The organism is Streptomyces sp. NPDC102451, assembly GCF_044765485.1.
GTDB lineage: Bacteria > Actinomycetota > Actinomycetes > Streptomycetales > Streptomycetaceae > Streptomyces.
The window spans coordinates 171,114-280,548 of the sequence record NZ_JBIWKD010000003.1 but is presented as its reverse complement, the minus strand read 5'-3'; the positions used below and the strand labels follow the sequence as shown (position 1 = coordinate 280,548).

The 109,435-nt window shown below is 69.9% G+C and carries 120 protein-coding genes and 4 tRNA genes (2 of these 124 only partly in view); 102 read left to right on the top strand and 22 right to left on the bottom strand.

Annotated features, from left to right (window positions below):
- The 3 genes from ACIRD8_RS08310 to ACIRD8_RS08300 form a co-directional block, all read right to left on the bottom strand.
- Window positions 1–485 carry the 5' portion of a LuxR C-terminal-related transcriptional regulator gene (locus tag ACIRD8_RS08310; protein ID WP_403988687.1) on the bottom strand. Its footprint begins 175 nt before the window's first position, so 485 of the gene's 660 nt are visible here — the first part of the coding sequence; it begins with the start codon at window positions 483–485; the stop codon falls past the left edge of the window.
- A 208-nt stretch (window positions 486–693) separates the two neighbouring features.
- Window positions 694–2,046, bottom strand: a complete 1,353-nt coding sequence (locus tag ACIRD8_RS08305) for a sensor histidine kinase (RefSeq protein WP_403987903.1) — start codon at window positions 2,044–2,046, stop codon at window positions 694–696.
- A gap of 187 nt (window positions 2,047–2,233) precedes the next feature.
- A complete protein-coding gene (locus ACIRD8_RS08300) occupies window positions 2,234–3,433 on the bottom strand; it encodes a sensor histidine kinase (RefSeq protein WP_403987900.1) in 1,200 nt (399 codons plus the stop codon).
- Between the two features lie 192 nt (window positions 3,434–3,625).
- On the opposite strand from ACIRD8_RS08300, the gene ACIRD8_RS08295 reads away from it, so the two are divergent.
- The 14 genes from ACIRD8_RS08295 to ACIRD8_RS08230 all read left to right on the top strand — a co-directional run bounded on the left by ACIRD8_RS08295 (window position 3,626) and on the right by ACIRD8_RS08230 (window position 16,051).
- Window positions 3,626–4,027 carry an NADH-quinone oxidoreductase subunit A gene (locus ACIRD8_RS08295; RefSeq protein WP_099173887.1) on the top strand — a complete coding sequence of 134 codons (402 nt, stop codon included), beginning with the start codon at window positions 3,626–3,628 and terminating at the stop codon, window positions 4,025–4,027.
- Window positions 4,018–4,686 carry an NADH-quinone oxidoreductase subunit B gene (locus tag ACIRD8_RS08290; RefSeq protein ID WP_403987897.1) on the top strand — a complete coding sequence of 223 codons (669 nt, stop codon included), beginning with the start codon at window positions 4,018–4,020 and terminating at the stop codon, window positions 4,684–4,686. Before ACIRD8_RS08295 ends, ACIRD8_RS08290 begins: the two co-directional genes overlap by 10 nt.
- Window positions 4,683–5,909, top strand: coding sequence for an NADH-quinone oxidoreductase subunit C (locus tag ACIRD8_RS08285; RefSeq protein ID WP_403987894.1), 1,227 nt, complete (start codon window positions 4,683–4,685; stop codon window positions 5,907–5,909). Before ACIRD8_RS08290 ends, ACIRD8_RS08285 begins: the two co-directional genes overlap by 4 nt.
- Window positions 5,906–6,874, top strand: coding sequence for an NADH-quinone oxidoreductase subunit H (locus ACIRD8_RS08280; protein ID WP_403987891.1), 969 nt, complete (start codon window positions 5,906–5,908; stop codon window positions 6,872–6,874). The genes ACIRD8_RS08285 and ACIRD8_RS08280 overlap by 4 nt, the downstream gene beginning before the upstream one ends.
- Entirely contained in the window at window positions 6,874–7,488 is a 615-nt protein-coding gene (locus ACIRD8_RS08275) for a NuoI/complex I 23 kDa subunit family protein (RefSeq protein ID WP_403987888.1), read from the top strand. The genes ACIRD8_RS08280 and ACIRD8_RS08275 overlap by 1 nt, the downstream gene beginning before the upstream one ends.
- Window positions 7,485–8,087 (top strand): NADH-quinone oxidoreductase subunit J, encoded by a 603-nt coding sequence (locus tag ACIRD8_RS08270; RefSeq protein WP_403987885.1) that lies wholly within the window; start codon window positions 7,485–7,487, stop codon window positions 8,085–8,087. Before ACIRD8_RS08275 ends, ACIRD8_RS08270 begins: the two co-directional genes overlap by 4 nt.
- Window positions 8,087–8,515 (top strand): NADH-quinone oxidoreductase subunit NuoK, encoded by a 429-nt coding sequence (gene nuoK / locus ACIRD8_RS08265; RefSeq protein WP_403987882.1) that lies wholly within the window; start codon window positions 8,087–8,089, stop codon window positions 8,513–8,515. Before ACIRD8_RS08270 ends, nuoK begins: the two co-directional genes overlap by 1 nt.
- Window positions 8,512–10,512 (top strand): NADH-quinone oxidoreductase subunit L, encoded by a 2,001-nt coding sequence (locus ACIRD8_RS08260; protein ID WP_403987879.1) that lies wholly within the window; start codon window positions 8,512–8,514, stop codon window positions 10,510–10,512. The genes nuoK and ACIRD8_RS08260 overlap by 4 nt, the downstream gene beginning before the upstream one ends.
- 27 nt (window positions 10,513–10,539) lie before the next feature.
- Window positions 10,540–12,090, top strand: a complete 1,551-nt coding sequence (locus tag ACIRD8_RS08255; RefSeq protein WP_403988685.1) for a NuoM family protein — start codon at window positions 10,540–10,542, stop codon at window positions 12,088–12,090.
- Entirely contained in the window at window positions 12,087–13,646 is a 1,560-nt protein-coding gene (locus ACIRD8_RS08250; RefSeq protein WP_403987877.1) for an NADH-quinone oxidoreductase subunit N, read from the top strand. Before ACIRD8_RS08255 ends, ACIRD8_RS08250 begins: the two co-directional genes overlap by 4 nt.
- Before the next feature lie 116 nt (window positions 13,647–13,762).
- The gene (gene mscL / locus ACIRD8_RS08245) at window positions 13,763–14,227 is read left to right on the top strand and encodes a large conductance mechanosensitive channel protein MscL (protein WP_403987874.1); all 465 of its coding nucleotides are present in this window, start codon (window positions 13,763–13,765) and stop codon (window positions 14,225–14,227) included.
- A 218-nt stretch (window positions 14,228–14,445) separates the two neighbouring features.
- On the top strand, window positions 14,446–15,309 hold the full coding sequence (gene htpX / locus ACIRD8_RS08240; RefSeq protein WP_403987871.1) for a zinc metalloprotease HtpX: 864 nt from the start codon (window positions 14,446–14,448) through the stop codon (window positions 15,307–15,309).
- A complete protein-coding gene (locus ACIRD8_RS08235) occupies window positions 15,306–15,698 on the top strand; it encodes a YccF domain-containing protein (RefSeq protein WP_403987868.1) in 393 nt (130 codons plus the stop codon). The genes htpX and ACIRD8_RS08235 overlap by 4 nt, the downstream gene beginning before the upstream one ends.
- A gap of 80 nt (window positions 15,699–15,778) precedes the next feature.
- Entirely contained in the window at window positions 15,779–16,051 is a 273-nt protein-coding gene (locus ACIRD8_RS08230) for a GlsB/YeaQ/YmgE family stress response membrane protein (protein WP_053930260.1), read from the top strand.
- Between the two features lie 97 nt (window positions 16,052–16,148).
- Here the strand turns inward: ACIRD8_RS08230 and ACIRD8_RS08225 are convergent, their stop codons facing one another.
- Entirely contained in the window at window positions 16,149–16,637 is a 489-nt protein-coding gene (locus ACIRD8_RS08225; RefSeq protein ID WP_099173874.1) for a YajQ family cyclic di-GMP-binding protein, read from the bottom strand.
- Window positions 16,638–16,801: 164 nt separating this feature from the next.
- Between ACIRD8_RS08225 and ACIRD8_RS08220 the strand changes: the two genes are divergently transcribed.
- Both ACIRD8_RS08220 and ACIRD8_RS08215 read left to right on the top strand, forming a co-directional pair.
- Window positions 16,802–16,883 (top strand) — tRNA-Tyr (locus ACIRD8_RS08220).
- A gap of 141 nt (window positions 16,884–17,024) precedes the next feature.
- Window positions 17,025–17,339: a hypothetical protein gene (locus tag ACIRD8_RS08215; protein ID WP_403987864.1), complete on the top strand. Its 315-nt coding sequence runs from the start codon at window positions 17,025–17,027 to the stop codon at window positions 17,337–17,339.
- 29 nt (window positions 17,340–17,368) lie between these two features.
- Here ACIRD8_RS08215 and ACIRD8_RS08210 read toward each other — a convergent pair whose 3' ends face one another.
- From ACIRD8_RS08210 to ACIRD8_RS08195, 4 genes are all read right to left on the bottom strand, one after another.
- A complete protein-coding gene (locus tag ACIRD8_RS08210; RefSeq protein WP_403988683.1) occupies window positions 17,369–18,013 on the bottom strand; it encodes a DNA alkylation repair protein in 645 nt (214 codons plus the stop codon).
- Window positions 18,014–18,088: 75 nt separating this feature from the next.
- On the bottom strand, window positions 18,089–19,291 hold the full coding sequence (locus ACIRD8_RS08205; RefSeq protein WP_403987861.1) for an MFS transporter: 1,203 nt from the start codon (window positions 19,289–19,291) through the stop codon (window positions 18,089–18,091).
- 75 nt (window positions 19,292–19,366) lie between these two features.
- A complete protein-coding gene (locus ACIRD8_RS08200) occupies window positions 19,367–20,023 on the bottom strand; it encodes an SDR family oxidoreductase (RefSeq protein ID WP_403987859.1) in 657 nt (218 codons plus the stop codon).
- A 34-nt stretch (window positions 20,024–20,057) separates the two neighbouring features.
- Window positions 20,058–21,281: an amidohydrolase family protein gene (locus ACIRD8_RS08195; protein ID WP_403987856.1), complete on the bottom strand. Its 1,224-nt coding sequence runs from the start codon at window positions 21,279–21,281 to the stop codon at window positions 20,058–20,060.
- 296 nt (window positions 21,282–21,577) lie between these two features.
- On the opposite strand from ACIRD8_RS08195, the gene ACIRD8_RS08190 reads away from it, so the two are divergent.
- The 8 genes from ACIRD8_RS08190 (at window position 21,578) to ACIRD8_RS08155 (ending at window position 26,326) form a co-directional block, all read left to right on the top strand.
- A tRNA-Thr gene (locus ACIRD8_RS08190) sits at window positions 21,578–21,650 on the top strand.
- A 45-nt stretch (window positions 21,651–21,695) separates the two neighbouring features.
- Window positions 21,696–21,768: transfer RNA gene (locus ACIRD8_RS08185), tRNA-Met, on the top strand.
- 89 nt (window positions 21,769–21,857) lie between these two features.
- Complete coding sequence (gene rpmG, locus ACIRD8_RS08180) at window positions 21,858–22,022, top strand: 50S ribosomal protein L33 (protein ID WP_003956487.1); 165 nt, start codon at window positions 21,858–21,860, stop codon at window positions 22,020–22,022.
- Between the two features lie 104 nt (window positions 22,023–22,126).
- Window positions 22,127–22,579: a MaoC family dehydratase N-terminal domain-containing protein gene (locus tag ACIRD8_RS08175; protein ID WP_403987853.1), complete on the top strand. Its 453-nt coding sequence runs from the start codon at window positions 22,127–22,129 to the stop codon at window positions 22,577–22,579.
- The gene (locus tag ACIRD8_RS08170; protein ID WP_403987850.1) at window positions 22,579–23,007 is read left to right on the top strand and encodes a MaoC family dehydratase; all 429 of its coding nucleotides are present in this window, start codon (window positions 22,579–22,581) and stop codon (window positions 23,005–23,007) included. The genes ACIRD8_RS08175 and ACIRD8_RS08170 overlap by 1 nt, the downstream gene beginning before the upstream one ends.
- Window positions 23,008–23,125: 118 nt before the next feature.
- Window positions 23,126–23,671, top strand: a complete 546-nt coding sequence (locus ACIRD8_RS08165) for a TetR/AcrR family transcriptional regulator (protein ID WP_403988681.1) — start codon at window positions 23,126–23,128, stop codon at window positions 23,669–23,671.
- A 95-nt stretch (window positions 23,672–23,766) separates the two neighbouring features.
- A complete protein-coding gene (locus ACIRD8_RS08160; RefSeq protein WP_403987847.1) occupies window positions 23,767–25,197 on the top strand; it encodes an MFS transporter in 1,431 nt (476 codons plus the stop codon).
- Window positions 25,198–25,270: 73 nt separating this feature from the next.
- Window positions 25,271–26,326, top strand: coding sequence for a UDP-N-acetylmuramate dehydrogenase (locus tag ACIRD8_RS08155; protein ID WP_403987844.1), 1,056 nt, complete (start codon window positions 25,271–25,273; stop codon window positions 26,324–26,326).
- Window positions 26,327–26,352: 26 nt separating this feature from the next.
- On the opposite strand, the gene ACIRD8_RS08150 is transcribed toward ACIRD8_RS08155, so the two are convergent.
- Window positions 26,353–26,988, bottom strand: a complete 636-nt coding sequence (locus ACIRD8_RS08150) for an NAD(P)-dependent oxidoreductase (RefSeq protein WP_403987842.1) — start codon at window positions 26,986–26,988, stop codon at window positions 26,353–26,355.
- Window positions 26,989–27,077: 89 nt separating this feature from the next.
- Between ACIRD8_RS08150 and ACIRD8_RS08145 the strand changes: the two genes are divergently transcribed.
- Window positions 27,078–27,659 carry a TetR/AcrR family transcriptional regulator gene (locus ACIRD8_RS08145; RefSeq protein ID WP_403987839.1) on the top strand — a complete coding sequence of 194 codons (582 nt, stop codon included), beginning with the start codon at window positions 27,078–27,080 and terminating at the stop codon, window positions 27,657–27,659.
- On the opposite strand, the gene ACIRD8_RS08140 is transcribed toward ACIRD8_RS08145, so the two are convergent.
- Both ACIRD8_RS08140 and ACIRD8_RS08135 read right to left on the bottom strand, forming a co-directional pair.
- Window positions 27,652–28,719, bottom strand: a complete 1,068-nt coding sequence (locus ACIRD8_RS08140) for an adenosine deaminase (RefSeq protein ID WP_403987836.1) — start codon at window positions 28,717–28,719, stop codon at window positions 27,652–27,654. The genes ACIRD8_RS08145 and ACIRD8_RS08140 overlap by 8 nt on opposite strands.
- A 124-nt stretch (window positions 28,720–28,843) precedes the next feature.
- On the bottom strand, window positions 28,844–30,070 hold the full coding sequence (locus tag ACIRD8_RS08135; protein ID WP_403987833.1) for a pyridoxal phosphate-dependent aminotransferase: 1,227 nt from the start codon (window positions 30,068–30,070) through the stop codon (window positions 28,844–28,846).
- Between the two features lie 214 nt (window positions 30,071–30,284).
- On the opposite strand from ACIRD8_RS08135, the gene ACIRD8_RS08130 reads away from it, so the two are divergent.
- The 13 genes from ACIRD8_RS08130 to tuf all read left to right on the top strand — a co-directional run bounded on the left by ACIRD8_RS08130 (window position 30,285) and on the right by tuf (window position 47,569).
- Window positions 30,285–30,357 (top strand) — tRNA-Trp (locus ACIRD8_RS08130).
- Between the two features lie 106 nt (window positions 30,358–30,463).
- Window positions 30,464–30,751 carry a preprotein translocase subunit SecE gene (secE, locus tag ACIRD8_RS08125; protein WP_031096325.1) on the top strand — a complete coding sequence of 96 codons (288 nt, stop codon included), beginning with the start codon at window positions 30,464–30,466 and terminating at the stop codon, window positions 30,749–30,751.
- Between the two features lie 74 nt (window positions 30,752–30,825).
- Window positions 30,826–31,722 (top strand): transcription termination/antitermination protein NusG, encoded by an 897-nt coding sequence (gene nusG / locus ACIRD8_RS08120; RefSeq protein ID WP_403987830.1) that lies wholly within the window; start codon window positions 30,826–30,828, stop codon window positions 31,720–31,722.
- A gap of 178 nt (window positions 31,723–31,900) precedes the next feature.
- Complete coding sequence (gene rplK / locus ACIRD8_RS08115) at window positions 31,901–32,335, top strand: 50S ribosomal protein L11 (protein WP_018550660.1); 435 nt, start codon at window positions 31,901–31,903, stop codon at window positions 32,333–32,335.
- Window positions 32,336–32,415: 80 nt separating this feature from the next.
- Window positions 32,416–33,138 carry a 50S ribosomal protein L1 gene (gene rplA / locus ACIRD8_RS08110; protein ID WP_403987827.1) on the top strand — a complete coding sequence of 241 codons (723 nt, stop codon included), beginning with the start codon at window positions 32,416–32,418 and terminating at the stop codon, window positions 33,136–33,138.
- Window positions 33,139–33,529: 391 nt separating this feature from the next.
- The gene (gene rplJ / locus ACIRD8_RS08105; RefSeq protein ID WP_099173858.1) at window positions 33,530–34,093 is read left to right on the top strand and encodes a 50S ribosomal protein L10; all 564 of its coding nucleotides are present in this window, start codon (window positions 33,530–33,532) and stop codon (window positions 34,091–34,093) included.
- 89 nt (window positions 34,094–34,182) lie between these two features.
- Window positions 34,183–34,566 carry a 50S ribosomal protein L7/L12 gene (gene rplL / locus ACIRD8_RS08100; RefSeq protein ID WP_362888588.1) on the top strand — a complete coding sequence of 128 codons (384 nt, stop codon included), beginning with the start codon at window positions 34,183–34,185 and terminating at the stop codon, window positions 34,564–34,566.
- A gap of 612 nt (window positions 34,567–35,178) precedes the next feature.
- Window positions 35,179–38,664 carry a DNA-directed RNA polymerase subunit beta gene (rpoB, locus tag ACIRD8_RS08095; RefSeq protein ID WP_390026558.1) on the top strand — a complete coding sequence of 1,162 codons (3,486 nt, stop codon included), beginning with the start codon at window positions 35,179–35,181 and terminating at the stop codon, window positions 38,662–38,664.
- A gap of 129 nt (window positions 38,665–38,793) precedes the next feature.
- Window positions 38,794–42,693, top strand: coding sequence for a DNA-directed RNA polymerase subunit beta' (locus ACIRD8_RS08090; RefSeq protein WP_403987822.1), 3,900 nt, complete (start codon window positions 38,794–38,796; stop codon window positions 42,691–42,693).
- Between the two features lie 511 nt (window positions 42,694–43,204).
- The gene (gene rpsL / locus ACIRD8_RS08085; RefSeq protein WP_003948652.1) at window positions 43,205–43,576 is read left to right on the top strand and encodes a 30S ribosomal protein S12; all 372 of its coding nucleotides are present in this window, start codon (window positions 43,205–43,207) and stop codon (window positions 43,574–43,576) included.
- Window positions 43,577–43,578: 2 nt separating this feature from the next.
- Window positions 43,579–44,049: a 30S ribosomal protein S7 gene (rpsG, locus tag ACIRD8_RS08080; RefSeq protein WP_018101248.1), complete on the top strand. Its 471-nt coding sequence runs from the start codon at window positions 43,579–43,581 to the stop codon at window positions 44,047–44,049.
- A 38-nt stretch (window positions 44,050–44,087) separates the two neighbouring features.
- On the top strand, window positions 44,088–46,217 hold the full coding sequence (fusA, locus tag ACIRD8_RS08075) for an elongation factor G (protein ID WP_403987819.1): 2,130 nt from the start codon (window positions 44,088–44,090) through the stop codon (window positions 46,215–46,217).
- Window positions 46,218–46,375: 158 nt separating this feature from the next.
- Window positions 46,376–47,569 carry an elongation factor Tu gene (gene tuf / locus ACIRD8_RS08070; protein WP_099173853.1) on the top strand — a complete coding sequence of 398 codons (1,194 nt, stop codon included), beginning with the start codon at window positions 46,376–46,378 and terminating at the stop codon, window positions 47,567–47,569.
- A gap of 105 nt (window positions 47,570–47,674) precedes the next feature.
- Here the strand turns inward: tuf and ACIRD8_RS08065 are convergent, their stop codons facing one another.
- The gene (locus ACIRD8_RS08065) at window positions 47,675–49,657 is read right to left on the bottom strand and encodes a PIG-L family deacetylase (RefSeq protein ID WP_403988679.1); all 1,983 of its coding nucleotides are present in this window, start codon (window positions 49,655–49,657) and stop codon (window positions 47,675–47,677) included.
- Between the two features lie 324 nt (window positions 49,658–49,981).
- Between ACIRD8_RS08065 and ACIRD8_RS08060 the strand changes: the two genes are divergently transcribed.
- On the top strand, window positions 49,982–51,109 hold the full coding sequence (locus ACIRD8_RS08060; RefSeq protein WP_403987816.1) for a hypothetical protein: 1,128 nt from the start codon (window positions 49,982–49,984) through the stop codon (window positions 51,107–51,109).
- Window positions 51,110–51,121: 12 nt separating this feature from the next.
- Here ACIRD8_RS08060 and ACIRD8_RS08055 read toward each other — a convergent pair whose 3' ends face one another.
- Window positions 51,122–51,583 (bottom strand): GNAT family N-acetyltransferase, encoded by a 462-nt coding sequence (locus ACIRD8_RS08055; protein ID WP_403987813.1) that lies wholly within the window; start codon window positions 51,581–51,583, stop codon window positions 51,122–51,124.
- A gap of 455 nt (window positions 51,584–52,038) precedes the next feature.
- Between ACIRD8_RS08055 and rpsJ the strand changes: the two genes are divergently transcribed.
- From rpsJ to truA, 31 genes are all read left to right on the top strand, one after another.
- Window positions 52,039–52,347 (top strand): 30S ribosomal protein S10, encoded by a 309-nt coding sequence (gene rpsJ / locus ACIRD8_RS08050; RefSeq protein WP_003948644.1) that lies wholly within the window; start codon window positions 52,039–52,041, stop codon window positions 52,345–52,347.
- Window positions 52,348–52,361: 14 nt separating this feature from the next.
- The gene (gene rplC / locus ACIRD8_RS08045) at window positions 52,362–53,006 is read left to right on the top strand and encodes a 50S ribosomal protein L3 (protein WP_014154591.1); all 645 of its coding nucleotides are present in this window, start codon (window positions 52,362–52,364) and stop codon (window positions 53,004–53,006) included.
- 4 nt (window positions 53,007–53,010) lie between these two features.
- On the top strand, window positions 53,011–53,661 hold the full coding sequence (gene rplD / locus ACIRD8_RS08040) for a 50S ribosomal protein L4 (protein WP_033297600.1): 651 nt from the start codon (window positions 53,011–53,013) through the stop codon (window positions 53,659–53,661).
- The gene (gene rplW, locus ACIRD8_RS08035; protein ID WP_014154589.1) at window positions 53,661–53,984 is read left to right on the top strand and encodes a 50S ribosomal protein L23; all 324 of its coding nucleotides are present in this window, start codon (window positions 53,661–53,663) and stop codon (window positions 53,982–53,984) included. Before rplD ends, rplW begins: the two co-directional genes overlap by 1 nt.
- A 50-nt stretch (window positions 53,985–54,034) precedes the next feature.
- Window positions 54,035–54,871, top strand: a complete 837-nt coding sequence (rplB, locus tag ACIRD8_RS08030) for a 50S ribosomal protein L2 (protein WP_099173848.1) — start codon at window positions 54,035–54,037, stop codon at window positions 54,869–54,871.
- Window positions 54,872–54,883: 12 nt separating this feature from the next.
- Window positions 54,884–55,165 (top strand): 30S ribosomal protein S19, encoded by a 282-nt coding sequence (rpsS, locus tag ACIRD8_RS08025; RefSeq protein ID WP_003966956.1) that lies wholly within the window; start codon window positions 54,884–54,886, stop codon window positions 55,163–55,165.
- Window positions 55,166–55,208: 43 nt separating this feature from the next.
- Window positions 55,209–55,556, top strand: coding sequence for a 50S ribosomal protein L22 (rplV, locus tag ACIRD8_RS08020; RefSeq protein ID WP_056552397.1), 348 nt, complete (start codon window positions 55,209–55,211; stop codon window positions 55,554–55,556).
- A complete protein-coding gene (rpsC, locus tag ACIRD8_RS08015; RefSeq protein ID WP_014047784.1) occupies window positions 55,556–56,392 on the top strand; it encodes a 30S ribosomal protein S3 in 837 nt (278 codons plus the stop codon). The genes rplV and rpsC overlap by 1 nt, the downstream gene beginning before the upstream one ends.
- 5 nt (window positions 56,393–56,397) lie before the next feature.
- Complete coding sequence (rplP, locus tag ACIRD8_RS08010) at window positions 56,398–56,817, top strand: 50S ribosomal protein L16 (protein ID WP_014154587.1); 420 nt, start codon at window positions 56,398–56,400, stop codon at window positions 56,815–56,817.
- The gene (gene rpmC / locus ACIRD8_RS08005) at window positions 56,817–57,041 is read left to right on the top strand and encodes a 50S ribosomal protein L29 (protein ID WP_014047786.1); all 225 of its coding nucleotides are present in this window, start codon (window positions 56,817–56,819) and stop codon (window positions 57,039–57,041) included. The genes rplP and rpmC overlap by 1 nt, the downstream gene beginning before the upstream one ends.
- Window positions 57,041–57,325 (top strand): 30S ribosomal protein S17, encoded by a 285-nt coding sequence (rpsQ, locus tag ACIRD8_RS08000; protein ID WP_069171155.1) that lies wholly within the window; start codon window positions 57,041–57,043, stop codon window positions 57,323–57,325. Before rpmC ends, rpsQ begins: the two co-directional genes overlap by 1 nt.
- 100 nt (window positions 57,326–57,425) lie before the next feature.
- Window positions 57,426–57,794, top strand: coding sequence for a 50S ribosomal protein L14 (gene rplN / locus ACIRD8_RS07995; protein WP_003974257.1), 369 nt, complete (start codon window positions 57,426–57,428; stop codon window positions 57,792–57,794).
- Between the two features lie 2 nt (window positions 57,795–57,796).
- On the top strand, window positions 57,797–58,120 hold the full coding sequence (gene rplX, locus ACIRD8_RS07990; protein WP_014047788.1) for a 50S ribosomal protein L24: 324 nt from the start codon (window positions 57,797–57,799) through the stop codon (window positions 58,118–58,120).
- Window positions 58,120–58,677 carry a 50S ribosomal protein L5 gene (gene rplE / locus ACIRD8_RS07985; protein WP_014047789.1) on the top strand — a complete coding sequence of 186 codons (558 nt, stop codon included), beginning with the start codon at window positions 58,120–58,122 and terminating at the stop codon, window positions 58,675–58,677. The genes rplX and rplE overlap by 1 nt, the downstream gene beginning before the upstream one ends.
- Window positions 58,678–58,679: 2 nt before the next feature.
- Window positions 58,680–58,865, top strand: coding sequence for a type Z 30S ribosomal protein S14 (locus ACIRD8_RS07980; protein ID WP_003948630.1), 186 nt, complete (start codon window positions 58,680–58,682; stop codon window positions 58,863–58,865).
- A 221-nt stretch (window positions 58,866–59,086) separates the two neighbouring features.
- On the top strand, window positions 59,087–59,485 hold the full coding sequence (gene rpsH / locus ACIRD8_RS07975) for a 30S ribosomal protein S8 (protein WP_014154584.1): 399 nt from the start codon (window positions 59,087–59,089) through the stop codon (window positions 59,483–59,485).
- Between the two features lie 21 nt (window positions 59,486–59,506).
- A complete protein-coding gene (gene rplF, locus ACIRD8_RS07970) occupies window positions 59,507–60,046 on the top strand; it encodes a 50S ribosomal protein L6 (protein ID WP_275493830.1) in 540 nt (179 codons plus the stop codon).
- 2 nt (window positions 60,047–60,048) lie between these two features.
- Window positions 60,049–60,432: a 50S ribosomal protein L18 gene (rplR, locus tag ACIRD8_RS07965; RefSeq protein WP_033297607.1), complete on the top strand. Its 384-nt coding sequence runs from the start codon at window positions 60,049–60,051 to the stop codon at window positions 60,430–60,432.
- 47 nt (window positions 60,433–60,479) lie between these two features.
- Window positions 60,480–61,082, top strand: coding sequence for a 30S ribosomal protein S5 (rpsE, locus tag ACIRD8_RS07960; protein ID WP_014047793.1), 603 nt, complete (start codon window positions 60,480–60,482; stop codon window positions 61,080–61,082).
- Entirely contained in the window at window positions 61,082–61,264 is a 183-nt protein-coding gene (rpmD, locus tag ACIRD8_RS07955) for a 50S ribosomal protein L30 (RefSeq protein ID WP_041985698.1), read from the top strand. Before rpsE ends, rpmD begins: the two co-directional genes overlap by 1 nt.
- 1 nt (window position 61,265) lies before the next feature.
- A complete protein-coding gene (gene rplO / locus ACIRD8_RS07950; protein ID WP_014047794.1) occupies window positions 61,266–61,721 on the top strand; it encodes a 50S ribosomal protein L15 in 456 nt (151 codons plus the stop codon).
- 220 nt (window positions 61,722–61,941) lie between these two features.
- Window positions 61,942–63,261, top strand: coding sequence for a preprotein translocase subunit SecY (gene secY, locus ACIRD8_RS07945; protein WP_403987808.1), 1,320 nt, complete (start codon window positions 61,942–61,944; stop codon window positions 63,259–63,261).
- Complete coding sequence (locus ACIRD8_RS07940; protein WP_403987805.1) at window positions 63,261–63,917, top strand: adenylate kinase; 657 nt, start codon at window positions 63,261–63,263, stop codon at window positions 63,915–63,917. Before secY ends, ACIRD8_RS07940 begins: the two co-directional genes overlap by 1 nt.
- A 125-nt stretch (window positions 63,918–64,042) precedes the next feature.
- On the top strand, window positions 64,043–64,879 hold the full coding sequence (gene map, locus ACIRD8_RS07935) for a type I methionyl aminopeptidase (protein WP_403987803.1): 837 nt from the start codon (window positions 64,043–64,045) through the stop codon (window positions 64,877–64,879).
- A 178-nt stretch (window positions 64,880–65,057) separates the two neighbouring features.
- Window positions 65,058–65,279, top strand: coding sequence for a translation initiation factor IF-1 (gene infA / locus ACIRD8_RS07930; protein WP_003956442.1), 222 nt, complete (start codon window positions 65,058–65,060; stop codon window positions 65,277–65,279).
- A 60-nt stretch (window positions 65,280–65,339) separates the two neighbouring features.
- A complete protein-coding gene (rpmJ, locus tag ACIRD8_RS07925) occupies window positions 65,340–65,453 on the top strand; it encodes a 50S ribosomal protein L36 (protein WP_003956441.1) in 114 nt (37 codons plus the stop codon).
- Between the two features lie 197 nt (window positions 65,454–65,650).
- Window positions 65,651–66,031, top strand: coding sequence for a 30S ribosomal protein S13 (rpsM, locus tag ACIRD8_RS07920; RefSeq protein ID WP_014047799.1), 381 nt, complete (start codon window positions 65,651–65,653; stop codon window positions 66,029–66,031).
- A 104-nt stretch (window positions 66,032–66,135) separates the two neighbouring features.
- The gene (rpsK, locus tag ACIRD8_RS07915) at window positions 66,136–66,540 is read left to right on the top strand and encodes a 30S ribosomal protein S11 (RefSeq protein WP_003956432.1); all 405 of its coding nucleotides are present in this window, start codon (window positions 66,136–66,138) and stop codon (window positions 66,538–66,540) included.
- A 137-nt stretch (window positions 66,541–66,677) separates the two neighbouring features.
- Window positions 66,678–67,700 (top strand): DNA-directed RNA polymerase subunit alpha, encoded by a 1,023-nt coding sequence (locus ACIRD8_RS07910; RefSeq protein ID WP_003966937.1) that lies wholly within the window; start codon window positions 66,678–66,680, stop codon window positions 67,698–67,700.
- A gap of 233 nt (window positions 67,701–67,933) precedes the next feature.
- On the top strand, window positions 67,934–68,440 hold the full coding sequence (gene rplQ / locus ACIRD8_RS07905; RefSeq protein WP_099173843.1) for a 50S ribosomal protein L17: 507 nt from the start codon (window positions 67,934–67,936) through the stop codon (window positions 68,438–68,440).
- Between the two features lie 92 nt (window positions 68,441–68,532).
- A complete protein-coding gene (gene truA, locus ACIRD8_RS07900; RefSeq protein WP_403987800.1) occupies window positions 68,533–69,387 on the top strand; it encodes a tRNA pseudouridine(38-40) synthase TruA in 855 nt (284 codons plus the stop codon).
- Here truA and ACIRD8_RS07895 read toward each other — a convergent pair.
- Together ACIRD8_RS07895 and ACIRD8_RS07890 are read right to left on the bottom strand one after the other, a co-directional pair.
- Window positions 69,356–71,245, bottom strand: a complete 1,890-nt coding sequence (locus ACIRD8_RS07895) for a hypothetical protein (protein ID WP_403987797.1) — start codon at window positions 71,243–71,245, stop codon at window positions 69,356–69,358. The genes truA and ACIRD8_RS07895 overlap by 32 nt on opposite strands.
- Window positions 71,246–71,307: 62 nt before the next feature.
- Complete coding sequence (locus tag ACIRD8_RS07890; RefSeq protein WP_403987794.1) at window positions 71,308–72,168, bottom strand: hypothetical protein; 861 nt, start codon at window positions 72,166–72,168, stop codon at window positions 71,308–71,310.
- A 67-nt stretch (window positions 72,169–72,235) separates the two neighbouring features.
- On the opposite strand from ACIRD8_RS07890, the gene ACIRD8_RS07885 reads away from it, so the two are divergent.
- From ACIRD8_RS07885 to ACIRD8_RS07865, 5 genes are all read left to right on the top strand, one after another.
- Window positions 72,236–73,855, top strand: coding sequence for an ABC-F family ATP-binding cassette domain-containing protein (locus ACIRD8_RS07885; protein WP_403987791.1), 1,620 nt, complete (start codon window positions 72,236–72,238; stop codon window positions 73,853–73,855).
- Window positions 73,856–74,096: 241 nt separating this feature from the next.
- The gene (gene rplM, locus ACIRD8_RS07880) at window positions 74,097–74,540 is read left to right on the top strand and encodes a 50S ribosomal protein L13 (RefSeq protein WP_401513061.1); all 444 of its coding nucleotides are present in this window, start codon (window positions 74,097–74,099) and stop codon (window positions 74,538–74,540) included.
- A 46-nt stretch (window positions 74,541–74,586) separates the two neighbouring features.
- The gene (rpsI, locus tag ACIRD8_RS07875) at window positions 74,587–75,114 is read left to right on the top strand and encodes a 30S ribosomal protein S9 (protein ID WP_031096420.1); all 528 of its coding nucleotides are present in this window, start codon (window positions 74,587–74,589) and stop codon (window positions 75,112–75,114) included.
- A gap of 220 nt (window positions 75,115–75,334) precedes the next feature.
- Complete coding sequence (gene glmM, locus ACIRD8_RS07870) at window positions 75,335–76,693, top strand: phosphoglucosamine mutase (protein ID WP_403987787.1); 1,359 nt, start codon at window positions 75,335–75,337, stop codon at window positions 76,691–76,693.
- 177 nt (window positions 76,694–76,870) lie between these two features.
- Window positions 76,871–78,322: an alpha/beta hydrolase family protein gene (locus ACIRD8_RS07865; protein WP_403987784.1), complete on the top strand. Its 1,452-nt coding sequence runs from the start codon at window positions 76,871–76,873 to the stop codon at window positions 78,320–78,322.
- Between the two features lie 46 nt (window positions 78,323–78,368).
- Here ACIRD8_RS07865 and coaA read toward each other — a convergent pair whose 3' ends face one another.
- Window positions 78,369–79,361 (bottom strand): type I pantothenate kinase, encoded by a 993-nt coding sequence (gene coaA, locus ACIRD8_RS07860; protein WP_403987782.1) that lies wholly within the window; start codon window positions 79,359–79,361, stop codon window positions 78,369–78,371.
- A gap of 179 nt (window positions 79,362–79,540) precedes the next feature.
- Here coaA and ACIRD8_RS07855 point away from each other — a divergent pair, with 179 nt between their 5' ends.
- The 3 genes from ACIRD8_RS07855 to ACIRD8_RS07845 all read left to right on the top strand — a co-directional run bounded on the left by ACIRD8_RS07855 (window position 79,541) and on the right by ACIRD8_RS07845 (window position 81,820).
- Window positions 79,541–80,995, top strand: a complete 1,455-nt coding sequence (locus tag ACIRD8_RS07855; protein ID WP_403987779.1) for an ATP-binding protein — start codon at window positions 79,541–79,543, stop codon at window positions 80,993–80,995.
- A gap of 196 nt (window positions 80,996–81,191) precedes the next feature.
- On the top strand, window positions 81,192–81,413 hold the full coding sequence (locus ACIRD8_RS07850; RefSeq protein ID WP_403987776.1) for a type II toxin-antitoxin system VapB family antitoxin: 222 nt from the start codon (window positions 81,192–81,194) through the stop codon (window positions 81,411–81,413).
- The gene (locus ACIRD8_RS07845; RefSeq protein ID WP_403987773.1) at window positions 81,410–81,820 is read left to right on the top strand and encodes a PIN domain-containing protein; all 411 of its coding nucleotides are present in this window, start codon (window positions 81,410–81,412) and stop codon (window positions 81,818–81,820) included. Before ACIRD8_RS07850 ends, ACIRD8_RS07845 begins: the two co-directional genes overlap by 4 nt.
- Before the next feature lie 73 nt (window positions 81,821–81,893).
- Here ACIRD8_RS07845 and ACIRD8_RS07840 read toward each other — a convergent pair whose 3' ends face one another.
- Together ACIRD8_RS07840 and ACIRD8_RS07835 are read right to left on the bottom strand one after the other, a co-directional pair.
- Window positions 81,894–82,964 (bottom strand): helix-turn-helix domain-containing protein, encoded by a 1,071-nt coding sequence (locus ACIRD8_RS07840; RefSeq protein ID WP_403987770.1) that lies wholly within the window; start codon window positions 82,962–82,964, stop codon window positions 81,894–81,896.
- Window positions 82,965–83,246: 282 nt separating this feature from the next.
- Window positions 83,247–83,672 carry an ATP-binding protein gene (locus ACIRD8_RS07835; RefSeq protein ID WP_403987767.1) on the bottom strand — a complete coding sequence of 142 codons (426 nt, stop codon included), beginning with the start codon at window positions 83,670–83,672 and terminating at the stop codon, window positions 83,247–83,249.
- A 164-nt stretch (window positions 83,673–83,836) separates the two neighbouring features.
- Here ACIRD8_RS07835 and ACIRD8_RS07830 point away from each other — a divergent pair, with 164 nt between their 5' ends.
- Window positions 83,837–84,715 carry a helix-turn-helix domain-containing protein gene (locus ACIRD8_RS07830; protein ID WP_403987764.1) on the top strand — a complete coding sequence of 293 codons (879 nt, stop codon included), beginning with the start codon at window positions 83,837–83,839 and terminating at the stop codon, window positions 84,713–84,715.
- Entirely contained in the window at window positions 84,712–84,921 is a 210-nt protein-coding gene (locus tag ACIRD8_RS07825) for a DUF397 domain-containing protein (RefSeq protein ID WP_403987761.1), read from the top strand. The genes ACIRD8_RS07830 and ACIRD8_RS07825 overlap by 4 nt, the downstream gene beginning before the upstream one ends.
- 113 nt (window positions 84,922–85,034) lie before the next feature.
- On the opposite strand, the gene ACIRD8_RS07820 is transcribed toward ACIRD8_RS07825, so the two are convergent.
- Window positions 85,035–86,006, bottom strand: coding sequence for a CU044_5270 family protein (locus ACIRD8_RS07820; RefSeq protein ID WP_403987758.1), 972 nt, complete (start codon window positions 86,004–86,006; stop codon window positions 85,035–85,037).
- Window positions 85,994–86,599, bottom strand: coding sequence for an RNA polymerase sigma factor (locus ACIRD8_RS07815; protein ID WP_403987755.1), 606 nt, complete (start codon window positions 86,597–86,599; stop codon window positions 85,994–85,996). Before ACIRD8_RS07815 ends, ACIRD8_RS07820 begins: the two co-directional genes overlap by 13 nt.
- Window positions 86,600–86,864: 265 nt before the next feature.
- Between ACIRD8_RS07815 and ACIRD8_RS07810 the strand changes: the two genes are divergently transcribed.
- The 12 genes from ACIRD8_RS07810 to ACIRD8_RS07755 all read left to right on the top strand — a co-directional run bounded on the left by ACIRD8_RS07810 (window position 86,865) and on the right by ACIRD8_RS07755 (window position 100,488).
- A complete protein-coding gene (locus ACIRD8_RS07810; RefSeq protein ID WP_403987752.1) occupies window positions 86,865–87,491 on the top strand; it encodes a hypothetical protein in 627 nt (208 codons plus the stop codon).
- Between the two features lie 182 nt (window positions 87,492–87,673).
- Complete coding sequence (gene glmS, locus ACIRD8_RS07805; RefSeq protein ID WP_403987749.1) at window positions 87,674–89,521, top strand: glutamine--fructose-6-phosphate transaminase (isomerizing); 1,848 nt, start codon at window positions 87,674–87,676, stop codon at window positions 89,519–89,521.
- Between the two features lie 12 nt (window positions 89,522–89,533).
- On the top strand, window positions 89,534–89,902 hold the full coding sequence (locus ACIRD8_RS07800; protein ID WP_403987746.1) for a holo-ACP synthase: 369 nt from the start codon (window positions 89,534–89,536) through the stop codon (window positions 89,900–89,902).
- Window positions 89,903–89,905: 3 nt separating this feature from the next.
- The gene (locus ACIRD8_RS07795) at window positions 89,906–91,351 is read left to right on the top strand and encodes an NAD(P)H-hydrate dehydratase (protein ID WP_403987743.1); all 1,446 of its coding nucleotides are present in this window, start codon (window positions 89,906–89,908) and stop codon (window positions 91,349–91,351) included.
- Window positions 91,352–91,388: 37 nt separating this feature from the next.
- Window positions 91,389–91,775 carry a DUF488 domain-containing protein gene (locus ACIRD8_RS07790; RefSeq protein WP_403987740.1) on the top strand — a complete coding sequence of 129 codons (387 nt, stop codon included), beginning with the start codon at window positions 91,389–91,391 and terminating at the stop codon, window positions 91,773–91,775.
- A gap of 59 nt (window positions 91,776–91,834) precedes the next feature.
- The gene (alr, locus tag ACIRD8_RS07785; protein WP_403987737.1) at window positions 91,835–92,989 is read left to right on the top strand and encodes an alanine racemase; all 1,155 of its coding nucleotides are present in this window, start codon (window positions 91,835–91,837) and stop codon (window positions 92,987–92,989) included.
- A 69-nt stretch (window positions 92,990–93,058) separates the two neighbouring features.
- On the top strand, window positions 93,059–94,279 hold the full coding sequence (locus ACIRD8_RS07780) for an alpha/beta fold hydrolase (RefSeq protein ID WP_403987734.1): 1,221 nt from the start codon (window positions 93,059–93,061) through the stop codon (window positions 94,277–94,279).
- A 19-nt stretch (window positions 94,280–94,298) separates the two neighbouring features.
- Window positions 94,299–94,832 carry a tRNA (adenosine(37)-N6)-threonylcarbamoyltransferase complex ATPase subunit type 1 TsaE gene (gene tsaE / locus ACIRD8_RS07775; RefSeq protein WP_403987731.1) on the top strand — a complete coding sequence of 178 codons (534 nt, stop codon included), beginning with the start codon at window positions 94,299–94,301 and terminating at the stop codon, window positions 94,830–94,832.
- Window positions 94,833–94,920: 88 nt separating this feature from the next.
- On the top strand, window positions 94,921–95,886 hold the full coding sequence (locus ACIRD8_RS07770) for a serine/threonine protein kinase (protein WP_403987728.1): 966 nt from the start codon (window positions 94,921–94,923) through the stop codon (window positions 95,884–95,886).
- Between the two features lie 5 nt (window positions 95,887–95,891).
- Window positions 95,892–98,057 carry a PQQ-binding-like beta-propeller repeat protein gene (locus ACIRD8_RS07765; RefSeq protein ID WP_403987725.1) on the top strand — a complete coding sequence of 722 codons (2,166 nt, stop codon included), beginning with the start codon at window positions 95,892–95,894 and terminating at the stop codon, window positions 98,055–98,057.
- 23 nt (window positions 98,058–98,080) lie between these two features.
- Window positions 98,081–100,168 carry a protein kinase gene (locus ACIRD8_RS07760; RefSeq protein ID WP_403987722.1) on the top strand — a complete coding sequence of 696 codons (2,088 nt, stop codon included), beginning with the start codon at window positions 98,081–98,083 and terminating at the stop codon, window positions 100,166–100,168.
- 137 nt (window positions 100,169–100,305) lie between these two features.
- Complete coding sequence (locus tag ACIRD8_RS07755) at window positions 100,306–100,488, top strand: hypothetical protein (RefSeq protein ID WP_403987720.1); 183 nt, start codon at window positions 100,306–100,308, stop codon at window positions 100,486–100,488.
- Window positions 100,489–100,498: 10 nt separating this feature from the next.
- Here ACIRD8_RS07755 and ACIRD8_RS07750 read toward each other — a convergent pair whose 3' ends face one another.
- Window positions 100,499–101,056 carry a hypothetical protein gene (locus ACIRD8_RS07750; RefSeq protein WP_403987717.1) on the bottom strand — a complete coding sequence of 186 codons (558 nt, stop codon included), beginning with the start codon at window positions 101,054–101,056 and terminating at the stop codon, window positions 100,499–100,501.
- Window positions 101,057–101,225: 169 nt separating this feature from the next.
- On the opposite strand from ACIRD8_RS07750, the gene tsaB reads away from it, so the two are divergent.
- The 7 genes from tsaB to ACIRD8_RS07715 all read left to right on the top strand — a co-directional run bounded on the left by tsaB (window position 101,226) and on the right by ACIRD8_RS07715 (window position 105,354).
- Window positions 101,226–101,873 carry a tRNA (adenosine(37)-N6)-threonylcarbamoyltransferase complex dimerization subunit type 1 TsaB gene (gene tsaB / locus ACIRD8_RS07745; protein WP_403987714.1) on the top strand — a complete coding sequence of 216 codons (648 nt, stop codon included), beginning with the start codon at window positions 101,226–101,228 and terminating at the stop codon, window positions 101,871–101,873.
- Window positions 101,870–102,361, top strand: a complete 492-nt coding sequence (gene rimI / locus ACIRD8_RS07740; RefSeq protein ID WP_403987712.1) for a ribosomal protein S18-alanine N-acetyltransferase — start codon at window positions 101,870–101,872, stop codon at window positions 102,359–102,361. Before tsaB ends, rimI begins: the two co-directional genes overlap by 4 nt.
- On the top strand, window positions 102,361–103,461 hold the full coding sequence (gene tsaD / locus ACIRD8_RS07735; protein ID WP_403987709.1) for a tRNA (adenosine(37)-N6)-threonylcarbamoyltransferase complex transferase subunit TsaD: 1,101 nt from the start codon (window positions 102,361–102,363) through the stop codon (window positions 103,459–103,461). The genes rimI and tsaD overlap by 1 nt, the downstream gene beginning before the upstream one ends.
- On the top strand, window positions 103,458–103,727 hold the full coding sequence (locus ACIRD8_RS07730) for a hypothetical protein (protein WP_403987706.1): 270 nt from the start codon (window positions 103,458–103,460) through the stop codon (window positions 103,725–103,727). The genes tsaD and ACIRD8_RS07730 overlap by 4 nt, the downstream gene beginning before the upstream one ends.
- Before the next feature lie 99 nt (window positions 103,728–103,826).
- Window positions 103,827–104,288 carry a VOC family protein gene (locus tag ACIRD8_RS07725; protein WP_403987703.1) on the top strand — a complete coding sequence of 154 codons (462 nt, stop codon included), beginning with the start codon at window positions 103,827–103,829 and terminating at the stop codon, window positions 104,286–104,288.
- A 78-nt stretch (window positions 104,289–104,366) separates the two neighbouring features.
- Window positions 104,367–104,639, top strand: coding sequence for a DUF1876 domain-containing protein (locus ACIRD8_RS07720; protein WP_104791830.1), 273 nt, complete (start codon window positions 104,367–104,369; stop codon window positions 104,637–104,639).
- 64 nt (window positions 104,640–104,703) lie between these two features.
- Window positions 104,704–105,354, top strand: coding sequence for a hypothetical protein (locus ACIRD8_RS07715; RefSeq protein ID WP_403987700.1), 651 nt, complete (start codon window positions 104,704–104,706; stop codon window positions 105,352–105,354).
- On the opposite strand, the gene ACIRD8_RS07710 is transcribed toward ACIRD8_RS07715, so the two are convergent.
- Window positions 105,355–106,578 carry an SAM-dependent methyltransferase gene (locus ACIRD8_RS07710; protein ID WP_403987697.1) on the bottom strand — a complete coding sequence of 408 codons (1,224 nt, stop codon included), beginning with the start codon at window positions 106,576–106,578 and terminating at the stop codon, window positions 105,355–105,357.
- 90 nt (window positions 106,579–106,668) lie between these two features.
- Here ACIRD8_RS07710 and ACIRD8_RS07705 point away from each other — a divergent pair, with 90 nt between their 5' ends.
- The 3 genes from ACIRD8_RS07705 to groL form a co-directional block, all read left to right on the top strand.
- Window positions 106,669–107,619: a polysaccharide deacetylase family protein gene (locus ACIRD8_RS07705; RefSeq protein ID WP_403987694.1), complete on the top strand. Its 951-nt coding sequence runs from the start codon at window positions 106,669–106,671 to the stop codon at window positions 107,617–107,619.
- Between the two features lie 321 nt (window positions 107,620–107,940).
- The gene (groES, locus tag ACIRD8_RS07700; RefSeq protein ID WP_003966899.1) at window positions 107,941–108,249 is read left to right on the top strand and encodes a co-chaperone GroES; all 309 of its coding nucleotides are present in this window, start codon (window positions 107,941–107,943) and stop codon (window positions 108,247–108,249) included.
- A 98-nt stretch (window positions 108,250–108,347) separates the two neighbouring features.
- A protein-coding gene (gene groL / locus ACIRD8_RS07695; protein WP_403987692.1) for a chaperonin GroEL crosses the window boundary here: on the top strand, window positions 108,348–109,435 show its 5' portion. Its footprint extends 544 nt past the window's final position; the window shows 1,088 of its 1,632 coding nt (coding positions 1–1,088); its start codon is at window positions 108,348–108,350; its stop codon lies beyond the right edge, outside the window.

The window sequence follows — 109,435 nt, the reverse complement described above, 5'->3', positions numbered from 1 at the left end:
TCCCGCTCGCGCGGCGTGAGCCCCGCCAGCACGTCCTGCTTGCGGCTGCGGCCCAGCAGCTGGGCCACCACCTCGGGGTCCAGGGCGGTCCCGCCCTTCGCCACCCGCACGACGGCGTCCACGAACTCCCTGACCTCGGCGACCCGGTCCTTCAGCAGATAGCCCACCCCGCGGCTGCTGCCGGCCAGCAGCTCGGTGGCGTACTGCTCCTCGACGTACTGCGAGAGCACCAGCACCCCGATGTCCGGATAGTCCTTGCGCAGCCGCACCGCCGCCCGTACGCCCTCGTCGGTGTGGGTCGGCGGCATCCGCACGTCGGCGACCACCACGTCCGGCAGCGCGTCCTGCCCCGCGAGGTCGCCCACTGTCTTGATCAGCGCCTCGGCGTCCCCGACCCCGGCGACGACATCGTGCCCGAGATCGGTCAGCAGCCGGGTGAGTCCCTCCCGGAGCAGCACCGAGTCCTCGGCGATGACGACCCGCACTCTTTCCTCCACGACGTTGTGTCCCCCACTGTCGGTGTTGCCTGTGTACGCGGCTGTCGGGCTGCGCCTGTCCGTCCAGCATTCCAGCATCGGTGCCCGGATATGCCGTGCACCAGCGGTTCCGGTACCACCGGACGCGCCGCAGTGCCCCGGCCGCCGTGGTGGCGGCCGGGGCACTGCGGTCCGGCTCCCGTGCGGAGCCGGATGTTCAGCCCCGCCAGGGCAGTTCGGCCGTGACGGTCGTCGGACCGCCGGCGGGGGACTCGACGACGAGGATCCCGTCCACCGCGTCCAGCCGTTCCGTCAGCCCGGCCAGACCGCTGCCCGTCGAGACACCGGCCCCGCCGCGCCCGTCGTCGCCGACCTGGAGCATCAGCCGGTCCCCCGCCCGCCATACGTCGACCGAGGCGCGGGTGGCCCGGGCGTGCTTGCTGACGTTCTGCAGGAGCTCGGAGACCGTGAAGTACGCGATGCCCTCGATGGCCTGCGCGGGCCGCGACTCCAGGTCCACCACGACCTTCACGGGGACGGTGCAGCGGGAGGCGATGGCGGAGAGTGCGGCGTCGAGTCCGCGGTCGGTGAGGACGGCGGGGTGGATGCCTCGGGCGAGGTCGCGGAGTTCCTGGAGGGCGACCTTCACTTCGCCGTGGGCCTCGTCGACCATGCGCGCGGCGGCTTCGGGGTCGTCGGTGAGCTTCTCCTTCGCCAGCCCCAGATCCATGGCGAGGGCGACGAGGCGGGCCTGTGCGCCGTCGTGGAGGTCGCGTTCGATGCGGCGCAGGTCCGCGGCGGCGGTGTCCACGACGACACCCCGGTCCGACTCCAGCTCCGAGACCCTGGTCGCCAGCCTGGACGGGCCGAGCAGACCCAGGACCAACACCCGGTCCACGGTCGCCAGACCACGGATGATCCACGGGGTGACCAGCACGAGAGCCAGACCGAGCGCGGCGGTGACGGCCAGCTCGAAGGACGAGTCGAGATAGACCTGGTGCGTCCCGTCCCCGTACAGCTGGATGCCGTCGACACCGACGTACGCGGGGAAGACCCAGTGCCACAGCGGGTAGGTGAGCGCGGCCCAGCCGTAGGCCCAGAACGTCACCGCGACGCCGAAGGCGAACACCGCCCAGGGCATGTGCAGCACCGCGTAGAGCAGATGCCGCCAGGACACCCCGCTCTTCAGCACCGCGCCGACCCAGGACATCAGGCCGCCCTTCCCGCGCACCGGCGCGGGCTCACCGACGTCCAGCCTCAGCAGCCCGCGCGCCCGGCCCCGCTCCACGATGCCGAAGCCGCGGCACATGACGAGACCGGCGGCGAGTATCGGGATGCCGAGGAAGGTGATCAGCATGCCGAGGCCCAGCGACACCATCGTGACCGCGCAGCTGAACAGCACCACGCTGATCGGCAGGCTCAGGACCAGGTAGGCCAGCTCGCGCCACGTACGCGCCTCGAAGGGGGCCCGCAGCGCCGCGGGGAAGAAGTGCCTCTCCGGCGGGTAGCCCCCCGACCCGGTGCCGGGCCTGTGCTGGTCCCGCGTGTCGGGTCCGTATGCCGTGGCCATCAGTGGCGTCCGTCCGTTTCTTCTGAGCGGGAACTCCCCGCGGGCCGATACAACGGCTGATATCTCAAGACTGCTGTGCCGGGGCCTCCCGCACCATGAGGGCGGTCTCCGTATCCGGCAGGGGGTTTTCCCCACCATGGGGGCGCCCCGTCCTGCGCCTGGGCCGGGGGCACCCGATGCCGCCGTGTCACGCCGCGCCGGCCCGTTCGGTCCCCCGGGCCGGGCGGTCGCGCCAGGGCAGTTCCGCGGTGACCGTGGTCGGGCCGCCCTCGGGGGAGTCCAGGACGAACAGCCCGTCGACCGCGCCCAGCCGGTCCGCCAGCCCCGCCATGCCCGTACCGCCGTCGAGCCGGGCGCCGCCCGCCCCGTCGTCGCCGACCCGGAGCATCAGCCGGTCGCCGGACCGCCACACGTCGACCGACGCGGCGGCGGCGCGGCTGTGCTTGCTGACGTTCTGGAGGAGTTCGGACACCGTGAAGTAGGCGATCCCCTCGATGGCCTCGGCCGGCCGGGCCGGTAGCTGCACCGACACGGTCACGGGGACGGTGCAGCGGGAGGCGATGGCGGAGAGTGCGGCGTCGAGTCCGCGGTCGGTGAGGACGGCGGGGTGGATGCCTCGGGCGAGGTCGCGGAGTTCCTGGAGGGCGACCTTCACTTCGCCGTGGGCCTCGTCGACCATGCGGGCGGCGGCTTCGGGGTCGTCGGTGAGCTTCTCCTTCGCCAGCCCCAGGCCCATGGCGAGGGCGACGAGGCGGGCCTGTGCGCCGTCGTGGAGGTCGCGTTCGATGCGGCGCAGGTCCGCGGCGGCGGTGTCCACGACGACACCGCGGTCCGACTCCAGCTCGGCGATCCTGCGCTCCAGTTCGTCGGAGGGCGAGAGCAGCCCCCGCACCATCGCCCGGTCCACGTTCGTCAGCCCGCGCGCGAGATAGGGGAGCACCGGCCAGAGCACGAACAGGCTCACCAGGGTCACGACGAACGTCGCCACGCCCCACGGCAGCCGGATGAACGAATACAGGAGCGACCGCCAGCCCACCGGGTCCTTCAGCCCCGACCACAGCCGGCTGAAGAACCCCTGGTCCCGGCGGCCGCGCATCATCGGGCTCGGCTCCTCGACCCGCACCCCGAGCATCCTCCGCGCCCGGGCGCGTTCTGCCCGGCCGAGCCAGCGCGCACCTCCCAGTCCCAGCGCGAGCAGTGGCAGCCCGATCACGGTGACGGAGAGACCGGCACCCACACCCACCAGGAACACGGTGTAGACGAACCCGACGATCGCCATCGGCAGATTGGCCAGGAGATACGCGATCTCCTTCCACGTCCACCGGTCGAGGGCGAAGCGCGCGGGCGGCGGCCGGTCGTTGTCCGGCAGGGAGGGGCTCATGGTCATACGACCAGCGTGCCGGGGCGGGGGCGCGTACGCCATGGGGTTCGTGGGTGGGGCCGAGTAGGGATAACCCCACCTCGCGTGGCACCTCCCGCCCCACCTGTTGTGCGACGGGGCTGCTTACCGTCCCTTTAACAGGGCCTAGACTCCCGTGCGTACAGACCGTCGAACAGGTTGAGGGAGCGAGGGGCGGACGTGGCGGACGTGCCGGGACCGACCGTTCTCGCGTCGGACTACTTCCAGAGCTACTCAGTGGTCGGGCTGCTCGCCCTGGTGGGCGTGGTGTTCGTCGCCGTCGCCTTCGGGGCCGGCCGGCTGCTGAGGCCCGTGGTCCCGACGCCCGAGAAACTCCTCACGTACGAATGCGGAGTGGACCCCGTGGGCGAGGGCTGGGCCCACACCCAGGTTCGCTATTACGTGTACGCCTTCCTGTACGTGATCTTCGCCGTCGACTCGATCTTCCTGTTCCCGTGGGCGACGGTCTTCGCGGCCCCCGGATACGGGGCGACGACGCTGGTGGAGATGTTCATCTTCCTCGGTTTCCTGGCCGTGGGACTGCTCTACGCATGGAAGAAGGGCGTCCTCGAATGGGCGTGACGAGCCGGCCGAACCCCGAACCCCCCGTGTCGCTGCCCGACCCGACGCCGCTGCCCGGGCCGAAGCTCGGCGTGCTGTCCCGGCTCGCACCCGAACCGATGAAGGTGGTCCTCAACTGGGGCCGCCGCTACAGCCTCTGGGTCTTCAACTTCGGACTCGCCTGCTGCGCCATCGAGTTCATCGCCGCCTCCATGGCACGGCACGACTTCATCCGGCTCGGCGTCATCCCCTTCGCCCCCGGCCCCCGGCAGGCCGACCTGATGGTCGTGTCCGGCACGGTGACGGACAAGATGGCCCCGGCCGTCAAGCGGCTCTACGAGCAGATGCCCGAACCGAAGTACGTCATCTCCTTCGGCGCCTGCTCCAACTGCGGCGGGCCGTACTGGGATTCGTACTCCGTGACGAAGGGCGTCGACCAGATCATCCCCGTCGACGTCTACGTACCCGGATGCCCGCCCCGGCCCGAGGCGCTGCTGCAGGGAATTCTCAAGCTCCAGGAGAAGATCGCCCGCGAATCGCTCGCGGAGCGGTACGGCACCGGGGAGACGGCCCGCCCCTCGGCCGCCGCCCTGCGCAGCGGTCTCGTCGAAGCCCCGAAGGCCCCGAAGGCCCCGGAGGCCTCGTCGGGCCCGTCGGCATCGGGGGAGGAGGGGAAGTGACCGCCGCGGACCTCTACAGCACGCTGCCCGACGCCGTCACCGACGTCTTCGGCCCGGACGCCACCGCCGCGCACGCGTACGACCTGCTGACCGTCGACGTCCCCGCCGCCTCCTGGATCGCCGCCCTCGAAACGGCCCGCTCCGAGCTGGGCTGCACCTACTTCGACTGGCTGAGCGCCGTCGACGAACCGGGCACCGGTTTCCGCGTCTGCGCCCACGTCGCGGCCCTCGGCGACGGTACGGTCCGGCGCCTGCTGATCCGTACGACCGTTCCGCACGACGCGGCCACCCTGCCCACTGCCGTCGGCGTCTACGCCGGCGCCGCGTGGCACGAGCGCGAGACGCACGAGATGTTCGGCATCGGCTTCGAGGACCACCCCCATCTGGTCCCGTTGCTGCTGCCCGAGAGCTTCGAGGGCCACCCGCTGCGCAAGGACTTCGTCCTGGCGGCCCGGGTCGCCAAGGCCTGGCCGGGAGCGAAGGAGCCTGGGGAGTCCGAACACGGCGGGCCCAAGCGGCGCACCATGCTGCCGCCCGGGGTGCCCGACCCCAACGAATGGGGCCCGCTCAAGGGGCAGCTGCCGCCCGCCCCGGCCCGCCCTGCCCGAGGGGCACGCGCGGCGGGCGACCGCCCGGTGCGCAGGACCCGCAGCGCGAGCGAGGGCTCGGCGGCGCAGAGGCCGGACGCGGTGCAGCGGCCGGACGCGGAGGAGACCCCGCAGGCGGCGGCCCCGCCGCGCCGCAGCCGCAGCGCCTCCCAGGGCTCGGCGAGCCAGCAGCCGCCGGTGCCCCCGGCGCCGGCCACGCCGGCCGAGACTCCGGGCAGGGCCCAGGACGCACCGTGGCACGACGCCCGCCCGGCATTCGACGAACCGTCCGACGCGGCTCGTGAACCCGGGGAACCCGAGGCACCCGCGGAATCCGCGGAACCCGAGGCACCCGCGGAACCCGAGGAACCCGGGGCACGCGGTGAATCGCAGCCCCTCCGGCGCTTGAGGAGCGGGGGCCCGGGGGCGGAGCCCCCGGTTCGGGAAGGGGCGGGCAGGGGAGAAGCCCCGCGCAGCGCCACCCCCGACGCCCCGGCCCCCGAACCCCCCGCCGAGCAGACCACCGAGGCACCGGAAACCTCCGAGGCGCCCGACACCCCCGAGGCCCCGGAAACCCCCGAGGCCCCCCGGCCCCCCGACAAGCCCGACCCCCCCGCCGGAGGCGATACCGCGTGAACGACGTACTCGACGTCGCCCTCCGCCTCGTCATCGTCTTCGCCGTGTTCATGGTGCTCCCGCTCGTCGTGGGGCAGGCCGAACACAAGGTGATGGCCCACATGCAGGGCCGCCTCGGCCCCATGTACGCCGGCGGGTTCCACGGCTGGGCCCAGCTCGTCGCGGACGGGGTGAAGTTCGCGCAGAAGGAAGACGTCGTACCGGCCGAAGCGGACCGCCGCATCTTCCAGCTGGCCCCCGCCGTCGCCCTGCTCCCGTATCTCCTCGTCGTCCTCGTCATCCCGATCGGCCCGAGCGAGGGGGCGGTCGGCCAGGTCGTCGACGCGGGCATCTTCTTCGTGCTGGCGGTCATGGGCGTCGGCGTGCTCGGCTCACTGATGGCGGGCTGGGCCTCGGCCAACAAGTTCTCCCTCCTCGGCGGACTCCGCACCGCCGCGCAGCTCCTCGCGTACGAACTGCCGATGCTGCTCGCCGCGGCCTCCGTGGCGATGGCGGCCGGCACCGTCTCGCTCCCCGGCATCCTCAACGCCTTCGAGTGGTGGTGGCTGCCCTGGCAGATCGTCGGCGCGCTGGTCTTCTTCGTGGCGGGGCTCGCCGAACTCCAGCGCCCGCCCTTCGACATGCCGGTCGCCGACTCGGAGATCATCTTCGGGGCGTATACGGAGTACACGGGCCTCCGCTTCGCACTGTTCCTGCTCGCCGAGTACGCCGGGATCGTCGTCCTGTGCGGCTTGACGACGGTCCTCTTCCTCGGCGGATGGCACGGGCCGCTCGGCTCCGACGGGCTCGGCTGGGTCTGGACCCTGCTCAAGACCGGCGTTCTCGCGTTCGTCGTCATCTGGCTCCGGGTCACCTATCCCCGGCTGCGCGAGGACCAGCTGCAGAAGCTCGCCTGGACCACGCTCATCCCCCTCGCTCTCGCGCAGATCGCGCTCACCGGCATCGTGAAGGTGGCGATCAACTAGTGCCCCCGATCCCCGGCTCAGGCCTGGCCAAGGGTCTCGCCGTCACCCTGCGGACCATGACGAAGCGCACGGTCACCGCGCAGTACCCGGACGTCCAGCCCGAACTGCCGCCCCGCACACGCGGCGTCATCGGACTGTTCGAGGAGAACTGCACGGTCTGCATGCTCTGCGCCCGTGAGTGCCCCGACTGGTGCATCTACATCGACTCCCACAAGGAGACGGTGCCCGCGGCCGCCCCCGGTGGCCGTGAGCGCAGCCGCAACGTCCTGGACCGCTTCGCGATCGACTTCGCCCTGTGCATGTACTGCGGTATCTGCATCGAGGTCTGTCCTTTCGACGCGCTGTTCTGGTCGCCCGAGTTCGAGTACGCGGAGACCGACATCCACGAACTCACCCACGAGCGCGACAAGCTCCGCGAGTGGATGTGGACCGTTCCGGAGCCGCCCGCGCTCGACCCGGGGGCCGAGGAGCCCAAGGAGATCGCCGCCGCCCGCAAGACCGCCGACAAGCTCCAGGCCCAGGAGGCCAAGGAAGCCGCGGAGGCCCAGGAAGCAGAGCGGGCCCGGTCGGGACAGGCACCGGACGAGGCACCGGAAGCGGAGGGCCAGGAATGACCCTCGCGGCCACGGCCGGTCACCCCGGCTTCCTCTCACCGACCGGCGTCGAGATCGCCTTCCTCCTGGTCGGGCTCGCCACCTTCGGCGCGGCCCTCATCACCGTCACGACCAAGCAACTGGTGCACGCCGCACTGTGGCTCGTCGTGGCGCTCGGCGGCATCGCGGTGGAGTACCTCCTCCTCACGGCCGAGTTCATCGCGTGGGTGCAGGTGCTGATCTACGTCGGTTCCATCGTGGTCCTCCTCCTCTTCGGGCTGATGCTGACCAGAGCCCCCATCGGCCGTTCGCCGGACGCCGACTCGGGCAACCGGTGGGTCGCCCTCGGCGCTGCCGTCGCCGCCGCAGGCGCCCTCGTCTGGGTCGTCGTGGACGCCTTCCGTACGACCTGGATCGATCTGGACGGCCCCGCCCAGGGCTCCACCAAGGCGTCCGGTGAGTTCCTCTTCCGGAACTGGGTCCTCCCCTTCGAAGCACTCTCCGTCCTGCTGCTCGCCGCCCTCGTGGGTGCGATCGTCCTGTCCCGCAAGGACCGCCAGAGCAAGCAGAACCGCCCGGCCGACCAAGGCAAGACCGTGAACCGGGAGGACAAGAGCTGATGCACCTCGCCTATCCCGCGGTCCTCGCCGTCCTCCTCTTCTGCACCGGGCTGTACGGGGTGCTCGCCCGCCGTAACGCGATCCTCGTCCTGATGTCCGTCGAGCTCATGCTCAACGCCGTCAACCTCAACCTGGTCGCCTTCGACGTCTGGCTCCGCGACGCACTCCACTCGGGCCAGGCCCTCACCCTCTTCACGATCGCCATCGCCGCCGCCGAGATCGGCATCGGTCTGGCGATCGTCCTGGCCGTCCACCGCAACCGCGGCAGTTCGGACGTCGACCGCCTCCGCGACACCGCGGAGACCGACGACGCCGAAGCACTCCCCGGCGCCGAGGACGACGACGACCCCGACGCCGCCCGGGGCGTCACCGCAGACCAGGCCACTGCTCCGGCAGGGAAGGCAAAGAAGGCAGAGGCCACCGCGTGACCACCACGACCCTCGCCGTCCTCGTCCCCCTCCTTCCCTTCCTGGGCGCCGCCGCAGGACTGCTCCTGGGCCGCTCCGCGCCCGGCTTCGTCCGCCCCCTCGCCGTGCTCCCGACCCTCGCCGCGGCCGTCATCGCGGCCGTCGTCGCCGCACGCCAGGGCGGCGGCCGCGCCATCGACGCCGCGACCCAGCTGACCCCCACCGGCTCGGTCCCGATCGACCTCGCCCTGCACCTGGACGGCTTCGCCGTCCTCGTCGCCGTCCTCGTCGGCCTCGTCGCCACCTGCGTACAGATCTACTCGACGGCGTACCTCAAGGACGACGCCCGCTACCCGTCCTACGCGGCGCTCGTCTCGCTCTTCACCTCCGCGATGCTGCTCGTCGTCTACTCCGGCGACCTCATGGTGCTCCTGGTCGGCTGGGAGATCATGGGCATCTGCTCGTACTTCCTCGTCGGCCACTACTGGGAGACCCCCGAGGCCCGTGCGGCCTCCCTCAAGGCCTTCCTCGTCACCAAGCTCGGCGACGTCCCCTTCCTCATCGGCCTGTTCGCGCTCGCCGCCGACACCGGCACCTTCCGCATCACCGGGATCCTGGCCGCCGTCACCAACGGCGGACTCGACCACCCCACCCTCATCGCGCTGCTGCTCCTCGCCGGCGTCGCGGGCAAGTCCGCGCAGTTCCCCCTGCACACCTGGCTGCCCGACGCGATGGCCGGCCCCACCCCCGTCTCCGCGCTCATCCACGCCGCGACGATGGTCGCCGCCGGCATCTACTTCGTGGCCCGGCTCCTCCCCGTCTTCGCCGCCTCCGGCGCCGCCCTCGTCGTCCTCGCCGTCATGGCGGCCGTCACGATGATCGGCTCCGGCCTCGCCGCGCTCGCACAGGACGACATCAAGCGCGTCCTCGCCTACTCGACGATCGGCCAGCTCGGCTACATGTCCGGTGCCCTCGCCGTCGGCGACCGCGGGGCCGCCGTCTTCCACCTCCTGTCGCACGGTGCGTTCAAGGCCGTCCTGTTCCTCGCGGCGGGCGTCGTCATCCACGCGGCGGGAACCAACTCACTCGCCGCCATGTCCCGCATGGGCGGGCTGGCCAAGCGGATCCCCGACGCCTGCTGGACGATGACCGTCGCCCTGCTCGCGCTCGCCGCCATCCCCCCGTTCGCAGGCTTCTTCTCCAAGGAAGCCGTCCTCGTCGCCGCCGAGCACACCGCCTTCGGCGACCGCGACATCGCCCCGGCCGCCGCCGGCTGGACCGTCCTCGTCGCCGGGCTCGCCGCAGCGGTCCTCACCGCCGCCTACGCCACCCGGCTGTGGCTCCTCACCTTCCGCGGGCGAGGCCCCGAGGCCCCCGACCACGGCAAGCAGCCCGTCGCGATGACCTCGGTCCTCTGGGTCCTCGCCGTCCCCACGATCGCCTTCGGCCTCACCACCGGCGTCCTCACCGACTGGTTCGACGGACACAGCCTCAGCCCCTCCCTCACGACAGCCGTCCTCTCCACCGGCGTCGGACTCGTCGGCGGACTCGTCACCTACGGGGCATGGCGCCACACCACCGCGCTCGCCGACCGCCCCCCGGTCGGTGCGGTCGCCGCCCACCCGGACGCCGAACCCGCCCTCGTGGAGGCCGAGGCGATCACCTCGCACACCGCCGCGTACGGCACGATCGCGGACGCCCCGGACCCCTCGGACCCCGGCAGGCTCCTGCTGGGCCCGCTGCACCGCCACGCGGTCACCGGCTTCCACCTCGACGCCCTGTACACAGCGGTGTTCGTCCGCCCCGTGGGCGCCGCCGCACGGCTCGTCCGCTTCCTGGACCGTGAGGTCGTCGACACCTACGTACGCGGCTCGGGCAGCATCGCCCGCGGACTCGGCACCCTGATCCGCCGCGCCCAGACCGGCAACGTGCAGACCTACCTCGGCGCGCTGCTCGCCGGAACCCTTGTCCTGGCGATCGCCGCCGTCGTTTTTGCCAACGTCTACGCCGGGGCGTGAGCCGTGTTCGATATCAGCGCATCCGTGATGCAGTTCCTTCTGGCGTTCATCGTCGTCGCCCCGCTCCTCGGCGCGGCCGGGGCCCTCCTGCCCGCCCCTCCCGGGCTCAAGGGCAGGAACCCCGACCAGGCCGTGCTCCGCCACGGCGTGACTGTCACCGGCGCCGTGCTCCTCGCCGCACTCGTCCTGGCCGCGGGCTTCGACCACGACCACCCGTCGAAGATGCAGGCCACCACGGACATCAGCTGGATCCCGGCACTCGACGTCCGGATCCACCTCGGTACCGACGGCATCTCGCTCCCCCTCCTCGTGCTGACCGCGCTGCTGACCTTCCTCTGCGCGCTCCACAGCTACTTCAAGCCCCCCGCGGGCCCCTCCCCGAAGGCCCTCGTCGCGCTCGTCCTCGTCCTGGAGTCCGGCACCCTCGCGACCTTCGCCGTCCTCGACCTGCTGCTGTTCTTCCTGGCCTTCGAGATGGTCCTCATCCCGATGTACTTCCTCATCGCCCGCTGGGGCGGCGACCGGAAACAGCCCGCCGCCTGGAAGTTCATCCTCTACACGCTGCTCGGCTCCGTGATCATGCTGCTCGGGCTGCTCCTCATCGGACTGAAGAGCGGCACCTTCGACATGGTGGCACTCGCCACTGACAACGGCCGAGGCCTCACCACATCCGTGCAGGTCATCGCCGTACTGGCCGTCGGGATCGGCCTGGCCGTGAAGACCCCGATGTGGCCCCTGCACAGCTGGCTCCCCGACGCCCACACCGCGGCGCCGACCGTCGGATCTGTCCTCCTCGCCGGCGTACTGCTGAAGATGGGCACGTACGGCTTCGTCCGCATCCTGCTCCCCGGCACCCCCGACGGGATGCAGACCTTCGCGCCGTACCTCGCCGCCTTCGCCGTCGTCGGGATCATCTACGGATCCCTCGCCTGCCTCGCCCTCGCCCGCCCCGGCGCCAAGGGCGACCTCAAGCGCCTGATCGCCTACTCCTCCGTGGGCCACATGGGCTTCGTACTCCTCGGCATCGCGACCATGACCCCCACCGGCGTGAACGGCGCGCTCTTCGCGAACATCGCCCACGGCCTCATCACCGGCCTGCTGTTCTTCCTGGTCGGTGCCGTCAAGGACCGCTACGGCACCGCGGACCTCGACACCCTGTCCGGCGCCACCGGGGCCGCCCTCTACGGCCGTGCGCCCCGCCTCGGCGGCCTCCTCGCCTTCGCCGCCGTCGCCTCGCTCGGGCTCCCCGGCCTCGCCGGGTTCTGGGGCGAGATGCTCACCCTGTTCGGCGCCTTCGACCCCGCCGAAGGACTCAGCCGCCCCGCCTTCCTCACCTTCATGTCCATCGGCGCGCTCGGCACCCTGCTCACAGCCGCGTACATGCTGATCGTCGTACGCCGCGTCTGCATGGGCGAGAACCGTGAGCAGCCGCACCCGGTCGCCGACATCCAGCGCTACGAATTCGCCGCCTGGACCCCGCTCGCCGCCCTGACCGTCCTCGCCGGACTCTGGCCCGCCGTCCTCCTCGGCCTCACCGACCCGGCCGTGCAGAAGCTCCTCGCAGGAGGCAAGTCGTGACCGTGGCAGCCGACAGCGCAACAGGGGCGGCAAGCCTCGTCCAGTCCGTCGACTGGCTCGCGATCGCACCCCCCGTCATCGTGGCGTCCGCGGCCCTGCTCGTCCTCGTCGCCGACCTCTTCGTCGGAGAACGCCGCAAGCCGCTCCTCGGCTACGGAGCCATCGCCGGCCTCGTCGCCGCGCTCGCCATGCTCGTACCGCTGCGCGCCGGGGACCGCTCCACCTTCTGCCTCACCGGCACCGGCACCGGCACCGGCACCGGCACCGTCCATGCCTGCAGCTACACCGCCGACCACTTCGCCCTGGTCATCCAGGCACTCGTGCTCGGCGGAGCCCTGCTCACCGCACTGCTCTCGATCGGCGACACCCGCAAGCTCCCCGCGGGCGAGTTCTGGTTCCTGCTGCTGTCCTCCGCCGCCGGAGCCGCGCTCCTGCCCGCCGCCCGGGACCTCGCCACCCTCGTCGTCGCCCTCGAAGTCGCCTCGCTCCCCGCCTTCGCCCTCGTCGGCATCAAGCGCGGCGACCGCCGCTCCTCCGAAGCGGCCCTGAAGTTCTTCCTGTCCTCCGTCGTCGCCACCGCCGTCATGCTCCTGGGCGTCAGCTTCGTCTACGCGGCCACCGGCACCCTGCACCTCACGGAGATCGCCGCCCGCCTCGACGACGTACCGGGACAGCTCTCCACCCTCGCCGAGGCGGGCGTCGTCCTCACCCTCGTCGGCTTCGCCTTCAAGACGGCCGCCGCCCCCTTCCACTTCTGGGTCCCCGACACCTACGTGGGCGCCCCGCTCCCCATCGCGGCCTACCTCTCCGTCGTCGGCAAGGCGGTCGGCTTCTCCGGCATCGTCCTCGTCACGGTAATCGGCTTCCCGTCGTACGCCGACGTCTGGGGCCCTGCCCTGGCCTTCCTCGCCGCGCTCACCATGACCGTCGGCAACCTCGCCGCGCTCCGGCAGACCGCCACCCGCGCCCGGAGCGCCGTACGCCTCCTCGCCTGGTCGTCCGTCGGCCAGGCCGGCTACCTCCTCGTCCCGATCGCCGCCGCCGCGTACTCCAGCGACGCCCAGATCGGCTCGACCGTCGCCTACGCCCTCATGTACGCCGTGGTGAACCTCGGCGCCTTCGCGGTGGCCGCCCTCGTCGCCCGTACGCACCCCGGCAACCGCCTCAGCGACTACCGGGGCCTGTACGCGACGCGCCCCCTGGCCGCGCTCGCCATGGGCTTCTTCCTGCTCTGCCTGGCCGGCCTGCCGCCCGGCATCATCGGCCTCTTCGCGAAGGTCACGGTCTTCTCCTCGGCCGTCGACGCGGGGCTCGGCTGGCTCGCCGTCGTCATGGCCGTCAACGTAGTGATCGCCTTGTACTACTACCTTCAGTGGACCGCCGCGCTCTTCAGGGCCCCGGAGCCGTCCCCGGCCTCCGACGAGGCCCCCGCCGCCTCCGGGCACCGGATCCCCGCCCCGGTCACCCTGGCGATCGCCCTCACCGCCGTAGCCGGAATCACACTCTCCGGTGCTCCCCAGCTCATCCTCCGTTTCGCCACCCTCAGCCTCTTCTGACCGGCTCCGACCGGCTTGCCCGTGGAGCCACGCACAGGGCATGGTCATGCGTGCACGCGTCACGCAACGGAGCGCGCAGGACGAGCACACAAGAAGAGCACAGAGGAGCCAGAGCGGTGCTGAACGGGTTCAAGGACTTCATCCTCCGCGGGAACGTCATCTCCATGGCGATCGGCCTCGCCGTCGGAGCCGCCTTCACCGCCGTGGTCACCGGTTTCACCAAGGCGTTCATCGTGCCGCTGATCGGACTCTTCACCCGCGGCACCGGAGACTTCAGCAAGGCCTCCTACGATATCGACGGCGTGACCTTCCCCTACGGCCTGTTCATCAGTGCCGCCATCGCCTTCCTCATCACCGCCGCCGTGCTCTACTTCCTGGTCGTCGTCCCCATGGCCAAGGTCCAGAACCGCTTCACCACCAAGGAAGAAGAGAAGCAGGCCGACATCAAGGCCGCCCTGCGCGACTGCCCCCGCTGCTACAGCGAGATCCCCTCCATCGCCACCCGTTGCGCCCACTGCACCAGCGACGTCGAGCCGGACCCGGAAGCCCGCGCGCTCGCAGGGCTCCCCGCCCAGCGCTGAACCGCCGCCGCGGCCCCAGAGGCCCGCGACAGGCGACACCACCCGTACGGCCCAGGGGCGGATCCATCCGGATCCGCCCCTGCTGCCTGTGCCCCCGGCCACCTCGCACAAGGGAACTAGCTCCCGTCGCCTCGCGTTGACCTGTACGGGAGGCTCCACTGGGGAGTGGAGCACCACCGAGCAAGGGTTCCCCTGCTGCACCACTTGGAGGGCGTACCGTGCACCGCCGGCACAACGGGCTGAAAACCGCTGTACTCCTCGGGGGCCTCTCGGCCCTCATCATCGTCATCGGCAGCTTCTTCGGGCGGACCGGCCTGATCGTCGCGCTCCTCGTCGCGCTCGCCACCAACGCCTACGCGTACTGGAACAGCGACAAGCTCGCCCTGCGCGCCATGCGGGCACGCCCGGTCAGCGAATTCGAAGCGCCGCAGCTCTACCGCACCGTCCGCGAGCTCTCCACGGCGGCCCGCCAGCCCATGCCCCGGCTCTACATCTCCCCGACGCAGGCACCCAACGCCTTCGCGACCGGCCGCAACCCGCGCAACGCGGCGGTGTGCTGCACCGAGGGGATCCTCCAGATCCTCGACGAGCGCGAGCTGCGCGGCGTCCTCGGCCACGAACTGAGCCATGTCTACAACCGCGACATCCTCATCTCGTCCGTCGCGGGCGCCCTCGCCTCGGTCGTCATGTTCCTGGTCAACTTCGCATGGCTCATTCCCGTGGGCCGCTCGGACGACGACGACGGCCCGGGCCTCCTCGGGATGCTCCTGGTCATGATCCTCGGCCCGCTCGCCGCCTCCGTGATCCAGCTCGCCGTGAGCCGTTCCCGTGAGTACCAGGCCGACGCGTCCGGGGCCCAGCTCACCGGGGACCCGCTCGCCCTGGCGTCCGCGCTGCGCAAGCTCGACGCCGGCACGAAACAGCTTCCGCTCCCACCCGAACCACGGATCGAGACCGCGAGCCACATGATGATCGCGAACCCGTTCCGTCCCGGCCAGGGCATGTCCAAGATGTTCTCCACCCACCCGCCCATGGCCGAACGCATCTCCCGACTCGAGCAGATGGCAGGGTATCGACCATGAACGCAATCCTGAACGTCATTTGGCTGGTCCTGTGCGGGCTGTGGATGTTCCTGGGCTACATCGCCGCGGGGCTCCTGCTCTGCATCACGATCATCGGCATCCCCTTCGGCGTGGCCGCGTTCCGCATCGGCGTCTACGCGCTCTGGCCCTTCGGCCGCACCGTCGTCGACCGCCGTGACGCAGGCGGCGGCTCCCTCATCGGGAACGTCCTCTGGGTCATCCTGGCCGGCTGGTGGCTCGCGCTCGGCCACATCTTCACCGGCATCGCCCTGTGCGTCACGATCATCGGCATCCCGCTGGGCATCGCGAACTTCAAGCTCATCCCGGTCTCGCTGATGCCCTTCGGCAAGGAGATCGTCCGCACGGACCAGCCGCTCGTCGGGCACTGACCACCGGCCCGGCAGGCAACCGCACCCACCCGTACAGGCGTCCTGGCTTGCAGGAACAAGTGACGGGTAGGTAGGCGAACATGAGCATCATCAGTTGGATCATCCTCGGGCTGCTGGCCGGAGCCATAGCCAAGTTTCTTCTGCCGGGCCGCGACCCCGGTGGCATCATCGGCACGACCCTCATCGGCATCGTGGGGGCCTTCCTGGGCGGCTGGCTGTCGTCCCGCTTCCTGGACCGCCCCATCAGCACGGACTTCTACGACACGGCCACCTGGGTCGCCGCCATCGCCGGATCCCTGGTCCTGCTGATCGCCTACAGGCTGCTCTTCGGCAACTCCCGCGACCGCCGCTGACGCGCCCGTACAGCCTCCGGAAACGGCTACGGGGCGGGCCATGCCGACCGGCATGCCCCGCCCCGCGCGCCTGTCCGCTGCCACGGCAGCGACCCGTCTACCGGTAGTTGGCGAACTGCACCGCGAAGTCGAGGTCCTTGCCCTTGATCAGCGCCTGCACCGCCTGCAGGTCGTCCCGGCTCTTGGAGCTGACCCGCAGCTCCTCGCCCTGGACCTGCGCCTTGACGCCCTTCGGGCCCTCATCGCGGATGATCTTCGCCACCTTCTTGGCGTTCTCCTGGGAGATGCCCTCCTCGATCGAGGCGAAGATCTTGTACTCCTTGCCGGAAAGCTGCGGCTCACCCGCGTCCAGCGACTTCAGGGAGATCCCGCGCTTGATCAGCTTGGACTGGAAGATGTCGAGGATCGCCTTGACCCGCTCCTCGCCGTTCGCCTCCATCAGGATCTTCTCGCCGGACCAGGAGATCGACGCGCCCGTGCCCTTGAAGTCGTAGCGCTGGGAGATCTCCTTGGCGGCCTGGTTGAGGGCGTTGTCGACCTCCTGCCGCTCGACCTTCGAGACGATGTCGAAACTGGAGTCGGCCATGACGTGTGGCTCCTTGCGTCGTATGCGTTGGGGGTACGGACAAAGCCTAGCCACCCCCGCGCGCGCCCGGTGCTGATCAATCAGGTGGCGTAGCACCCCTGGGCATCAGGTATCGTTTACGACGTCGCCAAGGACCCCTCACCGGGATCCGACGCGTCGTTCCAGGCGGTGTGCCCGAGTGGCCAAAGGGAGCAGACTGTAAATCTGCCGGCTCAGCCTACCCAGGTTCGAACCCTGGCGCCGCCACAGGACGGGAAACCCCGTCCGATCTGCTTAACCGCAGGTCGGGCGGGGTTTCTGCGTGTGTGCGACGTACGGTGAACCGCCCGCGCCCGGCCTGCGTCTTTCCTGGTGATCGCCGTCCCACAGGCAACAGGAGCACCGACCGTGACCCACAAGGACGTTGAGCGGACCGACGAGCAGGGTTACGGCCCCGCGCCCTGGTGGGCGGACCTCGGGGCGTGGGGGGCCCTCGTGCTGATCGTCGTCGGGGGGCTCGGGGCGGCGTGGGTCTTCTTCCGGCTGCCCGGTACCCTGGATGAGCTGTGGACCGGCTACTACCAGGCCGCCAAGGTCATCGCCATCGGCATGGTGATCGCGGGGACCGCCCTGATGGGCCGTCGTCGCGCCGGGGCCGAAGGGGCCGAAGACGTCGAAGGGGCCGAAGCCGTCGGGGAGGCGGACCACCCGGAGCGCGGCTGACGCCCCTGGCAGCAGCGCGCACGTGGCCCCTAAGCGTCATGCTGTCGCCGCACCATCTCGGTGATCCAGACCGGCGCGTACGGGGACGTGCAGCCCGGGGACGTCGGGTAGTCCTTCAGCACCTCCAGGCGCTCACCGATGCCGAGCGCCCGGGCGCGGTGCTCCTCGTGCGAGATGCCGATCTGGGCCAGGCAGTGGTTCATCGCCCACTGCAGACGGTCCGGGGCGGTCTTCATCTCCGCCTCGACGGTGTCGAGCAGCCCCGCGAGGTCGAGGCCCTCGGGCCTCTTCGCCACGCGTTCCGTCGTCAGCGCCCAGCCGGCACTCGCGACCACCGGGTCCGGATCGGCGGACCAGGCCAGGCGCAGTTCCTCGGCGTGCGGGCTCTTCTTCACCACGTAGCCGACGAGCCAGTCGTGCACCTTGGGGGTGCGCGCCCCGCGCAGCATGGCGTCCAGCTCGTCGCGCTCGAACGCCTTGGGGCGGCAGATCAGGAGCGCCAGCAGCCGCGCCGCGGTGTCTTCCGTCTCCCAGAGCCGGCGGGCCAGTTCCTGTTGCGTCTTCAGCCGCTTCGCGAGCGCGCGCAGCTTGCCGAGGTTCACCCCGTGGTCGTCGCCGTGCCTCTCGTTCACGTCGCGGATCCTCGGATCCTCGAGCGCGGCCAGCTCGGCCATCACCTCGGTCACCGTCGTCCCGCTCGGCGTCGTTCCGGCCACCTCGGTCTCCTGTCCCTCGCGTGGGCATTCACCCTACGACCCGGAGTCCGCCCCGGCCGGGCGCCGCAGGAGGTGCAGACCGGCCCACGCGACCAGGACGGCCATGCTCGCGATGAAGACGAGCCCCGCGTCCTGGAGCCCGATGTGGTCCGAGAGGATGCCCACCCCGATCACCGGCAGCGAAATGCCCGCGTACGCCACCACGAACAGCGTCGAGATCACCGCCGCCCGTCCGCCCTCGGGCGACGTAGCGGCCACCTGCGACAGGGCCGCCCGGAATGCCAGCCCCTGCCCCGCACCGCCCAGGAGCGCGCTCAGCACGATCAGAGGCAGGAGCTGCCACCAGATCGCAGCCGCGAGCAGTGCCAGCCCGCCGAGGAGGCCGACACAGCCCAGCGGCAGTGAGCGCTGCTCGCCGATCCTGCCCACCGCCGACTGCCCGGCGACCGAGGCGAAGAAGGCCAGGGCGACGATCAGCCCGCCCACGGCGTGGTTGTCCACGTCCAGGAACTCGGAGAGGAACGCCGGACTCACCGAGGTGAACACCCCGAACAGGGCGAACCCCACGAACGAGGCGAGTGCCGCGGGCCGGAACACCGCCCGCACCTGTGGTGGCACCCCGGGGCGCTGCGGCCGTACGGTCCTCAACGGGCGCCGCTCGGCCACGGTCTCCCTCAGGCCGAGCAGGAGGAGCACCGAAGCGGCCACCAGCACCATGTGCACGATGAACGGCAGATGGAGCGGCCAGGGTGCGTACTGGGCGAGGATTCCGGCGAGCAGCGGACCGCAGCCGAGGCCGCCCATGTTGGCGGCCGTCGCCACGAACGAGGCGCGGGGCGAGCCCTGACCGGGCGCCAGCTCCATGACGTACGCGGTGGCCGCCCCGGTGAACAGCCCGGCCGAGAGGCCCGACAGCAGCCGCCCCGCGAAGAGCCAGCCCAGGGCGGTGGCGCACAGGAAGCAGACGGCGCTCGCCGCCGCGCAGCCCAGGCCCACCAGCAGTACGGGCCGTCTGCCGACCGCGTCGGAGGCGTTGCCCGCCAGCAGGAGCACCCCGATGACGCCGAAGGCGTAGACGGCGTACACGACGGTCACCATCAGCTCGGAGAACCCGAGTTCGTCCTGGTAGAGGCTGTACAGCGGGGTCGGCAGGGTCGTGCCCGCCATGCATACGGCGAACACCGCCCCACTGAGAAAGCAGGGGAGCCAACCTCGGCGATCAAGGACACCGGCCATGCGGCCGACGCTATCCCGCGGGCGCTCCGGCAGGCGGCAACGCCTCGCGCCGCGGGGCGTCGGCCGCCCCGGGCCTCAGTTCCCCGCGACGTCCTTCACCGCGACGGCCACGGGCTTGCTCCCGCTGATCAGTTCCAGCGTCAGCCCCGCCGTCGCCGGGGTGTCCAGCAGCTCCAGCAGCACCGCCGCCACGTCGTCGCGGGGGACGGGGCCGCGGCCCGTCGAGGCGGCGAGCAGGACCTGGCCGGTCCCGGCGTCGTTCGTGAGCATTCCGGGGCGCAGGACCGTCCAGTCCAGGCCGCTCCTGGAGCGTACGTACGCGTCCGCCTCGCCCTTGGCCCGCTGGTAGATGTCGAACACCTCGTCGCCCCGGTGGTCGGGGTCGGCGCCCATGGAGGACACCACGACGTAGCGCCGCACCCCCGCGCGTTCCGCCGCGTCCGCGAAGAGCACGGCCGCTCCGCGGTCCACCGTGTCCTTGCGTGTCGAACCGCTGTTCGGGCCGGCGCCGGCCGCGAAGACCGCGGCGTCCGCCCCTCGCAGGACCTCGGCCACCTCCTCGACGGACGCCGATTCGAGGTCGAGGACGGCGGGCTCGGCCCCCGCCGCCCTGAGGTCCTCGCTCTGCTGCGGGTTGCGGATGACACCCACCGCTTCGTCACCGCGCGCGGCGAGCAGCCGCCCGAGCCGCAGCGCGATCTGACCATGTCCACCTGCAATGACAATGCGCATGCTTCCGACCGTACGCCGCGGGGAGCGCTCGTGCTCAAGGCCCGCCGCAGGGGCCGGAATCGGTGCGTCCCTGACGGGGGAGACCGAGGGCGGCCGCGGCGGTCCCGGAGTCCCGATACTCGCGTACGGCACTGGTCCGCGCCACCACCCGTCCCCGGTGCACCACGATCCTGCTGTACGCGAGGGAGAGCGCCCCGGCCAGGTTGTCGCCGCGCACGGCGAGCAGTTCGGCGGGGAAGCCGGCCTCGACGCGCACCCCGGGCAGGCCCAGGGCCGCTCTGGCGGTGCCGGAGACGGCGTCGTAGGCGTGTTCGGGGGAGAGGCCCTCCTGCGAGGCCAGCAGGTACGCCGCCTCCAGGGGGTCGCCGCGGCCGACGGGGTTGAAGCCGTCGCGCAGGGCTCCGCCGCCCGCGGCCACCCGCACCCCGGCGGCCCGCAGCAGCCGTACCGGCGGGGTGCCCCGCAGCCGGGCGCCGGAGCAGCCGCCCTGGGGGAGGCAGACCACGGTCACACCGGCGGCGGCGAGCCGGTCGGCGGTGCGGGCCGCCTCGTCGCCGGGAAGCCGTGAGAGGCCCGCACAGGGCCCGAGGGAGACGCCGGGGCGGAGACCGCCGGCCATGGCCGTCAGCCGGGCGAGGCGGGCGGGGTCGTCACCGTCCGTGTGCAGATCGACGGGGAGCCCGTGGGCGGCGGCGAGTTCCAGGACCGCTTCCGTGTGGCCGGACGGGTCGGGGTCGAGGTCGGGGGAGCCGCCGATCACGCCCGCCCCCATGTCCACGGCGTCGCGGAGCGCGGCGAGGCCGTCGGCGCCCGCGACACCCGTCAGGAGTCGGGGCACGGCGACGGCGGTCAGCTCGGTGAGGTCCCGGAGGGTCCGGCGGGCCGCCAGGACGCCTTCCAGGGGGCCGAGGCCCTGTACGTCGCCGACGCGCACATGGGCGCGCAGCGCGGTGGCCCCGTGGCTGAGCTGGAGCAGCGCGGCCTCGGTGGCACGGCGCCGTACGTCCTCGGGGCGGTGGGACGGCGGGCCCGCCGCGGTGCCGGTGAGCGCGGTGTCGGCGTGGGCGTGGGGCTCGGCGGGGGCGGGGAGCAGGAGGTACCCGCGCAGGTCCAGGCGGGTCCCCTGGGTGGTGAGGCTGCCCGCCGTGCCGACGGCCTCGATGCGCGGCCCGGCGATCCGTACGTCGACGGCGCGCCCGTCCGTGAGCAGGGCTCCGCCGAGCAGGAGCGCCGGCGTCCCGCCGGGGCTTTCGGGCATCGCACCGCTCCTGGGAGGAAGGCAGGATCACGCAGGTGCGCCGAGCCTAGGACGGGCCCCTGCCCGCTCCGAGGAGGGGCGAATTAGTCGTACGAATGTGGCCTCGTGGGGCGGCGGGGGAGAGGGGCGCCGCAGGGCCCGGGGGGTGCGTCCCCGTGGGTGGCGTACCGGCTGATCAAGGGCCTGATCAGGGGGTCCGTGGCGGGGTCGGCCCGGGGGGTGCGCGGGGGTCCGGTGAGGGCCGCGGAAACGGATTTGGGCGATCGGCGACAGACCGTGTAATGTCTTCCTCGCTCGCCCCAATAGCTCAGTCGGTAGAGCGTCTCCATGGTAAGGAGAAGGTCTGCGGTTCGATTCCGCATTGGGGCTCTGGTGATCGGGTAACCCCGCTTCGGCGGGGAAGCCCGGCATCAAAGCGGTGTAGCTCAGTCGGTAGAGCAAGCGGCTCATAATCGCTGTGTCACCGGTTCAAGTCCGGTCACCGCTACTAACGGTAGCCGATTGTGGGGTCGGTCCTTCGATCGGCTACTCTTTTTTGCGTTCATCCGTCCATCCGTCCGTCCAAGGAGCACTCACGTGGCTGCCACCGACGTCCGCCCGAAGATCACGCTGGCCTGCGTGGAGTGCAAGGAGCGGAACTACATCACCAAGAAGAACCGGCGTAACAACCCGGACCGTCTTGAGATGAAGAAGCACTGCCCGCGCTGCAACTCTCACACCGCGCACCGCGAAACGCGCTGAAACAGGCTCGTACACGAGGCCGTCCCCACTGGGGGCGGCCTCGTGTCGTTGTATGGGGGTGTGTTTCTCGCCCTATTCGACTTTCACCAGGAGGTACCGGGCTCATGGCGCTCGACCAGTCCTTCGTTGGGCGGACCTATCCGCCCACCCCGGCGTACGAGGTCGGCCGGGAGAAGATCCGGGAGTTCGCGGAGGCGGTGGGTGACACCAATCCCGCGTACGTGGATCCGGAGGCCGCCAAGGCACTGGGGTACGCGGATGTGATCGCCCCGCCCACGTTCGTCTTCTCGATCACCTTCAGGGCGGCGGGCCAGGTCGTCCAGGACCCGCAGCTGGGGCTGGACTACAGCCGTGTGGTGCACGGTGACCAGAAGTTCGCCTATGTGCGCCCCGTGCGGGCGGGGGACCGGCTGACGGTCACCTCGACCATCGAGGGCATCAAGTCGATGGCGGGCAACGACATCCTGGACATCCGCGGCGAGGTGCACGACGAGTCCGGTGAGCACGTGGTGACCGCGTGGACGAAGCTGGTGGCGCGAGCCGCCGAGGAGGCGTGATGACGGCGACCATCGCTTACGGGGCGGTCGAGGTCGGTACGGAGCTGCCGGCGCGGTCGTTCCCGGTGACCCGGGCGACGCTGGTGCAGTACGCGGGCGCCTCCGGTGACTTCAACCCGATCCACTGGAACGAGAAGTTCGCGCGCGAGGTCGGCCTGCCGGACGTGATCGCGCACGGCATGTTCACCATGGCCGAGGCGGTCAGGGTGGTCACGGACTGGGCCGGTGACCCGGGCGCGGTCGTCGAGTACGGGGTCCGGTTCACCAAGCCGGTCGTCGTGCCGAACGACGACACCGGCGCGCTGATCGAGGTCAGCGGCAAGGTCGCCGCGAAGCTGGACGACAACCTCGTGCGCGTCGACCTGACGGTGACGAGCGACGCCAAGAAGGTGCTGGGCATGTCCCGCGCCGTCGTCCGCCTCGCCTGAGCGGAAGCACCACCGAGCGGAGGGGCGCCCCGGACGGCGCCCCTCCGCCCTCGGTTTCCGCGCGGACGCCGCCCTTGACATGTTAGTGAGTGACCAATAACTTACTGCCATGGCAAGGATGAGCGCGGAGGACAGGCGGGAGAGCGTCGTACGTGCGGCGGTCGCGGAATTCGCCCGCAGTGGGTACAACGGCACCTCGACGGAGGCGATCGCCAAGCGCGTCGGTGTCTCGCAGCCGTATCTGTTCCGCCTCTTCCCCAGCAAGCAGGCCATCTTCCTCGCGGCGTCCGAGCGGTGCCTCGCCGACACCCGGGAGGTGTTCCTGCGGGCGGCCGAGGGGCTGGAGGGGGAGGAGGCGTCCCAGGCGCTGGCCGCGGCGTACCAGTGGCTGATCGTGGACGACCCCGACAAGCTGCTGATGCAGATGCAGATGTACGCGGCCGTCGCGGCGGCCGAAGCGGCGGGTGACCACGAGTTCGGTGAGCGTCTGCGGCTCGGCTGGGTGGAGATGTGGGACGCGCTCCACCTCGTGCTGGGGGCGGACCAGGAGGAGACCACGTCGTTCCTGGCGTACGGAATGCTCATCAACACGCTGGCCTCGCTGGGCTTCCCGGCCGGTCATCGCGTGTGGTCCGGCTTCCATCTCGCGGCCAGGCCGAAGTGACCCTGCGGGCGGGTCCGTCCGGGGCCGGCCCGGAGGGGTGACCGCTTTTTGCCCGCTCAAGTTAGTCATTGATAACTAATCCCTGGGGGGATGCAGTGAAGCAGCAAACATCCGGTCGCGGGGGAGCCGTCTGGGCCCTCGTCATCACGAGCGTCGCCGGCTTCATGGCGGCGCTCGACAACCTCGTCGTCACCACCGCCCTGCCGTCCATCCGCGAGAGCCTCGGAGGCCGGCTGGAGGAGCTCGAGTGGACGGTGAACGCCTACACCCTCACCTTCGCGGTCCTGCTGATGACGGGCGCCGCGCTCGGTGACCGCTTCGGCCGGCGCCGGCTGTTCCTGGCCGGCCTCTCGGTCTTCACCGCGGCCTCCGCGGCCGCCGCCCTCTCGCCGGGCATCGAGGAACTCATCGCCTTCCGCGCCGTCCAGGGCGTCGGAGCCGCGGTCATGATGCCGCTCACCCTCACCCTGCTCACCGCCGCCGTCCCGCCCGCCAGGCGCGGCATGGCCCTCGGCTTCTTCGGCGCGGTCACCGGACTCGCCGTCGCCAGCGGCCCCCTGATCGGCGGGAGCCTCACCGAACACATCTCCTGGCAGTGGATCTTCTGGCTGAACGTCCCGGTCGGCCTGGTCCTCCTGCCCCTGGCACGCCTGCGGCTGGCCGAGTCGTACGCCCCCGAGGCCAAGCTCGACGTGCCCGGCACCGTCCTGGTCAGCGGCGGCCTCTTCGGCATCGTCTACGCGCTCGTCAGCAGCACGAGCGACGGCTGGACCGACCCGCTCGTGCTGACCGGCCTGATCGCGGGGACGCTCCTCCTGGGCGTCTTCGTCCGCCACGGGTTCCGCGCGAAGAACCCGGTCCTGCCCATGCGGCTCTTCCGCGACCGCGCCTTCTTCGGGATCAACACGGCGAGCCTGCTGATGTTCCTGGGCATGTTCGGCTCGATCTTCCTGCTCAGTCAGTTCCTCCAGAACGTGCTGGGGTACTCGCCGACCGAGGCGGGCCTGCGGATGCTCCCGTGGACGGGGATGCCGATGCTCGTCGCGCCCGTCGCCGGATATCTCTCCGACCGGTTCGGCGGCCGCCCCGTGGTGGTGACCGGCCTCTTCCTCCAGGCGGTGGGCCTCGGCCTCTTCGCCACGGTCCTGGAGCCGGACGTCGCCTACACGGCCCAGCTGCCCGGCCTGATCGTCGGCGGCGTCGGCATGGCCATGTACTTCGCGCCCGCCGCCAGCCTCGTGATGTCCAGCGTCCGGCCGGGGGAGCAGGGCATCGCCTCCGGGGCCAACAACGCCCTGCGTGAGGTCGGCGGGGCCCTCGGGGTCGCCGTACTGGCCGCGGTCTTCTCCGCCCAGGGCGGATACGGCTCCCCGCAGGCCTTCACCGACGGGACCGTGCCGGCCCTGTGGATCGGCGCCGGTGTGGTGGCGCTCGCAGCGCTCATGGCCCTGCTCATCCCGCGCCGCGGGCCGAAGCCCGGCCAGGCGCCCGAGGCCGCCGAGGAGCGTGTCCCCGTCGCCGCGTGACCTCCGGTCCGCACGCGTACGGTCCGTACGGTCCATGGCCCGCCCCCGGGACGTGGACCGTACTCTTGTCCCCGTGCAGGAACTCCACGACGCCCCCCTCGCCCCCCTGACCACCTTCCGCCTCGGCGGCCCGGCCAGCCGCCTCCTGACGGCCACCACCGACGCGGAGGTGATCGCCGCCGTACGCGAGGCCGACGACAGCGGCACCCCGCTCCTGGTCATCGGCGGCGGCTCCAACCTGGTCATCGGCGACAAGGGCTTCGACGGAACGGCCCTGCGCATCGCTACCAAGGGCTTCGAGCTCTCCGGTACGGCGCTCGAACTCGCCGCCGGCGAGGTCTGGACCGACGCCGTGGCCCGTACGGTCGAGGCGGGACTGGCCGGGATCGAGTGCCTCGCCGGGATCCCCGGGTCCGCCGGGGCGACACCGATCCAGAACGTCGGCGCCTACGGGCAGGAGGTGTCCTCGGTCATCACCGAGGTCGTCGCCTACGACCGGCACACCCGGGAGACGGTCACCCTCCCGAACGAGGCCTGCGCGTTCTCGTACCGCCACAGCCGTTTCAAGGCCGAACCCGACCGCTTCGTCGTGCTCCGGGTGCGGTTCGGGCTGGAGGACGCGGGCGGACGGTCCGCGCCGCTGCGCTACCCCGAGACGGCCAGGGCCATGGGCGTCGAACAGGGTGACCGCGTTCCCGCCGCCTCCGCCAGCGAAACCGTCCTCCGGCTGAGGGCGGGCAAGGGCATGGTGCTCGACCCGGAGGACCACGACACCTGGTCGGCCGGGTCCTTCTTCACCAACCCGATCCTCGACGAGGCGCAGCACGCGCTCTTCCTCGCCCGCGCTGCCGAGCGCCTGGGCGCGGACGTCACGCCCCCGGCCTACCCCGCCGGCGACGGCCGGGTGAAGACCTCGGCGGCCTGGCTCATCGACAAGGCGGGCTTCACCAAGGGGTACGGCGCGGGCCCCGCGCGCATCTCCACCAAGCACACGCTCGCCCTCACCAACCGGGGCGACGCGACCACCGAGGACCTGCTGGCCCTGGCCCGCGAGGTCGTCGCCGGGGTCCAGGAGGCCTTCGGGGTCACCCTCGTCAACGAGCCGGTGACGGTGGGCGTCAGCCTGTAAGCCCGAGCCCGGGCCCGAGCCCGGGCTCAGTAGGCGACGCCCACACCCTGCTTCACCGCGGCCGGCTCGTCGATCAGGGCCAGCATCGCGTGGGCCACATCGGCCCGCGCGATGGACCGGCCGCTGCGCGGGGTGCCTCCCACGACCGTCCGGTACGCCCCCGTCAGCGGCCCGTTCGTCAGCTTCGGCGGCCGCACCGACGTCCAGTCCGTCGCGCTCGCGGCCAACGCGGCCTCCATGCGCGCCAGATCGGCGTACACCTCCTTGAGGACCGTGCCGATCACCCTGCGGACCGCACGGTCCAGCAGCGGGTCGTCCGCCGGCTCCGGGCCGACCGGGGCCGCGCTCACGACCAGCAGTCGCCGCACCCCCTCCGCCTCCATCGCCTCCAGCACCCGCCCGGTGAGCCGCTCCGCGACATCGCCGGCCTTACGGCCCCGCGCCCCGAGCCCGGAGAGCACGGCGTCCCGCCCCGCCACCGCCTCCCGTACGGCCGCCTCGTCGCCCAGCGGCACGACCGCGTGCAGGGCGGCACCACGGAGCCCCTCCGGGAGCAGAGCGGGATCGCGGACCACCGCCGTCACCTCGTGCCCCGCCGCCAGCGCCTGCCGCACGACCTCCTGGCCGACTGCCCCCGTCGCCCCGAACACTGTGAGCCTCATCGCGCACGCCCCTCCTGAGTGGGTGAGTATTCACTTACCCATAGGGTGAGCGGACACTCACCCCTTCGTCAAGCCTTGCTGGAGCATCCATGGAGCAGAAGCCGGCCCGCGTCCGCATCGTCGATGCGGCCCATGAGCTCATGCTCGGCATCGGCCTCGCGCGGACGACGACGAAAGAGATCGCCAAGGCCGCCGGATGTTCCGAGGCCGCGCTCTACAAGTACTTCGCGAGCAAGGAGGAGCTCTTCGTGACCGTGCTCGGCGAACGCATGCCGAGACTGGGCCCGCTCCTCGGCGATCTGGAGGCGGGCAAGGGGGACCTGGAACAGAACCTCACCGAGGTCGCCCGCCAGGCCGCGCTCTTCTACCAGCAGACCTTCCCGGTGCTCGCCTCGCTGTACGCCGAGCCGCAGCTCAAGCGCCGTCACGAAGCGGCGATGCGCGAGATGGGCACAGGCCCCCACCTGCCGATCCAGGGCCTCGACGCCTATCTCCGGGCCGAACAGCGGGCGGGCCGTATCAGCCCCGGGGCCGACACCTACGCGGCCGCCTCCCTGCTGTTGGGCGCCTGCGCGCAGCGCGCCTTCGCCTACGAGGTGGGCGCCGCCCCGCAGTCACTGGACGACTTCGCCGCATCCCTCGCGCGCACCCTCCTGGGCGGCATCAGCTAGCGCCGCGGCAGCCAAGGTTCGCCCCGGCGCAAACCTTGGCTGACGCGGCACTAGCCAGCCACGCGTCGATCCCGTCCAGCAGCTTCGCCCGCACCTCCACGGGCGCCACCGAGCCCCGCACGGACTGCCGCGCCAGCTCGGCGAGTTCCTCGTCGGTGAACGCGTGATGACGGCGTACGAGGTCGTACTGCGCGGCCAGCCGGGAACCGAAGAGCAGCGGATCGTCCGCGCCGAGCGCCATCGGCACCCCCGCGTCGAACAGAGTGCGCAGGGGTACATCGGCGGGCTTCTCGTAGACGCCGAGCGCCACGTTGGACGCCGGGCAGACCTCGCAGGTCACCCCGCGCTCCGCCAGCTTGCGCAGCAGCCTGGGGTCCTCGGCCGCGCGGACGCCGTGCCCGATCCGGGCCGCGTCGAGGTCGTCCAGACAGTCCCGGACGCTGGAGGGGCCGGAGAGCTCGCCGCCGTGCGGGGCCGCCAGCAGACCGCCCTCGCGGGCGATGGCGAAGGCGCGGTCGAAGTCGCGGGCCATACCGCGGCGTTCGTCGTTGGAGAGGCCGAAGCCGATGACACCCTGGTCCGCGTACCGCACGGCGAGCCGGGCCAGCGTGCGGGCGTCCAGCGGGTGCTTCATCCGGTTCGCCGCGATCACCACCCGGATCCCGAGCCCGGTGTCGCGGGCCGCACGGTCCACGGCGTCCAGGATGACCTCGATCGCCGGGATGAGCCCTCCGAGCAGCGGGGCGTACGAAGTGGGGTCGACCTGGATCTCCAGCCACCCCGAACCGTCCGCCACGTCCTCCATGGCGGTCTCGCGCACCAGCCGCTGGATGTCCTCCGGCGAGCGGAGGCAGGACCGGGCGATGTCGTAGAGGCGCTGGAAGCGGAACCAGCCGCGCTCGTCGGTGGCCCGCAGCCTGGGCGGCTCACCACCGGTCAGGGCATCGGGCAGATGCACGCCGTACTTGTCCGCGAGTTCGAGCAGGGTCGTGGGCCGCATCGACCCGGTGAAGTGCAGGTGCAGGTGGGCCTTGGGCAACAGCCGTACGTCACGCTCCATCGATCGATCTTGCCGCACCCGAGGGGCCCGGCGGTAGCCGGATTCCCTTGTGAGTTACCCGTCGAACAAAAAAGTGGCCCCCGGCCGGAGCCGGGGGCCACATCACTCAGGTGGAGGTTCCGCGTCAGTCGCGGGCCTCGCCCAGCAGCTTCTGGAGCCGGGAGACGCCCTCGACGAGGTCGTCGTCGCCCAGCGCGTAGGACAGCCGCAGGTAACCCGGCGTACCGAACGCCTCGCCCGGCACCACGGCCACCTCGGCCTCGTCCAGGATGAGGGCCGCGAGCTCGACGGAGTCCGCCGGGCGCTTGCCGCGGATCTCCTTGCCGAGCAGCCCCTTCACCGACGGGTACACGTAGAACGCGCCCTCGGGCTCGGGGCAGAACACGCCGTCGATCTCGTTGAGCATGCGCACGATCGTCTTACGGCGGCGGTCGAAGGCGGTGCCCATCTCGGCGACTGCGTCCAGCGGACCGGAGACCGCGGCGAGCGCGGCGGCCTGCGCGACGTTGTTCACGTTGGACGTGGCGTGCGACTGCAGGTTGGTCGCGGCCTTCACGATGTCCTTCGGGCCGATGATCCAGCCGACCCGCCAGCCGGTCATGGCGTACGTCTTGGCGACACCGTTGACCACGATGCACTTGTCCCGCAGCTCGGGCACGACCGCGGGGAGCGAGGCGGCGGCCGCGCCCCCGTAGACCAGGTGCTCGTAGATCTCGTCCGTCATCACCCAGAGCTCGTGCTCGACGGCCCAGCGGCCGATCGCCTCGGTCTCGGCCTCGCTGTAGACGGCGCCCGTCGGGTTGGACGGGGAGACGAACAGGACGACCTTCGTGCGCTCGGTGCGCGCCGCTTCGAGCTGCTCCACGGAAACCCGGTAGCCGGTGGTCTCGTCGGCCACGACCTCGACCGGGACACCGCCGGCGAGACGGATGGACTCGGGGTAGGTCGTCCAGTACGGGGCGGGGACGATGACCTCGTCGCCCGGGTCGAGGACCGCGGCGAAGGCCTCGTAGATGGCCTGCTTGCCGCCGTTGGTCACCAGGACCTGGGAGGCGTCGATCTCGTAGCCGGAGTCGCGCAGCGTCTTCGCCACGATGGCGGCCTTGAGCTCGGGGAGCCCGCCCGCCGGGGTGTAGCGGTGGTACTTCGGGTTGCGGCACGCCTCGATGGCGGCGTCCACGATGTAACCGGGGGTCGGGAAGTCGGGCTCACCGGCGCCGAAACCGATCACCGGACGTCCGGCGGCCTTGAGGGCCTTGGCCTTGGCGTCGACGGCGAGGGTGGCGGACTCGGAGATGGCACCGATGCGGGCCGAGACCCGGCGCTCGGACGGAGAAGTTGCAGCGCTCATGCCCCCATGCTCGCAGACCGGAAATCCCCTCGGCACAGGGGTTTCAGGGACCGGACAGCACTCGGACAGCATCCGGACAGGACCGGTCGGTAGTTGTCTGTTCGACGCAGCGCCCATGAACACGTACACTCACCTGTCGTTGGCCTTCATCAGCCACACCGTTTTTCCCGACCGGCCCGCCGGGGAGGATGCGGTAGGTTGGTGGAAACCACAAAGGGTCGTAGCTCAATTGGTAGAGCACTGGTCTCCAAAACCAGCGGTTGGGGGTTCAAGTCCCTCCGGCCCTGCTACACACTCCTTCGCCAGGATGTGTGCGCATGTACGTACTTCAATGCACCGCCGTGCGGCTCCACCGGGCGCGGCACGGCCACGACCCGGAATCAGGTGAGTAGCGTGACGGACGCCGTGGGCTCCATCGACATGCCTGATGCCGAGGACGAAGCCCCCGAGTCGAAGAAGAAGACCCGGAAGGGCGGCAAGCGCGGCAAGAAGGGCCCTCTGGGCCGTCTCGCGCTGTTCTACCGCCAGATCGTCGCCGAGCTCCGCAAGGTCGTATGGCCTACGCGCAGCCAGCTGTCGACGTACACGGCCGTGGTGATCGTGTTCGTGGTCGTCATGATCGGTCTCGTCACCGTGATTGACTTCGGATTTGCGCGGGTCATCAAGTACGTCTTCGGCTGATCCCCGCGGAGGGCGCCTCATCGGCGCCCCTTTCGCATGTTCCACCCATTTGTATCCAGGAAGAAGCAGCCATCGTGTCTGACCCGAACCTGAACGACGACGCCGAGCCCACGGCGAGCGCCGTCGAGTCCGCCGAGGACGAGCTCGACATCGTCGAGGCGGCGGATGCCGTGGCCCCGGACCAGGTCGACGCTGCTGACGCCGCCGCGGGTGAGCCCGCCGAGCAGGACGCCGTACGGGTCGAGTCCGACGAGGACGCCGCAGAGGTCGAGTCCGACGAGGACGAAGAGGCCGCCGAGTCCGCCGAGGACGAGGCAGAGGACGACGCCGAGGAGGCCGAGCCGGCCTCCCCCGTCGACGCCGTGGCCGCCCTCCGTGACGAGCTGCGTGGACTTCCCGGCGAGTGGTACGTCATCCACACGTACGCCGGTTACGAGAAGCGCGTGAAGGCCAACCTGGAGCAGCGCGCCGTCTCGCTCAACGTCGAGGACTTCATCTACCAGGCCGAGGTGCCCGAGGAAGAGATCGTCCAGATCAAGAACGGTGAGCGGAAGAACGTCCGTCAGAACAAGCTCCCGGGTTACGTCCTGGTGCGCATGGACCTGACGAACGAGTCCTGGGGTGTTGTCCGTAACACGCCCGGCGTCACCGGCTTCGTGGGCAACGCCTACGACCCGTACCCGCTGACCCTGGACGAGATCGTCAAGATGCTCGCCCCCGAGGCCGAGGAGAAGGCGGCCCGCGAGGCGGCCGAGGCCGAGGGCAAGCCGGCTCCGGCCCGCAAGGTCGAGGTCCAGGTCCTGGACTTCGAGGTGGGCGACTCGGTCACCGTCACCGACGGCCCGTTCGCGACCCTGCAGGCGACGATCAACGAGATCAACGCCGACTCGAAGAAGGTCAAGGGCCTCGTCGAGATCTTCGGTCGCGAGACCCCGGTCGAGCTCAGCTTCGACCAGATCCAGAAGAACTGACGGCCTCACCGCCCGTTCCTGGACACATGCCTACCGAGCAGGTCAGACAGGCTTCGCAGCCGGTCTGACCTGCTCGGTTTTTGGTCGCGCAGCTATACCCGTTATCGTTGTGCGGTATGCCTCCATCCGGATGACCGGAATGGCGGCGAAACACTCTCACTAGGACCCGGAGAGAGCAATGCCTCCCAAGAAGAAGAAGGTCACGGGGCTTATCAAGCTCCAGATCAACGCCGGTGCGGCCAACCCGGCGCCGCCGGTCGGTCCCGCACTGGGCCAGCACGGCGTCAACATCATGGAGTTCTGCAAGGCCTACAACGCCGCGACCGAGTCGCAGCGTGGCATGGTCGTGCCGGTGGAGATCACGGTCTACGAGGACCGCTCCTTCACCTTCATCACGAAGACTCCGCCGGCCGCCAAGCTGATCCTCAAGGCCGCGGGTGTGGACAAGGGCTCCGGCGAGCCGCACAAGACCAAGGTCGCCAAGCTCACGGCCGACCAGGTCCGCGAGATCGCCACGACCAAGCTCCCCGACCTGAACGCCAACGACCTCGACGCCGCGTCGAAGATCATCGCTGGCACCGCCCGTTCCATGGGCATCACGGTCGAAGGCTGAGTCAGCCCCGTAGCCCCCAGTGGTAGGACCAAGCGCTGGTCCGCACCACGACTCCACACTCTGAACCCACAGGAGTAGAAGTGAAGCGCAGCAAGAACCTCCGCGCTGCGGACGCGAAGATCGACCGGGAGCGCCAGTACGCCCCGCTCGAGGCCGTCCGTGTCGCCAAGGACACCGCCTCCACGAAGTTCGACAGCACCGTCGAGGTCGCGTTCGCGCTGGGTGTAGACCCGCGCAAGGCCGACCAGATGGTCCGTGGCACCGTGAACCTCCCGCACGGCACCGGCAAGACCGCCCGGGTCCTGGTCTTCGCGACCGGTGACCGTGCTGCGGCCGCGGAAGCCGCGGGCGCCGACATCGTCGGCGCCGACGAGCTCATCGACGAGGTGGCGAAGGGCCGTCTGGACTTCGACGCCGTCGTCGCCACGCCGGACCTCATGGGCAAGGTCGGCCGCCTGGGCCGCGTGCTCGGTCCGCGTGGTCTGATGCCGAACCCGAAGACCGGCACCGTCACCCCCGATGTCGTCAAGGCTGTCAACGACATCAAGGGCGGAAAGATCGAGTTCCGCGTCGACAAGCACTCGAACCTGCACTTCATCATCGGAAAGACCTCTTTCGATGACACGAAGCTGGTCGAGAACTACGGCGCGGCGCTCGAGGAGATCCTCCGTCTGAAGCCGTCCGCCGCGAAGGGCCGCTTCATCAAGAAGGCGACCCTGAGCACGACGATGGGCCCCGGCATCCCGCTGGACGCCAACCGCGTGCGCAACCTCCTCGTCGAGGAGGACCCGGCCGCCGTCTGAGCCCCCGTGCTCACCCGGTAGCCGCGTCACGGCATGGGACGGGCCCCGCAGCCTCTTCGGAGACTGCGGGGCCCGTCCTCGTACGTGGAGGCCACAGGGCCGATGAGAGGCGCTTAAACCTCTCGCACCGGTCGAACCGGGACGGATTTGCTCCGAACGGCCCCGGTCGCGTAGTCTCACCAAGAAGCCAAAGACCGCTGGTCGTCACCGTGTCCTCGTAAGGGGAAATGGTGACCGAAGGATCCGTCGAGAACGGGCGACCTGCGCAGGTGACTGTGGAAAGCTCCCGGATTCATTCGGTCGAGCTACGCCCTGGCGCCTGCGCCGGGGCGTTTCGTCTTTCCCGGCCCCTTCTGAGCGGTCCTCATCACCCGGAAGGAGGCCGACGCTCATGGCAAGGCCCGACAAGGCTGCCGCGGTAGCCGAGCTGACGGACCAGTTCCGCAGCTCGAACGCCGCTGTGCTGACCGAGTACCGGGGTCTCACCGTGGCACAGCTCAAGGAGCTGCGCCGTTCGCTCGGTGAGAACGCCCAGTACGCCGTGGTGAAGAACACGCTGACCAAGATTGCGGCCAACGAGGCCGGGATCGACACGCTGGACGACCTGTTCTCGGGTCCGACGGCGGTTGCCTTCGTCACCGGTGACCCGGTGGAGTCGGCGAAGGGTCTTCGTGACTTCGCCAAGGACAACCCCAACCTCATCATCAAGGGCGGTGTCCTTGACGGTAAGGCGCTGTCCGCCGATGAGTTCAAGAAGCTCGCGGACCTCGAGTCCCGCGAGGTTCTGCTCGCCAAGCTGGCCGGCGCCATGAAGGGCAAGCAGACTCAGGCTGCGCAGCTCTTCCAGGCTCTGCCGTCGAAGTTCGTCCGCACCGCGGAAGCGCTTCGCGCCAAGAAGGCCGAGCAGGGCGGTGCCGACACGTCGGCTCCCGCCGAGGCCGAGGTGGCGGAGTAACCCTCCGCCCTCACGGCTCGCAGCGGGCCCGTACGCCCGCCTACATATACATCCGGCACCCCCTGCCGAATTAGTGGAAGGACGCCATCATGGCGAAGCTCAGCCAGGAAGACCTGCTCGCTCAGTTCGAGGAGCTCACCCTCATCGAGCTCTCCGAGTTCGTTAAGGCCTTCGAGGAGAAGTTCGACGTCACCGCCGCCGCGGCCGTCGCCGTCGCCGGCCCCGCCGCCGGTGGCCCCGCCGCCGAGGCCGAGGCCGAGCAGGACGAGTTCGACGTCATCCTCACGGGTGCCGGCGAGAAGAAGATCCAGGTCATCAAGGTCGTGCGTGAGCTGACCTCGCTGGGCCTGAAGGAGGCCAAGGACCTCGTCGACGGCACCCCGAAGCCGGTCCTCGAGAAGGTCGCCAAGGAGGCCGCCGAGAAGGCTGCCGAGTCCCTCAAGGCCGCCGGCGCTTCCGTCGAGGTCAAGTGACCCTGCGAGTCATCTGACTCCCCAGGACCGTCTCTGCCGCAAGGCGGGGATGTCACATCGCAAAGGGCGATCACCCATCCGGGTGGTCGCCCTTTGGCGTGCCCCAGGAGCCTGCCTTGATCTTCCGCGCGCGACGAGTAGGGTGATCTTTCGCCGTGCGTTTCTCCGGGGCGCCCGCGAGGCGTCAACCGGCGTCCTCCGGACGCAGGTGAAGATCGCCGGGCGTCCGTCGGGACCCTCGGGGCCTTGACGAACCGCACGCGGCGCGCAATTCTCAGGACGCGTCGTCATCTCGATCCGCATCCGAGGCATGGATCGAGAGCGAAGAGGGCAGTAAAGAAGAGCGCACACCGCGCGAGGGCTATTCATAGGTGTTGAGAACAGCTGTTGAGAGCAACGTGGGTCTCTGAGAACCCCGACTGGACATCAGTGGGCCGCTTGGCTACACTGACCCTTTGCGCTGCCTGTTAGCTGCCTCCTGCCCGTCACCAGGGGCATGCCCACGCCTAGCACCGATGACCGGATATTCCCTGACCTTGGGATTCCTGTCTCTGTGTGCGGCTTGGGGCCGGTACGCGCGTAGTGAGTCCGAGCCCTCGGAAGGACCCCCTCTTGGCCGCCTCGCGCAACGCCTCGACCTCGAATACGAACAACGGTGCCAGCACCGCCCCGCTGCGCATCTCTTTTGCAAAGATCAAGGAGCCCCTCGAGGTTCCGAACCTCCTCGCGCTGCAGACCGAGAGCTTTGACTGGCTCCTCGGCAATGCCGCCTGGAAGGCTCGCGTCGAGGCTGCTCTGGACAGCGGACAAGACGTCCCCACCAAGTCCGGCCTGGAGGAAATCTTCGAGGAGATCTCCCCGATCGAGGACTTCTCCGGGTCGATGTCGCTCACCTTCCGCGACCACCGCTTCGAGCCCCCGAAGAACTCGATCGACGAGTGCAAGGAGCGCGACTTCACGTTCGCCGCGCCGCTCTTCGTCACGGCCGAGTTCACCAACAACGAGACCGGCGAGATCAAGTCCCAGACGGTCTTCATGGGCGACTTCCCGCTCATGACCAACAAGGGCACCTTCGTCATCAACGGCACCGAGCGTGTCGTCGTGTCGCAGCTCGTGCGCTCGCCGGGTGTCTACTTCGACTCCTCCATCGACAAGACGTCCGACAAGGACATCTTCTCAGCCAAGATCATCCCGTCCCGGGGTGCCTGGCTGGAGATGGAGATCGACAAGCGCGACATGGTCGGTGTCCGCATCGACCGCAAGCGCAAGCAGTCCGTCACCGTCCTCCTGAAGGCTCTCGGCTGGACCACCGAGCAGATCCTCGAGGAGTTCGGCGAGTACGAGTCGATGCGCGCCACCCTGGAGAAGGACCACACCCAGGGCCAGGACGACGCGCTGCTCGACATCTACCGCAAGCTGCGTCCGGGCGAGCCGCCCACGCGTGAGGCCGCTCAGACGCTGCTCGAGAACCTCTACTTCAACCCGAAGCGCTACGACCTCGCGAAGGTCGGCCGCTACAAGGTGAACAAGAAGCTCGGCGCCGATGAGCCGCTCGACGCCGGTGTCCTCACCAGCGACGACATCATCGCCACCATCAAGTACCTGGTGAAGCTGCACGCCGGCGAGACCGAGACGGTCGGCGAGTCCGGCCGCTCGATCATGGTCGAGACCGACGACATCGACCACTTCGGCAACCGCCGTATCCGTAACGTCGGTGAGCTGATCCAGAACCAGGTCCGTACGGGTCTCGCCCGTATGGAGCGTGTCGTGCGTGAGCGCATGACCACCCAGGACGTCGAGGCGATCACGCCGCAGACCCTGATCAACATCCGGCCGGTCGTCGCCTCCATCAAGGAGTTCTTCGGCACCAGCCAGCTGTCCCAGTTCATGGACCAGAACAACCCGCTGTCGGGGCTGACGCACAAGCGTCGTCTGAACGCCCTCGGCCCGGGTGGTCTGTCCCGTGAGCGGGCCGGCTTCGAGGTCCGTGACGTCCACCCGTCGCACTACGGCCGCATGTGCCCGATCGAGACGCCCGAAGGCCCGAACATCGGTCTGATCGGCTCGCTGGCCTCCTACGGGCGTATCAACCCGTTCGGCTTCATCGAGACGCCGTACCGCAAGGTCGTCGAGGGCGTCGTCACCGACGACGTCGACTACCTGACGGCCGACGAAGAGGACCGCTTCGTGATCGCCCAGGCGAACGCGACGCTCTCCGACGACATGCGCTTCACCGAGGCCCGTGTGCTGGTCCGCCGTCGTGGCGGCGAGATCGACTACATCCCCGGCGACGACGTCGACTACATGGACGTCTCGCCGCGCCAGATGGTGTCGGTCGCCACCGCGATGATCCCGTTCCTCGAGCACGACGACGCCAACCGTGCCCTCATGGGCGCGAACATGATGCGTCAGGCCGTCCCGCTCATCAAGAGCGAGGCGCCGCTGGTCGGCACGGGCATGGAGTACCGCTGTGCCACCGACGCCGGTGACGTGCTCAAGGCGGAGAAGGCGGGTGTGGTTCAGGAGGTCTCCGCGGACTACATCACCGTGACGAACGACGACGGCACGTACACCACGTACCGCATCTCGAAGTTCTCGCGCTCCAACCAGGGCACCTCGGTCAACCAGAAGGTCGTCGTCTCCGAGGGCGACCGCGTCATCGAGAGCCAGGTCCTCGCCGACGGCCCCGCCACCGAGAACGGTGAGATGGCGCTCGGCAAGAACCTCCTCGTGGCGTTCATGCCCTGGGAGGGTCACAACTACGAGGACGCGATCATCCTGTCGCAGCGCCTCGTGCAGGACGACGTCCTCTCCTCGATCCACATCGAGGAGCACGAGGTCGACGCCCGTGACACCAAGCTCGGCCCGGAGGAGATCACCCGGGACATCCCGAACGTCTCCGAAGAGGTCCTCGCCGACCTCGACGAGCGCGGCATCATCCGTATCGGTGCCGAGGTCGTCGCCGGCGACATCCTCGTCGGCAAGGTCACGCCCAAGGGTGAGACCGAGCTGACCCCGGAGGAGCGTCTGCTCCGCGCGATCTTCGGCGAGAAGGCGCGCGAGGTGCGCGACACCTCGCTGAAGGTGCCGCACGGTGAGATCGGCAAGGTCATCGGCGTCCGCGTCTTCGACCGCGAAGAGGGCGACGAGCTGCCGCCGGGCGTGAACCAGCTGGTCCGCGTCTACGTCGCGCAGAAGCGCAAGATCACCGATGGTGACAAGCTCGCCGGCCGTCACGGCAACAAGGGCGTCATCTCGAAGATCCTCCCGATCGAGGACATGCCGTTCCTGGAGGACGGCACCCCGGTCGACATCATCCTCAACCCGCTGGGTGTCCCGTCCCGAATGAACCCGGGACAGGTCCTGGAGATCCACCTCGGCTGGCTCGCCAGCCGCGGCTGGGACGTCTCCGGCCTCGGTGACGAGTGGGCCCAGCGCCTGCAGGCCATCGGCGCCGACCAGGTCGCCCCCGGCACCAACGTCGCCACCCCCGTCTTCGACGGTGCGCGCGAGGACGAGATCACCGGCCTCTTCCAGGCCACGATCCCGAACCGCGACGGCGACCGGCTGGTCCTGCCCTCGGGCAAGGCCAACCTGTTCGACGGCCGCTCCGGCGAGCCGTTCCCGGACCCGGTCTCGATCGGGTACATGTACATCCTCAAGCTGCACCACCTGGTCGACGACAAGCTCCACGCCCGTTCGACCGGCCCGTACTCCATGATCACGCAGCAGCCGCTGGGTGGTAAGGCGCAGTTCGGTGGGCAGCGATTCGGTGAGATGGAGGTGTGGGCCCTTGAGGCTTACGGCGCCGCATACGCCCTCCAGGAACTGCTGACGATCAAGTCCGACGACGTGACCGGCCGCGTGAAGGTCTACGAGGCGATCGTCAAGGGCGAGAACATCCCCGAGCCCGGCATCCCCGAGTCCTTCAAGGTGCTCATCAAGGAGATGCAGTCGCTCTGCCTCAACGTGGAGGTGCTGTCCTCGGACGGCATGTCCATCGAGATGCGCGACACGGACGAGGACGTCTTCCGCGCGGCGGAGGAGCTCGGTATCGACCTGTCCCGGCGCGAGCCGAGCAGCGTCGAAGAGGTCTGACGGGTTGTCCGGCCGGATCCTCGTGATCCGGCCGGCTCTCCCCGGACCCGTTCAGACCATTGCTGAAGTGCCCCGATTTCTCGCGTGACGCGAGGGGGCTCGAACCCCCGAAAGAGGGATTGACGACAAGTGCTCGACGTCAACTTCTTCGACGAGCTGCGGATCGGCCTTGCCACCGCGGACGACATCCGGACCTGGTCCCACGGCGAAGTGAAGAAGCCGGAGACCATCAACTACCGCACGCTCAAGCCCGAAAAGGACGGACTCTTCTGCGAGAAGATCTTCGGTCCGACCCGGGACTGGGAGTGCTACTGCGGCAAGTACAAGCGTGTCCGCTTCAAGGGCATCATCTGTGAGCGCTGTGGCGTCGAGGTCACTCGTGCCAAGGTGCGCCGTGAGCGCATGGGCCACATCGAGCTTGCCGCTCCCGTCACCCACATCTGGTACTTCAAGGGCGTCCCGTCGCGCCTGGGCTACCTGCTGGACCTCGCGCCGAAGGACCTCGAGAAGGTCATCTACTTCGCCGCGTACATGATCACGTTCGTCGACGAGGAGCGCCGCACGCGCGACCTCCCGTCGCTGGAGGCGCACGTCTCCGTCGAGCGCCAGCAGGTCGAGAACCGTCGCGACTCGGACCTCGAGAACCGTGCCAAGAAGCTCGAGACCGACCTGGCCGAGCTCGAGGCCGAGGGCGCCAAGGCCGACGTACGCCGCAAGGTGCGCGAAGGTGCCGAGCGTGAGATGAAGCAGCTGCGTGACCGTGCGCAGCGCGAGATCGACCGTCTCGACGAGGTGTGGAGCCGCTTCAAGAACCTCAAGGTCCAGGACCTCGAGGGCGACGAGCTGCTCTACCGCGAGCTGCGTGACCGCTTCGGCACGTACTTCGACGGCTGCATGGGCGCTGCCGCCCTGCAGAAGCGCCTGGAGTCCTTCGACCTCGACGAGGAGGCCGAGCGCCTCCGCGAGATCATCCGTACCGGCAAGGGCCAGAAGAAGACCCGTGCGCTCAAGCGTCTCAAGGTCGTCTCCGCGTTCCTGCAGACCAGCAACAAGCCCAAGGGCATGGTGCTCGACTGCGTGCCGGTCATCCCGCCGGACCTGCGTCCGATGGTGCAGCTGGACGGTGGCCGCTTCGCGACCTCCGACCTGAACGACCTGTACCGCCGTGTGATCAACCGCAACAACCGCCTCAAGCGTCTCCTTGACCTCGGTGCCCCCGAGATCATCGTGAACAACGAGAAGCGGATGCTGCAGGAGGCCGTCGACGCGCTGTTCGACAACGGCCGCCGCGGTCGCCCGGTCACCGGTCCCGGTAACCGTCCCCTGAAGTCCCTCAGCGACATGCTGAAGGGCAAGCAGGGCCGTTTCCGTCAGAACCTCCTCGGCAAGCGCGTGGACTACTCCGCGCGTTCCGTGATCGTCGTCGGTCCGCAGCTCAAGCTGCACCAGTGCGGTCTGCCGAAGGCGATGGCGCTGGAGCTCTTCAAGCCGTTCGTGATGAAGCGCCTGGTGGACCTGAACCACGCGCAGAACATCAAGTCGGCCAAGCGCATGGTCGAGCGTGGCCGCACCGTCGTGTACGACGTCCTCGAAGAGGTCATCGCCGAGCACCCGGTGCTGCTGAACCGTGCGCCCACCCTGCACCGCCTCGGCATCCAGGCCTTCGAGCCGCAGCTGGTCGAGGGCAAGGCCATCCAGATCCACCCGCTCGTCTGCACCGCGTTCAACGCGGACTTCGACGGTGACCAGATGGCCGTGCACCTTCCGCTCTCCGCGGAGGCGCAGGCCGAGGCCCGCATCCTGATGCTGTCCTCGAACAACATCCTGAAGCCGGCCGACGGTCGTCCCGTCACCATGCCGACCCAGGACATGGTGCTGGGTCTCTTCTTCCTCACCACGGACGAAGAGGGCCGCAACGTCAAGGGCACGGACCGCGCGTTCGGCTCCACTGCCGAGGCCACCATGGCCTTCGACGCCCGCGAGCTGTCGCTCCAGGCGAAGGTCGACATCCGCTTCCCGGTGGGCACCATGCCCCCGCGTGGCTGGGTGCCGCCGGTCGCCGAGGAGGGCGAGCCCGAGTACCAGCCGGGTGACACCTTCCGCCTGCGGACGAGCCTGGGGCGCGCGCTCTTCAACGAGCTGCTGCCCGAGGACTACCCGTTCGTCGACTACTCGGTGGGCAAGAAGCAGCTCTCCGAGATCGTCAACGACCTGGCCGAGCGCTACCCCAAGGTCATCGTGGCGGCGACGCTCGACAACCTGAAGGCGGCCGGTTTCCACTGGGCCACCCGCTCCGGTGTGACCGTGGCCATCTCCGACGTCGTCGTGCCCGAGGCCAAGAAGGCCATCGTCAGGGGCTACGAGGAGCAGGACGAGAAGGTCCAGAAGCAGTACGAGCGCGGTCTCATCACCAAGGACGAGCGCACGCAGGAGCTCATCGCGATCTGGACCAAGGCGACCAACGAGGTTGCCGAGGCGATGAACGCGAACTTCCCGAAGACGAACCCCATCTTCATGATGGTCGACTCGGGTGCCCGAGGAAACATGATGCAGATGCGTCAGATCGCGGGTATGCGTGGTCTGGTGTCGAACGCCAAGAACGAGACGATTCCCCGTCCCATCAAGGCGTCCTTCCGTGAGGGCCTCACCGTTCTGGAGTACTTCATCTCCACGCACGGTGCCCGTAAGGGTCTGGCGGACACCGCCCTGCGTACCGCCGACTCGGGTTACCTGACCCGTCGTCTGGTGGACGTCTCGCAGGACGTGATCATCCGCGAGGAGGACTGTGGCACCGACCGCGGCCTCAAGCTGAAGATCGCCGTCAAGGGCGCCGACGGCGTGCTCCGCAAGACGGAGGACGTCGAGACCTCGGTCTACGCCCGCATGCTCGCCGAGGACGTCGTCGTCGACGGCAAGGTCATCGCGCCTGCCAACGTCGACCTCGGTGACGTCCTGATCGACGCCCTGGTGGGCGCCGGCGTCGAGGAGGTCAAGACCCGCTCGGTCCTGACCTGTGAGTCCGCGGTCGGCACCTGTGCCTTCTGCTACGGACGCTCGCTCGCCACCGGCAAGCTGGTCGACATCGGTGAGGCGGTCGGCATCATCGCCGCCCAGTCCATCGGTGAGCCCGGTACCCAGCTGACGATGCGTACCTTCCACACCGGTGGTGTGGCCGGTGACGACATCACGCAGGGTCTGCCCCGTGTCGTCGAGCTCTTCGAGGCGCGTACCCCCAAGGGTGTCGCCCCGATCTCGGAGGCCAAGGGCCGGGTCCGCATCGAGGAGACCGAGAAGACCAAGAAGCTCGTCGTCACCCCGGACGACGGCAGCGAGGAGACGGCGTTCCCGATCTCCAAGCGTGCCCGTCTCCTGGTCGGCGAGGGCGACGCGGTCGAGGTGGGCCAGAAGCTCACCGTCGGTGCCACCAACCCGCACGACGTGCTGCGGATCCTCGGTCAGCGCGCGGTCCAGGTCCACCTGGTCGGCGAGGTCCAGAAGGTCTACAACTCGCAGGGCGTGTCGATCCACGACAAGCACATCGAGATCATCATCCGGCAGATGCTGCGCCGTGTGACGATCATCGAGTCCGGCGACGCGGAGCTGCTGCCGGGCGAGCTCGTCGAGCGCTCGAAGTTCGAGACCGAGAACCGTCGTGTGGTCACCGAGGGCGGTCACCCCGCCTCCGGCCGTCCGCAGCTGATGGGTATCACCAAGGCATCGCTCGCCACCGAGTCGTGGCTGTCGGCGGCGTCCTTCCAGGAGACGACCAGGGTCCTGACCGACGCGGCGATCAACGCCAAGTCGGACTCCCTGATCGGCCTCAAGGAGAACGTCATCATCGGTAAGCTCATCCCGGCCGGTACGGGTCTCTCCCGCTACCGCAACATCCGGGTCGAGCCGACCGAGGAAGCCAAGGCCGCGATGTACTCGGCCGTCGGCTACGACGACATCGACTACTCGCCGTTCGGCACGGGCTCCGGCCAGGCCGTTCCGCTGGAGGACTACGACTACGGTCCGTACAACCAGTAGAAGTGAGTGAGAAGGGCGGCCATCCCGTTTCGACGGGGTGGCCGCCCTTCTGCGTGCCCGGTGCCGGCGGTCATGAGATCGCCGTGAGGTCGTCGTGAGGTCGGTCACCCGGGGTGACCGGACACGGAGGGCGGCCGGAGGGGCATATGCCGCGTTGCGGGCCCGGCGGGAACCGTTCATGCTGGTCAGCGGTGCTGTGTCGGTCGTGGGGCTGCCGACGGGAGTGGTCGGCGTAACCGGTGGCGGCGTGCCAGGTGGGCGAAGGGCCCGGGGTGGACGCCATTTGTTTTGACCCAGCTCCGTGAGGTAGGTACGCTCAAGCCTTGTGCCTGGGGTGTGCCTGGGCTCGGGTGCGTGTCCTCAACCGCACGGCGAGTCCGTAAGTGGCCACCGCAATCTGTGTTCCTTCTGCCGTTCGGCAGGGGCCTGCAGTATTCGACACACCCGACCGCGTGGGTCGGAGGGTGTTCCAGGTTAGTTTCACGAACGGCACACAGAAACCGGAGAAGTAGTGCCTACGATCCAGCAGCTGGTCCGGAAGGGCCGGCAGGACAAGGTCGAGAAGAACAAGACGCCCGCGCTCGAGGGTTCGCCCCAGCGTCGTGGTGTCTGCACGCGTGTGTTCACGACCACCCCGAAGAAGCCGAACTCGGCGCTCCGTAAGGTCGCGCGTGTGCGTCTGACCTCCGGTATCGAGGTCACGGCCTACATCCCGGGTGAGGGACACAACCTGCAGGAGCACTCCATCGTGCTCGTGCGTGGTGGCCGTGTGAAGGACCTGCCGGGTGTTCGTTACAAGATCATCCGCGGTTCGCTCGACACCCAGGGTGTCAAGAACCGCAAGCAGGCCCGCAGCCGCTACGGCGCCAAGAAGGAGAAGTAAGAATGCCTCGTAAGGGCCCCGCCCCGAAGCGCCCGGTCATCATCGACCCGGTCTACAGCTCTCCTCTTGTCACCTCGCTGATCAACAAGATCCTCCTCGACGGCAAGCGTTCCACCGCCGAGCGGATCGTGTACGGCGCCATGGAAGGCCTCCGCGAGAAGACCGGCGCTGACCCGGTCATCACGCTGAAGCGCGCGCTTGAGAACGTCAAGCCCTCGCTCGAGGTCAAGTCCCGCCGTGTCGGTGGCGCCACCTACCAGGTGCCGATCGAGGTCAAGCCCGGCCGCGCCGCCACCCTCGCTCTCCGCTGGGTCGTCGGTTACTCCCGCGCGCGTCGCGAGAAGACCATGACCGAGCGCCTCATGAACGAGCTGCTCGACGCCTCCAACGGTCTTGGCGCTGCCGTCAAGAAGCGCGAGGACACCCACAAGATGGCCGAGTCCAACAAGGCCTTCGCGCACTACCGCTGGTAGTCGCTTACCCCATCGAGACCGAGAGAAGATTGAGCCTTATGGCCACCACTTCGCTTGACCTGGCCAAGGTCCGCAACATCGGGATCATGGCCCACATCGACGCGGGCAAGACGACCACCACTGAGCGGATCCTCTTCTACACCGGCGTTTCGTACAAGATCGGTGAAGTCCACGACGGCGCTGCCACGATGGACTGGATGGAGCAGGAGCAGGAGCGCGGCATCACGATCACGTCCGCCGCGACGACCTGTCACTGGCCGCTCAATGATGTTGACCACACCATCAACATCATCGACACCCCCGGTCACGTCGACTTCACCGTCGAGGTGGAGCGTTCGCTCCGCGTCCTCGACGGTGCCGTCACCGTGTTCGACGGTGTGGCCGGCGTCGAGCCCCAGTCCGAGACTGTCTGGCGTCAGGCGGACCGCTATGGCGTGCCGCGTATCTGCTTCGTCAACAAGCTCGACCGTACGGGTGCCGAGTTCCACCGCTGCGTCGACATGATCGTGGACCGCCTGGGCGCGGTTCCGCTGGTCATGCAGCTCCCCATCGGTGCCGAAGCCGACTTCAAGGGCGTCGTCGACCTCGTGTCGATGAAGGCCTTCGTGTGGTCGGAAGAGGCCGCCAAGGGCGAGATGTACGACACCGTCGAGATCCCGGACACCCACAAGGAGGCCGCCGAGGAATGGCGCGGCAAGCTCCTTGAGGCCGTCTCGGAGAACGACGACCAGATGATGGAGCTGTACCTCGAGGGCGTCGAGCCCACCGAGGAGCAGCTGCACGAGGCGATCCGTCGGATCACCCTCGCGTCGAAGGGCTCGGCCGACTCCGTCACCGTGACCCCCGTCTTCTGTGGCACGGCGTTCAAGAACAAGGGCGTCCAGCCCCTGCTCGACGCGGTCGTCCGCTACCTGCCTTCCCCCCTGGACGTCGAGGCCATCGAGGGCCACGACGTCAAGGACCCGGAGCTGGTCGTCAAGCGCAAGCCTTCGGACGACGAGCCGTTCTCCGGCCTGGCGTTCAAGATCGCGAGCGACCCGCACCTCGGCAAGCTCACCTTCGTCCGGATCTACTCCGGTCGCCTCGAGGCCGGCACCGCGGTGCTGAACTCGGTCAAGGGCAAGAAGGAGCGCATCGGCAAGATCTACCGCATGCACGCGAACAAGCGTGAGGAGATCGCGTCGGTGGGCGCCGGTGACATCGTCGCCGTCATGGGCCTGAAGCAGACCACCACGGGTGAGACGCTGTCCGACGACAAGAACCCGGTGATCCTGGAGTCCATGGACTTCCCGGCGCCGGTCATCCAGGTCGCCATCGAGCCCAAGTCCAAGGGTGACCAGGAGAAGCTGGGTGTCGCCATCCAGCGGCTCTCGGAGGAGGACCCCTCCTTCCAGGTGCACTCCGACGAGGAGACCGGCCAGACCATCATCGGTGGTATGGGCGAGCTTCACCTCGAGGTGCTCGTCGACCGCATGAAGCGCGAGTTCCGCGTCGAGGCGAACGTCGGCAAGCCCCAGGTCGCGTACCGCGAGACGATCCGCAAGACCGTCGAGCGCATCGACTACACGCACAAGAAGCAGACTGGTGGTACCGGCCAGTTCGCGAAGGTGCAGATCGCCCTCGAGCCCATCGAGGGTGGCGACGCCTCCTACGAGTTCGTCAACAAGGTCACCGGTGGCCGCATCCCCCGTGAGTACATTCCCTCGGTGGACGCGGGTGCCCAGGAAGCCATGCAGTTCGGCATCCTGGCCGGCTACGAGATGGTCGGCGTCCGCGTCACCCTTCTCGACGGTGGTTACCACGAGGTCGACTCCTCGGAGCTCGCCTTCAAGATCGCCGGTTCGCAGGCGTTCAAGGAGGGTGCCCGCAAGGCGTCCCCCGTGCTCCTCGAGCCGATGATGGCCGTCGAGGTCACCACGCCCGAGGACTACATGGGCGATGTCATCGGCGACCTCAACTCCCGCCGTGGCCAGATCCAGGCCATGGAGGAGCGCAGCGGCGCTCGCGTCGTGAAGGGCCTCGTGCCCCTCTCGGAGATGTTCGGCTACGTCGGAGACCTCCGCAGCAAGACCTCGGGTCGCGCAAGCTACTCGATGCAGTTCGACTCCTACGCCGAGGTTCCGCGGAACGTCGCCGAGGAGATCATCGCGAAGGCCAAGGGCGAGTAACTCTTCCGAGCTCACGCTTTAGGCTTGTCACCGGAGCCCGGTCGGGCATTCGTCCCACTGCGTAAGCAGCGTGGCGAATGCCCCCGGCACCGGCATTCCAGCAAAGATCACCTGGCGCCGATGAAGCAAGGCGTACAGAACCACTCAGGAGGACCCCAGTGGCGAAGGCAAAGTTCGAGCGGACTAAGCCGCACGTCAACATCGGCACCATCGGTCACATCGACCACGGTAAGACGACCCTCACGGCCGCCATTACCAAGGTGCTGCACGACGCGTACCCGGACCTGAACGAGGCCTCGGCCTTCGACCAGATCGACAAGGCTCCTGAGGAGCGTCAGCGCGGTATCACGATCTCGATCGCGCACGTCGAGTACCAGACGGAGTCGCGTCACTACGCGCACGTCGACTGCCCGGGTCACGCCGACTACATCAAGAACATGATCACGGGTGCGGCGCAGATGGACGGCGCCATCCTCGTGGTCGCGGCCACCGACGGCCCGATGCCGCAGACCAAGGAGCACGTGCTCCTGGCCCGCCAGGTAGGCGTGCCGTACATCGTCGTCGCGCTGAACAAGGCCGACATGGTGGACGACGAGGAGATCCTGGAGCTCGTCGAGCTCGAGGTTCGTGAGCTCCTCTCCGAGTACGAGTTCCCGGGCGACGACGTTCCGGTCGTCAAGGTCTCGGCGCTCAAGGCGCTCGAGGGCGACAAGGAGTGGGGTGAGTCCGTCCTCAACCTGATGAAGGCTGTCGACGAGTCCATCCCGCAGCCCGAGCGTGACGTCGAGAAGCCGTTCCTCATGCCGATCGAGGACGTCTTCACGATCACCGGTCGCGGTACGGTCGTCACCGGCCGCATCGAGCGTGGTGTCCTGAAGGTCAACGAGACCGTCGACATCGTCGGTATCAAGACCGAGAAGACCACCACCACGGTCACCGGCATCGAGATGTTCCGCAAGCTGCTCGACGAGGGCCAGGCCGGTGAGAACGTCGGTCTGCTCCTCCGTGGCATCAAGCGCGAGGACGTCGAGCGCGGCCAGGTCATCATCAAGCCGGGTTCGGTCACGCCGCACACCGAGTTCCAGGCCCAGGCCTACATCCTGTCGAAGGACGAGGGTGGCCGTCACACCCCCTTCTTCAACAACTACCGCCCGCAGTTCTACTTCCGTACCACGGACGTGACGGGCGTTGTGACCCTTCCCGAGGGCACCGAGATGGTCATGCCGGGTGACAACACCCTCATGGACGTCGCGCTGATCCAGCCGGTCGCCATGGAAGAGGGCCTGAAGTTCGCCATCCGTGAGGGTGGCCGGACCGTGGGCGCCGGCCAGGTCACCAAGATCCTCAAGTAAGTCCTTGAGCGTCTGACCTGGTTGCTCCGCACAGAGCACCGAGTGGGGCCCCGGCCCACCGCGCGAGCGGTGGGGCGGGGCCCCTCTTCTGTGTGCCGTCACGGGTTACGGGCGCCACGCCCAGGGAAGAGCGTCCGGCCCCAGCCCCACCACCACCGGGCGCCCGTCGTCGCCGAGGCGGAGCACGGCCCCGTCCAGGGCGACGGGCCCGTGCGACCGTACGGCGAGCCGCGTGCCCGTACGGAGCTGGAGCAGGCCGTCGTCGGTGCGGCCGAGCAGCGCGGGGCCGGCAGCGGCCAGTTCGCCGTAGCCGTCGAAGCCAGGGAGGTCAGCGGCTGCCCTGCCCCGTACGGCTGTCGTCACGGCCCGTGCCTGGCCCCGGTAGAACAGGTCCACCGTGCCGTCGGCCGCCGGGAGCGCGGCGGGCGCGTCACCCGGCACGGGGCCGGCGTCGATCTGCGTACGGGCGGAGAGCCCGGTGGCCGGTGTGTCCTGGGTCCAGTGGTGCACCGCGTGGTGTCCCGCCGCGTACACATGGACCCGTCCGGCGCCGTCCACCACCGCGCTCAGGCCGTCCTGGACCTCCCCGCCGCCCAGGTCCCGCCATTCGCCCCAGCTCCCGTCCGGCTCCCGCACCCGGGTGCTGAGCCCCTTCTCCGCGTTGCGTACGAAGAGGTGGACCCGGCCGTCCGGCGCCGTGACCGCCACGGGTACGCCGATGCGGCGGCCGTCGTCCCGGCCCGGCGAGGGGTTGCCGAGACCGCGCCAGGCGCGGAATCCGCGGCCCGGGGCGCTCTGCTCCAGCAGCACGATCTCGCGCTCGTTGTCGGCGCCGTGGCCGCCGAGCGCGGCGAAGCGCAGCCCGAACACGAGGAGCCGGCCGTCGCCCGTGGTGGCCGATCCCAGGGCCGGGGCGAGCGGGCCGCCGCCGAGGTCGTCCGGCGGGCCCCACACCCCGTCGGCGGTGTGCGTCTCTCGCCACCGGACCAGGCGGAGCCCGGCAACGGCGTACGCGGCGAGCCGTCCGCCGGGCTCGGCGGCGACGACGGTACGGGGGCCCGGGTAGCGGTGGCGGGTGGAGCGGACCCAGCCCTTCCTGTTGGTCAGCGGCCGGTCGCCGCCCACGTTGTAGTCGCCGCACCCCGCCGGGTTGCCGCACTCCCAGTCGGGCGAGCCGCCGTAGGGGACGAGGGCCGCGGCCTTCGTTTCGAGCACTCCGGGCGGCAGGTTCTTCGGCCAGTGACGGTTGTAGTACCCGCGGAACGAGGTCGCGGTGAAGCCCGGTACCTCCCCGCCGGCCCGTGTGCTCCTGGCGACCCAGCGGATCATCGCCGCCCAGGCGAAGCACGCGGCGGCGGTGTGGTCGGCGTGGTCGGAGTACCCGTGCTGCTCGCTGTCCGCGCGCCGGACGGCCTCGGTGCTGTGCTGGATGTCCGGATCGGGGTCCAGGGTGTGCACGACGGTGGGCCGGAAGCGCTCCAGCAGCCCGGCGAGGACGTCGATCAGCCCGTCGTACGTGTACGAGCCGGCGCGCCGCAGCGGGGAACCGTCGGCGACGACGGTGCGCAGCACGAGCCGGCGGTCCTGCCAGAGGCTGGGCAGCCCGAGCCGTTGGCGGCCGGTGTGCATGGCCGTGTTCAGGAAGACCAGCTCGACCCGGCGCGTACCGGCGGTCAGGGTGTTGACCTCGGCCCGGTGTCCGTCGCCGAGCTCGGCGACGGACATCTCCCAGGGGGTGAACTTCTCCAGGCCGAGCAGGGTCGCGTACGCCTGCCGCAGCCCCTGGTGGCGCGACGAGGAGTACGCGGACCTGTCCGGCGCCGGGCGGGCGCGGCCGGGGATCTTGTTGACGCCGTCGGCCTCGCCGGCCGTGAGGTACACGCAGACCAGCGGGGTCCCGGCATCGAGCGCAAGCCGGGTGTCGGGGTTCATGAAGTACAGGTCGTCGTCCGGGTGGGCCAGTATCTGCATGAGCAGCGCCCGACGCCCGGTGCTGATGGGCCGGCCGGGCGCGGGGTCCGGTGCGGGGTCCGTACGCCGGGGCGCGGGGACCGAGCAGGCGGTGAGGGCCGCGCCCGCGGCGGCCATGGTGATGACGGCGCGTCTTCGCACACCGTTTCCGGGCAGGGCAGGTCCATCCGTCACGCCACGCACTCCGTCCGCGTCCCCCCGCAGCGGACGGGCGGGTGCCCAGAGCTGCGTGCTGTCGGTCAGCGCAGGTCAGGGCTGTGTGCCTGCTCCTGCGGGGGGATAGACGAGGATCCGGGCGGCGGGGTTGCCTGTTCCGTACGCCGTGGGGGCGGCACGCCTCCGTCACATGATCGTCACGGTTTGCTCCACGCTCTTGTCCGGGCCCGGCCGGGCGGACTGGATGGGTGACGCCATAGCTGTGTGGGGGAGTGGAACAGAACAGTGAGCACCGACATGCCACCGGGCGGGTCGTCCGAGCGCCCGGAACCGGAAGGGCTCGTCTCCGACGAGCAGTGGGCGGAACTCGTCCGGCAGGCCGAGAGGGGTGGAGCAGGCGCGCCGAAGGAGCCCTCGGCCCGCGCCCGGATGGTCACCGCACGCCTGCGCGCGCTGGACGAGCAGGCCGCGCAGGCCCAAGGCAGGGGGCGGCCCTGGGGCAGGAAGCAGGCCCAGCCGTGGCAGCCCGAGGGCTGGCGCACCGGCCCGGACCCGCGGTACGCGAACGGCCGCTCCCGGAAGCGGAAGTTCACCGCCGTCCTGGGGTTCCTCGTGGTCCTGGGCGCCTGTGTCGTCGCCATGCGGCCGAGCCTGGTGACCGGCCACCTCCCCGGAGGGGGCGACGACGGGTCCGGCCAGGACCGGCCGACCCTGGCACAGCCGTTCCAGGGCTCGCCCGCGGTGAGCTGGGCCGACGGGGCGGCGGGCATCGAGCTGCCCGAGGCCGAGGCGGTCGGAGGGATGAGCGAGGACGAGGTCGGGCAGGCCCTGCGGGCGACCCGGCAGCTGCTCATCGCCGCCAACCTCGACCCGGCCACCCTGCGGGGGGAGAAGCCCGACAGGGCGCTGGAGCTGCTCGACCCGCTGCAGAAGGGGGAGCCGGAGCGGCTGGAGCGGTCACTCGCGGAGCCCTCCGAGGAGCAGGACCCGCTGATGCTGTTCAGCCGGTTCGACCCGGCCGAGACGCAGCTCGTGGGGGAGGTGGTCAAGACCCGCGGGGAGATGACCTTCGAAGCGGGCGACGCCGGCTCCGTGGAGGTGCACGCCGACTACACCTTCGTCTACCCGCTGGTGAGGCCCGGAGGGGACGAGGTGGCGCGCACGATCGCGCGGCGGCGGCTGACGACGGTGCTGCACGACCCGGAGAAGTTCGAGGCGACGCGCGGCAAGCTCTCGATCCTCACGTCGGAGCAGAACTTCGGCAACACCGCCTGCGAGGTGAACGACGGCTTCCTGCATCCGTCCTTCCCCAGCGACACCCCGGCCCCGGGCCCTCGTGGGGACGAGGTGGACCCGTACGACCGCGGCGCGTGGCAGCCGGACGGACCCTGCGGGACGCTGGAGCGCAGTTAGGGAGCGCGCGGCTCAGCCCCCGGCGCGCCGCACCATGTACACGTCCACCGCGTCCTCGCGCTCCAGGACGAACCCGTGGCGCTCGTACAGCCGGCGGGCCGCGCTGCCCCGGAGCACGTCGAGGCGCACCGGCACGCCCTCGGCGTCCGTACGGGCCAGGAGCTCCGCCAGGACGGCGGAGCCGATGCCTCCGCCCTGGAGCTCGGGGGCGAGGTAGAAGTGCTCCAGCCACCAGCCGTCCTCGGCGGGACGCAGGGCGACACACCCGGCGAAGACTCCGTCCGACGTCTCCACGACCCAGGTGTGCTCGGGGGCGTAGGCGTCCCGCAGACGCTGCCGGACGCGGTGCTCGTCGTACCGGCCCAGACGCTCCAGGTCGGGGCGCATGACGACGGCCCGGAGCTCGGTCATGACCTCGAGGTCCTCGGACAGGGCGGGACGCAGGCTCCAGGCCCGTACGGTGCTCGTCGACATGGCCGGATTCTGTCAGGCCTCCGCGGCCTCGCGGAGGCGGGTGCGAGAGGCCCCGAAACGTGCCCGCGTTTGACCGGTCCCTCACAGGGGGTAAGATCCCCGGCCCGATTGGCCAGGCCGCCGAGCCGTGTGGCACACTAGCCAGGTTGCTCGGTTGAGTGTCAATGCTGCGCGCCTCCCGCCGGGAGGACCGGAAGCGAGTCCCACAGTACTCGTCGACCCCCAGGGTCGGACGTACGGGAATCTTCCGGGAAGTGTCAGTGGGGCACTGACCAGGCACCCGGTGGGGTTTCGCCCCCGGCAGCGCGGTTTCGGCCCGCACCCCCTTGGTTGGGAAATCCTTCGGGAGATCTTCGTAGAGGGGATGCGACACGCCCGACCGCGTGGGTCGGAGGCGGAGGTTATGAGAACTCCCGGGTTCCAGAGCGTTATGAGAGACAGGACTACTAGTAGCCATGGCGGGACAGAAGATCCGCATCCGGCTCAAGGCCTACGACCACGAGGTCATCGACTCCTCGGCGAAGAAGATCGTCGAGACGGTGACGCGCACTGGTGCGTCGGTCGCGGGCCCGGTGCCGCTGCCCACTGAGAAGAACGTGTACTGCGTCATCAAGTCGCCGCACAAGTACAAGGACTCTCGCGAGCACTTCGAGATGCGCACGCACAAGCGCCTCATCGACATCCTCGACCCCACGCCGAAGACGGTTGACTCGCTGATGCGCCTCGACCTGCCGGCAGGCGTCGACATCGAGATCAAGCTCTGAGGGGACGGGCCGAGATGAGCAAGAACATCAAGGGCGTCCTGGGCGAGAAGCTCGGCATGACCCAGGTCTGGGACGAGAACAACCGGGTCGTCCCGGTGACCGTCGTCAAGGCCGGGCCGTGCGTCGTGACGCAGGTTCGTACGAATGACAGCGACGGCTACGAGTCGGTCCAGATCGCCTTCGGCGAGATCGACCCGCGCAAGGTGAACAAGCCCCTCAAGGGCCACTTCGCCAAGGCCGACGTGACCCCGCGCCGCCACCTGGTGGAGCTCCGCACCCCTGACGCCAGCGAGTACACGCTGGGCCAGGAGGTCACTGCCGAGGTGTTCGAGTCCGGCGTCAAGGTTGACGTCACGGGCAAGAGCAAGGGCAAGGGCTTCGCCGGTGTCATGAAGCGTCACAACTTCAAGGGCCTCGGCGCCGGCCACGGCGTCCAGCGCAAGCACCGTTCCCCCGGTTCGATCGGTGGCTGTGCCACCCCTGGGCGTGTCTTCAAGGGCATGCGCATGGCCGGTCGGATGGGTAACGAGCGCGTCACCACCCAGAACCTGACCATCCACGCGGTTGACGCGGAGAAGGGTCTGCTGCTCATCAAGGGCGCGGTCCCCGGTCCGAACGGCGGCCTCGTCCTGGTCCGTACCGCGGCCAAGGGGGCTTGAGGTAATGAGCACCATTGACATCCTTTCGCCGGCAGGCGACAAGGCCGGTACCGTCGAGCTCCCCGCGGAGATCTTCGACGCGAAGACCAGCGTTCCGCTGATCCACCAGGTCGTCGTCGCACAGCTGGCAGCTGCCCGTCAGGGCACGCACAAGACCAAGACCCGCGGCGAGGTCCGTGGTGGTGGGCGCAAGCCGTACCGCCAGAAGGGCACCGGCCGCGCGCGCCAGGGTTCGACCCGTGCGCCGCAGTTCGCCGGCGGTGGCGTCGTCCACGGCCCGCAGCCGCGTGACTACTCGCAGCGCACCCCGAAGAAGATGAAGGCCGCCGCCCTGCGCGGTGCCCTCTCGGACCGGGCGCGTCACTCCCGCATCCACGTCGTCACCGGCGTGGTCGAGGGTGGGATCTCCACCAAGGCCGCCAAGACGCTGCTCGGCAAGATCTCGGAGCGCAGCAACCTGCTCCTGGTCGTCGACCGCGCCGACGAGGCCGCGTGGCTGTCCGCGCGCAACCTGCCCCAGGTGCACATCCTGGAGCCGGGCCAGCTGAACACGTACGACGTGATCGTCTCTGACGACGTGGTCTTCACCCAGGCCGCTTTCGAGTCCTTCGTGTCTGGCCCCCAGACCGCTGAGACCGAAGGGAGCGCCGCCTGATGAGTGAGGCGACCGTTACCAGCAAGACCTACTCGGACCCGCGCGACGTTCTCGTCAAGCCGGTTGTCTCCGAGAAGAGCTACGCGCTGCTCGACGAGAACAAGTACACGTTCATCGTCGCGCCCGGCTCCAACAAGACCCAGATCAAGCAGGCCGTGGAAGCGGTCTTCTCGGTCAAGGTCACCGGGGTCAACACGATCAACCGGCAGGGTAAGCGCAAGCGCACCAAGACCGGTTTCGGCAAGCGCGCCGACACGAAGCGCGCCATCGTGACCCTCGCCGAGGGCGACCGTATCGACATCTTCGGCGGCCCGACCTCCTGACGGGGGTCGAGACGTCCAGGATCCGGAATTCTTCCGAGGACTGAGAGAACATGGGTATCCGCAAGTACAAGCCGACGACCCCGGGCCGTCGTGGCTCCAGCGTCGCCGACTTTGTCGAGATCACGCGGTCCACGCCGGAGAAGTCGCTGGTCCGCCCCCTGCACAGCAAGGGCGGCCGTAACAACGCCGGTCGTGTGACCGTTCGCCACCAGGGCGGTGGCCACAAGCGCGCCTACCGAGTGATCGACTTCCGTCGTCACGACAAGGACGGCGTGCCGGCCAAGGTCGCGCACATCGAGTACGACCCGAACCGCACCGCGCGCATCGCGCTGCTGCACTACGCGGACGGCGAGAAGCGTTACATCGTCGCCCCCCGTGGTCTGTCGCAGGGTGACCGCGTCGAGAACGGTCCGGGCGCCGACATCAAGCCGGGCAACAACCTGGCGCTGCGCAACATCCCGGTCGGTACGACCATCCACGCCATCGAGCTGCGGCCCGGCGGCGGCGCGAAGTTCGCCCGTTCCGCGGGTGCCTCCGTGCAGCTGCTGGCGAAGGAGGGCACGATGGCCCACCTTCGTATGCCTTCCGGAGAGATCCGGCTGGTCGACGCCCGCTGCCGCGCCACGATCGGCGAGGTCGGCAACGCCGAGCAGTCGAACATCAACTGGGGCAAGGCCGGCCGCATGCGCTGGAAGGGCGTTCGCCCGACCGTCCGCGGTGTCGCGATGAACCCGGTTGACCACCCGCACGGTGGTGGTGAAGGCAAGACCTCCGGTGGACGTCACCCGGTCTCGCCGTGGGGTCAGAAGGAGGGTCGTACTCGCTCGCCGAAGAAGGCATCGAGCAAGTACATCGTCCGCCGCCGCAAGACGAACAAGAAGCGCTAGGAGCGGGTTTAGATGCCGCGCAGTCTCAAGAAGGGGCCCTTCGTCGACGGCCACCTCATCAAGAAGGTGGACGTACAGAACGAGGCAGGCACCAAGAACGTCATCAAGACCTGGTCCCGTCGCTCGATGATCGTCCCGGCCATGCTGGGTCACACCATCGCGGTGCACAACGGCAAGATCCACGTCCCGGTGTTCGTCACCGAGTCGATGGTCGGCCACAAGCTCGGCGAGTTCTCGCCGACTCGCACCTTCCGCGGCCACGTCAAGGACGACCGGAAGTCGAAGCGCCGCTAACCGCGGGGTGGAAACGACTATGACTTACACCGAAGGGACAACCATGGAAGCCAGGGCCCAGGCGCGGTACATCCGCGTCACGCCCATGAAGGCCCGCCGAGTGGTGGACCTCATCCGTGGCATGGATGCCACGGAGGCTCAGGCGGTCCTGCGTTTCGCCCCGCAGGCCGCGAGCGTGCCGGTTGGCAAGGTGCTTGACAGCGCCATCGCCAACGCTGCACACAACTACGACCACACCGACGCCTCTTCGCTGGTCATCAGCGAGGCGTTCGTGGACGAGGGCCCGACCCTGAAGCGGTTCCGTCCGCGTGCTCAGGGCCGTGCCTACCGGATCCGTAAGCGGACCAGCCACATCACCGTGGTCGTCAGCAGCAAGGAAGGAACCCGGTAATGGGCCAGAAGGTAAACCCGCACGGGTTCCGGCTCGGCATTACCACGGACTTCAAGTCCCGTTGGTACGCCGACAAGCTGTACAAGGACTACGTCAAGGAAGACGTCGCCATTCGTCGCATGATGACGAAGGGCATGGAGCGGGCCGGCATCTCCAAGGTGGAGATCGAGCGCACCCGCGACCGCGTCCGCGTTGACATCCACACCGCCCGCCCGGGCATCGTCATCGGCCGCCGTGGCGCCGAGGCCGACCGCATCCGTGGCGAGCTGGAGAAGCTGACCGGCAAGCAGGTCCAGCTGAACATCCTCGAGGTCAAGAACCCCGAGGTGGACGCTCAGCTGGTGGCCCAGGCCGTCGCCGAGCAGCTCTCCTCCCGCGTCTCCTTCCGTCGTGCCATGCGTAAGAGCATGCAGAGCACGATGAAGGCCGGCGCCAAGGGCATCAAGATCCAGTGCGGTGGCCGCCTCGGCGGCGCCGAGATGTCCCGCTCGGAGTTCTACCGCGAGGGCCGCGTGCCCCTGCACACGCTCCGTGCGAACGTCGACTACGGCTTCTTCGAGGCCAAGACGACCTTCGGCCGCATCGGTGTGAAGGTCTGGATCTACAAGGGCGACGTCAAGAACATCGCCGAGGTCCGCGCCGAGAACGCAGCGGCTCGCGCCGGCAACCGTCCGGCTCGTGGCGGCGCTGACCGCCCGGCCGGCCGTGGTGGCCGTGGTGGCGAGCGTGGCGGTCGCGGCCGCAAGCCGCAGCAGTCCGCGCCGGCAGCGGAGGCCCCCAAGGCCGACGCTCCCGCCGCCGCTGCTCCGGCTGAGAGCACCGGAACGGAGGCCTGACCGAAATGCTGATCCCCCGTAGGGTCAAGCACCGCAAGCAGCACCACCCGAAGCGCAGCGGTATGTCCAAGGGTGGCACGCAGGTTGCGTTCGGCGAGTACGGCATCCAGGCGCTGTCCCCGGCGTACGTGACGAACCGCCAGATCGAGGCAGCTCGTATCGCGATGACCCGCCACATCAAGCGTGGCGGCAAGGTCTGGATCAACATCTACCCGGACCGCCCCCTGACGAAGAAGCCTGCCGAGACCCGCATGGGTTCCGGTAAGGGTTCTCCCGAGTGGTGGATCGCGAACGTCAAGCCCGGTCGGGTGATGTTCGAGCTGTCCTACCCGAACGAGAAGATTGCTCGTGAGGCGCTCACCCGCGCTGCTCACAAGCTTCCGATGAAGTGCCGGATCGTTCGGCGCGAGGCAGGTGAGTCGTGATGTCGGCCGGTACCAAGGCGTCCGAGCTGCGCGAGCTGGGCAACGAGGAGCTTCTCAACAAGCTCCGCGAGGCCAAGGAAGAGCTGTTCAACCTCCGCTTCCAGGCGGCGACGGGCCAGCTCGAGAACCACGGTCGGCTCAAGTCCGTCCGTAAGGACATCGCCCGGATCTACACCCTGATGCGCGAGCGCGAGCTGGGCATCGAGACGGTGGAGAGCGTCTGATGAGCGAGAAGACTGTGACTGAGACCAACACCGACCGCGGTTTCCGTAAGACCCGTGAGGGTCTGGTCGTCAGCGACAAGATGGACAAGACCGTCGTCGTCGCTGTCGAGGACCGCGTCAAGCACGCGCTGTACGGCAAGGTCATCCGCCGTACGAACAAGCTCAAGGCCCACGACGAGCAGAACGCTGCAGGCGTCGGCGACCGCGTTGTCATCATGGAGACGCGTCCGCTGTCCGCCACGAAGCGCTGGCGCATCGTCGAGATCCTCGAGAAGGCCAAGTAATTCCTGAGGGGCATTCCCCGCAGGTAAGTTCCGCCAGGCTCGGCGGGGACTCCTTCACCGGAGTCCCCGCCGGGAACCGGCAGACGATCAGGAGATAGACGTGATCCAGCAGGAGTCGCGACTGCGCGTCGCCGACAACACGGGTGCGAAGGAAATTCTCACCATCCGTGTTCTCGGTGGCTCGGGTCGCCGCTACGCGGGCATCGGTGACGTCATCGTCGCCACCGTCAAGGATGCGATCCCCGGTGGCAACGTGAAGAAGGGTGACGTCGTCAAGGCCGTCATCGTTCGCACCGTCAAGGAGCGTCGTCGTCCGGATGGCTCGTACATCCGCTTCGACGAGAACGCCGCTGTCATTCTCAAGAACGACGGCGACCCCCGCGGCACCCGTATCTTCGGCCCCGTGGGCCGAGAGCTGCGCGAGAAGAAGTTCATGAAGATCATCTCGCTCGCGCCGGAGGTGCTGTAAGCATGAAGATCAAGAAGGGCGACCTGGTTCAGGTCATCACCGGTAAGGACAAGGGCAAGCAGGGCAAGGTCATCGTCGCCTTCCCCGCTCAGGACCGCGTCCTCGTCGAGGGTGTCAACCGGGTCAAGAAGCACACCAAGGCCGGTCAGACGGCTCGCGGTTCGCAGACGGGTGGCATTGTCACCACCGAGGCCCCGATTCACGTCAGCAACGTGCAGCTGGTCGTGGAGAAGGACGGCAACAAGGTCGTCACCCGCGTCGGCTACCGCTTTGACGACGAGGGCAAGAAGATCCGCGTTGCCAAGCGGACCGGTGAGGACATCTGATGACGACCACCACTGCGCCGCGTCTCAAGACGCGCTACCGCGAAGAAATCGCCGGCAAGCTGCGTGAGGAGTTCTCGTACGAGAACGTCATGCAGGTCCCCGGTCTGGTCAAGATCGTGGTCAACATGGGTGTGGGCGACGCCGCCCGCGACTCCAAGCTGATCGACGGTGCCGTCAGGGACCTCACCACGATCACGGGCCAGAAGCCGGCCGTCACGAAGGCCCGCAAGTCGATCGCGCAGTTCAAGCTGCGCGAGGGGCAGCCGATCGGCTGCCACGTCACCCTCCGCGGTGACCGCATGTGGGAGTTCCTGGACCGTACGCTGTCGCTCGCGCTTCCGCGTATCCGTGACTTCCGCGGCCTGTCGCCGAAGCAGTTCGACGGCCGTGGCAACTACACCTTCGGTCTCACGGAGCAGGTCATGTTCCACGAGATCGACCAGGACAAGATCGACCGGGTCCGGGGCATGGACATCACCGTGGTCACCACGGCGACCAACGACGACGAGGGTCGTGCCCTGCTTCGTCACCTCGGCTTCCCGTTCAAGGAGAACTGACCGTGGCGAAGAAGGCTCTGATCGCTAAGGCCGCCCGTAAGCCGAAGTTCGGCGTGCGCGGTTACACCCGCTGCCAGCGCTGCGGCCGGCCCCACTCCGTCTACCGCAAGTTCGGCCTCTGCCGCGTGTGCCTTCGTGAGATGGCTCACCGTGGCGAGCTGCCGGGCGTGACCAAGAGCTCCTGGTAATCCTCCTTCGCCCTCGGGCGTCGTAGGACCAGAAAGCTCTCGGTAAGTATCCGGTCGGCAGGAGCCCCTCTCTTCATGCCGTAGGCTTGAAGGGTTGGGCGCCTGCCGCCCTGACCGACTTACTACGCCGTAGGTCCCCGCACCGCACCCGTCCCGCCACTGAGTGGGGAGAGGGATGGCGCATACAGGAAACCCCGGCGAGAGAGGCCGAAGGCCAACTCATGACCATGACTGATCCCATCGCAGACATGCTCACGCGTCTGCGTAACGCGAACTCGGCGTATCACGACGATGTCGCAATGCCGCACAGCAAGATCAAGTCGCACATCGCGGAGATCCTCCAGCAGGAGGGCTTCATCACCGGCTGGAAGGTCGAGGACGCCGAGGTCGGTAAGAGCCTCGTTCTCGAGCTGAAGTTCGGGCCGAACCGCGAGCGTTCGATTGCCGGCATCAAGCGCATTTCGAAGCCGGGTCTGCGTGTATACGCAAAGTCCACCAATCTGCCGAAGGTTCTCGGCGGCCTGGGCGTGGCGATCATCTCCACGTCCCACGGTCTCCTGACCGGCCAGCAGGCCAGCAAGAAGGGCGTAGGTGGGGAAGTCCTCGCCTACGTCTGGTAGTCGGGAACGGAGGAAAAGCTCATGTCGCGAATCGGCAAGCTCCCCATCCAGGTTCCCGCCGGTGTGGACGTCACCATCGATGGCCGCACGGTCGCGGTGAAGGGCCCCAAGGGTTCCCTCTCGCACACCGTCGCAGCGCCGATCGAGGTCACCAAGGGTGAGGACGGCGTGCTCAACGTCGTCCGCCCGAACGACGAGCGTCAGAACAAGGCCCTTCACGGCCTGTCCCGCACGCTGGTGGCGAACATGATCACCGGTGTGACCCAGGGATACAGCAAGGCGCTCGAGATCAGCGGTGTCGGTTACCGCGTCCAGGCAAAGGGCTCCAACCTGGAGTTCGCCCTGGGCTACAGCCACCCGATCCTCATCGAGGCTCCGGATGGCATCACCTTCAAGGTCGAGTCGCCCACGAAGCTCAGCGTCGAGGGCATCGACAAGCAGAAGGTCGGCGAGGTAGCCGCCAACATCCGCAAGCTGCGGAAGCCCGACCCGTACAAGGCCAAGGGCGTCAAGTACGCGGGCGAGGTCATCCGCCGCAAGGTCGGAAAGGCTGGTAAGTAGCCATGGCATACGGTGTGAAGATCGCCAAGGGCGACGCGTACAAGCGTGCCGCTCTCAAGCGGCGCCACATCCGCGTCCGCAAGCACATCTCCGGTTCGCCGGAGCGTCCCCGCTTGGTCGTGACGCGTTCCAACCGCCACATCGTCGCCCAGGTCATCGACGACATCGCGGGCCACACGCTCGCGTCGGCGTCGACCCTGGACACGTCGATCCGTGGTGCGGAGGGTGACAAGAGCGCCCAGGCCAAGCAGGTCGGCGCCCTGGTCGCCGAGCGTGCCAAGGCTGCAGGCGTCGAGGCCGTCGTGTTTGACCGCGGTGGTAACCAGTACGCCGGGCGGATTGCCGCTCTGGCTGACGCCGCCCGTGAAGCCGGGCTGAAGTTCTAAGCCCCGGTTCCAACGCACAGCGGACGTAACAGAGAGAGGTAAATCCAATGGCTGGACCCCAGCGCCGCGGAAGCGGTGCCGGTGGCGGCGAGCGGCGGGACCGGAAGGGCCGTGACGGTGGCGCAGCCGCCGAGAAGACCGCGTACGTCGAGCGCGTCGTCGCGATCAACCGCGTCGCCAAGGTAGTGAAGGGTGGTCGTCGCTTCAGCTTCACCGCGCTGGTCGTGGTGGGCGATGGTGACGGCACCGTCGGTGTCGGATACGGCAAGGCCAAGGAAGTTCCCGCGGCCATCGCCAAGGGCGTCGAGGAAGCCAAGAAGAGCTTCTTCAAGGTCCCGCGTATCCAGGGCACCATCCCTCACCCGATCCAGGGCGAGAAGGCTGCGGGCGTCGTTCTGCTCAAGCCTGCTTCCCCCGGTACCGGTGTGATCGCGGGTGGCCCGGTGCGCGCCGTTCTGGAGTGCGCCGGCGTTCACGACATCCTGTCGAAGTCGCTCGGTTCGTCGAACCCGATCAACATCGTGCACGCGACCGTGGCGGCCCTTCAGGGCCTGCAGCGTCCCGAGGAGATCGCGGCCCGCCGCGGTCTGCCCCTCGAGGACGTCGCCCCCGCGGCTCTGCTCCGTGCGCGTGCGGGAGCGGGTGCGTAATGGCTCGCCTCAAGATCACGCAGACGAAGTCGTACATCGGCAGCAAGCAGAACCACCGCGACACCCTGCGTTCGCTCGGGCTCAAGCGCCTGAACGACGTGGTTGTCAAGGAGGACCGCCCCGAGTTCCGCGGAATGGCCAACACCGTCCGCCACCTCGTGACGGTTGAGGAGGTTGACTGACATGGCGGAGAACAGCCCGCTGAAGGCCCACAACCTCCGGCCTGCCCCGGGCGCCAAGACCGCCAAGACCCGTGTGGGTCGTGGTGAGGCGTCCAAGGGTAAGACCGCAGGCCGTGGTACCAAGGGTACGAAGGCTCGTTACCAGGTTCCGGAGCGCTTCGAGGGTGGCCAGATGCCCCTCCACATGCGTCTCCCGAAGCTCAAGGGCTTCAAGAACCCGTTCCGCACGGAGTACCAGGTCGTGAACCTGGACAAGCTCGCGACGCTCTACCCCGAGGGTGGAGAGGTCACGGTGGCCGACCTGGTCGCCAAGGGCGCCGTGCGCAACAACCACCTCGTCAAGGTCCTCGGACAGGGCGAGATCTCCGTGGCGCTGCAGGTTTCGGTTGACGCCGTCTCCGGCTCCGCCAAGGAGAAGATCGCCGCTGCCGGCGGCACCGTCACCGAACTCGTCTGAGACAACTCGGACAGGACAGTGACCTGAACACCCGACCGGGGATGCCTCTCATTTGGGGCATCCCCGGTTGGTCGTTCCTAGGGGGGCATGTCCGCCGGTAAGGTGGCGTGCGTTGCTGTGGTAAGTCCTGGGCAAACGCCCGGGGTCCTTTGACTGTTACGTAATCGTCGATCCTCAAGACCGTCACCTCACGCTTTGCGCGGGGGTCGCAGGAGGCACCGTGCTCACCGCGTTCGCCCGGGCGTTCAAGACGCCCGACCTGCGCAAGAAGCTGCTCTTCACGCTCGGCATCATCGTGCTCTACCGTCTCGGTGCGCACATTCCCGTACCGGGGGTGAGCTACGAGAACGTCCAGACCTGTGTTGACCAGGCCAGTCAGGGCAACAACAGCCTGTTCGGTCTGGTGAACATGTTCAGCGGTGGTGCACTGCTGCAGATCACGATCTTCGCGCTCGGCATCATGCCGTACATCACGGCCAGCATCATTCTTCAGCTGCTGACCGTCGTCATCCCACGGCTCGAAGCCCTCAAGAAGGAGGGGCAGTCGGGCACGGCCAAGATCACGCAGTACACGCGTTATCTGACCGTCGCGCTGGCCATCCTCCAGGGCACCGGTCTGGTGGCGACCGCCCGCAGCGGCACGCTCTTCAGCGGTTGCTCCGTGGCCGACCAGGTCGTCCCGAACCAGTCGATCTTCACGACCATCGTCATGGTGATCACCATGACCGCCGGAACCGCCGCCGTCATGTGGCTCGGTGAGCTCATCACCGACCGCGGTATCGGCAACGGCATGTCGATCCTGATGTTCATCTCGATCGCCGCCAGCTTCCCCGGCGCCCTGTGGGCCATCAAGCAGAGCGGCAAGCTGGCCGACGGCTGGATCGAGTTCATCACCGTCATCCTCATCGGCTTCGTGATGGTCGGTCTCGTCGTCTTCGTCGAGCAGGCCCAACGCCGGGTTCCCGTGCAGTACGCGAAGCGGATGATCGGGCGCCGGTCCTACGGCGGTACGTCCACTTACATCCCGCTGAAGGTGAACCAGGCGGGTGTGATTCCCGTCATCTTCGCTTCTTCGCTGCTCTACATTCCTGCTCTAATCGTTCAGTTCTCCAACTCCACCGCGGGCTGGGCGACCTGGATTCAGGGCCACTTCGTCAAGGGCGACCACCCGTACTACATCGCGACGTACTTCCTGTTGATCGTGTTCTTCGCATTCTTCTATGTGGCGATCTCGTTCAACCCCGAGGAAGTCGCCGACAACATGAAGAAGTATGGTGGCTTCATCCCGGGCATCCGGGCAGGTCGACCTACTGCCGAGTATCTGAGCTACGTGCTCAACCGGATCACTTGGCCGGGCTCGCTGTACCTGGGACTGATCGCTCTGGTGCCGACGATGGCGTTGGCAGGCTTCGGCGGTGCTAACCAGAACTTCCCGTTCGGCGGGACAAGCATCCTGATCATCGTGGGTGTGGGTCTGGAGACCGTGAAGCAGATCGAGAGTCAGCTCCAGCAGCGCAATTACGAAGGGTTCCTCCGCTGATGCGAATCGTCCTCGTCGGGCCGCCCGGTGCCGGCAAGGGAACGCAGGCTGCGTTCCTTGCCAAGAATCTGTCGATTCCGCACATCTCCACGGGCGACCTCTTCCGCGCCAACATCAGCCAGGGCACCGACCTTGGCAAGCAGGCCCGCGCCTACATGGACGCGGGACAGCTGGTGCCGGACGAAGTCACCATCGCGATGGCCAAGGACCGCATGTCCCAGCCGGATGCCGAGAACGGCTTCCTCCTGGACGGCTTCCCCCGCAATGTGGGGCAGGCCGCGGCGCTCGACGAGACGCTGCATGGCGAGGGCGTCAAGCTCGACGCGGTTCTTGACCTCGAGGTCCCCGAGGACGAGGTGGTCAAGCGCATCGCCGGCCGCCGTATCTGCCGCAACGACAGCGCGCACGTCTTCCACGTGACGTACAACCCGCCGAAGACCGAGGGCGTCTGCGACGCCTGCGGCGGCGAGCTGTACCAGCGGGACGACGACACCGAGGAGACGGTCCGTACCCGTCTCGAGGTCTACCACACGCAGACCGAGCCGATCATCGACTACTACCGGTCCCAGGGCCTGGTCGTCACGATCTCCGCGCTTGGCAAGGTCACCGAGGTGACCGAGCGGGCCATGGAGGCCCTCAAGTCCGACAAGGGCTGAGCCTCCCCCCGTCCCACCACTGCAGCCGGCCGCGGCGCCCTCGGGCGTCGCGGCCGACTGTTTGTGCGCCGTATCGTGGAGTACGGCTCCGACGACCACCTCCGTACGCAGAAAGGCGCCCAGCGATGGTGCAGATCAAGACCCCCGAGCAGATCGCGAAGATGCGCGAGGCGGGCCTCGTGGTCGCTGCCATTCACGCCGCCACCCGCGAGGCGGCGGTGCCCGGCGCCACGACGAAGGACCTGGACGAGGTCGCCCGCAAGGTGATCGCCGACCACGGAGCCAAGTCGAACTTCCTGGGCTACGGCGGATTCCCCGCGACGATCTGCACCTCGGTCAACGAGGTCGTCGTCCACGGCATCCCGGACGAGAAGACGGTCCTCAAGGACGGCGACATCATCTCGATCGACGCCGGCGCGATCATCGACGGCTGGCACGGCGACGCGGCGTACACCGCCTTCGTAGGCACCGGTCACGCCCCGGAGCTCGTCGAGCTCTCCCGGGTGACCGAGGAGTCGATGTGGGCCGGGATCGCCGCGATGAAGGTGAACAACCGGCTCGTCGACATCTCGAAGGCCATCGAGTCCTACATCCGCCGCCAGCCCCGCCCGGCGACCGGTAAGTACGGGATCATCGAGGACTACGGCGGCCACGGCATCGGCACCGAGATGCACATGGACCCGCACCTGCTGAACTACGTCTCGCGCAAGCGCGGCAAGGGCATCAAGCTGGTCCCCGGTGTCTGCCTGGCCATCGAGCCGATGGTCTCGCTGGGTACGGCGCAGACGAAGGTCCTCGCCGACGAGTGGACGGTCCTCACGACCGACGGCACCTGGTCCTCGCACTGGGAGCACTCGATCGCCCTCACGGAGCAGGGCCCGCTGGTCCTGACCGCCCCGGACTGCGGCCGCGAGAGGCTCGCGCGGTACGGCGTCGAGGCGGCGCCGGATCCCCTCGGCTGAGCCCGCTCACCAGTTCTGCCCCGCTGATCTGTGTCTAAGGATCAGAGGAAGTGGGCAAACTTGACGGATTCGTCTTTTGGAGTCCGCTGACGTAGACTGACTCGTCGGCTCTCGTGCATCCGTGTGTCTACATGCGGCGACGGGAGTCGATCAAGGTAGCCGATTCGAAAGGCGAAGCGTGGCCAAGAAGCAAGGTGCCATCGAAATTGAGGGCACCGTGATCGAGTCCCTCCCGAACGCCATGTTCAAGGTGGAACTCCAGAACGGTCACAAAGTCCTCGCGCACATCAGCGGCAAGATGCGGATGCACTACATCCGTATCCTCCCGGATGACCGGGTCGTCGTGGAGCTGTCTCCGTACGACCTGACGCGTGGCCGGATCGTCTACCGGTACAAGTAGATCTTGCCGCCATCCCGCTTCGGCGTGGTGAGGGCACTGACCCGGAGAACCTGACATCCCATGAAGGTCAAGCCGAGCGTCAAGAAGATCTGCGACAAGTGCAAGGTGATCCGCCGTCACGGCCGGGTCATGGTCATCTGCGACAACCTGCGCCACAAGCAGCGCCAGGGCTGACGCACGACCACCTGCATCTCGCAGCTCTTCGCGCGACGCACGTAAACGTACATACGCAGAGCCCGTCCAAGCTTCGGCTGACGACACCTCCGGCGGGGGCCGGGGACCTGGGCGTACCACCTCTTCCCACGCGGTCGAGGTCGGCGTTCGGGAGCGGCACTGTGGAAGACCCCCGAAATAACAACTGGAGCCATTGAATGGCACGCGTTTCAGGTGTTGACATCCCGCGCGAAAAGCGCGTGGAGGTTGCCCTCACCTACGTCTTCGGTATCGGGCGCACCCGGTCCAAGGAGATCCTCGCCACCACCGGCGTGAACCCGAACACCCGCGTTCGTGACCTGGCCGAAGAGGACCTGGTCAAGATCCGCGAGTACGTCGACGCCAACCTTCGCACCGAGGGTGACCTTCGCCGCGAGATCCAGGGCGACATCCGCCGCAAGATCGAGATCGGCTGCTACCAGGGCATCCGGCACCGTCGCGGTCTGCCGGTCCACGGTCAGCGCACCAGCACGAACGCGCGTACCCGCAAGGGCCCGCGTCGCGCCATCGCCGGTAAGAAGAAGCCGGGCAAGAAGTAGTCCTCAGCGGACGTACTGCGGATGTCCGGTCACCGGGCGTTCGCGGAAACCAGCGGTCTTCGCTGTAGGACCGATCACCTCCCCTCTCCATCTGGAGTCAAGACATGCCCCCCAAGGGTCGTCAGGGCGCAGCCAAGAAGGTGCGTCGCAAGGAAAAGAAGAACGTCGCTCACGGGCACGCCCACATCAAGAGCACGTTCAACAACACGATCGTCTCGATCACGGACCCCTCGGGCAACGTGATCTCCTGGGCCTCCGCCGGCCACGTCGGCTTCAAGGGCTCGCGCAAGTCCACCCCCTTCGCCGCGCAGATGGCCGCCGAGTCGGCCGCCCGCCGCGCGCAGGAGCACGGCATGCGCAAGGTCGACGTCTTCGTCAAGGGTCCCGGCTCCGGCCGTGAGACCGCGATCCGCTCCCTGCAGGCCACGGGCCTCGAGGTCGGTTCGATCCAGGACGTCACCCCGACGCCGCACAACGGCTGCCGTCCGCCGAAGCGTCGCCGCGTCTGAGTCGTCACGGCCGGTGACGGCTGTGCGTCAGTAGCGTCGGATCCGGGCGGTATGTCCCTCAGGGGGCGTGCCGCCCGTATCCTTGTCTCATCTGTCGGGCATCAAATAGCGGGTGCCCATGACTGAAGGATCACCACATGCTTATCGCTCAGCGTCCGTCGCTGACCGAAGAGGTCGTCGACGAGTTCCGCTCCCGGTTCGTGATCGAGCCGCTGGAGCCGGGCTTCGGTTACACCCTTGGCAACTCCCTGCGCCGCACCCTCCTCTCCTCGATCCCCGGTGCCGCTGTCACCAGCATCCGGATCGACGGTGTCCTGCACGAGTTCACCACCGTGCCGGGCGTCAAGGAGGACGTGACCGACCTCATCCTCAACATCAAGCAGCTGGTCGTCTCCTCGGAGCACGACGAGCCGGTCGTGATGTACCTGCGCAAGCAGGGTCCCGGCCTGGTCACCGCTGCTGACATCGCCCCGCCGGCCGGTGTCGAGGTCCACAACCCGGACCTCGTCCTGGCCACGCTGAACGGCAAGGGCAAGCTGGAGATGGAGCTGACCGTCGAGCGCGGTCGCGGCTACGTCTCCGCCGTCCAGAACAAGCAGGTGGGCCAGGAGATCGGCCGGATCCCGGTCGACTCCATCTACTCGCCGGTGCTCAAGGTCACGTACAAGGTCGAGGCGACCCGTGTCGAGCAGCGCACCGACTTCGACAAGCTGATCGTCGACGTCGAGACCAAGCAGGCCATGCGTCCCCGTGACGCCATGGCGTCGGCCGGTAAGACCCTGGTCGAGCTGTTCGGTCTGGCGCGCGAGCTCAACATCGACGCCGAGGGCATCGACATGGGCCCGTCCCCGACGGACGCCGCGCTCGCCGCCGATCTGGCGCTGCCGATCGAGGAGCTCGAGCTCACGGTCCGTTCGTACAACTGCCTCAAGCGTGAGGGCATCCACTCGGTGGGCGAGCTCGTGGCCCGTTCCGAGGCGGACCTGCTCGACATCCGCAACTTCGGCGCCAAGTCGATCGACGAGGTCAAGGCGAAGCTGGCCGGTATGGGCCTCGCGCTCAAGGACTCGCCTCCCGGCTTCGACCCGACCGCCGCGGCCGACGCGTTCGGTGCGGATGACGACGCGGATGCCGGTTTCGTGGAGACCGAGCAGTACTGAGTCGCCTCCGGCGGGGGTGCCCGGTTTTGAGGGTGCCCCCAGCCGGGGCTGAGGCTTTGTCCTCAATCGCCGGACGGGCTTGATTTTCGGGCTGAGGCTTGGATTTCGGGTGCGGATGCCGACTCGCGAATGAGTCGGCGCGGCGACAGCACACACACTTCCGCGGGGCGACCGCCTCGGGGGAACTGACACCGGTACCTGATACGGCCGGTGCAGCACACAAGGAGAAAACCATGCCTCAGCCCGCCAAGGGTGCCCGTCTGGGCGGCAGCGCTGCGCACGAGAAGCTTCTTCTCATCAACCTCGCGAAGTCGCTGTTCGAGCACGGCCGCATCACCACGACCGAGGCCAAGGCCCGCCGCCTGCGTCCGGTCGCCGAGCGTTTCATCACCAAGGCGAAGAAGGGCGACATCCACAACCGTCGCCTGGTGCTGCAGTCGATCACGGACAAGGGCATCGTGCACACGCTCTTCACCGAGATCGCCCCGCGGTACGAGAACCGCCCCGGTGGTTACACCCGCATCACCAAGATCGGCAACCGTCGTGGCGACAACGCCCCGATGGCCGTCATCGAGCTGGTCGAGGCGCTGACCGTGGCCCAGCAGGCCACCGGTGAGGCCGAGGCCGCGACGAAGCGCGCCGTCAAGGAAGACGCCCTCAAGAAGGACGAGGCTCCGGCCGAGACCGTCGAGGACGCCAAGCCGGCCGACGCCGCCGCCGAGGACTCCAAGGACGCCTGAGCGTTCTGAGACCCAGGTACGGGCCCGCATCTCCCTTCGGGGCGTTGCGGGCCCGTTCTTTTGAGAGGGATCTGCTTTGAGAGGATCTTCGGGTGAGTGACGAGGCAGAGCCCGGCTTTGTACGGGTACGGCTGGACCTTTCCTACGACGGCAAGGACTTCTCCGGCTGGGCGAAGCAGACCAGCAGGCGCACCGTGCAGGGCGAGATCGAGGACGCCCTGCGCACGGTGACGCGGTCGTCGGTGACCTACGACCTGACGGTCGCCGGGCGCACCGACGCGGGGGTGCACGCGCGCGGGCAGGTGGCGCACGTCGACCTGCCGGCCGAGGTGTGGGCCGAGCACGAGGAGAAGCTGCTGCGGCGGATGGCGGGGCGCCTGCCGCTGGACGTACGGATCTGGCGGGCGGCCGAGGCGCCGGCGGGGTTCAACGCGCGGTTCTCCGCGCTGTGGCGGCGTTACGCGTACCGCGTGGGGGACCGGCCGGGCGGGGTGGACCCGTTGCTGCGCGGCCATGTGCTGTGGCACGACCGTCCGCTGGACCTGGACGCGATGAACGAGGCCGCCGCCCTGATGACGGGGGAGCACGACTTCGCGGCGTACTGCAAGAAGCGTGAGGGTGCCACGACCATCCGTACGCTCCAGAAGCTGCACTGGGTACGGGACGCGGAGTCCGGGGTGCTGACGGCGACCGTGCAGGCGGACGCGTTCTGCCACAACATGGTGCGGGCGCTGATCGGCGCGGCGCTGTTCGTGGGGGACGGGCGCAGGCCTGCCGCGTGGCCGGCCGAGGTGCTGGCGGCAAAGGTGCGGGACCCCGCGGTGCACGTGGTGCGGCCGCACGGGCTGACGCTGGAGGAGGTGGCGTATCCGGCGGACGCGCTGCTGGCGGCCAGGGCCGTGGAGGCCCGTAACGTCAGGACGCTGCCGGGGGCGGGCTGCTGCTGACCGGTCTGCGGCGCAGGGCGCGGAGCAGCTTGGCCGCGTAGTACACGGCGAGGGTGCTGGACACGGTGGAGCGGAACCAGCCGATGTCCGGCGTCCACCAGGCGTAGACCGCGGCCGCGGTGAAGAACAGCAGGGCCGCCGTGCGCAGTGCCCACCAGTGGACCGGGTGCGGTTCTTCCGGGGCCGGGGCCTCCGGGTGGACGCCGTCCTTGGTGGTCAGGGTGTCCCGCATCCCCGCGAGGAACCCGCGCCGGGCGAGGACGCGGGCGCCCGGGAGCTCCGCGAGGATCTCCAGCTCGCCGCCGTAGCCGGCGGGCAGGGGCGGGAGCCCCAGGGCGGCGACGAGTTCGCTCTGGTGGCGGGCGGGGTCTCCGGTGGCCCGCAGGACGTGGGCCAGGGGCCGTGGGTCGGTCAGTCCGTACACCCGCGCGAGCGCGGCGGCCGTCGCCGTCGCCTCGGTGTGGTCGGCTGCGGGGGCAGCCGTCTCCCAGGTGTGGTCCGCCACCTTCCTGCCCCGGTGCAGCAGGGTGAAGCTGCTGCGTTCCGGGGTGCGGTGCAGGACCAGGGCGGGCCATTCCTCGGCCGTGGTGAAGTTGTCGGCCGCCGAGGTGAGCGGGTCCTCGGGGAGCAGGGCCACGCGCTTGCCGCGTACGGGGTCCGGGACGATCTCGACGTACGTGTGATGGCTGCCCGCCGGGGCCGTACGCAGGCTGTGCCCGCAGATCAGGGCGGCCTGGGCCACCTCCGTGGGGCCGGTGGAGGCGATGGCGACCGACCGTGGTGCCAGCTCGCGCTCCCAGTCGGGTGCGCCGGTGGCCGGGGGCTCGGGAGAGGGGCGGAAGAAGGGGATCCTCATCGCCAGCTCGACGCGGGTGTCGGAGCGGGCCTCCAGGAATTCGGCGCGGGCGTCACCGAAGTAGGTCCACGGGAAGGTGGTGGCGTGCACCCCGATGCTGCGGAAGGCCGTGAGGGCCTCGTCGTAGCGGTCCATCGACCAGAGGACCAGGGCCAGGTGGTTGCGGAAGCCGGCGGCCTCCCGGTCTCCGGGGGCGTAGCTGTCGGACAGGGCCTGCGCGCGGGTCACCGCCGCCTCGACGCGTGAGGTGTACGGGTCGGGGTCGGGCGTCTCCTCGTCGGCGATCAGGTACTCCACGACGGCCTGCAGCGGCAGCGCGTGGATCCGGGAGCCGGGGGGTGCCTGGTCGGCCGCCCGCTCGGCGAACGCGAACATCTCCTCGTGCGAGCCGAACCACTTGTCGCAGAGGTACTGGAGCGCCTGGATGTGGCAGCCCTCGTGGTGCGGGTCGCGTGCGTTCGCCTCGGCCAGATAGGTGTCGAAGGTCTCCCGCGGCGCCTGGATGCCCCGGGCCTGGGTCAGGGCGATGCGCCAGGGGACCGGGTCGTCGGGGTTGAGCTCGGCGGCGTCGGAGATCACCGGCACCGCGTCCCGCAGCACCGTGTGGAACGCCCGGAACTGGTCGGCCTCAACGTGTCTGGCGCGGGCCCCGGTCCGTATCTGCCAGGCCTGGTAGATGTACTGGTCGGCCTTGACCAGTACGGCGTCGGGGTTCTCCGGGGACTCCTCCAGCCAGCTGTCCAGCCAGCCGGGGTGGTGCAGCGAGGCCCGGGCGATGCGGGAGACGCAGGTGTCCCTGCGCTCCCACTGGGCGTGCTCGCGGGTGAGGGCGAGCAGTTCGGCGGCCGGTGCGTGGTCACCCGCCGCGGCGGCGGCCAGCGCCACCCGCAGTGTGGGGTCCGGGGCGTCGAGGACCACGGCGTCGTCCGGGGGCAGGTCGGCGCCTATCGCGTCGCTGTGGCGCAGGACGCGCGGGAGGGTGAAGAGGGTGGTCAGACGCACGGCGGCGAGTCCTCGGTCGAGGGGAGGGACGGGGCTGGTGCGTGGGGGGAGGGCACGGACGGTCAGGCGACGGGGGCCCCTGCGGCCGCCGAGGCCTGGACCTCGCCGCGGTGCCGGATCTGGCGGAAGGTGAATTCGGTGAGGTCGTCACCGGCCTTGTAGACGTCCTTGGCCGCCGTGGTGACGTTCTTCCCGCTCGTGTAGCCGCCGATCGTGAAGTAGGCGTACCGGCCGTAGGAGTTGGCCGTACGCCGGCAGACGGATCCGCCGCGGCAGAAGGTGGGGACCCCCGAACCGCTGAGGGAGGCGAGGCCGCCGGACGCCTGCTGAGCGGCCTTCCTGGCTTCCGCCTCGGTGCCGAAGACGGCGAGCCCGACGGTGACCGCCACCCCGCCCTTGCTGTACGTCGCGCGGATGACCTGGTCGCAGCCGTTGGTGTCGAGGATCGAGCCGAGGGCGCCCTGGGTCGTCGTGGCGCAGTTCGCCGTACGGGCGGTGGCGCCCTTGGCGTAGACGCGGTCGCCCATGGTCAGCTTCTTGCCCGGGAAGAAGGCGTCGACCGTGACCGGGTCCTTGTCCTTCTTCTCGTCGGCTATGTAGTCCTTCGGGTCCGGCGGGGGCGGCGGCGCGACCGAGGAGAAGGAGGGCCCCGGCGCGGAGGTCTCGCTGGGCAGGTCGGCGGGGGCCGGCAGCTCGCTCGCGTTCTTGTCCGAGCCGGAGGCGCCGCCGCCGTTGGTCGTGATGACGGCCGTGGCCACGATCGCGGCCACCGCGGCGGTCGCCACCGCGCCGCCGCCGATCATCAGCCACTTCTTGCGCCTGCCGCGTGCGGCGGACGCCTCGGCCAGTGCCGCCCAGTCCGGAGTCCGGCTCTCTCCCGGTCCTCCCGGCCCCCAGGAGGGCCCCCCTTGCCCAAAGCTCATGCGGCGAATCCTAGACCGACCGTAATCCGGTTGGGCCAACGGTTCGCATGCCGTGACAATGCTGTGCATGGGACATCTTGAAGCGGGCCACCTGGAGTACTACCTGCCGGACGGACGGGTGCTGCTCGGCGACGCCTCGTTCCGGGTGGCCGACGGCGCCGTCGTCGCCCTCGTCGGCGCGAACGGGGCGGGCAAGACGACCCTGCTGAAGCTGCTTGCCGGGGAGCTCCAGCCGCACGGCGGCTCGGTCTCGGTGAGCGGCGGGCTCGGCGTGATGGCCCAGTTCGTGGGGTCCGTACGGGACGAGCGGACCGTCCGTGACCTGCTGGTGTCCGTGGCCCAGCCCCGGATCAGGGAGGCGGCGAAGGCCGTCGACGCGGCCGAGGAGCGCATCCTCACCGTGGACGACGAGGCGGCGCAGATGGCGTACGCGCAGGCCCTGAGCGACTGGGCGGAGGCCCGGGGGTACGAGGCCGAGACGCTGTGGGACATGTGCACGACGGCCGCGCTCGGTGTCCCGTACGAGAAGGCGCAGTGGCGCGAGGTGCGCACGCTGTCCGGCGGTGAGCAGAAGCGGCTCGTGCTGGAGGCGCTGCTGCGCGGGCCCGACGAGGTGCTGCTGCTGGACGAGCCGGACAACTATCTGGACGTCCCCGGCAAGCGGTGGCTGGAGGAGAAGCTGAAGGAGACCCGTAAGACGGTGCTCTTCGTCTCCCACGACCGGGAGCTGCTCTCCCGGGCCGCCGAGAAGATCGTGAGCGTGGAGCCCAGCCCCGCGGGGTCGGACGTCTGGGTGCACGGTGGCGGGTTCGGCACGTACCACCAGGCCCGCAAGGAGCGGTTCGCACGCTTCGAGGAGCTCCTGCGGCGCTGGGAGGAGGAGCACGCCCGGCTGAAGGCGCTCGTCCTGCGGATGCGGCAGCAGGCGGCGAACAGCCCCGACATGGCGAACCGCTACCACGCGATGCAGACCCGCTTCAAGAAGTTCGAGGAGGCCGGCCCGCCGCCGGAGCCGCCCCGCGAGCAGGACATCAGGATGCGGCTGCGTGGCGGGCGCACCGGGGTGCGGGCGGTGACGTGCACCGGTCTTGAGCTGACCGGTCTGATGAAGCCGTTCGACCTGGAGATCTACTACGGGGAGCGGGTCGCCGTGCTCGGCTCCAACGGGTCGGGAAAGTCACACTTTCTGCGGCTGCTGGCGGGGGAGCCCGTGGCGCACACCGGTGAGTGGAAGCTCGGCGCCCGGGTCGTGCCCGGCCACTTCGCGCAGACGCACGCCCACCCGGAGCTGCTCGGCAAGACGCTCGTCGAGATCCTCTGGACGGAGCACGCCAAGGACCGCGGCGGCGCGATGGGTGTGCTGCGGCGCTACGAGCTGGAGCGCCAGGGCGACCAGGCCTTCGAGCGGCTGTCCGGCGGGCAGCAGGCGCGGTTCCAGATCCTGCTCCTGGAGCTGGCCGGCACGACCGCGCTGCTGCTGGACGAGCCGACGGACAACCTGGACCTGGAGTCGGCCGAGGCCCTCCAGGACGGTCTGGAGGTGTACGACGGGACGGTCATGGCCGTCACGCACGACCGCTGGTTCGCGAAGTCCTTCGACCGGTACCTGGTCTTCGGCTCGGACGGGGTGGTGCGGGAGTCCACGGAGCCGGTGTGGGACGAGCGCCGGGTGGAGCGCGTACGGTAGGGGCCGGCGGCCCGGCGCGGGAGGCGTTTTGACCTGCGCGGGGGCCGAACGGTATTCTCTGGTTCGTTATGCGTATTGGCTTGGTCGTTCTCACGCGAGGGGCCCTTACGTAGGTTCTCTGGAGCAGTTACCAGTGGCTCGCATACGGGCAGTGTCCCCGGCAGTGTGAGCCCCAGCTGCATATCGCTTCAGAGGTGCCGTGTGTCTGCACCCCATCCACTGAAGAAGCGAAGGCTACGAAGTGCGTACGTACAGCCCCAAGCCCGGCGATGTCACTCGCCAGTGGCACATCATCGACGCCGAGGACATCGTCCTCGGCCGTCTGGCCACCACGGCTGCGAACCTCCTCCGAGGCAAGCACAAGGCGATCTACGCCCCCCACATGGACATGGGCGACTTCGTCATCATCATCAACGCCGAGAAGGTTCACCTCTCCGGCAACAAGAAGACCCAGAAGATGGCGTACCGCCACTCGGGCTTCCCGGGCGGTCTCCGTTCGGTGCGTTACGACGAGCTTCTCTCCAAGAACCCGGAGAAGGCCATCGAGAAGGCCATCAAGGGCATGATCCCCAAGAACACCCTGGGTCGTCAGATGATCTCGAAGCTGAAGGTCTACGCGGGCGACCAGCACCCGCACGCTGCGCAGCAGCCGGTCCCGTTCGAGATCACCCAGGTCGCGCAGTAGTTCCGGCCTCCCCCCTAAGACGTAAAAGAAAGATCTGAGGAGAATCGTGGCCGAGACCACTGCAGAGACGCCCGTCGAGGGCACCGAGGGCGAAGAGACCTTCGCCGAGGTGACCACCTTCGAGTCGGAGGTCCCCGTCGAGGGTGAGTACACCTCCGAGTCGCTCGCGGGCCGCTTCGGCGACCCGCAGCCCGCGGCCGGCCTTGGCCGTCGCAAGAACGCCATCGCCCGCGTCCGGATCGTTCCGGGCACCGGCAAGTGGAAGATCAACGGTCGCACCCTTGAGGACTACTTCCCCAACAAGGTGCACCAGCAGGAAGTCAACGAGCCCTTCAAGGTGCTCGAGCTCGACGGCCGCTACGACGTCATCGCCCGCATCTCGGGTGGCGGCGTCTCCGGTCAGGCCGGTGCCCTGCGCCTCGGCGTGGCCCGCGCGCTGAACGAGGCGGACGTGGACAACAACCGCGCCACGCTGAAGAAGGCCGGCTTCCTCTCCCGCGACGACCGTGCGGTCGAGCGCAAGAAGGCCGGTCTCAAGAAGGCCCGTAAGGCCCCGCAGTACAGCAAGCGCTAAACCGCCTGCTCGTCTGCTTTACACGTTCGCCCCGGCGGCACACCTCGTGCTGCCGGGGCGTTCGTTTATCAGCCCTCGCGGGCGTATAACGGCTAAAGACGTTTGAACGTTTATAGGGTCGACGGCCTCAGGTGCACCCTTCCTTGTTGTGCCTTGCCTCTCTTTGCCCTGTTTTGATTACTTTGGTTTTGCGGTTTCGGAGCACCTTCGGAGGACACCAGTGGGACGACTCTTCGGCACGGACGGCGTGCGCGGCGTCGCCAACGCGGACCTGACAGCCGAGCTCGCGCTCGGGCTCTCGGTCGCGGCGGCGCACGTGCTGGCCGAGGCGGGCACCTTCGAGGGGCATCGGGCGACCGCGCTGGTGGGCCGTGACCCCCGCGCGTCCGGGGAGTTCCTGGAGGCCGCCGTCGTGGCGGGCCTGGCCAGTGCCGGCGTGGACGTCCTGCGTGTCGGGGTGCTCCCCACCCCTGCTGTGGCCTACCTCACCGGTGCGCTCGGCGCGGACATCGGTGTCATGCTCTCGGCGAGCCACAACGCCATGCCTGACAACGGCATCAAGTTCTTCGCACGGGGCGGGCACAAGCTCGCCGACGAGCTGGAGGACCGCATCGAGACGGTCTGCGAGCAGCACCGCACCGGTGAGCCGTGGAGCCGTCCGACCGGCGCCGGCGTGGGCCGTGTCACCGACTACAACGAGGGCTTCGACCGTTACGTCGCCCACCTCATCGGCGTCCTCCCGAACCGGCTCGACGGGCTGAAGGTCGTCCTCGACGAGGCGCACGGCGCCGCCGCACGGGTCTCGCCCGAGGCGTTCGCCCGGGCCGGGGCCGAGGTCATCACCATCGGCGCCGAGCCCGACGGCCTGAACATCAACGACGGCTGCGGCTCCACCCACCTGGAGCTGCTGCGTGCCGCCGTCGTCGAGCACGGGGCCGACCTCGGCATCGCGCACGACGGTGACGCGGACCGCTGCCTGGCCGTGGACGCGACCGGCGCGGAGGTCGACGGCGACCAGATCCTCGCCGTGCTCGCCCTCGCCATGCGCGAGTCGGGCCACCTGCGCAAGGACACCGTCGTCGGCACGGTCATGTCGAACCTCGGCTTCAAGATGGCGATGGAGCGGGAGGGCATCCAGCTCGTCCAGACCGCCGTCGGCGACCGCTACGTCCTGGAGTCGATGAAGGCCGAGGGCTTCGCGCTGGGCGGCGAGCAGTCCGGCCACGTCATCGTCCTGGACCACGCCACGACGGGTGACGGCACGCTGACCGGGCTGATGCTCGCGGCCCGGGTCGCCGCCACCGGACGTACGCTCGCCGACCTGGCCGGTGTGATGCAGCGCCTCCCGCAGGTCCTCATCAACGTGCCGGACGTCGACAAGTCCCGCGTGGACACCTCGCCCGAGGTGGCCGCCGCGGTGTCCCAGGCCGAGCACGCCCTGGGTGACACCGGCCGCGTACTTCTGCGCAAGTCGGGCACCGAGCCGCTCGTACGGGTCATGGTCGAGGCCGCCGACCTGGAGCAGGCGCGCGCCGTGGCGGGGCAGCTGGCCGACGTGGTGAAGTCCGCGCTCGGCTGAGCCGGACAGGACAGCTCCTCGTGCGCCGAACGGCCCACCTTCTCCGCGGAGGGGGTGGGCCGTTCGGCGCACGAGCGGTGTGGCAGAGCGGTGGGGGGTGCGGGCGACCGTAGGTTCGGGCGCCGGGCGCACGCACGGTGTCCGGCGCCCACTCCGCTTCCGCGTAGAGGAACGATCATGTCCAGTGCAGTTTCCCGCCGGCGTGCGCTCACCGGGCTGGCAGCCGGGGCCGCCGCGGCCCTCGCGACCGGGACGGCGGCCGCGCATACGGCGCCCGCAGCCGGTACATCCGGCGCCTCGCGTACGACCACCGCGTTCACGCCGACCGCCGATCCCGTGGCCGCCGCCCCCGCCGATCCGACGCCCGGGGTGATGACGCTCTTCGACGACCCCGGCTTCAACTTCGCCGGGCTCCTCGCACTCGGGGCCGCGGGCATGCGGGCGAGCGACGTCGGCGAGGTCCTCACCGCCGTCAACGCCATCAACACCGCCGGACTCGACGAGCAGACGTACACCGACACCTTCCTGGCACTCGGCGACCGTCTGGTCGCACCGCCGCGCCGGAGCCGGGCGGGCAAGGACGGGGCCGCCGTACGGGACCGCCACGAGCAGACCCGCCGGTTCCGCTCGCTGCGGGCCTCCCAGTACTACGCACAGGCGCTGTTCTACGTGCTCGGAACCGACGCCCCGGGCCGCGAGGAGGACATCTACCTCGCCGGCCGCCGCGCCTGGGACACCTTCGCCGGGCTGTGCGAACCGGCCGTCATCACCGACCGGGTCGCGTACGACCGCAAGACGTCGATGCCGGTCTGGTTCTTCCGGTCCGACACGTCAAAGCGGCGTAGGCCCACCGTCATCCTCACCAACGGCAGCGACGGTCAGAACATCGACATGTGGACCTACGGCGTCGCCGCCGCGCTGGAGCGCGGCTGGAACGCCCTCGTCTACGACGGCCCCGGCCAGGGAGAGGTGCTCTTCGCGCACGGTGTGCCGTTCAACGGCACCTGGGAACGGGCGGTGACCCCGCTCGTCGACTGGCTGCTGCGCCGCCCCGACGTCGACCCCCGCCGCATCGCCCTCACCGGGATCAGCATGGGCGGCAACCTCACCGTGCGCGCCGCCGCCTTCGAACCCCGGCTCGCGGCCCTCGTCACGGAGCCGGGCGTGCTCTCCCCCTGGCTCGGCTTCCCGGCGGAGATCAGGGACATCGTGAGCGACGACAAGGAGGAGACCAACCGGATCTGGAACGAGGAGGTCGTCCCCGAGCTCACGCCGTCCCTCGCCTACTTGTTCAAGAAGCGGATCGAGCCCTTCTCGCCGGAGGCGATGCGGGAGGCCCGCGAGGGCAGGATGTTCACCGACTTCTGGACCCCGGCGCAGGTCGTCATGAGCCTTGACGTCACGCCGGTCGTACGGCGGGTCAAGGCGCCGACACTGGTGCTCGACTACGACGACGAGCAGTTCTACCCGGGGCAGCCGCGGGAGCTGTACGACGCGCTCACGACCCGTAAGGACTACACGAAGCTCACGGCCGCCACGGGCGCACAGCTGCACTGTTCGCCGATGGCGCCGCAGCAGCACAACGAGGTGGTCTTCGACTGGCTGGAGGACACGCTCGGCACGGCGTGAACCCGGAGCCGGGCTCCGGGAGTTGGCGCTCTCAGAGCCCGCGCTGTCAGAGCTTGCGCAGTGACAGACGCTGGACCTTGTGGTCCGGCCCCTTGCGTAGCACCAGACTGGCACGGCCTCGCGTCGGCGCGACGTTCTCCAGCAGGTTCGGCTTGTTGATGGTCCGCCACATGGTGCGCGCGTAGTCCAGTGCCTCGCCCTCGGAGACCTGCGTGTACTTCCGGAAGTACGAGAACGGGTCCTGGAACGCGGTCTCCCGCAGCCTGCGGAAGCGGTGGAGGTACCAGTTCTCGATGTCCTCGGCCTTCGCGTCGACGTACACGCTGAAGTCGAAGTAGTCCGCGAGCCCGACCCTGGTCCGGCCGTCCTTGCCCGGCAGCGCGGGCTGGAGCACGTTCAGCCCCTCGACGATCAGGATGTCGGGGCGGCGCACGGTCAGCCGCTCGCCCGGCACGATGTCGTAGATCAGGTGCGAGTAGATGGGGGCCGTCACCTCGTCCTTGCCGGCCTTGATGTCGGCGACGAACCGGGTCAGCGCCCGCCGGTCGTACGACTCGGGGAACCCTTTGCGCGACATCAGCCCCCGCGCCTGAAGCTCCTTCATCGGCAGCAGGAACCCGTCGGTCGTCACCAGCTCCACCCGGGGGTGCTCCGGCCACCGCGCCAGCAGCGCCTGCAGGATGCGGGCGCTGGTCGACTTCCCGACGGCGACGCTCCCGGCGACCCCTATGACGAACGGCGTACCGCGCTGCTCGCCGTGCCCGTTCCCGGCATCGCCCAGGAAGGTGTTCAGCGCGCCGCGCAGGCCGGAAGTGGCCTGGACGTAGAGGTTGAGCAGCCGGGAGAGCGGCAGATAGACGTCCCGGACCTCGTCGAGGTCGATGACATCGCCGAGCCCTCTGAGCTTCTCGACCTCCTCGGCCGTCAGGGGGAGCGGGGTCTTGTCACGCAGGGCGCTCCACTCGGCCCGGGTCAGGTCGACGTAGGGCGTCGGCGCGTGCTCGGTGCGGCGGGGGCTCCGTGCGGGCGAAGTGATCACGTACTCATTGTTGCGGGAGTTTGAACGGAGTGGGGGGTGGGGTCGGTCACGTGGGGGAGCGGCGGGACGGCGGACCGCCTGGCGTGTGGGCCTTGTACCGGTGGTGTACGTGGCGTCGGCCGAGCGTCATAAAGTAGGAGTGGTGCATACTTTGAAGGGTTCTGACTTAAGGGGTGCGCATGGCTTTCGCCGGACGTGGTCGTGAGCTGCGGGTTCTCGGTTCCTGGCTGGACAGGGTCGTCTCCGCCACAGGGGGAAGTGCCGGACAGGCACTGGTGATCAAGGGGCGGCGCCGAATCGGGAAGACCCGGCTCGTGCAGGAGTTCTGTGCCCGCTCGGGGCTGCCGTACGTGTTCTTCCAGGCGACCCGCGGCCTGCCCGCTCCTCTTTCCCGACAGGCCCTGTTCGACGCGGTTGCCGAGGGTGAAGGAATGAGGGAGCACGGGTCTGCCCTGGCGCACGCCGCTGCTCCCGACGACTGGGTCCGTACGCTCACCGCGGTGGCCGCGGCGTTGCCCGCTGGTGCGCCGGTGGTCTTCGTGCTGGACGAGGTGCCGTGGCTGGAGGAGGCGGACGGGGGGTTCGCCGCTGCCCTCAAGACCGCGTGGGACATGCATCTGTCCGCGAAGCCTGTGCTTCTGCTGCTGCTCGGCTCCGACTTGGCGATGATGGACCGGCTGACGTCGTACGACCATCCGTTCTACGGGCGGGCGGGGGACTACACCGTGGGGCCGCTGAACCCGGCCGATCTGCAGGACTCCACCGGTCTCGATGCCGCGGACGCGCTGGACGCCTATCTGGTCACCGGAGGGTTTCCCGAGCTGGTGACCGAGTGGCGGGCCGGGGAGTCGGTGGCCGGGTATCTGCACCGCCAGGTGGAGGACCCGTCGTCAGTCCTGCTGACGACGGGGGAGCGGTCCCTGGCCGCGGAGTTTCCGGCACGGTTGCAGGCGGGCCGGGTGCTTCGGGCGATCGGTTCCGGCGAGCGGACCTTCTCCGGCATCGCGGCGAGCACAGGGGGTGCGGACGGCCGGCCGTTGGCACACGGCACCCTGGCGCCGATACTGGCAGAGCTCACCGAGGCCAAGAGGATCGTGGCCGCCGAGCCGCCGTTGTCCACCCGGCCCGCTCCCAAGCTCAAGCGCTACCGGATCGCCGACACCTATCTGCGGTTCTGGCTGGCCCATCTGGAGAACGCCGTCGCGCAGGCCGAGAGGGGCCGGGGTGACGTGTCGGCGGCCCGGATCCAGAGGTCCTGGTCGTCGTGGCGGGGGCGTGCCGTCGAGCCGGTGATCAGGGAGGCGCTCGCCAGGAGGGTGCCGGAAGGGCTGTTCCCGGAGGCGACCGAGATGGGCGGCTGGTGGAACCGGCAGAACAACCCCGAGATCGACCTCATCGGCGCGGACGCGGAGCCTGTGGCCCGCCACGTCTCGTTCGTGGGATCTGTGAAATGGCGGGACGAGACTCCGTTCGGGGCCCACGACCTCGCGGAACTCGCCGCGGCGGCACGGCAGGTGCCGGGCGCGCAGGACGCGGCCCTCGTCTGCGTCAGCCGTCGCCCGGCGCCCGGGACCCGGATCGAAGGGCTGGCCGCCCAGTGGGGGCCGGAGGACGTGGTCGCCGCGTGGAGGTGAGGAAGCCGCCGGGGGGTGGCCCCGGCGCGATCCAAGACCGGTCTCACGTCAGCCATCGCTACCAACATCAACAAGATGACCCGTCCGGAGTGGGGCCGGTCACGTGGACGCCGGTCCTGGACACGGGAAGCGCACTGGATGTGGCTAACGTACAATTTTATGTACATGCCCCACAACGTCTGACGGGAGGCGCTGGATGTCCGTGACCCAGATCGACATAGACGATGACGCACTGGAACGCACCATGGCACTGTCCAAGGCCAGGACCAAGAAGGAAGCCGTCAATCTGGCGCTCCGGTACTACGCGGACCAGCAGGACCGTGCGGCGCGTATCGCTCGGCACTTCGAACGCGCGCGGCGTTGGGGAGCCGTGGAGGATGCCGAGCGCCGTCACCGCGCGGAGAAGGACGATCGGTGATCTACCTGCTCGACACCTCCGGGCTTGTCCGGTTGCTCGGTGACATCGAGTTGGAGTCGGCTTGGTACGACTCCATCTGCGCCGACTCGGTGGGCTCCTGCTATCCGCAGCGCGCGGAGTTTCTCTTCAGTGCGCGGACCGGGGGCGAGTACGACGAGATCGTCGAGATGTTCACCGACCTGTATCCCGATGTCCCGGTTCCGAAGAGCGCCGGGCGCTGGATCGGGGCGGTGCAGCAGAGAATGGCCCGGGTGGGGCAGCATCGAAGCGCCTCGGCCGTGGACCTGATCATCGCCGCCACCGCCGCCCATCATGGGCTGACCGTCCTGCATGACGATGCCGACTACCGCACGGTCGCCCGGCATGCTCCCGATCTGCGGGAGCACCGCATTCAGGACATCGGCTGAATCCCAGCGGCTCGGGCCGGGCCTTCGTCCGATGGGTCGGGGCGTCAGCCGCAAGATTCCCTCCGTCCTGATGTCACGCTGCTCTGCGGCCCTCCGCCTGTTCGGTTCGGCAGTCGCGGCAGTGGCCGGGGGTGGTGGCGCGGAAGGCTCGGTCGCAGGTGTCGCAGTTCTGGAGCGGGATGACGACGACCCTGCGGCGGGGTGGCGGGGCGAGGTCTGCGGTGCCGGGGAGCGGGGGTGGCAGGAGTGCGGTGATGCGGCTGCGGACGAACTTCGCCGGGTGCTTGACCGGGGTCGGGAGGTCGTTGGTAAGGGCGTGGCGGATGGTGTCCGGGTGGGCGTCGCGTTCGAGCCAGGCGGCGACACCGGGGGCGAGTGCCGCGATGTCGGCCTCGGAGAGGGTGAGTTGGGGCGCGTAGCGGCGGAGGTCGGCGAGGAGCGCGGTTGCTGCCCGGTGGAGTTCCTCGGTGGGTGTGTGTGGCTGGGGGAGGGGTGGGGGCTGCCGTCTCGGGGCCGTGGGTGCTGGTACGGGTGTGAGGGCGACCGGCGGTGGGGGTTTCAAGGCTGTCGGTGGGGTGACCGGTGACAGGGGCTCCGAGGCCGTCGGCAGGAGTGGTGCGGCCCTGGTGGGGGCGGGGGTGACGGTCGGGACGGCGTCGGTGTGTGGCGGCGTGGGCGGTGGCGGCGCGGCCGGCGCGGTTGGTGGCCTGTCGCGGCGAGGCTGGAGGCGGGGTCGGGGGAGCGGGGCGGCGCTCGTGGGGGCCGTGGTGCCCGGCTGGTTGTACGAGATCGTGCGCGTCACGACCCGGCCGTCGGGGAGGCGTACGCGGCTGCGGTGGAGGTAGCCGGTTGCTTCCAGTTCGTGCAGGGCGGCTGCGATGCGGGCTTCGCTCTCCGGGAAGCGGGCAGTGAGCGCCTTGATGCCGATCTTCGCTCCGGCGGGCAGCGACTGGATGTGTGCGGCGAGCCCGATCGCGAGGAGTGAGAGCGTGCGGTGCTGGGCGAGGTGGTTGCCGATGACCGTGAAGCCGGAAGCGTGGCGGACGGTGACGTGGAGGACGCCGGATGTCGGCGTGACGTCGGGGCGGTTGTTGGGGGAGTTGGGTGGGGCGCACGGGGGCGCGATAACCTGCGGGATAGCCATCGGGAAGGTCTCTGCTTCCTCGTGGTCAGGCCTCGGCCGGGATTCGTAGTCCCAGCCGGGGCCGTCTCGTGTCTGTGGTTGTCGCGGCGAGCATATGCCAGCCAACCCGTCCCAAATCCAGCCCTGTTGCGATATGTCACCCGTGCGAGTGATGCAGGTCAGGACCGGGGTGGGGTGGGTGGGGTGGGGTTATTTCCCGAGTTCCTTAAAGGCCTTTAGACGTCGCGGGTGGCCGGGTCGCGGGTCACCGGGTCGTGGGTTTCCGCGACCCGGTGGGGTCGGTCACGGCGCGAGGTCGAGCTCCGCCCAGACCGTCTTGCGGGGGGCCGGGCCCTCGATGACGCCCCAACGGTCGGCGAGCGCCTCGACGATGAGCAGTCCGCGACCGTTCTCCGCGTGCGGGGCGGCGGTGGAGGGGAGGGGGAGCGAGTCGCCCCGGGTGTCGGTCACCTCGATCGGCAGCAGTGTCCCGGCGCTGGCGGTGAGGCTCAGCCGGAAGTCCCGGCCCGGTACGCGGCCGTGCGCGGCGGCGTTGGCGGCCAGCTCGGCGACGATGTGCGCGGCCGATTCCGTGGGGAGTCCCCAGTCGCCCAGGTGAGCCGTGGCGAGGAGGCGGGCGAGTCTCGCGCCCCGGCGCGTGGGGGAGAGCAGCACGGCGAACTGCCGGGCGGGAGCGGAATGTTCGGTTCGGGTGATTTCTCGGTTCACGTCACTCAGCGTGGCCGCGCTTCTCGTACCGTGAATAGTGATGCGGTGCTTACGTACGGTGACTGTTCCGGGCTTGTCCGGTGCTGTCCTGGCTGTCCTGGGTGACGCACGGGGGACCTACGAGGTTGGGCAGGGCTGGCCTGCACGTCGGAAGTGGGGCACGGATGAGCGTGGACGAAGTCGGTACGGAGCGGGTGGACGGCGCGGCGGACGAGCCCGGTTGGGACGTCGACCCCGACGACGAGCCGGGGGTGGCGGTGGTCGCGGCCGTGGGCCGCCAGATCAAGGCGTGGCGGGAGGCGGCCGGGATGCGGGCCGGCGAGCTCGGGGCGGCGATCGGGTACGGCGAGGACCTGGTCTTCAAGGTGGAGGGCGGGCGGCGGATCCCTCGGCCGGAGTTCCTGGACAGGGTGGACGAAGTCCTGGGTGCGGGCGGCAAGATCGCTGCGATGAAGCAGGACCTGGCGCAGGTCCGGTACCCGAAGAAGGTGCGGGACCTGGCGAAGCTGGAGGCGCGGGCGGTCGAGCTGTCCTCGTACGGCAACCACAACATCCACGGTCTCCTCCAGACCGAGGCCTACATGGGTGCGCTCCTCGCTACGCGTCGGCCTGCGTACGCTCAGGAAGAGCTCCAGCGGATGGTGGACGCGCGCATGGCTCGGCGCGCGGTCTTCGAGCGTGATCCCGCTCCGGAGTTCAGCTTCGTTCAGGAGGAAGTGACCTTGCGTCGCCCGATCGGGGGTGTGCGGGTCATGCGGCAGCAGCTCGAACGCCTCCTGGAGGTGGGGAGGTTGCGCAGCGTCGAGATTCAAGTGATGCCTACGTCCTGTGGGGACCATCCTGGAACAGGCGGGCGGATCCAGGTGTTGAAGTTCGGCGACGGCTCGGCCGTGGGGCGTACGGACAACGAGTTCGCGGGCCGTCCTGTATCCGACCCGAGGCAGCTCCGAATCCTCGAACTGAGGTATGGCATCATCCGGGCTCGGGCTCTCTCGCCACGAGAGTCGCTGGCCTTCATCGAGCAAGTGCTGGGGGAGACGTGATCCGTAAGACCTTTGCCGAGGAAGCGCCCGGGCTGGCGTGGTTCAAGAGCAGCTACAGCGACAGCAGCGACGGTAACGACTGCGTCGAGGTTGCGGCCGCACCCGGGGCTGTGCACGTCCGTGACTCGAAAGACCTGTCGGTGCCGCAGCTGGCCTTCGCCCCGGGCGCGTGGGCGGGCTTCGTCTCGTACGCGGCCGGGCGCTGATCGCGTACACCCTGTGCACCCCGCCGGGCATCGACTGAATCCCGGCCGCGGTCCGTGTCCGCCCCCCTGCGGCGGGCACCGGCCCGGCCGGGACGATCAGGACGACGCGCCGGTCAGGGTTTGTCGCCCTTGGCGTCGACGACGGCCGCGACCTCGCGGGCCTCGGTGAGGGTGATGTCACCGGCGGTGAGTTTCGGGTTGATGCCCGTGGTGCCCTCCGGCAGCTTCATCTCGTGGTCCTCCGTGACCACGAAGCGCAGGCCCGCGTAGCTGTAGTCGCACGGGGAGAGGAGCAGCTCGCGGCGTTGGTGGGTGCCTTCCTCCTCCCGGGTGACGGCGATGGCCTTGCGTCCGGCCGCGTCCTTGACGAGGTGGTCCGTGATCTTCACCCCCGGGACCGTGGCCATCGCCCGGTAGATGCGGGCCAGGGCGTCCGGGGCGAGTGGGTAGGACTCGACGAGTACGCCCAGTCCGCGGAAGATCTGCGCGGCCTTGGTCTCGGGGGCATCGGTCCCCGAGGGGTAGAGCTGACGGACCTCGGCCAACAGGGCCGCGGGGTCCTCGGGCAGCTCGTCGGCGATCCGGTGGATCTCGCGGGGCGAGCGGTCGTCGTCCGTCCCGTCCTTCTCCGCGGCGGGATTGCCGTACTCGACCCGGGAATCGGGGTCGTACGTGAACTCGCCCGTCGGACCGCCCTGTGCCGCCAGCTCCTGCTTCCCCTGCACCCTCCTGACGTAGATCCACTGGTCACCGCGGGGCTCCGGCGGAGGCGTCAGGCTCTCCTGGTAGTCCGCTGCCCGGCCCAGCGTCGCGGCCGGGCCGGACAGGTCGAGATCGCCCGCCATGGTGGCGGGGCCCGTGGAGCGAGTGCCGGACGTGTCGAGCAGCTGGGTGCCGAGCAGGGCGGCCACGGTGACCGCCGCGGTCGCGCCGAGCGAGGCGAGCCACCAGCGGGTCCGCGGCCCGCGGCCGCGCCGGCTGCCCGCGATAGCGTCGGTCAGGCGCTGCCGGCCGGGGGCGAGCGCGAAGCGGTCGGGTGCGGGGGCGTCGGAGCGCATGTCGCGCAGCTGGGTCATTTCGTCCATGACGGATTCAGCTCCTGGTGGGCTGAGGCGAACGCGGGGTCGGTTCGAAGCGCCTCGCGGACCGTGCGGCGGGCGCGGTTGAGACGGGAGCGGACGGTGCCGAGCGGTATCCCGAGGGCGTCGGCCACCTCCTGGTAGCCGAGGTCCGCCCACGCGACCAGCAACAGCACGTGCCGGTCGCCGGGCGAGAGCGCGGCCAGCGCACCGGCCAGGGGCGCCTGCGCGGCGATCCGGTCGTCGGAGCGCTCGCTCCAGGACGCGGCGATGTGGTCCTCGCCGGTACGGGCGAGCGCCTTGAGGGCACGCACCTCGCTGCGCCGGTGCCTGCCGATGAGGTTGGCGGCGATGCCGTACAGCCGGGGTCGGGCGAGGCGCTGCGCGGGGTCGTAGCGGGCGCGGGTGCGGAACGCGACGAGGAACACCTCGGCGGTGATGTCGTCCGCCGCGCCCTCCCCAAGTCGGCGGGCGGTGTACCGGTGGATGTCCGCCGCGTGCCGGTCGTACAGCCCGGCGAAGAGCTCCGGGTCGTCCAGGGACCCGGCGATCACTTGGGCGTCGTCCGGCCCGGGCGAGGGTGGTGGTCGTACGGGCACAACGCCTCCAGCGGTCCGGTCGGTGAGTCTGACACCCCCTGTTGCCCGCACGGCCCGGAAAGGTTCACGGGCGGAGCGAGGAAGGCTGATGTGGGGCATTTCTGGATAACTCTGCACAGAATGCCCCTGAAAAACGTGGAATTCGTTTCCGGTGGACGCGGCGAAGATATCGTTCGCAAGAATATGAACCCCGGGCGGGGTGGCGGGCAATGGCGTCGCGTTTTTTGAACAGCGAAAGGGTCTTCCGTATCTTGAGGTGCAGTCGGTGAAAGCGATCGAGAAGAAGATGGCGAAGCAGACTCTTGCCGGCGTGGCTGTTGTGGCCGTCGGAGTGTTCGGCTGCATACAGGTTTTCACCAAAGGTGTTGACCGCCTTCCGGACAAGGTCTGTTCGGGGGCGGTCGACCGAGATATCGCTGCCGACGTCCTCCCGCATACGATGACGGCTACGGAACGCGGAGAGAGAGGGGTCGTTGATTCGCTCCCCTGGGGAACGGTCTTCTACTGCTATGTGAAGACACGTAGCCAGGACTCCATCCTTTCCGGGGAGGTCGAGGTCGGTGATGTCACTCTGGCCAATTGGCGCGATCCTCATTCCGGTGGCGACGAGGGGGCGCGTGAGGTGCGGAGGGGTGGAGTCGACGCCATGACGACCCCTGAGGGTGTGTCTGTGTACGTTCCCTGCATCCGTCCGGGGCAGGAAGGCCAGAAGCCGCTGCAGTCGTATGCGTTGATCGCTGACGCAAGGGTCGTCGGGGATGCGCGAGTGACGGGGGTCGAGCTCCAGCAGCACGTGGCCGATTTCGCGTATCAGATCCTGAGGCACACCTACGAGGTGGAGAAGTGCCAGGAGGGGCAGGAACTGCCCGTCGAACTGCCCCGTTTCGAGTGATCGGTGGGGTCGCGTGGCGTGTTGCCGTGGTGGAGCGGGCCGGCTCTACCGGCCGTCCAGCTCCAGCCTGAGCGCGCGGGCCAGATTGTCAGCCCGTCGTCAAGGGGGAGGAGCGTAGCTCCGGTCCGCCGCGTGGCCCACCCCTGCTGTCCTCCGCCCCCGTACGGCCTTATGGTGCCGATATGTGCGGAATCGTGGGTTACGTCGGGGCGCAGTCGGCGCAGGATGTCGTGGTCGCGGGGCTGAAGCGGCTGGAGTACCGGGGGTACGACTCCGCCGGGGTCGCCGTCCTCGCGGACGGGGGGCTCGCCGCGGCGCGGAAGGCGGGGAAGCTCCTGAATCTGGAGAAGGAGCTCAAGGACCGGCCGCTGCCGGCCGGGAACACCGGGATCGGGCACACCCGTTGGGCCACGCACGGCGGGCCCACCGACGCCAACGCCCACCCGCACCTCGACAACGCGGGCCGCGTCGCCGTCGTGCACAACGGGATCATCGAGAACTTCGCCGCGCTGCGCGAGGAGTTGGCGGGGCGTGGTCATGACCTGACCTCCGAGACCGACACCGAGGTCGTCGCCCATCTGCTCGCCGAGGCGTACTCGTCCAGCGGTGATCCGGCGGAGGCCATGCGGCAGGTGTGCCGGCAGCTGGAGGGTGCGTTCACCCTGGTCGCCGTGCACGCGGACGAGCCCGACGTGGTGGTCGGGGCCCGGCGGAACTCGCCGCTCGTGGTGGGGGTGGGCGACGGGGAGATGTTCCTCGCCTCCGATGTGGCCGCCTTCATCGCGCACACGCGGGACGCCGTCGAGCTGGGCCAGGACCAGGTGGTCGAGCTGCGCAGGGACGGGGCGACGGTCACCGGGTTCGATGGCCGGCCCGCCGACGTACGCGAGTACCACGTGGACTGGGACGCCTCGGCCGCCGAGAAGGGCGGCTACGCCTCCTTCATGCTCAAGGAGATCGCCGACCAGCCCAAGGCCGTCGCCGACACCCTGCTCGGCCGGATCGACGGCTCGGGCGCGCTCCACCTCGACGAGGTGCGCATCCCGCCGGGGGTGCTCCGCGAGGTGGACAAGGTCGTCGTCGTCGCCTGCGGTACCGCCTTCCACGCCGGGATGATCGCCAAGTACGCCATCGAACACTGGACCCGGCTGCCCTGCGAGACGGAGCTGGCCAGCGAGTTCCGCTACCGCGACCCGATCCTGGACCAGCGCACCCTCGTCGTCGCGATCTCGCAGTCGGGCGAGACGATGGACACGCTGATGGCCGTACGGCACGCCCGTGAGCAGGGGGCGAAGGTCCTCGCCATCTGCAACACCAACGGGTCGACCATCCCCAGGGAGTCGGACGCCGTCCTCTACACGCACGCCGGGCCCGAGGTCGCCGTCGCCTCCACCAAGGCGTTCCTGACGCAGCTCGTCGCCTGCTACCTCGTCGCGCTCTACCTCGGCCAGGTGCGCGGCACCAAGTGGGGCGACGAGATCCGCACCGTCGTACGCCAGCTCTCCGAGATCTCCAGCGCGGTCGAACGCGTGCTGGGGACCATGGAGCCGGTCCGGGAACTGGCCCGTTCGCTCGCCGGCCACGACACCGTCCTCTTCGTGGGCCGGCACGTCGGCTACCCGGTCGCCATGGAGGGCGCCCTGAAGCTCAAGGAGCTCGCCTACATGCATGCCGAGGGCTTCGCCGCCGGGGAGCTCAAGCACGGGCCGATCGCCCTGATCGACGAAGGGCTGCCGGTCGTCGTGATCGTGCCGTCCCCGCGCGGACGTTCGGTGCTGCACGACAAGATCGTCTCGAACATCCAGGAGATCAGGGCCCGTGGCGCACGTACCGTCGTCATCGCGGAGGAGGGCGACGAGGAGGTCGTCCCGTACGCCGATCACCTCATCCTGATCCCGGCTACGCCTACGCTGCTTCAGCCGCTGGTCGCCACGGTGCCGTTGCAGGTCTTCGCCTGCGAGCTGGCGACCGCCCGGGGCAACGAGGTGGACCAGCCGCGCAACCTGGCGAAGTCCGTGACAGTCGAATGAGTGAGTGAGCGCGTGATCATTGGGGTCGGGATCGATGTGGCGGAGATCGAACGCTTCGGCGCCGCGCTGGAGCGCACGCCCCAGCTGGCCGAGCGCCTCTTCCTGGAGCGGGAGTTGCTGCTGCCGGGCGGGGAACGGCGGGGGATCGCCTCGCTGGCGGCCCGGTTCGCCGCGAAGGAGGCCCTGGCCAAGGCGCTCGGCGCACCGGGCGGGCTGCTCTGGACCGACGCCGAGGTGTGCGTCGAGGACAGCGGGAGGCCGCGCCTGGAGGTCACCGGCACCGTCGCGGCGCGTGCGGCCGAGCTCGGCGTACGCAGCTGGCACGTCTCGCTCAGCCACGACGCGGGGGTGGCGTCGGCCGTGGTGATCGCGGAGGGTTGAGGTATGCGACATGCCTACAGCGTCGAGACCGTACGGACCGCCGAGAAGGCGCTCATGGCACGCCTCCCGGAGGGCGCGCTCATGCAGCGCGCCGCCGCCGGACTCGCCGTGGCCTGCGGTGACCTGCTCCGGCGCCACGGCCGGGTGTACGGGTCCCGGGTGCTGCTCCTCGTCGGCAGCGGGGACAACGGCGGCGACACGCTGTACGCGGGGGCCCGGCTGGCCCGGCGCGGAGCCGGCGTACGGGCCCTGCTGACCTCACCGGACAAGGTCCACCGGGCCGCGCTGGCCGCCCTGCTGGCGGCGGGCGGGCAGGTCCTTGACACCCCCGACGGGCTGGGCCCCGTGGACCTCGTCGTCGACGGCATCACCGGGATCGGGGGACGCGGCGGTCTGCGCCCCGAGGCGGTGGAGCTGGTCCGCGCGGTCACCGCGGGCCACGCGCCCGTGCTGGCGGTCGACCTGCCGAGCGGGGTCGAGGCGGACACCGGCCAGGTGCTCGGCCCCGCCGTACGGGCGGACGCGACGGTCACCTTCGGTACGTACAAGCCGGGGCTGCTCATCGACCCGGCCGCCGAACACGCGGGCGCGCTGCGGCTCGTCGACATCGGCCTGGCGGCGGAACTGCCCGGGCGCCCGGACCTGGAGGCCCTCCAGTACGCCGATGTGGCCGCCCTGCTGCCCGAGCCGGACGCCGAGAGCGACAAGTACCGGCGCGGGGTCGTCGGGGTCGCCGCGGGCTCGGAGCGGTACCCGGGCGCGGCCGTGCTCGCCGTCGCGGGGGCGCTGCGCGGCGGCGCGGGAGCCGTGCGGTACGCGGGCCCCGGGGCCGACGCGGTGATCGCCCGCTTCCCGGAGACCCTGGTGCACCCCGGCCCGCCGTCGAAGGCCGGGCGCGTCCAGGCGTGGGTGGTCGGCCCCGGGCTCGGCGACGGCGCACAGGCGGCCGGAGCGGTCTCCGACGTGCTGGCCGCGGACGTCCCCGTGCTCGTCGACGCGGACGGGCTGCGGCTGATGGACGCGGCGGCCGTACGCGACCGGACCGCCGCCACCGTCCTCACCCCGCACGCCGGCGAGGCCGCCGCGCTGCTCGGCGTGGACCGCGAGGAGGTCGAGGCGGGCCGGCTCGCCGCCGTACGGGAACTGGCCGCGCGCTACCGGGCCACGGTGCTGCTGAAGGGCTCGACGACCCTCGTCGCGGAGCCGGGGGACACCCCCGTGCGGGTCAATCCGACCGGCACGTCCTGGCTGGCCACGGCGGGCAGCGGCGACGTGCTCTCCGGGCTGACCGGTTCGCTGCTGGCCGCGGGCCTCGCACCGCGCGACGCCGCGTCGGTGGGCGCCTATCTGCACGGGCTCGCGGCGCGCCGTAGCTCCGACGGGGCGCCGGTCACCGCGCAGGACGTCGCGGACTCGGTACCGGCTGCCTGGCGGGACGTGCGGGCCTGATCCAGGCTGGTAGCACGGGAACGGAAGGTGGTCGGTCGTGGGCAGCGGCAGCGACATCCGCGTACGCAGGGTCTACGACCCGCCGGAGGAGGACGACGGCACCCGTGTGCTCGTCGACCGGCTCTGGCCGCGCGGGATCTCCAAGGAACACGCGGCGGTCGACCTGTGGGCCAAGGACGTGACGCCGTCGAAGGAACTCCGCACCTGGTACCACGAGGACCGCTCCGGCGCCCGGCACGCCGAGTTCGTGGACCGCTACCGGACCGAGCTCGGCGACCCCGCGCACACCGAGGCCGTCGAGCAGCTGCTCGCCCTGCTGCGCGGGGGCGGCGCGGTCACCCTCGTCACCGCCGTCAAGGACGTTCCGGCCAGCCATGTCCCGGTCCTCGTCGGCCATCTCGAGCGGGCCCTCGACCACCGGTGACCGCCTCACCGGCACAGAGGTCGGAGGTACAGGCGTACGGCTCTGAGACACTGGGCGCGATGAACGAGACAGCGACCCTGAGAGCCCGTGCCGAGATCGACCTCGCCGCGTTGCGCGCCAATGTGCGCGAACTGCGTGCGCGGGCGTCCGGGGCGCAGCTCATGGCCGTGGTGAAGTCCGACGCGTACGGGCACGGGGCGCTGCCCTGCGCCAGGGCGGCGCTGGAGGCCGGCGCGGCCTGGCTGGGAACCGCCACCCCGCAGGAGGCGCTCGCCCTGCGGGAGGCCGGGATCGGCGGCCGGGTGATGTGCTGGCTGTGGACGCCCGGCGGGCCCTGGCGCGAGGCGGTCGAGGCCGACATCGATGTCTCCGTGAGCGCCATGTGGGCGCTCGACGAGGTCACCGCGGCCGCCACGGAGGCCGGGGTCCTGGCCCGCGTCCAGCTCAAGGCCGACACCGGGCTGGGGCGCAACGGCTGCCAGCCCGCCGACTGGCCGGAACTCGTCTCCGCCGCCCGCGCCGCCGAGGAGGCGGGCATCCTGCGCGTCACCGGCCTCTGGTCGCACTTCGCCTGCGCCGACGAGCCCGGCCACCCGTCGATCGCCGCCCAGCTGAACGTCTTCCGCGACATGGTGGCCTACGCCGAGAAGGAGGGCGTCCGGCCCGAGGTGCGGCACATCGCCAACTCCCCGGCGACGCTCACGGTGCCCGAGTCCCACTTCGACCTCGTACGCACCGGCATCGCGATGTACGGCATCTCGCCCAGCCCCGAGCTGGGCACCCCCGCCGACTTCGGGCTGCGGCCCGTCATGACCCTCGCCGCCTCCGTGGCGCTGGTCAAGCAGGTGCCCCCGGGCCACGGGATCAGCTACGGGCACCACTACACGACCCCCGCCGAGACGACGCTCGCCCTGGTGCCCGTCGGTTACGCGGACGGCATCCCGCGCCATGCCTCGGGCCGGGGCCCCGTCCTCGTCGGAGGCGCCGTCCGCAGGATCGCGGGCCGGGTGGCGATGGACCAGTTCGTGGTCGACCTCGGGGGCGACATCGTCGAGGCGGGCGCCGAGGCGGTGCTGTTCGGGCCGGGCGACCGGGGCGAACCCGGCGTGGAGGACTGGGCGCAGGCCGCGGACACGATCGCGTACGAGATCGTCACACGCATCGGAACGCGCGTCCCCCGCGTCCATCTCCACGAGGACTCCGGCCGGGACTGACCCCCGGCGCCCCCCTGGATCACGGTCCGGCGGTTCCGACGGACAACGACGACGAAGGAGCACGGCACGGTGAGCGAGACCAGCGCGGAGGACGTGGTGGCGACGGCGGCCGTCGCGGCGGCCGGCTGGCGCCGGGCGGGCGTCGCCGGGGCGGCGATAGGCGTCATCGCCGCGGGCGCGGCCGCGGGCGTCGCCGTCGAGCGGCTCACCGTGGGCCGGGGCATGCGCAAGAAGGCCCGCCTCGCACTGGACGCCTCCGGACCGTACGGCTCGCTGCGCGGGCAGCCCGGCCGGGCGGTCGCGGACGACGGCACCGAGCTGTACTACGAGGTCGACGAGATCGAGCCGGACGGCGGGACCAGCCGTGCCGCCACACGTGCCGGGGCCCGGGCGGGCTCCGGGCCGCGCCGGCGCAGACTCTTCGGCAGCAAGGACCCCGCGCCCCTGACCGTCGTCTTCAGCCATGGCTACTGCCTCGGCCAGGACTCCTGGCACTTCCAGCGCGCCGCGCTGCGCGGTCTGGTCCGCACCGTCCACTGGGACCAGCGCAGCCATGGCCGCTCCGAGCGCGGCCGGGCGCAGGCCGAGGGCGTAGCGGTCGGCATCGACCAGCTCGGCCGCGACCTCAAGGCGGTCATCGACGCGGCGGCCCCCGAGGGACCGTTGGTGCTGGTCGGGCACTCCATGGGCGGCATGACGATGATGGCGCTCGCCGACCGCTACCCGGAGCTGATCCGCGACCGGGTGGCCGCGGTCGCCTTCGTGGGGACGTCGAGCGGGAAGCTCGGCGAGGTGAACTTCGGGCTGCCGGTGGCGGGCGTGAACGCGGTGCGCCGGGTGCTGCCCGGGGTGCTGAAGGCGCTCGGCTCGCAGGCGGAGCTGGTGGAGCGCGGGCGGCGGGCCACCGCCGACCTGTTCGCGGGGCTGATCAAGCGGTATTCGTTCGGGTCGCGGGACGTGGATCCGGCGGTCGCGCGCTTCGCGGAGCGGCTCATCGAGTCCACCCCGATCGATGTGGTCGCCGAGTTCTACCCGGCCTTCACCGAGCACGACAAGAGCGGGGCCCTCCCCGCCTTCCGTGACCTCCCGGTGCTGATCCTGGCCGGTGACAAGGACCTGGTGACGCCCAGTTCGCACAGCGAGGCCATCGCGGACGAGCTTCCGGACGCCGAGCTGGTCATCGTGCCGGACGCCGGCCATCTGGTGATGCTGGAGCACCCCGAGACGGTGACCGACCGCCTCGCGGACCTGCTGGTGCGGATCGGAGCGGTTCCGGCTCAGGGGCGCTGATCCTCTACCGTTGGTCGGCATGGAAGCAGCGCACAACGGCCGGGTGGGCGAATCCGCCGCACCGGGCACCGTCACCCTGGACGTCGCCGTCGAGTCCCCCGAGGAGATGAAGGAGCTGGGCCGCCGGATCGCCGGTGTGCTGGCCCCCGGCGACCTGGTGATGCTCACCGGCGAGCTCGGCGCGGGCAAGACCACCCTGACCCGCGGCCTCGGTGAGGGCCTCGGGGTACGCGGCGCCGTCACCTCGCCGACCTTCGTGATCGCCCGGGTCCATCCGCCGCTGGGCGAGGGCCCGGCCCTGGTCCACGTCGACGCGTACCGCCTGGGCGGCGGTCTCGACGAGATGGAGGACCTGGACCTCGACGTGTCGCTGCCGGAGTCGGTGATCGTCGTGGAGTGGGGCGACGGCAAGGTCGAGGAGCTCTCGGAGCACCGGCTGCGCGTGGTGATCGACCGCGCGGTCGGCGACACGGACGACGAACGCCGCACGGTGACCCTGATGGGCATCGGAACGCGCTGGGCGGGGCTGGACACGGAGCTGGCGGGGGCCTGACCTCCTGGCTTCCCCCGGGGGGCCGTGAGCCGTGTGACGGCGTCTGAGTAGGGTTGGCCGGGCCAGGGCGAACACGGGGGACGGACGCATGGAACACCTGCGGGGGGACGATCCTGTTCGGATCGGTCCGTACACGGTCCTGGGCCGGTTCGACTCCGGCAGCCGTTCGGGCACCGCCCCCGGGCCCCGGTACATCGCACGGAGTGCCGACGGCGACCGTACCGTCCTCGTCTGCCTCCCGTGCGCAGGGGTGGACCCCTCACGCTGGGCGGCCGAGGCGCGGCACGCCTGCGGTCTGTCCGTTCCGGGCCTCCTCCCGGTGGACGAGGTGGGAGGCACGCCGGCGGCCCCCTGGTACGCGGCGCCCTACGCCGCCGCGCTCCCGCTCCCCGACGCGGTCATGGCCCACGGCGGCCCGCTGCCGGAGCCGTTCGTACGGGCCATGGGCGCGGCACTGGCCTCCTCGCTGCGCGCCGCGCACGCCGGGGGCGTGGTCCACGCGGGGCTGTCCCCGGCCGCGGTGCTGGTCACCCCCGGCGGGATCCGGCTGGCCGGTTTCGGGACGGTTCGCTCCGCGGGGGCGGACGGGGAACACCGGGGGAACGCCCCGGGCCTCGACCACGGCAGCCTGCCGCCGGAGCAGATGACGGGCGGCCGGCCGCGTCCGCTCGGAGACGTCTACGGGATCGGAGCGGTGCTCTCGTACGCGAGCACCGGTCACACCGCCCCCGAGCGCGAGGAGATCCCCGAGGGGCTGCGCGCCGTGATCACCGCGTGCCTCGCCCGGGACCCGGCGCAGCGCCCGGAAGCGGCGGCGCTGGAGGCCGAGTTCACCGCGCGGGCGGGGCGCGCGGCACCCGACGCGGGTGCCGTCCCCGGGGCGGCCGGACCGCAGGCCACGGTGCTCGACGCCCCCTTCGCCGTGGCCCTCCCCCCGAGGGCCGCCGTGGCCCTCGCCCGGGTGGCGGCCGCCGTGCTCGCGGCGGAGCCGCCGGGGAACCCCGCACAGCCCCGGGGCGCCCACTCGTCGCTCGTCACCGGCACCCTGGACTGAGGGCCATGTTCTCCCCACTCACCCACGACGACCCCTCCCGATTCGGCGGTTACCGCCCGGTGGCCCGCCTCGGCGGCGGAGGCATGGGCACGGTCTACCTGGCCCGGGCGGCGGACGGCCGGACCGTGGCCCTCAAGACGATGCACGCCCGCCTGGCCGCTGACCCCGTGTTCCGCAGCCGCTTCCGTCTGGAGACCGACGCGGCCCGGATCATCGGCCCGGTCCACGGGGCCCGGGTCTTCGACGCCGATCCGTCCGCCGGTATCCCGTGGCTGGCGACCGAGTACGTGCTGGGGCCGGGTCTCGACCAGGCGGTCTCCGCGTACGGGGCCTTCCCCGAGCCCGCGGTGCGGGCCCTCGGGGCCCTGCTCTGTGCGGCGCTGACCCAGCTCCACCGCTCCGACGTCGTCCACCGCGACCTCAAGCCGTCCAACATCATGCTCACCGTCGACGGCCCCAAGGTCATCGACTTCGGCATCGCCCGTGCCGACGGGGACGACCACCTCACGCGTGCCGGAGCCGCCGCGGGCACCCCCGCCTTCATGTCCCCGGAACAGGCGACCGGCCAGGAGCACACCGCGGCCGGTGACGTGTTCGCTCTCGCCGGGCTCCTCACCTACGCGGCCACGGGCCGTGGGCCCTTCGGAGCCGGGCAGCCCGCCGACCTCCTCTACCGGGTCCGCTACTCGGAGCCGGACCTCGGCGGGATGCCCCCGGCACTGGTGCCGGTCCTGGCCCGGGCCCTCAGCAAGGTCCCGGCGGACCGGCCCTCCGCCGCCGATCTCGCGGCCTGGCTCGAACCACCCGGGGGGAGCTTCTCGGAGCACCTGCCCGGCGCCGTCCTCACCGACATCGCCCGGCGCGCCTCGGCGGTCTTCGCCGTGATGCCGCGCCGTGCGGCACCCGACGCGGAAGAGGGGCTCCCGGACACGGCCGTGCGGGCGACCGTCAGGCCGTCCCGTCGCGGGTTCCTGGCCGTGGGCGGTGCCTCACTGCTGGCTCTGGCGGGGACGGGGGCATGGGCGCGGCACGACCGGCGGAGCCCGGACGGGGCGGGCGGTTCCACCGTGCCGAAGACCCCCGCGACGGACATGCTCTGGCAGGTCCGGTCCGACTACGGATCCGGCCGGGACATGCCGTCGGCCCCGCTCATGCTGGAGGACCGGATCCTCGTGGCACTCGACAGCATCATGCCGCAGGCACTGGACCCACGCACCGGCCGCTCCCTCTGGTCCGACGAGGACGTGTACCTCTTCCACCAGACGGTCACGGACGGCAAGCGCGTGTACGCCGTCGACCAGTCGCTGGAGGACGACGCCCCCTATGCCGTCCGCGCCGTCGACCCGGCCACGGGGAAGGCCGGTGCGACGGTCGCCCGTCTCACGGACCTGCGGGGCCGCCTGTTCGAGAGCCAACTGCTCTGCGCCACGGACACGGTCCTCCACGGGGTGGGCGGGTTCGGACCCCGGTCGACCGACGGGTTCCGCAAGGACCAGTCCTGGTTCCTCTTCGCGCTCGACCTCCGGACCGGCGACAGGCTGTGGACCCGCCCGCTCCCCGCCAGGCCGGACAAGTCGGACCGCCTCCACTTCCTGTCCGGCCGGGTCGAGGGGGACCACCTGGTCCTGGTCCAGCAGGCGGAGGACGGCGGGCTGCGCCTCACCGTCCGCGAGGCCAGGACCGGCGCACCGTTGTGGGACGCGGCGCTCGGCGGGGACGGGCCGGCCATGGACCGTGCCAGGGTCGCCGTCGACGCACAGCACGTGTACCTCGCGGCGGACGGGCTCGTCGCGCGTCGCCTGGCGGACGGCGTCGTGGCCTGGCACCACGAAGGGGACCGGCCGGGGGCGGTCCACGGCCCGCCGGCGGTCAAGGACGGCGTCGTCCACGCGGTGGTGAAGGGCCGAGGCCTCGTCGCGGTCCGGGCCGCGAGCGGCAAGGCCGTATGGGCGCAGACGGGCCAGGCGGACATGGCGGCCGACGCGCCACCCACGGTGGGAACCGCGTACGTGTACAGCGATTCCGCCACCGGCCTCGCCGCCGCCGACCTCCGTACGGGTGCGGTCGCCCAGCCGTTCGAGGCGGCTCGCGGCCGGTACTTCGTCCATGAACCCTCCGGGCGGCTCATCGCCAAGGGCGAGGCCTACACCGCCGGATACCCACTCCTCTGACTGCACGGGAAGCGTCTCGGAACATGAAACCCCTGACCACCGGAGATCCGCTCAGGCTCGGCCCCTACCGCATCCTCGGGATCCTCGGCGAGGGCGGCATGGGCAAGGTGTACGTCGGTCTGGACGGCGCGGGAACCGTCGCCGCGGTGAAGATCCTGCACTTCCACCTCGCCCACGACCCCGGTCTCGCCCGGCGCTTCGTCCGCGAGGCCCAGATGGCGCAGGCGGTCAGCAGCGACGGGGTGGCCAGGGTCATCGACAGCCGGACCGAGGGCGGGCGCCCCTGGATCGCGACCGAGTTCCTGGTCGGGCCGACGCTCGACGAGGCGGTCGCCGCCCACGGTCCGCTCGACGAACCCGCCGTACGGGCCCTCGCCGTGGCTGTGGCGCGCGGACTCCGGGACATCCATGCCGCGGGGCTCGTGCACCGTGACGTGAAGCCCGGCAACATCGTGCTCACCGCCACCGGCCCGCGGATCATCGACTTCGGCATCGCGCGCCCCGAGCACGGCCTCACCCTCACCGCCACCGGAGAGGCTCCGGTGACGCCGGGGTACGGCGCCCCCGAGCAGGTGCTCGGACACCGGGTGGGTCCGGCCGCCGACGTCTTCTCCCTGGGCGCGGTGCTCGTGTACGCGGCGAGCGGCAGACGTGCGTACGAAGGCGCGCACGCCGCCGCCGTGCAGTACGAAGTCGTCCATGGCGAGCCGGGCCTGGGCGGGGTGCCGGACGCGCTCCGGCAGCTGATCGCGCCCTGCCTCGCCAAGGACCCCGCGTGGCGCCCCTCCACGGAGGCGGTGGCCACGGCCTTCGACCCGCCGCGCGGCGCGGACCGCGCCTGGCGTCACGGCCCCCTCGCGCGGGACGTCTCGGCGCGCCGCCGCAGTCTCGACGAGCTCACCACGTCGGTGGCCGTGAGCCCGGCCCGTGCCGTGCCGAGGCGCCGGCTGCTGACCGCGCTCGCCGTCGGCGGGGCTCTCGCCGCCGCGGGCGGGGGAACGGCCCTGTGGCTGAACGGCCGTGGCCGCCAGGACCCGTTCAGCATCCCGCCGGCCGTGAAGACGCCGAAGGCCCGGGTGCTGTCCGCGGAGAAGGGCGACTACGTGTACGGCGAGACGCCCGAACCGATATGGAGCCACGCCAAGGTCTTCGGCGAGGGCACCCCCGCACCCCTGCCGGTGCACGACGTCCTGGTGGTGGGCGCACCCGGCGGGGGCATCGCGGCGCGCGGTGTCGTCGACGGTGAACTCCGGTGGTCGGCACCGGACACCGAGGCCGTACGCCGGTACGTGTCGCTCTCCGGGCAACTGGTGGCCGCGGCGGACGGCAAGGGCGTCCTGCGCACCTTCGTGGCGTCGACGGGCGAACCGAAGTGGACCGCCGACGTCGACGCCGCCTGGGTCCTGGCGGCGGACGACGAAGCGGTGTACGTGATCACGGGCGACGGCCGCCTGCTGAGCGTCGGGCGGGCGGACGCCGAGGTGCGCTGGTCGGTCGAGGCCGGAGCGGACCTCGGCGCGGAGCCCGGGCCGCGCGGCGTCACGGTGGCCGGACGGCTGGTCGTGGCCGGGGCGGGCGGCGCCGTCCTCGCGGTGCGGACCGGTGACGGCCGCGCGGCGTGGCAGCTGCACGACCAGGCCGAGGGGAGGCCCGGGATCGCGGCCGCCGCGGGCACCGTCTTCGTGACCGGGAGGCATCTGCGGGCCGTGAACGCCGGCGACGGCGAGGAGCGCTGGACCGCGGAGAACCCGAAGCAGCCGGGAGTGGAGCCCTACTGGGGCCCTCCCACGGTGCACGGCACGCACGTCTACGCGGCCTACCTGGGGTACCCCCTGCGTCTGGACACCAGGGACGGGGGTCCGACCGACTGGGTCCACACGGGCCTGATCCAGTGCGCTCCGCAGAGCCCGCTCGTCGTCCAGGGCGACGGCTTCTGGTCGATCGCGGTGAACGACAAGGAGGGCGGGATCAACGTGGTCGATCTGGCCGAGGACCGCGGGCCGTGGGTGTTCCGCATCATCAAGCACACCGATCAGTACTGGCTGGCCGCCGACGGCAACCGGGTCTTCGTCCTGGACGGTGACTCGCTGAGCGCGCTGCCGGTGTTCTGAGGGCGCCCGGGACCCGCCCTTTCCGACGGTGTGTCGGTAAAATGTTGCACAGGGGAGGTCCGTCGTGGTCACATGGGACACGGAGACTGGTTAGGTCTGCCTAACCAGGTCTCTCGCCGAAGCCCGAGGAGGCATCCATGCCGGTACCCGAGCGTGAAGTGCGGCCGCAGCCGTCGCAGGCGGAGACGCCGTCGGTGTCCGCGGTGTCCATGAAGGACCTGCTGGCCTCCTGCGCCGCCGCCACGGCGGTCTCGACGCCGCCCCGCGACGAGCACGCCGACGAGGACGAAGCCGAGGGCTTGGGGCGCGACGCGGCCTGAGCCCGCGGGGCTACGGGACGACGACGACCTTCACACCGACCGTGGCGAAGGTCCACAGCGCGTTGCCGTCGGCCCGCTTCATCCGCACCCCGCCGGTCTTCATCGTGGGGTCCGGGGCCGGCATCGAGCCGTCCTGCGCGGCGCTGAAGCCCACGGACACGTCGCCGACGTTCGCGAAGCGCACCACGTGTTCGATCAGGACGCCGTCCGAGCCCTTGATGCTGCCGGAGCGCGAGCTGACCTGGTACACGCCGGGGAGCGGGCTCACGGAACTCGGCATCACGGTGAACGTCCGGAGCGCCTTCTCCGTGTCGTCGACGATCCACACCCGGCGGTCCTTCAGCGCGTACACGACGCGGGTTCCCGTGTCGGAGTCCTCGGGGACCGCGAGCGGCTGCTTCGGGGGCTTCGGCTTCTGGGTGGGAGCGGCCGTCGCGCCGGAGGTCTGCGCCGAGGGCGCGGCGACCGAGTCGGGCGCGTTCGCCGACGCCTGGTAGGCGAGGAAACAGACCGCGGCCAACGCCGCGGCGGTGAGCCCGGCCACGATTCCCGAGCTGCCCCTTGCCACCGTGAGGTCCCCTTTCACATGCCGTCCGTCGCATGTCGTACAAGCATTTACGTCGTACACGCGTATACCCGGCGACGGTACCAGCAGCGGAAGGGGGGACCGGGACGCTCCACGGGCTGCCATGACCGGGTCGGCGGAGCCGTAGGCTGTTCGTGTGCTGCTGCTCGCCATGGATACCGCAACCCCCGCCGTCACCGTAGCCCTCCACGACGGGACCTCCGTCGTCGCCGAGACCGGCCAGGTCGACGCCCGGCGGCACGGGGAGCTGCTGCTCCCCGCCGTCGACCGGGTCCTCGCCGAGGCCGGGGTGAAGCTCGGCGCCGTGACCGATGTGGCCGTCGGGGTCGGCCCCGGCCCCTACACGGGGCTGCGCGTCGGCCTCGTCACCGCCGCGACCTTCGGCTCCGTCCTCTCCGTGCCGGTGCACGGGCTGTGCACGCTCGACGCCCTCGCGTACGCCGCAGGCCTGGACGGCCTCGAAGGCCCGTTCGCCGTCGCGACGGACGCGCGCCGCAAGGAGGTCTACTGGGCGCGGTACGAGGACTTCCGCACCCGGGACGGCGACCCCGCCGTCGACCGCCCCGCAGACATCGCCGACCGGCTCGCCGGGCTGCCCGTCGCCGGTGCGGGCGCGCTGCTCTACCCCGAGGCCTTCCCCGACGCCCGCGGGCCGGAGCACGTCTCCGCCGGCGCGCTCGCCGCCCTGGCCGCCGAGCGGCTGGCCTCCGGTGCCCCGCTGCTGCCGCCGCAGCCGCTCTACCTGCGCAGGCCCGACGCCCAGGTCCCGAAGAACTACAAGGTGGTCACCCCCAAGTGACCACCGCGACCGCAGTGCTCCGCGAGATGCGCTGGTGGGACATCGAGCCGGTGCTGGAGCTGGAACACGAGCTGTTCCCCGACGACGCCTGGTCGGCCGGCATGTTCTGGTCCGAACTCGCCCGTGCGCGCGGCCCCCGGGCCACCCACCGGTACATCGTCGCCGAGGACCCCGTCGACGGCCGGATCGTCGGCTACGCGGGCCTCGCCTCGGCCGGAGACCTCGCCGACGTCCAGACGATCGCGGTCAGCCGGCGCCAGTGGGGCGGCGGCCTCGGATCGGAACTCCTGACCGACCTCCTCCGCCACGCGACCGCCTTCGAGTGCACCGCGGTGCTCCTGGAGGTCCGCGTGGACAACACTCGCGCGCAGAAGCTCTACGAACGCTTCGGCTTCGAGCCCATCGGATTCCGCCGTGGCTACTACCAGCCGGGCAACATCGACGCACTCGTCATGCGCCTGACCGTACAAGGAACAGAGACAGACTGATGGCTGACGAACCGCTCGTACTGGGCATCGAGACCTCCTGCGACGAGACCGGCGTCGGCATCGTGCGCGGCACGACGCTCCTCGCCGACGCCGTCGCCTCCAGCGTCGAGACGCACGCCCGCTTCGGCGGGGTCGTCCCGGAGATCGCCTCGCGCGCCCACCTGGAGGCGATGGTCCCCACCATCGAGCGCGCCCTGAAGGACGCCGGGATCAGCGCCCGCGACCTCGACGGCATCGCCGTGACGGCCGGCCCCGGGCTCGCGGGGGCGCTGCTCGTCGGCGTATCGGCCGCCAAGGCGTACGCGTACGCCCTGAACAAGCCGCTGTACGGGGTGAACCACCTGGCCTCGCACATCTGCGTCGACCAGCTGGAGCACGGCCCGCTGCCCGAGCCGACGATGGCGCTGCTGGTCAGCGGGGGCCACTCCTCGCTGCTGCTGGCCCCGGACATCACCAGCGACGTACGGCCGCTCGGCGCGACCATCGACGACGCGGCGGGCGAGGCATTCGACAAGATCGCCCGGGTGCTGGACCTCGGCTTCCCCGGCGGCCCGGTCATCGACCGGCTGGCACGGGAGGGCGACCCGAAGGCGATCGCCTTCCCGCGCGGACTGAGCGGCTCGCGCGATCCGGCGTACGACTTCTCCTTCTCCGGTCTCAAGACGTCCGTGGCGCGCTGGATCGAGGCGAAGCGCGCGGCCGGTGAGGACATCCCCGTACGGGATGTGGCAGCGTCCTTCCAGGAGGCCGTCGTGGACGTCCTCACCCGCAAGGCCGTCCGGGCCTGCAAGGACGAGGGCGTCGACCACCTGATGATCGGCGGCGGCGTCGCGGCCAACTCACGGCTCCGCGCACTCGCCGAGGAGCGGTGCGGCAAGGCCGGCATCCGGCTGCGGGTCCCGAGGCCGGGGCTCTGCACGGACAACGGGGCCATGGTCGCCGCGCTGGGCGCGGAGATGGTGGCGCGCAACCGCCCGGCCTCCGACCTGGACCTCTCGGCGGACTCCTCGCTGCCGGTCACGGAGACCCATGTGCCGGGTGTTCACGCGCACAGCCACGACCATGTGCACGAGATCAGCAAGGACAACCTGTACTCATGACCGTCGCCCTGATGTGGGAGGCCCGCGCCGCCGAGGGCCGGGGCGCGGAGCTGCTGGAGTGGGCCCGGGCGCGGGCGGCCGAGCTGGCCCGGGAGCCGCTGCGCAGCGAGCTGCTGCGTGCCCCGCAGGACCGGGTGCTCGTGCTGACCTGGTGGGACGCGGTCTATGGGGACGAGCTCCCGGAGCTGCCCGAGCCGAAGGCCGGGCTGATCAGCCGCCCGGTGCACCGGTGGCGCTTCGAATCCCTCGGCCCGGCGGGCGGCTGACGGGCGTACGGGCCGCGCGCGTGCCGATGAGTTCCCGGCGCGCGAGCGGTCTACCTTGCACAGCGAACGACGACGTTCCCCTGTGTGAGGAGAGAGACCATGCAGAAGATCAAGCCCTGTCTGTGGTTCGACGACCTGGCCCAGGAGGCCGCCGAGTTCTACGTGTCGGTCTTCGGCGGTGACTCCCGCATCGAGGACATCACCTACTGGAACGAGGGCTCCCCGAAGGCGGGATCGGTGCTGACCGTCGGCTTCGTGCTCGCCGGGCAGGAGTACCTCGGCCTCAACGGCGGCCCGGAGTTCACCTTCAGCGAGGCCGTCTCGCTCAGCGTGGACTGCGCGGACCAGCAGGAGGTCGACACCCTGTGGACGAAGCTCACCGAGGGCGGCGAGGAGAGCCAGTGCGGATGGCTGAAGGACAGGTACGGCCTGTCCTGGCAGATCGTCCCGCGCGCGCTGCCCGAGCTGCTCGCCGATCCCGACCGTGCCCGCGCCGACCGCGTGCTGAAGGCGATGATGGGGATGCGGAAGCTGGACGTCCAGGCCCTGCGGGACGCCTGAGGCACGCCCCCGCGCACGCCGTGCGAGGGCGGGGGATCGGGCGCACCCTGGAAGCAGGAATCCCGGGAGGTGACCGACATGATGGAGACCACGGTCGGCTGGCACATCGAGCTGGAATTCGAGGAGGACACCCACCGGACCCGCGCGGCCGCGATGGTGCGGCTGAGTGACGGGACCGAGGTACGGGCCCACGGGTACGCCAGCCGCCATCCCTCCGACGCCGAGCAGCCGAGGGTCGGCGAGGAGATCGCGGGCGCACGCGCGCTCAACGAGCTGGCCATGAAACTGCTCACCAAGGCGCACGACGAGATCGACGAGGCGTCCGGCCGCACGTCGTACCCGCTGACCTGACCGCCGGGCCCGAGCTTCTCCGGCCGCTCCACCGCCGGAGGGCGTGATCGGTAATGTCTGGGCCATGCCCAGTCGTTCACCGCTCCCGCCGCCGCCTCCGCCCGTGGAGATACGTACGTGGCCCGACCGCGACGCCCTGCTGAGGGACCGGGCGGTGATCCTCGGTGAGCTGGTGAAGATGTTCATCGGACCCGGCCGCCTCGGACTCCTCTGGATGTGGGCCGGGATCGCCGCGCTCGGCTGGTCGATGGCCGGAGCGGCGTTCCTCATGTTCGAGGACGCCTACGACCCCCTCGGTGTGATCCCGGGGGTCGTCTGCCTCGCCGTGGGCGCCGCCGTGCTGATCCCCGCGGCCGCCCTCATTGCCGTGGGCGTGGCCAGGGACCTGCGGGTGCACCGCCTCCTCGTGGCCTGGGGCGGCCTGGACCGCGACCCTGAGGGCGACATGGCCCTGCGCCGGCCGCGCGCGAGCCTGGTGTGGCTGCTGATGTCGTTCGTGCTCTGCGCGGCGGGTCTCTTCGGCTGCCTGGCCGTCCCGGCGACCGCCAGGGCGGGCGAGGAGACGTACGGCCTGGTGGCCTGGCTGATGGGGCTCGGGTTCCTCGCCTGGCTGACCGGGCTGACCGGCATCGTCAAGGCGTTCGCCCACCGCCGCTGGGTGCTGCGGGTGCTGGCCGGGGTGGAGGCCGACCCGCTGATCAGGGTCGGCGGCTGATCAGGTCCGCCTCACCGGCTGTCCGATCAGCATCGTCGGGGCCCCGGCCACCCGGGTCAGGAAGACGGTGGCCGCGTGCGGTCCCTGGAGCTTCATCTTCCGTCGCAGCTCCTCCGGTTCGACCGCGGAGCCTCGCTTCTTGACGGTCAGGACACCTACCTGACGCTCCCTCAGTAGTGCTTTCAGCTTCTTCATGTTGAAGGGCAGCTGATCGGTGATCTCGTACGCGGCCGTGGCGTCCGACTCGTACGGCCGGTCGCTCGTGACGTACGCGATGGTCTCGTCGATCAGCCTGCCCCCGCACCGCTCCACGATGTCGGCCACCAGATGGGCGCGGATGACGGCGCCGTCCGGCTCGTACAGATACCGGCCGACGGGGCCGACCGGCGGGGCGGGGAGCGGGCCCTCGGAGGCGAGGGTCGTGCGGGACGGGAGCAGCGTGGCCCGGAAGGTGCCGGGGGCGAAGCCCTCGCCGAACCAGAGCACGGCCTCCTTCACATCACCGCCGTCCGAGATCCACTCGGCCTCGGCCGCCGGTTCGATGGCCTCGTGGGGGACGCCGGGGGCGATCTTCAGCGCGGCCCTGGGGGCTTTCAGCGCGGCCCCGGTCGCCCAGGAGAGCGGCGGTGAGTAGGCCTCGGGATCGAAGATCCTGCCCCGCCCGCCGCGCCGCGCGGGGTCGACGAAGACCGCGCCGTACGGGGAGGTGTCGACCTCCGTGACATCGGCGCACCGCACCTCGACGAGGTCCTGGAGACCGAGCGCCCCGGCGTTGGCGCGGGCGACCTCGGCGGTGAGCGGGTCGCGGTCCACGGCCAGGACCGAGATGCCCGCCCTGGCCAGGGCGATCGCGTCGCCGCCGATGCCGCAGCAGAGATCGGCGAGGCTCCGCACGCCCAGCTCCGCGAACCGCTGCGCCCGGTAGCCGGCGACCGAGGTCCGGGTGGCCTGCTCCACGCCGTCGGGGGTGAAGAACATGCGGTACGCGTCCGCCGCCCCGAACTTCGCCACCGCGCGCTGACGCAGCCGCGCCTGGCCGAGCGCCGCCGACACGAGGGCGGCGGGGTGCGTGCGGCGCAGCCGGGTCGCGGTCGCCAGCTCCCGGGCGGGGTCGTGGTCGCGCAGCTCGTCCAGGAGCGCCGCGCCCTCGGGGGTGCGCAGGGCGGCGAAGGCGGCGAGCGGGTCGGCCGGGTCGGCCTGATCGGCAGGGGGAAGGGCGTTCACCGGTCCATTGTGAGCCAGCCGGGGGACCCGGCGGGCCGCCCGGAGGTGTCGCGGGAGGCAGCGGCCGGCCCGGTGGCAGGATGCGGCGCCATGCAGCTAGTACGACAAAACGAAAAATCTGTCACGAAGCGTCACAGACCTGCCTGTCTGGTCCTGGTCGCCCTGCTGATCGGCGCTGCCGCCTCCGGGTGCGGCGGCGCGGACGAAGGGGCCGCCGGTGGGCATGAGCCGGCCGCCGGGCGGCCGGGAGCCGCCGCCGCGCCGGCGGGCGCCGCCGCTGCCGAGGTGAAGGCGAAGGCCAGGGCCGAGCAGCTGAAGCGGCAGCTGGCCGCCCGCGTCGCCGTCGCGAAGAAGTGGGGCCTGGCGAAGGTCCCGCTCGCCGCCCCCGCGCCACCCGCCGAGAAGCCGCACATCACCACCCGCGAGGGCTTCGAGGTCGAGGGCGGGGAGAAGCTGCCGCCGGTCTTCACCACCGTGCCGACCAAGGAGCGGATCGTCTTCCTGACGATGGACGATGGTGCGGAGAAGGACCCCGAACTGCTGCGGATGATGGCGGAGCTGAACATCCCGTACAGCGCCTTCCTCAGCGACTACGAGGTCAGCGACGACTACGGCTACTTCAAGGACATGCAGGCCCGCGGCGTCACCCTCAACAACCACACGCTCAACCACCGCTATCTCCCGGGCCTCTCCGAGGAGGACCAGCGCCGGGAGATCTGCGGCTCGCAGGACAAGATCGAGAAGTTCCTGGGGAAGCGGCCCACGCTCTTCCGTCCGCCGTACGGCAACTACAACGGCGACACCCTGCGCATCGCCAAGTCCTGCGGCATCAAGGCCGTACCCCTGTGGGCCGCCGAGGCGTTCCCCGACCACATGGAGTGGCGCGAGTGGGACCGGGACCTGCACCCCGGCGACATCATCCTCACCCACTTCCGGGGCCGCGAGGACTGGGACGGCTCCATGGCCGACATGATCCGCAACGTCATGAAGACGGTGACGGACAAGGGGTACGCCGTAGCCAGACTGGAGGACTACGTCTGACGGGCGGTCCGGCCGAATGCACGGAACCCTTCGTGGATCTCCCGCGTTGTCCGGGCGTGCGCCGGTCCGCCGTACGGGCGTGCGCCGGTCCGCCGGCCGGGTGCGGACCGGTCCCGCGGCGCCACGCGAGGGTGGTGAATTGGCACTCCGCTTGACCGAGTGCTAATCGCGGTCATAGTCTCAGTGCTGGCACTCCCCGATGGAGAGTGCCAGCACAACCGCGCGACAGGGCAGGTCCGGCACCCGCGACGACGGATCGACCTGGTCGCCACCCCACAGACTGTTAAACCCCGTGAGATCTCCGAAGGGGGAGACCGGATCGTGTCGACCACCAGCTCCAAGGTTGCGATCAAGCCGCTCGAGGACCGCATTGTGGTCCAGCCGCTCGACGCCGAGCAGACCACGGCTTCCGGCCTGGTCATTCCGGACACCGCCAAGGAGAAGCCCCAGGAGGGCGTCGTCCTGGCCGTGGGCCCGGGCCGCTTCGAGAACGGCGAGCGCCTTCCGCTCGACGTCAAGACCGGCGATGTCGTTCTGTACAGCAAGTACGGCGGCACCGAGGTGAAGTACAACGGCGAGGAGTACCTCGTCCTCTCGGCGCGCGACGTCCTCGCGATCGTCGAGAAGTAATTCACCCACGTTTGCTTCTGTTCTGCGCCCCTGGCCCCCTGCGAAATAACTAGCCGGGTGGCGAGGGGCGCAGTTCGTTCGAGAGGGAAGTTCAGCCCATGGCGAAGATTCTGAAGTTCGACGAGGACGCCCGTCGCGCCCTTGAGCGCGGCGTCAACAAGCTTGCCGACACGGTGAAGGTGACGATCGGTCCGAAGGGCCGCAACGTCGTCATCGACAAGAAGTTCGGCGCCCCCACCATCACCAACGACGGTGTCACCATCGCGCGCGAGGTCGAGCTCGACGACCCGTACGAGAACCTCGGTGCCCAGCTGGTGAAGGAGGTGGCGACCAAGACCAACGACGTAGCGGGTGACGGCACCACCACCGCCACCGTGCTCGCCCAGGCCCTCGTCCGCGAAGGTCTGCGCAACGTCGCCGCGGGCGCGTCCCCGGCCGCCCTGAAGAAGGGCATCGACGCCGCCGTCAAGGCCGTGTCCGAGGACCTCCTCGCGACCGCCCGTCCGATCGACGACAAGGCCGACATCGCCGCCGTGGCCGCGCTCTCCGCGCAGGACCCGCAGGTCGGCGAGCTCATCGCGGACGCGATGGACAAGGTCGGCAAGGACGGTGTCATCACCGTCGAGGAGTCCAACACCTTCGGCCTGGACCTCGAGTTCACCGAGGGCATGGCCTTCGACAAGGGTTACCTGTCCCCGTACATGGTGACCGACCAGGAGCGTATGGAGGCCGTCCTCGACGACCCGTACATCCTGATCCACCAGGGCAAGATCGGCTCCATCCAGGAGCTGCTCCCGCTCCTGGAGAAGGTCATCCAGGCCGGTGGCTCCAAGCCGCTGCTGATCATCGCCGAGGACGTCGAGGGCGAGGCGCTCTCCACCCTCGTCGTCAACAAGATCCGTGGCACCTTCAACGCCGTCGCGGTGAAGGCCCCGGGCTTCGGCGACCGCCGCAAGGCCATGCTCGGCGACATCGCCACCCTCACCGGTGCAACCGTCATCGCCGAGGAGGTCGGCCTCAAGCTCGACCAGGCCGGTCTGGACGTGCTGGGCACCGCCCGCCGCGTCACCGTCTCCAAGGACGACACGACCATCGTCGACGGCGGCGGCGACTCCGCCGACGTCAAGGGCCGCGTCAACCAGATCAAGGCCGAGATCGAGTCCACGGACTCCGACTGGGACCGCGA

What these genes read in the sequence shown, in the direction of transcription:
- tsaB (WP_403987714.1), top strand. Translation starts at nt 101,226, where the DNA reads ATGGATACCGCAACCCCCGCCGTCACCGTAGCCCTCCACGACGGGACC.
- ACIRD8_RS08255 (WP_403988685.1), top strand. Translation starts at nt 10,540, where the DNA reads ATGCAGTTCCTTCTGGCGTTCATCGTCGTCGCCCCGCTCCTCGGCGCG.
- tsaD (WP_403987709.1), top strand. Translation starts at nt 102,361, where the DNA reads ATGGCTGACGAACCGCTCGTACTGGGCATCGAGACCTCCTGCGACGAG.
- rpsK (WP_003956432.1), top strand. Translation starts at nt 66,136, where the DNA reads ATGCCCCCCAAGGGTCGTCAGGGCGCAGCCAAGAAGGTGCGTCGCAAG.
- ACIRD8_RS08150 (WP_403987842.1), bottom strand. Translation starts at nt 26,988, where the DNA reads ATGAGGCTCACAGTGTTCGGGGCGACGGGGGCAGTCGGCCAGGAGGTC.
- ACIRD8_RS08195 (WP_403987856.1), bottom strand. Translation starts at nt 21,281, where the DNA reads ATGCCCGAAAGCCCCGGCGGGACGCCGGCGCTCCTGCTCGGCGGAGCC.
- rplB (WP_099173848.1), top strand. Translation starts at nt 54,035, where the DNA reads ATGGGTATCCGCAAGTACAAGCCGACGACCCCGGGCCGTCGTGGCTCC.
- rplJ (WP_099173858.1), top strand. Translation starts at nt 33,530, where the DNA reads ATGGCAAGGCCCGACAAGGCTGCCGCGGTAGCCGAGCTGACGGACCAG.
- ACIRD8_RS08135 (WP_403987833.1), bottom strand. Translation starts at nt 30,070, where the DNA reads ATGAGCGCTGCAACTTCTCCGTCCGAGCGCCGGGTCTCGGCCCGCATC.
- ACIRD8_RS08200 (WP_403987859.1), bottom strand. Translation starts at nt 20,023, where the DNA reads ATGCGCATTGTCATTGCAGGTGGACATGGTCAGATCGCGCTGCGGCTC.
- ACIRD8_RS07730 (WP_403987706.1), top strand. Translation starts at nt 103,458, where the DNA reads ATGACCGTCGCCCTGATGTGGGAGGCCCGCGCCGCCGAGGGCCGGGGC.
- ACIRD8_RS07720 (WP_104791830.1), top strand. Translation starts at nt 104,367, where the DNA reads ATGATGGAGACCACGGTCGGCTGGCACATCGAGCTGGAATTCGAGGAG.
- ACIRD8_RS07840 (WP_403987770.1), bottom strand. Translation starts at nt 82,964, where the DNA reads ATGGCTATCCCGCAGGTTATCGCGCCCCCGTGCGCCCCACCCAACTCC.
- ACIRD8_RS07715 (WP_403987700.1), top strand. Translation starts at nt 104,704, where the DNA reads ATGCCCAGTCGTTCACCGCTCCCGCCGCCGCCTCCGCCCGTGGAGATA.
- ACIRD8_RS07865 (WP_403987784.1), top strand. Translation starts at nt 76,871, where the DNA reads ATGTCCAGTGCAGTTTCCCGCCGGCGTGCGCTCACCGGGCTGGCAGCC.
- rplX (WP_014047788.1), top strand. Translation starts at nt 57,797, where the DNA reads ATGAAGATCAAGAAGGGCGACCTGGTTCAGGTCATCACCGGTAAGGAC.
- rplF (WP_275493830.1), top strand. Translation starts at nt 59,507, where the DNA reads ATGTCGCGAATCGGCAAGCTCCCCATCCAGGTTCCCGCCGGTGTGGAC.
- rplQ (WP_099173843.1), top strand. Translation starts at nt 67,934, where the DNA reads ATGCCTCAGCCCGCCAAGGGTGCCCGTCTGGGCGGCAGCGCTGCGCAC.
- ACIRD8_RS08055 (WP_403987813.1), bottom strand. Translation starts at nt 51,583, where the DNA reads ATGTCGACGAGCACCGTACGGGCCTGGAGCCTGCGTCCCGCCCTGTCC.
- rplR (WP_033297607.1), top strand. Translation starts at nt 60,049, where the DNA reads ATGGCATACGGTGTGAAGATCGCCAAGGGCGACGCGTACAAGCGTGCC.
- ACIRD8_RS07755 (WP_403987720.1), top strand. Translation starts at nt 100,306, where the DNA reads ATGCCGGTACCCGAGCGTGAAGTGCGGCCGCAGCCGTCGCAGGCGGAG.
- ACIRD8_RS08235 (WP_403987868.1), top strand. Translation starts at nt 15,306, where the DNA reads ATGAACGCAATCCTGAACGTCATTTGGCTGGTCCTGTGCGGGCTGTGG.
- ACIRD8_RS07850 (WP_403987776.1), top strand. Translation starts at nt 81,192, where the DNA reads ATGTCCGTGACCCAGATCGACATAGACGATGACGCACTGGAACGCACC.
- rpsJ (WP_003948644.1), top strand. Translation starts at nt 52,039, where the DNA reads ATGGCGGGACAGAAGATCCGCATCCGGCTCAAGGCCTACGACCACGAG.
- ACIRD8_RS07765 (WP_403987725.1), top strand. Translation starts at nt 95,892, where the DNA reads ATGTTCTCCCCACTCACCCACGACGACCCCTCCCGATTCGGCGGTTAC.
- fusA (WP_403987819.1), top strand. Translation starts at nt 44,088, where the DNA reads ATGGCCACCACTTCGCTTGACCTGGCCAAGGTCCGCAACATCGGGATC.
- nuoK (WP_403987882.1), top strand. Translation starts at nt 8,087, where the DNA reads ATGCACCTCGCCTATCCCGCGGTCCTCGCCGTCCTCCTCTTCTGCACC.
- ACIRD8_RS07855 (WP_403987779.1), top strand. Translation starts at nt 79,541, where the DNA reads ATGGCTTTCGCCGGACGTGGTCGTGAGCTGCGGGTTCTCGGTTCCTGG.
- rplO (WP_014047794.1), top strand. Translation starts at nt 61,266, where the DNA reads ATGGCGGAGAACAGCCCGCTGAAGGCCCACAACCTCCGGCCTGCCCCG.
- ACIRD8_RS07910 (WP_003966937.1), top strand. Translation starts at nt 66,678, where the DNA reads ATGCTTATCGCTCAGCGTCCGTCGCTGACCGAAGAGGTCGTCGACGAG.
- map (WP_403987803.1), top strand. Translation starts at nt 64,043, where the DNA reads ATGGTGCAGATCAAGACCCCCGAGCAGATCGCGAAGATGCGCGAGGCG.
- rplE (WP_014047789.1), top strand. Translation starts at nt 58,120, where the DNA reads ATGACGACCACCACTGCGCCGCGTCTCAAGACGCGCTACCGCGAAGAA.
- rplK (WP_018550660.1), top strand. Translation starts at nt 31,901, where the DNA reads ATGCCTCCCAAGAAGAAGAAGGTCACGGGGCTTATCAAGCTCCAGATC.
- rpmC (WP_014047786.1), top strand. Translation starts at nt 56,817, where the DNA reads ATGTCGGCCGGTACCAAGGCGTCCGAGCTGCGCGAGCTGGGCAACGAG.
- ACIRD8_RS07885 (WP_403987791.1), top strand. Translation starts at nt 72,236, where the DNA reads ATGGGACATCTTGAAGCGGGCCACCTGGAGTACTACCTGCCGGACGGA.
- rplL (WP_362888588.1), top strand. Translation starts at nt 34,183, where the DNA reads ATGGCGAAGCTCAGCCAGGAAGACCTGCTCGCTCAGTTCGAGGAGCTC.
- rpmJ (WP_003956441.1), top strand. Translation starts at nt 65,340, where the DNA reads ATGAAGGTCAAGCCGAGCGTCAAGAAGATCTGCGACAAGTGCAAGGTG.
- rpsQ (WP_069171155.1), top strand. Translation starts at nt 57,041, where the DNA reads ATGAGCGAGAAGACTGTGACTGAGACCAACACCGACCGCGGTTTCCGT.
- ACIRD8_RS07830 (WP_403987764.1), top strand. Translation starts at nt 83,837, where the DNA reads ATGAGCGTGGACGAAGTCGGTACGGAGCGGGTGGACGGCGCGGCGGAC.
- ACIRD8_RS08305 (WP_403987903.1), bottom strand. Translation starts at nt 2,046, where the DNA reads ATGGCCACGGCATACGGACCCGACACGCGGGACCAGCACAGGCCCGGC.
- rpsS (WP_003966956.1), top strand. Translation starts at nt 54,884, where the DNA reads ATGCCGCGCAGTCTCAAGAAGGGGCCCTTCGTCGACGGCCACCTCATC.
- ACIRD8_RS08210 (WP_403988683.1), bottom strand. Translation starts at nt 18,013, where the DNA reads ATGGCCGAGCTGGCCGCGCTCGAGGATCCGAGGATCCGCGACGTGAAC.
- ACIRD8_RS08230 (WP_053930260.1), top strand. Translation starts at nt 15,779, where the DNA reads ATGAGCATCATCAGTTGGATCATCCTCGGGCTGCTGGCCGGAGCCATA.
- ACIRD8_RS07705 (WP_403987694.1), top strand. Translation starts at nt 106,669, where the DNA reads ATGCAGCTAGTACGACAAAACGAAAAATCTGTCACGAAGCGTCACAGA.
- rpsH (WP_014154584.1), top strand. Translation starts at nt 59,087, where the DNA reads ATGACCATGACTGATCCCATCGCAGACATGCTCACGCGTCTGCGTAAC.
- rpsC (WP_014047784.1), top strand. Translation starts at nt 55,556, where the DNA reads ATGGGCCAGAAGGTAAACCCGCACGGGTTCCGGCTCGGCATTACCACG.
- ACIRD8_RS08170 (WP_403987850.1), top strand. Translation starts at nt 22,579, where the DNA reads ATGACGGCGACCATCGCTTACGGGGCGGTCGAGGTCGGTACGGAGCTG.
- ACIRD8_RS08205 (WP_403987861.1), bottom strand. Translation starts at nt 19,291, where the DNA reads ATGGCCGGTGTCCTTGATCGCCGAGGTTGGCTCCCCTGCTTTCTCAGT.
- alr (WP_403987737.1), top strand. Translation starts at nt 91,835, where the DNA reads ATGAACGAGACAGCGACCCTGAGAGCCCGTGCCGAGATCGACCTCGCC.
- rpsG (WP_018101248.1), top strand. Translation starts at nt 43,579, where the DNA reads ATGCCTCGTAAGGGCCCCGCCCCGAAGCGCCCGGTCATCATCGACCCG.
- ACIRD8_RS07795 (WP_403987743.1), top strand. Translation starts at nt 89,906, where the DNA reads ATGCGACATGCCTACAGCGTCGAGACCGTACGGACCGCCGAGAAGGCG.
- rplC (WP_014154591.1), top strand. Translation starts at nt 52,362, where the DNA reads ATGAGCAAGAACATCAAGGGCGTCCTGGGCGAGAAGCTCGGCATGACC.
- ACIRD8_RS08175 (WP_403987853.1), top strand. Translation starts at nt 22,127, where the DNA reads ATGGCGCTCGACCAGTCCTTCGTTGGGCGGACCTATCCGCCCACCCCG.
- ACIRD8_RS07940 (WP_403987805.1), top strand. Translation starts at nt 63,261, where the DNA reads ATGCGAATCGTCCTCGTCGGGCCGCCCGGTGCCGGCAAGGGAACGCAG.
- ACIRD8_RS08300 (WP_403987900.1), bottom strand. Translation starts at nt 3,433, where the DNA reads ATGACCATGAGCCCCTCCCTGCCGGACAACGACCGGCCGCCGCCCGCG.
- ACIRD8_RS08165 (WP_403988681.1), top strand. Translation starts at nt 23,126, where the DNA reads ATGAGCGCGGAGGACAGGCGGGAGAGCGTCGTACGTGCGGCGGTCGCG.
- glmS (WP_403987749.1), top strand. Translation starts at nt 87,674, where the DNA reads ATGTGCGGAATCGTGGGTTACGTCGGGGCGCAGTCGGCGCAGGATGTC.
- rplV (WP_056552397.1), top strand. Translation starts at nt 55,209, where the DNA reads ATGGAAGCCAGGGCCCAGGCGCGGTACATCCGCGTCACGCCCATGAAG.
- rplD (WP_033297600.1), top strand. Translation starts at nt 53,011, where the DNA reads ATGAGCACCATTGACATCCTTTCGCCGGCAGGCGACAAGGCCGGTACC.
- ACIRD8_RS08065 (WP_403988679.1), bottom strand. Translation starts at nt 49,657, where the DNA reads ATGGCCGCCGCGGGCGCGGCCCTCACCGCCTGCTCGGTCCCCGCGCCC.
- ACIRD8_RS07760 (WP_403987722.1), top strand. Translation starts at nt 98,081, where the DNA reads ATGAAACCCCTGACCACCGGAGATCCGCTCAGGCTCGGCCCCTACCGC.
- ACIRD8_RS08225 (WP_099173874.1), bottom strand. Translation starts at nt 16,637, where the DNA reads ATGGCCGACTCCAGTTTCGACATCGTCTCGAAGGTCGAGCGGCAGGAG.
- ACIRD8_RS08145 (WP_403987839.1), top strand. Translation starts at nt 27,078, where the DNA reads ATGGAGCAGAAGCCGGCCCGCGTCCGCATCGTCGATGCGGCCCATGAG.
- rpsE (WP_014047793.1), top strand. Translation starts at nt 60,480, where the DNA reads ATGGCTGGACCCCAGCGCCGCGGAAGCGGTGCCGGTGGCGGCGAGCGG.
- ACIRD8_RS07725 (WP_403987703.1), top strand. Translation starts at nt 103,827, where the DNA reads ATGCAGAAGATCAAGCCCTGTCTGTGGTTCGACGACCTGGCCCAGGAG.
- ACIRD8_RS07770 (WP_403987728.1), top strand. Translation starts at nt 94,921, where the DNA reads ATGGAACACCTGCGGGGGGACGATCCTGTTCGGATCGGTCCGTACACG.
- ACIRD8_RS08140 (WP_403987836.1), bottom strand. Translation starts at nt 28,719, where the DNA reads ATGGAGCGTGACGTACGGCTGTTGCCCAAGGCCCACCTGCACCTGCAC.
- tsaE (WP_403987731.1), top strand. Translation starts at nt 94,299, where the DNA reads ATGGAAGCAGCGCACAACGGCCGGGTGGGCGAATCCGCCGCACCGGGC.
- ACIRD8_RS07820 (WP_403987758.1), bottom strand. Translation starts at nt 86,006, where the DNA reads ATGGACGAAATGACCCAGCTGCGCGACATGCGCTCCGACGCCCCCGCA.
- ACIRD8_RS08270 (WP_403987885.1), top strand. Translation starts at nt 7,485, where the DNA reads ATGACCCTCGCGGCCACGGCCGGTCACCCCGGCTTCCTCTCACCGACC.
- ACIRD8_RS07890 (WP_403987794.1), bottom strand. Translation starts at nt 72,168, where the DNA reads ATGAGCTTTGGGCAAGGGGGGCCCTCCTGGGGGCCGGGAGGACCGGGA.
- ACIRD8_RS08290 (WP_403987897.1), top strand. Translation starts at nt 4,018, where the DNA reads ATGGGCGTGACGAGCCGGCCGAACCCCGAACCCCCCGTGTCGCTGCCC.
- rpsM (WP_014047799.1), top strand. Translation starts at nt 65,651, where the DNA reads ATGGCACGCGTTTCAGGTGTTGACATCCCGCGCGAAAAGCGCGTGGAG.
- rplW (WP_014154589.1), top strand. Translation starts at nt 53,661, where the DNA reads ATGAGTGAGGCGACCGTTACCAGCAAGACCTACTCGGACCCGCGCGAC.
- rpmD (WP_041985698.1), top strand. Translation starts at nt 61,082, where the DNA reads ATGGCTCGCCTCAAGATCACGCAGACGAAGTCGTACATCGGCAGCAAG.
- rplP (WP_014154587.1), top strand. Translation starts at nt 56,398, where the DNA reads ATGCTGATCCCCCGTAGGGTCAAGCACCGCAAGCAGCACCACCCGAAG.